We start from the raw sequence: 111,821 nt of genomic DNA, 5'->3' as shown, positions 1-111,821 counted from the left end.
TCGCAGCTGAACGAGTGCGCGTTCTGCCTGGACATGCACGTGGACATCGCGGTCGACACGTACGGCGAGAGCCCGAAGCGCATCGCGATGCTGGGTGCGTGGCGGGAGGCGGGCGCGGCCTTCAACGACCGGGAAAGGTCTGCACTCGCCCTGACGGAGGCGATTACCCTCCTGACGCACGACGGTGTCCCGGACGAGGTGTACGAGTCGGCGGCCAAGCACTTCACGGCCCCCGAACTGGCCCACCTCATCGCGACGATCACCGTCATCAACACCTGGAACCGGCTGATGGTCAGCCGCCGCATCGAACCAGGAGGCCCCGCATGGTGAGTCCGAGCGCAGCCGATACGCTCCGCGCCCTGCACCACGACCGCTCCCCCGGCGACCCGCTCGTCCTCCCTGGTCCCTGGGACGCGGCGAGCGCCCGCGTCTTCGAGGAGACCGGTTTCCCGGCCCTCGCGACGCCGTCCGCCGGGGTCGCGGCATCCCTCGGTTACGAGGACGGGCAGACGCCGGCGGACGAGATGTTCGCGGCGGTGCGGCGGATCGTGCGGGCGGTGTCGGTGCCGGTGTCGGCCGACATCGAGGCCGGCTACGGCCTCCCGCCGAAGGAACTGGTGGAACGCCTCCTGGAGACGGGCGCGGTGGGCTGCAACCTGGAGGACTCGTCACCCGACGGCACGCTCAACTCCCCACAACAGCAAGCCTCCTGGCTGTCGGAGGTCCGCGCGGCGGCAGGCACCACCGTGGTCCTCAACGCCCGCATCGACGTGTTCATCCGCGGCGCGTCGGACCCGATCACCGAGGCGATCGAACGGGCCCGCCTGTACGTCGCCGCGGGCGCGGACTGCGTCTACCCGATCGGCGCCCCGGCGGACGCGGTCCCGGCCCTGCGCGCCGGCATCGAGGGCCCGATCAACGTGGGCGCCCCACCTGGCGGCCCGTCGCCGCGCGAGTGGGGCGAGTTGGGCGCGACCCGGGTCACGTTCGGGCCGGGGTTGCAGCGGAGGGCGATGGGGGCGGTGCGGGAGATGGCGGAGGGGTTGCGCTGAGAACAGGGCGGGACCTGTACGGGGACTGTGATTCGGGGAACTGTGACGGCTCAGAGCCGCCCATGCGTCCTCACGCGTCACAGTCACTCGCCCGGCTTCCCTAGTTGAAGGGGATGTTGAGCCAAGGGCTGGCCGGGTCCGTTGTCAGGACGCGGTGGCACGTGAGCATTTCCTTGTACCAGCTGCCGAAGCGTTCCTCGTCGAAGTGGAGGCAGCGGCCAAGGATGTAGCCAGAGGAGAAGTCCTCCCAGGAGTAGTACGTCGCCGCGGACTGTTCGCCCGCCTCGACCACCGCGCGTTCGGCCTCCTCGACCGTGCCGTAGCGCGCGCCGACGCCCCAGCAGGCCATGCTCGCGCCGCGCCCCAGGTCCCACGCGTCCACCGAGCGGACGTACCGGCCCTCCGCGAGGATGCCGTCCGCGCGCATCCGGGCCTCGTAGCGGGTGATCCGGCCGATGAGGTGCTGGACGCCCGCGATCTGTGCGCGGACCTCGGACTCGGGGCGGGGGTCGGTGCGGGTGACGCCGTCCGGGGTGAGGACCGTGGCGCCCTCGGACCGTGCGCGCAGGACGTTCGCCGCAGCCTCCCGCCAGTACTCCGTCTCCACGTGTCCGCCGAAGTCCCGGGCGATGCTGTGGCGCAGGTCGAGTGCGAACTCCCAGACGGGGCTGAGGTTTTCGCGGGCCAGCAGTCGCCGGAGCGAGCGTTGCCATTCGGCGCGTGAGGTCACTCCCCACCAGCGTTCGAGCTGTTCGCACTCGGTTTCGTAGCCGTTGCCGTGGAAGCCCAGGGCGTTCCACAGGTAGCCGTTCTTCACGCTCATGAGGGCCCCGCACGCGAGGCCGTGCGCGACCGGCCCGTGCAGCGGGCCGCCGACCCGCAGGGCGCGCACCGTGCCGGAGAAGTCGGGGTTGCCCGCCCGCCGGGCGATCGCCAGCCAGGGCGCGTTGTGCGGGGGCGCCGTGTACAGCACCCCCTCGCAGGGACTGCCCACGTCCACGACGAGGGTGAGCGGGACGTCGCCCCAGTCCTTGAACGCCTTCAGCGACGCGAGCTTGAAGAGCTGGTCCGCCGATGGCACGGGGAGCATGCCGTCCGTACACAGGTACAGCACGGGCGCCCCCGTCCGCGGGTCCTCCCGGAGGTCGGGCACCAGCTCGCCCCTCTCGTCCGGGACCACCCGGAAGAACAGGTCGGCCCCGGCCAGCACTTCGTAGTACGCCGTCCAGTGCCCCCGTGCCTTCGCCTCGTACAGGCGCTGTTCCACGGGTGTCGGAGCGAACCATTCCGGCTGCGCTGCCGCGGGGCCGAAAGCTGGCGGGGGCGGGCCGAAGGTCATGGCCAGAGCTTATGCAGTGCGGCCTGTCGTCAGGACGTAGACCCCAGTTCGAACCACACCGTCTTGCCCACGCCGGCCTCGCGCGGCCGCGTTCCCCACGCGTCCGCGAGCAGCACCACCAAGGTCAGGCCCCGGCCCGACTCCTCCCCCACGGACGGCGTGCGCAGCTCCGGGAGCGTCGGGCTCGCGTCCGTCACCTCTACTCGGAGGCCGCCATCGAGGAACGCGCGAGCCCGGATCTCACGGCCCGGTGGGACCTTCGCGTGGCGGTACGCGTTCGTCATCAGTTCGCTGAGGAGGAGTTCCGCCGTCTCCGTCGTCTCGGGCGGTAGCCCCCAGGACGTGGCCTGTTCGCGGAAGAGGCGGCGAGCTCTCGCGACGCTGCGCGCGTGGCGCGGGAAGCGCCATTCGATGTCCTGGGGGATCGCCGTGGGGCGCGGGGTTGCTTGCATGGCCCCCACGCTCGCCTCCCGCGCGTAACCTCGGGAGTAACGGCCCGGGTACAGCGGGTAGTTGTACCTCCCGTGACCCCGGTTGAGGAGTGCGTGCGCATGGCGACGTCGACGGAGACCAATCTCGCGTGGCGGTACTGCGGCAGCCAGATCAAGATGTGGCGCACCGAAGCGGGGGTCGACCGCGAAATACTCGCCAAGGAGGCCGGTTACGGCTGCGAATACGTCAAGTCCATGGAGAACGGGCGCCGCAAGCCGACCCTGCGGCTGCTTCAGATCGCGGATCAACTGTGCGGTGCGGGTGGGAAGATCCTCGCGGCGCAGGAGTACCTGAAGCCGGAGCCGCACCCGCAGCGGTCCCAGGAGTACATGGCCCTGGAGAAGGACGCGATTGCCGTCACCTCCTACGAGCCTCTGCTCGTACCCGGGTTGCTCCAAGCCCCCGAGTACGCGAAGGCGCTCATCGGCGCCAGTTCGCCGCCGCTCGACGACGAGACCGTCGAGGAACGTGTCGCCGGGCGCCTCAAGCGGCAGGAAGCCCTCACCTCGCGGACCGGCGTCATGTTCAGCTTCGTGCTGTACGAGGCTGCACTCCGCACGGCCGTGGGCGGCCGGGACGTCATGGCTCGGCAGCTTCAACACCTGCTTGGCGTCGGCGAGTTGCGGAACGTGCTCATTCAGGTGCTGCCGTTCGGGCGGGCTTACGGCGTCGCACTCCGGGGCGCTGTCGTGCTGCTGGAGACGGATGACCACGAGCGCTACGCGTACGTGGAGGCGCCGGAGACCAGCACCCTGTACGCGGACGCCGACAAGGTCAGTGCGCTCATGCGTGCCCATGACATGATCCGCATGCATGCCCTCGGCCCCGGGGAATCGGTCGACTTCATCAGAAAGGTGGCGCAGGAACCGTGAACGCCAACCTGACGTGGTTCAAGTCCAGTTACAGCGATGACCAGGGCGGCAACTGCCTCGAAGCCGCCCGCACCCCCACCCGTATCCACGTCCGTGACTCGAAGCTCGGGCCGCAAGGGCCGAGCTTCAGTGCCGAACCGGACGCCTGGACCCGCTTCCTGGACCGCGTGCGCCGCGGCTGAGGCCCCGGCCGCGGGATGCGGTCGGGGCCTCGGGCGGGGACAGGTGTGGCTACTTCTTAGGAAGCCACTGCTTCCACGTGGAGCGATGCGTGTCGACCCACTTCTTCGCCGCCGCCTCCGGTGAGAGCTTCTTGTCGGCGATCAGGAGCGAGACCTCGTTCTGGTCGTCCGTCGTCCACTTGAAGTTCTTCAGGAGCTGCGCCGCCTCGCCGCCGTTCTTGGAGAAGTCCGTGTTCAGGTACTTCTGGAGCGGCGTCGTCGGGTACGCGCAGGTGATCTTCTCCGGGTCGGCGTCGCAGCCCTCCTTGTACTTGGGCAGCTTCACCTCCGTCATCGGCACCTGCTTCGTGAGCCACTGCGGCGTGTACCAGTACGAGAGGAAGGGCTTCTTCGCCTTGGCGAACTGCTTCATCTGCGTGATCTGGGCGGCCTCGGAGCCCGCGAAGACGACCTGGTAGTTCAGCTTCAGGTTCTTGACCAGCGCCTTGTCGTTCGTGACGTACGACGGGGAGCCGTCGATGAGCTGGCCCTTGCCGCCGCTCTCCGCCGTCTTCAACTGGTCGGCGTACTTGTTGAGGTTCTTCCAGTTGGTGATGTCCGGGTGCTTCTTCGCGAAGTACGTCGGGACGAACCAGCCGATGTGACCGGTGACGCCGAGGTCGCCGCCCGGCTGGATCGTCTTCTTGTCCTTGACGTAGCGCTGCACCTGGTCGGGGTGGCCCCAGTCCTCCAGGATCGCGTCGACGCGACCCTGGCTGAGGGCGTCCCAGGCCGGGACCTCGTCCACCTGGACCGTGTCCACCCGGTAGCCGAGTTCGTGTTCCAGGAGGTACTGGGCCACGGCGACATTGGCCTGGGCGCCCACCCACGACTGGACCGAGAGGGTCACCGTCTTGGCGCCCTGCGCGTTGGCGTACGGGGAGGCCTGCTTGGTCATGTCGGCCGCTCCGCAGCCGGTGGCCGTCAGGAGGAGCAGCGCACCCGTGACCGCCGTCATCGTCTTACGAGTTCGGCGCATGTCACGCCCCCTTTCCGGCGTTCTCGCGACGTTGCGTCGGCTGCGTCACCCGGTCCAGCATCAGGCCCAGGCAGACGATCGCGGCGCCCGCGACGAGGCCCGTGGCGAGGTCGCCCTGGGCGAGGCCGAAGACGACGTCGTAGCCGAGCGCGCCACCGCCGACCAGACCGCCGATGATGACGACGGCGAGGACCAGGACGACGCCCTGGTTGACGGCGAGGAGCAACGCCGGTCGCGCGAGCGGGAGTTGGACCTGGCGCAGCTGCTGCCACGTGGTCGCGCCCATCGAGCGGGACGACTCCATCGCGGCCGGGTCCACCTGTCGTAGGCCCTGCGTCGTGATGCGTACGACGGCGGGGAGCGCGTAGACGACCGCGGCCGCGACGGCCGGGGCGCGGCCGACGCCGAAGAGGGCGACGACCGGGATCAGGTACACGAACTGCGGCATCGTCTGGAAGACGTCGAGGACCGGACGCAGCAGTCGTTCGAGACGCTCGCTGCGGGCCGCCGCGATGCCGATCGCGACGCCGAGGACCAGCGTGACCAGGACGGCCGCGATGACCTGCGACAGCGTGTCGAGCGACGGCTTCCACACGCCGAGGACGCCGATCGCGGCCATGGCGAGGACCGCGGTGAGCGCGGTGCGCCACGTGCCGATCAGCCAGGCGAGCGCGGCGACGATCAGCAGCACCGACCACCAGGGCAGCCAGGTGAGGCCGTCGCGCACCGGGTTGAGGATGCCGGTGGTGAAGTGCGCGGCCCAGTCGGCGGTGCCGCCGATGTACGGGACGCCGGAGTACAGGTGGTCCGTCATCCAGTCGACCGCGTCGTTGACGGGCGTCGCGATGTTGACGGTCCAGGCGTCGGGCCAGTCGAGGCGGTCCATGAAGCGGGTCGCGAGGGCGACGACCACGGTGCCGAGCGCGACGACGCCCCACTTCCACGGGGCCGGGGCGGTGTCGTGCGCGCCCATCCGCTCGCCCGCCGCGGCCGTGACCCGGTCGAGGATGACGGCGAGCAGCACGATCGGGATGCCGGCCGCGAGCGCGGCGCCGACGTCGACGGAGGCGAGTGCCTGGTAGACGCGGTCACCGAGACCGGCCGCGCCGATCACGGAGGCGATGACGGCCATGGAGAGCGCCATCATGATCGTCTGGTTGAGGCCGAGGAGGAGCTCCTTGCGGGCCAGCGGCAGGCGCGCCGAGAAGAGGCGCTGGCGGGCCGTGGCCCCCAGCGAGGTGACGGCCTCCATCACGCCGCCGTCCGCGGAGCGCAGGCCGAGCGCGGTGAGGCGGGCCATCGGCGGGGCGGCGTAGACGACCGTGGCGAGCACGGCGGCCGGGACGCCCATGCCGAAGACGAGGACGACCGGGAGCAGATACGCGTAGGCCGGAAGCACCTGCATGGTGTCGAGTACGGGGCGCAGGGCCCGGTACATGGTGTCGCTCAGGCCCGCGGCGAGGCCGAGGACGGCGCCGAGCAGCACGGAGACGAGCACGGCGATCACCATCAGCGCGAGCGTCTGCATGGTGGGCACCCACATGCCGAGAACGCCGCAGGCGAGGAACGCGACGACGGCGGACGCGGCGAGGCGCCAGCCGGCCACGCGCCAGGCGATGAGGCCGGCCGCCGCCGTCACGCCGGCCCAGCCCGCGGCGAGCAGGACCAGGTAGACGCCGCGCACGGAGAGGACGACCGCGTTGCTGATGTAGCCGAAGAAGTACAGGAACAGCGGGTGGCTGTCCCGGTTGTCGATCACCCAGTCCGTGGCGTTGCCGAGGGGCGTGGTGAGGTCGACGGTGAGGGCGTGCGGCCAGGTGCCGCTGGACCACTTGGCGTGGGCCAGCGGGACGAGGACCGCGGCGACGACGGCGAGCAGCACGATCTTGCCCAGGGCGCGGTTGCGCCACAGCGGACGGGACTGCTCAGCGGTACTGGTGGCCGGAGCGGCCGTTACGGCAGCAGCCATCAGACGGTCCCCTCGTCGGGGTCACCCGGGGTGGGGGCCTCCTCGTCGGCCGACTCAGGCAAATCAAGCCCCGCCGGCGATTGAGGCGCGGGGTCCGGGGCAGAGCCCCGCGGCGTAGGGACGGTGCCGGTGTCAGAGGAAACCCCCGCCACCACACCCAGCAGCAGCTCATGGTCGACCACGCCGACACACTCACCCCGCTCCACCACCCGCACCGCGAACCCGCTGGAAGCAACCGCCTCGATCGCCTCCGAAACCGTCGCATCCGCCTCGATCGACGGACCCCGGTCCGCCTCGTCCGCATCGGCGGGCCGCATGGCCCTGCGTACGGTCATGACCTGCTCGCGCGGCACGTCACGGACGAACTCGCGGACGTAGTCGTCGGCCGGCGCGCCCACGATCTCCTCGGGCGTGCCGAGCTGGACGACCTTGCCGTCGCGCATGAGCGCGATGCGGTCGCCGAGGCGCAGCGCCTCCTGGAGGTCGTGGGTGATGAAGACCATCGTGCGGCCCTCCTCGCGGTGCAGGCGCACGACCTCCTCCTGCATGTCCCGCCGGATGAGCGGGTCGAGCGCGCTGAACGGCTCGTCGAACAGGAGGACTTCGGGGTCGACGGCGAGCGCGCGCGCCAGGCCGACGCGCTGCTGCTGACCGCCGGACAGCTGCCCGGGGCGGCGCTGCTCCAGGCCGTCGAGGCCGACCTTCGCGACGACCTCCATGGCCTTCGCGCGGCGCTCGGCGCGGCCCACGCCCTGGATCTCCAGGCCGTACGCGACGTTGTCGAGGACCGTGCGGTGCGGCAGGAGCCCGAAGTGCTGGAAGACCATGGCCGCGCGGTGGCGGCGCAGTTCGCGCAGGCGGGACTTGTCCATGCCGAGGACGTCCTCGCCGTCGATCTCCAGCGTGCCGGAGGTCGGCTCGATGAGCCTGGTCAGGCAGCGTACGAGGGTCGACTTGCCGGAGCCCGACAGGCCCATGACAACGAAGACCTCGCCCCTCTTCACGTCGAACGAGACGTCGCGCACGGCGGCCGTGCAGCCGGTCTTCGCCCGCAGTTCGGCGGCGCTCAGATCGGCGAGGTCGGCCTGGTCCGGCACGCGTTCGGCCTTCGGCCCGAAGACCTTCCACAGATTGCGCACGGCGAACACGGTCTCGGACCCGGATTCGGTCCGCTTCTCGGCGCCCGCGGCGGACGCGGAAGACATGGTCGCGCTCATTACGCATCACCACCCAGCAACTCGGCGCACTTCTCCCCGACCATGAGCACCCCGATCATCGGGTTCACCGCGGGCATCGTCGGGAAGACGGACGCATCGGCGATACGGATGGAATTCAGCCCGCGGACCTTCAACTGGGGGTCTACCACGGCGAGTTCGTCGTCCGCAGCACCGATGCGGCAAGTTCCCGCGGGGTGGTAGACGGTGTGCGCGACCTTGCGCGCGTACTCGCTGAGCGCCTCGTCGTCCGTGACGTCGGGGCCGGGGCACACCTCGCGCTTGAGCCAGCCGGCCAGCGGCTCCGTCCTGGCGATCTCACGAGCGATCTTGATGCCGTCGACAAGGGTCTTGCCGTCGTAGTCGTCCTCGTCCGTGAAGTACTGGAAGTCGAGGGCGGGCTTGACCTCGGGGTCCGCGCTGGTCAGGTACACCCGTCCGCGGCTCTTCGGCTTCGGGATGTTCGGCGTCATGGACACCCCGTGCTCCGGCTGCACGTAGCCGAGGCGCTCCGGGTTGTCCGTGAACGGGATTTGGTAGAAGTGGAACATCAGGTCGGGCCCGGCCGCTTCCGGGTCCCGCTGGATGAACAGACCCGCGTCGGAGTCCATCGCGCTGTTCTCGGGGATCGGCCCGTTCGTCTCCCAGACGATGACCGACTCCGGGTGGTCGAGCAGATTCTCGCCGACGCCCGGCAGGTCGTGCAGGACCGGGATGCCGAGGGCCTCCAGGTCGGCCTTCGGGCCGATGCCGGAGTGCATCAGGAGGCGCGGCGTGTCGACGGCGCCGGCGCACACGAGGACCTCGGTGCGCGCGGATATGAGCTTCTCGACGCCGTCCTTGCCGCGCACGCGCACGCCGCGCGCGGTCAGGCCCTCCGCGCCCTCCTCGAACTCCAGCTTGTACGCCCAGGTCTCCAGGAGCAGCGTCAGGTTGGGACGGTCGCCCGCCTCCATGTGCGGGTGCAGGTACGCCACCGACGCGCTGGAGCGCTTGTTGTTCTCGGGGTGGTACGCCAGGTCGAAGAAGCCGACGCCGTCCTTGAACGGGCCCTTGTTGAAGCCCTCGACGCGCGGCACGCCCGTCGCGGCCTGCGCGGCCTCGACGAAGTCGCTCGCGATCGCGTTCCGGTCCTTGGCGTCGACCGGCACGATGTTGTTGCGCAGCTTGCCGAAGTACGGGTCCATCGCCTTGTGGTCCCAGCCCTCGGCGCCCGCGGCCGCCCACTCGTCCCAGTCGCCGGGCAGCGGCTTGAACGAGATGAGCGTGTTGTGCGACGAGCAGCCGCCCAGCACCTTGGCGCGGCTGTGCAGGATGTGCGAGTTGCCGCGCGGCTGCTCCGTCGTCGTGTAGCCGTAGTCCAGGTCGCCGCCGAGCAGGCCGAGCCAGCGGCGCAGCGTCAGCACGTCGTCGCGGTCGATGTCGCTGGGTCCGCCTTCGATGACGGCGACGGTGACGTCCGGGTTCTCGGTGAGCCGGGAAGCGATCACCGATCCCGCGGTGCCGCCACCGACGATGACGTAGTCGTAGGTGTTCTCAGACATTGCTCTGCTCAACTCCAAGGCGTTGCAAGGTGCTTCGCGTAATGGGGGACGTACGAGGACGGGTGGGGGGAGCGGTCAGCCCGCGAACCAGCGGACCGGCTTCGGCGCCAGGTTCTGGTACACGTGCTTGCTCTCGCGGTACTCGGCGAGCCCGGCGGGGCCGAGCTCCCGGCCGACACCGCTCTTTCCGAAGCCGCCCCACTCGGCCTGCGGCAGGTAGGGGTGGAAGTCGTTGATCCAGACGGTGCCGTGGCGCAGGCGGCGGGCCATGCGGCGGGCGCGGCCCGCGTCGGTGGTCCAGACGCCGCCGGCGAGGCCGTACTCGGTGTCGTTGGCGAGCTCGACGGCCTCGTCCTCGGTGCGGAACGTCTCGACGGTGAGGATCGGACCGAAGGTCTCCTCGCGGACGACACGCATCTCGCGGTGGCACTGGTCGAGGACGGTCGGCTCGTAGAAGTAGCCCTCGGCCGGGCGGACCTCGGACGGCTCGGGGCGCTTGCCGCCGCAGCGCAGCACGGCGCCCTCGGCGAGCGCGGACGCGACGTAGCCCTCGGTCTTGTCGCGCTGGGGCTCGCTGACGAGCGGGCCGCACTCGACGCCCTCCTCGGTGCCGCGGCCGAGGCGGATCTTCTCGGCGCGGCGGGCGAGTTCGGCGACGAAGCGCTCGCGCACGGACTCCTCGATGATGAGGCGGGACCCCGCGGAGCAGACCTGGCCGCTGTGGATGAAGGCGGCGTTGAGCGCCTGGTCGACGGCGGTGTCGAAGTCCTCGTCGGTCTCGCAGGCGTCCGCGAAGACCACGTTCGGGTTCTTGCCGCCGAGTTCGAGGGCGACCTTCTTGACGTCCGCGGCGGCGGCCTGCGCGACCTTGGTGCCGCTGACCAGGCCACCGGTGAAGGAGACGAGGTCGACGTCGGGGTGGTCGGCGAAGCGGGCGCCGACGGTGGCGCCGGGCCCGGTCACGATGTTGGCGACGCCCTGCGGGAGCCCGGCCTCGACCAGCAGCTCGACGAGGACGACCGTCGTCAGCGGCGTGATCTCGCTCGGCTTGATGACGAAGGTGTTGCCCGCGGCGAGCGCCGGGGCGATCTTCCAACTCGCCTGCAGGAGCGGGTAGTTCCACGGCGTGATCATCGAGCAGACGCCGATGGGCTCGTGCACGACGACGCTGTGGATGTCGTCGGAGCCGGCGTCGACGACGCGGCCCGCGCCCTCGCCGATGACGAGGTCCGCGAAGTAGCGGAAGGCGTCGGCGACGCAGTCGACGTCGACGCGACCCTCCTCGACGGTCTTGCCCGCGTCCCGGCTCTCCAGGAGGCCGATCTTCTCCCGGTCCCGGACGAGCAGGTCGGCGACGCGGCGCAGCAGCGCGGCGCGCTCGGCGACGGGCGTCGTCGGCCAGGGGCCCTCGTCGAAGGCCTTGCGGGCGGCGGCGATCGCGGCGTCCGCGTCCTCGGTGCCGCCCTCGGCGATCACGGCGAACGGCTTGGCATCCGCAGGGTCGAGGATCTCGCGCGTGGCCCCTGCTGCGGCCCCGCGCCACTCTCCGTCGACATGAATGGTGTTCTGCACTGACACGACCTGCTTCGCCTTCCGTTCCGGGAATGTCCCCCGACCACCGCAAACGCCCTTTCGGCGATCTCTACGGTGACGATGCAGGCCCCTGCCCTGGGCAGGGGAAAGCATGCGCGAACCCTGACCAAAAGTGCGCTGCATCACCGTAGACCCAGGGCAAAACGGACAAACGAAAGCGCCCGCGGCGGGTCGTGATCGACCCGCCACGGGCGGTTGCGGGCCCCGCGTCGAGCGGGGCTCAAGCGAGGGCTGAACTCAGATGAGGCCCAGGCCGCGCACGGCCTCGCGCTCGTCCACCAGCTCCTGCACGGACGCGTCGATGCGCGTGCGCGAGAACTCGTTGATCTCCAGGCCCTGGACGATCTCGTACTTGCCGTCCTTCGTGGTGACGGGGAAGGACGAGATGATGCCCTCCGGCACGCCGTACGAGCCGTCCGACGGGATGCCCATGGAGGTCCAGTCGCCCTCGGCCGTGCCGTTCACCCACGTGTGGACGTGGTCGATGGCGGCGTTGGCGGCGGAGGCGGCGGAGGACGCGCCACGGGCCTCGATGATCGCGGCACCGCGCTTGGCGACGGTCGGGATGAAGTCCTCGGCCAGCCACTTCTCGTCGTTGCCGATGGCCTCGATGGCGGGCTTGCCGGCGACCGTGGCCTGGAAGATGTCCGGGTACTGGGTCGCCGAGTGGTTGCCCCAGATGGTCAGGCGCTGGATGTCGGCGACGGTGGCGCCCGACTTCTTCGCGAGCTGGGTCAGCGCGCGGTTGTGGTCGAGGCGGGTCATCGCGGTGAAGCGCTCGGCCGGTACGTCCGGGGCGGCGGCCTGGGCGATCAGCGCGTTGGTGTTCGCCGGGTTGCCGACGACCAGGATCTTGACGTCGTCCGCGGCGTGGTCGTTGATGGCCTTGCCCTGCGGCTTGAAGATGCCGCCGTTGGCCTCGAGGAGGTCACCGCGCTCCATGCCCTTCGTGCGCGGGCGGGCACCGACGAGGAGACCGACGTTCGTGCCGTCGAAGGCGACGTTCGGGTCGTCGGTGATGTCGATGCCCTGAAGCAGCGGGAAGGCGCAGTCGTCGAGCTCCATGGCGGTGCCCTCGGCGGCCTTGAGCGCCGGGGTGATCTCCAGGAGACGCAGCTTGACCGGCACGTCCGCGCCGAGCAGCTGGCCGGAGGCGATGCGGAAGAGCAGTGCGTAGCCGATCTGGCCGGCGGCGCCGGTGACGGTGACGTTCACGGGAGTGCGGGTCATGGCGTTCTCCGTAGGACAGCAGGTCAATTTGATCGATCTCTTGGTATCAAGAGATCCGTTCGTCAGGCTATCGCGCCCCGCCCGCAGGGGAACCACAGGTACATGTGGCCCGGCCCACAGCCCACTCACCCGTGCCATCGTCCGAACACAGGGACGGCCGCCGAGTCCGGGAGAGAAAGACTCAGACGGCCGCCGTGGGGGTGCTCCTGCGCGCTCCCGTGGGGGTAGTGCTGCGCCTTCCCCGAAGCGGCGCGGCCATGCCCCGTTCGTTCGGAGCTACTTGGTGCAGCCCTTCTGCCCGCTCGCGAGCGTCGCGCACGCCTTGACGTCGGAGGCCGCGTCCACGGCCATCATCGGCGTGTACGCGTCCGTGTCCGAGGCGCTGACCGTGCCCTTCTTCGACGACGTCGTGCCCTTCTGGAGCCGCACTACGTCACCGGGGGCCGCGCCCTGGATCCGGGCCCAGGCCGCCTTGCACGTCTTGCTGTAGCGGACCTGGACGGTGACAGTGCCGATCACGGCCTCCGTCGAGTTCAGGGCGAGGTCGCCGCCGCAGTTCATGGCCTCCGGGTCCTTGCCGCCGCAGCCCGCGCCCACGCACTTGACGCCCGCGGGCAGTTGGGGCGCGCTCGCGCTCGGCGAGGGGGACTTCTTGGCCTCGGGCTCGCCCCCGGTCCCCTTGAGCACGAAGAAGCCGACGGCGATGATCAGGGCCGCGCCCAGGGCCCCGGCCCCGAACATCAGCAGCCTGCGGCGGGCGCCCCCGCCGCCCGGCACCGCGCCCCGCGGCGGCTCCTGCGGGGACAGCACGGGCGCGGGACCGAACTGGTCCACGCTCGGCGCCGCCGCCTGCGGCGGCACGGTCGGGCCCTTCGCCCTGCCCTGCCGGGCGGGCCCGGCCTGCTTGGCGGGCTTGGCCGGTTTCGTCTGCGTCGCCTGCGCGGGCCCCCCGAACTCGCCCAGCGCGGCCCGCGCCTGGGATATCCGGATGGCCTCCATGGTCATGTCGTGGCGCATCTCGGAGCGGCTCCACGCGCGCTCGGCGAGCTCCCACATCGTGGTCAGATGCACGGGATTGGTGCCGGTCACCTCGGCGAGCGCCACGATGGCGCCCTTGGGCGCGAGCAGCCGCCCGTTCAGATACCGCTCCCAGGACGTCTTGCTGTACCCGGTGCGGTCCGCGAGCGCGGCGATCCCCAGGCCGCTGCGGTCCACAAGCCGGCGCAGCTGTCCGGCGAACTCCCTGACCTGTGGGTCGAGTTCATCCGGAAGCGCCTTCCAACGAGGCATATCGCCCTTCCCCCTATTCCCCCCGCGAGCCCTGTTCCCCCCGCCGCGCTTCGCGCTTCGGCCCCCACTGGCTACCCATTGGGATGCGGGAAACCAGGATGTCAGTTCCCGGTCCGGGGGCGTATGGGGTCATTCGACAGCGTGCACCGGGCCCTGCGTGCGGAAAACCCCGAGAACGTGCCGGAGATCACCACAAAAGGAGGCGGGGCCTCCAACCTGGAGGCCCCGCCTGTCACTTGGGGTCGTCAGTGGCTCACCGACGGCTCACCGCACCGTGAAGTGGAGGGTGTCCTGAAGAAACGGAATCGTCAGCCACGGCTCGGGCTGCGCCATCATCGCCAGCAGCACGATGACGATGCCGAGGCCCGCACACGTGATCATGTCGGTGAAGCGCGAGCGCACCGCCAGCATCCCGACGTCCGGCAGCAGCCAGCGCAGCACGGCCCCGCCGACCAGCGCGATCCCCACCAGCATCGTGCCGACGCGGAACAGCCCGAAGGCCGTGAGCAACAGCCCGAGCGCGGTCACCGAGAGCACGGCGATCAGCGGCCACTGGCGGGCGGGCGCGGGCGCGTCCCCGCCGGCGGCCCGGCCGCCGCCCTCGGGGCGCGCGGTGTCGCGCGTGATCCGCGGGAAGCGGCGGCTGCCGGGCTTCTTCGCGTCGTCCGCGGCACCCTCGGCTGCGCCCATGGCAGCGCCCGCGGCGTCAGCCGACACCGTTCGCGTCCCGTTCGGCGGCCTCGACCACGTTCACGAGGAGCTGGGCGCGGGTCATCGGTCCGACGCCGCCCGGGTTCGGGGAGATCCAGCCGGCGACCTCGGCGACGCCGGGGTGCACATCGCCGACGATCTTGCCGTTCTCGTCGCGCGAGACACCGACGTCGAGCACGGCCGCGCCGGGCTTCACGTCCTCCGGCTTGACCAGGTGCGGCACGCCCGCGGCGGCCACGATGATGTCGGCCCGCTTGAGGTGCGAGGCCAGGTCGCGGGTGCCGGTGTGGCACTGCGTCACGGTCGCGTTCTCGGACTTGCGGGTGAGCAGCAGCGGCATCGGACGGCCGATGGTGACACCGCGGCCGACGACGACGACCTCCGCACCCTTGATCTCCACGCCGTGCTTGCGGAGCAGCGTGATGATGCCGTACGGGGTGCAGGGCAGCGGCGCCGGCTCGTTGAGGACGAGGCGGCCGAGGTTCATGGGGTGCAGGCCGTCGGCGTCCTTGTCCGGGTCCATCAGCTCCAGGACGCGGTTCTCGTCGATGCCCTTGGGCAGCGGGAGCTGGACGATGTAGCCGGTGCAGGCCGGGTCCTCGTTGAGCTCGCGGACGACGGCCTCGATCTCCTCCTGCGTGGCCGTCGCGGGCAGCTCGCGCTGGATCGACGCGATGCCGACCTGCGCACAGTCACGGTGCTTGCCCGCTACGTACTTCTGGCTTCCGGGGTCCTCCCCTACGAGGATCGTGCCGAGCCCCGGCGTGACCCCCTTCTCCTTCAGCGCCGCCACGCGGGCGGTCAGATCGGACTTGATCGCGGCTGCGGTGGCCTTGCCATCGAGAATCTGGGCGGTCATGGCGCCATTCTCGCAGGGCGGTGTGTCATGACCCAAGTTCGCCCCTGGCCGGTTCTCGTACCTTTGCTTGACACCGCACTCCTCCGGGCGTCCCACATTGCACTTGCACAACAAGTGCACCCTCCGGCTGGACAGTGTTCCCGCGCGCGCGGGAACATGGCCGGTGCATTGCCGCGGGGAGTGTCGGGGGCGGCGGCAGGGGGCAGCTCGGGGGAGTCCATTTACTCGCGCGGCCAGGTACCTGGCCCGTTCCTCTTCGCTGTCCGCGCCGTCCCCGCGTCAGCAACGGAGGAACACCCGCCATGAGTTTCGGCGACCCCAACAACCCTTACGGCCAGCAGCCCCAGCAGCCGCCGCAGAACAACCCGTACGGCCAGCAGCCGCCCCAGCCGGGCGGGTACCCCCAGCAGGCGCCGCAGGGCGTGCCGCCGCAGGGCTACGGCTACCCGCAGCAGCAGCCGCCCGGCCAGCCCTACGGGTACCCCCAGCAGCAGCCGGGTCAGCCGTACGGCGCGTACCCGCAGCAGGGCGGCCCGGGCGGCTACTTCCCGCAGTCGGGTCCTGGCGCCCCGGCCTCGATGGGCCGTCGCCTCGGCGCCCGCGCCATCGACGGCGCCCTGATCGGTGTCATCTACGGCATCGTCTCCGTCGTCGGCGTCGTCGGATCGGTGTCGTCGGTCAGCGACTGCGACCCGTACGCGTCGGACTACCAGTCCTGCGTGGACGACGCCTCGTCCAACGTGTTCGTCGCCATGCTCGCGGTCCTGGGTGTCCTCGCGGCGATCATGTTCCTCTACGAAGCGATCATGATCTCCACGGTCGGCGCCACCCTGGGCAAGCTCGCCGTCGGCGTCCGTGTCATCAACGCCGAGACCGGTGCCAAGCCGAGCTTCGGCGCGGCGCTCGTGCGCTACCTGATCCCGATGGTCGGCGCGTTCGTCTGCTACATCGGCGCGCTGCTCGTCTACCTGTCCCCGTTCTGGGACAAGTCGGGCCGCCTCCAGGGCTGGCACGACAAGGCCGCGAAGACGGCCGTCGTCACGAACTCCTGACGCGGTCCGCGAACGAAAGGGCCCGCCGGTCTCGACCGGCGGGCCCTTCGTCGTGCGATGCGTTGATCAGCGGCCGTGGATCGGCTGCCGTTGATCAGCTGCCGCGGATCAGTGGAAGAAGTGGCGCGTGCCCGTGAAGTACATGGTCACGCCCGCCTTCTTCGCGGCCTCGACGACCAGCTCGTCGCGGACCGAACCGCCGGGCTGGACCACGGCCTTGACGCCCGCGGCCGTCAGGATCTCCAGACCGTCCGGGAACGGGAAGAACGCGTCCGAGGCGGCGTAGGAGCCGCGCGCCCGCTCCTCGCCCGCCCGCTCGACGGCGAGCTTCGCGGAGTCGACGCGGTTGACCTGGCCCATGCCGACGCCGACGGAGGCGCCGTCCTTGGCGAGCAGGATCGCGTTGGACTTCACCGCGCGGCAGGCCTTCCAGGCGAACGCCAGCTCGTCCAGCTCGCCCTGGGAGAGGGCGTCGCCGGTCGCGAGGGTCCAGGAGGCGGGGTTGTCGCCGTCGGCCTGGAGGCGGTCGGTGACCTGGAGGAGCGCGCCGCCGTCGATCTGCTTCGTCTCGACCTTGGCGGACGGGCCGTTCGGGGCCCGCAGCACGCGGATGTTCTTCTTCTTGGTGAGGGCCTCGAGGGCGCCGTCCTCGTAGTCGGGCGCGACGATGACCTCGGTGAAGATCTCGGCGACCTGCTCCGCCATCTCCTTGGTGACCGGGCGGTTCACGGCGATGACGCCGCCGAACGCGGACAGCGGGTCACAGGCGTGGGCCTTGCGGTGCGCCTCCGCGACGTTCGAGGCGACGGCGATGCCGCACGGGTTCGCGTGCTTGATGATCGCGACACACGGGTCGGTGTGGTCGTACGCGGCACGGCGCGCGGCGTCCGTGTCCGTGAAGTTGTTGTACGACATCTCCTTGCCGTGCAGCTGCTCGGCCTCGGCGAGACCACGGGTGCCGTCGACGTAGAGGGCCGCGCCCTGGTGCGGGTTCTCGCCGTAGCGCAGGACGTTCTTGCGCTCGTACGTGGCACCGATGAAGTCCGGGAAGCCGGAGTCGTCGGCGGCGGCGTAGTCGTCGGCGAACCAGGAGGCAACCGCCACGTCGTACGCGGCGGTGTGCTGGAACGCCTCGGCGGCGAGCCGCTTGCGGGCGGTCAGGTCGAACCCGCCGTCCGCGACGGCGCTCAGCACGCTGCCGTACGCGGCCGGGTTCACGACGACCGCGACCGACGGGTGGTTCTTGGCGGCGGCGCGCACCATCGAGGGGCCGCCGATGTCGATCTGCTCGACGCACTCGTCGGGGGTCGCGCCGGAGGCGACGGTCTCCTTGAACGGGTACAGGTTCACGACCACGAGGTCGAAGGGCTTCACGCCGAGGTCGGCGAGCTGCTTCTGGTGGTCCTCCAGGCGCAGGTCGGCGAGGATGCCGGCGTGCACCTTCGGGTGCAGGGTCTTCACGCGGCCGTCGAGGCACTCGGGGAACCCGGTGAGCTCCTCGACCTTGGTGACCGGCACGCCCGCGCCGGCGATCTTCCCGGCGGTGGAGCCGGTGGAGACCAGCTCGACGCCCGCCTCGTGGAGCCCGCGCGCGAGCTCCTCCAGACCGGTCTTGTCGTAGACGCTCACCAGTGCACGGCGGATGGGCCGCTTGTTCTCGGCGCTCACGGGATAACTACCTTTCGTCCCTCAATGCTGAAGCCGTGACGGGCGAGCCGCCCCACGACATCGACGAGCAGCGTGCGCTCGACTTCCTTGATGCGCTCGTGCAGAGCGCTTTCGTCGTCCTCGTCCCGGATCTCGACCACGCCCTGGGCGATGATCGGGCCGGTGTCGACGCCGTCGTCGACGAAGTGGACGGTGCATCCGGTGACCCTGGCGCCGTACGCGAGCGCGTCCCGCACACCGTGCGCACCGGGAAAACTGGGCAGCAGGGCGGGGTGCGTGTTGACGACCCGCCCGCCGAAGCGGGCCAGGAACTCCTTGCCCACGATCTTCATGAACCCCGCCGACACGATCAGGTCCGGCTCGTACGCGGCGGTGGCCTCGGCCAGCGCGCGGTCCCACTCCTCGCGGGTGGCGTGGTCCTTCACGCGGCACACGAACGTGGGCAGGCCCGCGCGCTCGGCGCGCTCGAGCCCCGCGATGCCCTCGCGGTCGGCTCCGACCGCCACGATCTCGGCGCCGTACGCGTCGGTCCCCTGCGCCGCGATCGCGTCGAGGAGTGCCTGCAGATTCGTTCCTGATCCGGAGACCAGCACGACGAGGCGCTTGGCCTTGGCCACGACGGGGCCCTTTCTAGGGGAGCTACGGTGCGCGGTCGGCCTGTGGGGCAGCGTCTTTGTGCGTTCGCATGAACGCTTCGCCTTCCCCGATACGGGGAACCCTACGAAGCGGCCGACCGGCAGCAACGATACCGGCACTGCCGACGGCCCCCACGGGACGGGGGATCAGGAGGGGCGTTGCGAAGCAATTCTTTGGAAGGGCGGCGGTGGGCGGCGGGCGGGACGCCAGGTAGCGTCGGCGGAACGGAACGCTGAGCGGCCATCGGACGTTGACGTGAAGAACGTGCCAAGCCGAGCCGCGCCAGCGGTCCCGTGACCGACGACCTAGGGGAAGACGCACATCTGATGCCGGACCGAAGCCTTCGCCTCACGCTGCCCACCGGCGCCGTCCTGCCGCGCGAAGGCCGACCCACGCCGCCGTCGCCGCCGTCCAAGGAGTCGGACGAGCCCCGGGACAGCAATCCGTTCGCGCCGCCGGCCGAGGACGCGCCCGACAGGCCGTGGCAGCCGCGCCACCCGGAGGGCTCCGACTCCGACTCGGGATCCGGTTCCGGTTCCGGCCAGGGCGGGGGCAACTCGCCGTGGGGCGGCCAGTGGAGCGACCGTCAGCCGGGCCGCGCCCAGGGCGGCCGCTTCGGCGACCGCCCGGGCACCGGCGGGAACGGCGGACCCGAGGGGCAGAACGGCGGGCAGGGCCCGGGCCCCGGCGGCATGCGCTGGGACCCGACGGACCCGGCGCAGCGCCGAGCTCGCTACGCGCTGCTCTCCGGCATGTGGGGCTTCTTCTTCTCCCTGTTCAACTGGCCGTACGTGGCACTGCTGCTCGGCGCGCTCGCCCTGTACTGGGGCGTCAGCGCGCTGCGCATGAAGTCCCGCCCGGCGGACCCGGACGCCCCGGCGCCCGCGACGCCCCGCCCCGCGGGCCCGGAGGCCGCGCGCCCGCAGACGACGGCGGCGATCAGCGGCCTGGTCACGGGGGCGCTCGCGCTCGCGATGGTGGCGTCGCTGTTCACGGCGAAGCTGGTGTACTCCGACTATTACGAGTGCAAGGCGGATGCGTTGACCAGTGCGGCGCAGAAGTCCTGTGAGGATCTGTTGCCGAAGGAGCTGCGGCCGTTGCTCGGTGTGCGCTGAGGCGGGGGTGCGGTCGCGGGGCTCTGCCCCGGACCCCGCGCCTCAATCGCCGGCGGGGCTTGAAATACCGCCGGACGGGCTTGACGTGTGCGGCTCCTCGTCGAAGAAGTCGTAGAGGGCGAAGGACTCGTCCTTCTGTGCCGTCGTCGGTTCCGGGTGGGCCGGCGGTGTCCCGGGCTCGGGCTCGGGGCCGGGCTCGGTGGCCCGGTCCTCGCGGGTCCGCCACCACCACGCCGCCGACGCCACCGGCACCCCCACCACGCAGATCCACCCCGCGGCCACCGCCCCGGTCAGCCAGCCCACCGGCCCGAACTCCGCGAGCACCGAGCGGCCGAGCGCCCCGCCCGCGGCCCCCGCCAGGCACCCCATCGCCGCCCCGCACAGCGCGCCGGCCACGGCCACGCCGCCCGCGATCCGCCGCCACCCCCAGTCCGCCCCGCCGGACAGCACGAACCCGGCCACGACCACGCCCGCCACCACGGGAATCGCCCCCACGGCCCAGGTGAGCGGCGCCCCGTCCCCCGCCTTCGGCACCGCCACGAGCAGCGGGAACGCGGGCAGCATCGCCGCCCCCGAGCTCCCCAGCGGCCCCACGGTGTGCCCGACGCCGAGCACGACCCCGGGCCCGAGCGCGTACGCGGACCCCCAGATCGCGGCGTTCGGCACGAGCCCCGCGCACAGCAGCAGCACCGCGAGCCGCCCCGACCAGGCCCCCGTGAGCTGCAGGAACGACTCCCGCACCGCTTCCCCGTGCCAGACGAGCATCCCGGCCACCAGCAGCGCCCCGCCCGCGACCAGCGCGAGCACCCCGGCCACCGCCGCCCGCACGGCGACCGGCGCCACCTCCCGTACGAAGCCCTCCGGGACCAGCCCCGCCAGCCGGCCCGGCAGCGGCCCGTACGGCCGTCCGTGCGCCGTCCACACCCCGAAGCCCGCCGCGGCCGCCGCGAGCACGACCAGATGCGCCGCACAACTCACCCAGGAGGGGCGCAGTTCACCGCCCGCGCAGTAGTACGTCGCCGCGGCCGCCACCGACAGATAGCCGACCGCCACACCGGCCCAGACGCCCGCCACGGACTCGGACTCCTCCGCCGCGTCGCGCGCCGCCCGGTGCAGCAGCCACGCGGGCATCGCGAGCAGCAGCAGGGGACTGACTCCCAGCGGGACGGGCACCCCGGACAGGGTGTCCGTTCTGATCACCTCGGCGCCGTGCGCCAGGAGCCACAGCGCGGCGGCGGTGTGCAGGGCGCCGTCGGAGCCGCTGTCGGGGAACGGCGAGCTGATCCACAGCACCATCACGAGCACGGCGCACGCCCCGAGGCCGAGCCCCGCCGCGAGGGCCCCGCGCAGCGCGGCCCCGACGGGTCCCGGGGCCCGTTCCCGCAGCCGGGTCACGAGCAGGGGCAACGACAGTCCACGGCCGGTCATTTGGGTCACCGGCCCATGCTCCCAACGACACGCCCTTACCTCGCGCAACAGGCGAAGCCCGGATGTGTCGCACAAGATACGTTTATGTTCTTTTTCGCACGAAAGGGTGTGTGGAGTTCACGATGACTCAGGGCGCTGCCACCCCACTGCCGCCGCCCAAGGAGCGCCGCAGGCTCCGCGAGGGCGGCTCGCTCTCCCGTGACGAGGTCGCCGAGCGGGTCGGCGTGACCCGCGAGACCGTCCGCCGTTGGGAGGCCGGCCGCACCACTCCAAAGGGTCAGAAGCGGGAGGCGTACGCACAGCTGCTCGCGGAGCTGACCGCCGCGGAGGAGCCGTCCCCGACGACGGCGGCCGCTCCGATGACGGCGGGACCGGGCCTGACCGCCGCCACCGCGATACAAGAACCCGAGCCGCCGACGGCCGGGGCCACGGTCGTGGCCGTCGCGGAACGGGAGCCCGCTCCCCTGGCGGCGTCCCGTGCCCGTACCGCCGCCGAGGCCTTCGACGCGCTGTACACGCACGCCGCGCCGTTCCTCGTCCGGCAGACCTATCTGCTCACCGGCCGCCGGATCCTCGCCCGGGAGGCCGTCGAGCGCGCCTTCCAGCAGGCCTGGCAGCAGTGGCCCGAGGTGGCGGTCGACCCGGACCCGGCGGGCTGGGTGCGGGCGGCGGCGTACGAGTACGCGATGTCGCCCTGGCACGGCCTGCGCCCCGGCAAGCGTCAACCGGAGGCGCCGCCCGCCACCCCCGAGGACCGCGAGCTGCTCGGCGCGCTCCTCGACCTGCCGCCCGTCTACCGGCGCACGCTGCTGCTGTACGACGGGGTGGGCCTGGATCTGCCGGAGACCGCGGCGGAGACGGAGGCCAGCACGCCGGCCGCCGCCAACCGCATCCTGCACGCCCGGGAGGCCGTCGCCCAGCGGCTGCCCGACCTCGCCGTCCCCGAGCAGCTGCACCAGCGGCTCACGGAGCTGGCGGGCTCGGAACGCCTCGACGCGCCCGTGTCCACGGTGGTGCGCAGCGGCGGCGAGAAGCGCACCCGGTTCTGGACGCGGGCGGCCGTCGCGTTCACGGTCTTCATCATCGGCGCCACGGCGCTGACCGTGCGGGTGGCGCCCACGCACTACGAGCCGGTCCCCGCGCCGGGCTCCCCGATCGCGGGCGTGCCGCCGCTGACGGGCCCCGAACCGCTGACGCCCGCGGACCTGGAGCTGCGCAAGGAACTGCGGGAGAAGCTGAGCGGAGGCCCTGAGCGGCTCGCGCCCCGCACGGAGTAGCGCGATGACGAGGTAGCGCAAGGACAGTGGGCCCGCACCGTCACCGGTGCGGGCCCACTGCTGTGCGGAGTGCGGCTGGTTACGAGAGGATCTCGCGCGCCAGCTTCGCCGTCTCGGTCGGCGTCTTGCCGACCTTGACGCCGGCGGCCTCGAGGGCCTCCTTCTTCGCCTGCGCGGTGCCGGAGGAGCCGGAGACGATGGCGCCGGCGTGGCCCATGGTCTTGCCCTCGGGCGCCGTGAAGCCCGCGACGTAGCCGACGACCGGCTTCGTCACGTTGGCCTTGATGTAGTCGGCCGCGCGCTCCTCGGCGTCGCCGCCGATCTCGCCGATCATGACGATGAGGTCGGTCTCGGGGTCGGCCTCGAACGCGGCGAGCGCGTCGATGTGCGTCGTGCCGATGACCGGGTCGCCACCGATGCCGACGGCGGACGAGAAGCCGATGTCACGGAGCTCGTACATCATCTGGTACGTCAGCGTGCCGGACTTCGAGACCAGGCCGATGCGGCCCGGCTTCGTGATGTCGCCCGGGATGATGCCGGCGTTCGACTGGCCCGGCGTGATGAGGCCGGGGCAGTTCGGGCCGATGATGCGGGTCTTGTCGCCCTTCGACTTCGCGTACGCGTAGAACGCGGCGGAGTCGTGGACGGCGATGCCCTCGGTGATGACGACCGCGAGCGGGATCTCGGCGTCGATGGCCTCGACCACGGCGGCCTTCGAGAAGGCCGGCGGGACGAAGAGCACGGACACGTTGGCGCCCGTCTTCTCCATCGCCTCGGCGACGGAGCCGAAGACCGGGATGTCGTTGCCGTCGATGTCGACGGACGTACCGGCCTTGCGGGGGTTCACACCGCCGACGATGTTCGTGCCGTCGGCGAGCATGAGCTTGGTGTGCTTCATGCCCGTGGCACCGGTCATGCCCTGGACGATGACCTTGCTGTCCTTGTTGAGGAAGATAGCCATGGCTGTTTAGTCCTCGTCCTTACTTCGCGGCCGCGAGCTCGGCGGCCTTGTCGGCCGCGCCGTCCATGGTGTCCACGCGCTGCACCAGCGGGTGGTTGGCGTCGGAGAGGATCTTGCGACCCAGCTCGGCGTTGTTGCCGTCGAGGCGGACGACGAGCGGCTTCTCGACCTTCTCGCCCTTCTCCTCGAGCAGGGCGAGCGCCTGGACGATGCCGTTGGCGACCTCGTCGCAGGCGGTGATGCCGCCGAAGACGTTGACGAAGACCGACTTGACGTCGGAGTCGCCGAGGATGATCTCCAGGCCGTTCGCCATCACCTGGGCGGACGCGCCGCCACCGATGTCGAGGAAGTTGGCCGGCTTCACGCCGCCGTGGTTCTCACCGGCGTACGCGACGACGTCGAGCGTCGACATGACCAGACCGGCACCGTTGCCGATGATGCCGACCTCGCCGTCGAGCTTGACGTAGTTGAGGTCCTTCTCCTTGGCAGCGGCCTCGAGCGGGTCGGCCGCGTCCTTGTCCTGAAGGGCCTCGTGGTCGGGGTGCCGGAAGCCGGCGTTCTCGTCCAGGGACACCTTGCCGTCGAGGGCGATGACCTTGCCGGAGGCGACCTTCGCGAGCGGGTTGACCTCGACGAGGAGGGCGTCCTCCTCGATGAAGGTCTTCCACAGCGTCTGGAGGATCTCGGCGACCTGGTCGGCGACCTCGGCCGGGAACTTGGCGTCCGTGACGATCTTGCGGGCGACCTCGGGGGTCACGCCCTCATTGGCGTCGATCGGCGTCTTGGCGACGGCCTCCGGGCGGGTGGCCGCCACCTCCTCGATCTCCATGCCGCCCTCGACGGAGGCGATGGAGAGGAAGGTGCGGTTGGTGCGGTCCAGGAGGAAGGAGACGTAGTACTCCTCCACGATCTCCGGAGCCGTCTCGGCCATCATCACCTTGTGGACCGTGTGGCCCTTGATGTCCATGCCGAGGATGTTGGTCGCGTGCTGCACGGCCTCGTCGGGGGTGGCGGCCAGCTTCACGCCGCCGGCCTTGCCGCGGCCGCCGACCTTCACCTGCGCCTTGACGACGGACTTGCCGCCAAGACGCTCGGTCGCCTCGCGGGCCGCCTCAGGCGTGTCGATGACTTCACCGGCCAGCACCGGTACACCGTGCTTGGCGAAGAGGTCCCTCGCCTGGTACTCGAACAGGTCCACGCGCGTCCGTCCCTATCAGTGATCTCGCGGTTCGTTATCTGCGTGGGCGTGCCGCGAGGGGCAACGTGACTCCGCTGTCACACGTGACGGGCGCCGTCGCCGGCACCACTTGCTGTCACTAGGGAGGCGTACACGGTGACCGAGTACGCGGCATGTCCGTCTCGCAGGTTATCGCTGCTCAGCGACGGCTTCTAAATCGCAGATCACACCTGAGCGGTGATACCCATCACAGAGCGTCCCGTTTGCGGTGCTTTTTACGGTGCTGCCGAGGGCCCCGGGGAATGGGAACGGCCTCACCGGGCGGGGGTACGCCCAGTGAGGCCGCAGGTCAGCGGGTGGTCACGTCCCCAAGCGGACCACCCGCCGTCATACACGGAAAGCGACCCGAACCGGCCGACGGCTTTCGGCCGTCCGGGCACCGTCGCGTCGGTCAGACGCCGGGCAGGTAGCTGGGCGCGACCGAACCGGCGACACCCTGCACGCCGGTGACGGCGTTGCCCGCGAGCGGCTGGGCGTCGGCGCGCACCGTGCCGGTCAGGTCCTGGGCGAACGGGGCGACCTCGTGGGTCACGCCGCCGGCCAGCGGGGCGACGTTGTCGCCGACCAGGGTCTGCGCGAACGGGGCCACGTTGTCGCCGACCAGGCCCTGCGCGAGCGGCTGCACGTCGCCGGTGACACCCTGCGCCAGGCCCTGCGCGCTGGTGCCGACGCCGCCGACGACCGGCTGGACGTGGTCCACAACGGTCTGCACGAGCGGCTGGACCGCGTCCACGACGCCGCCCGCGAACGGGGTGACGTCGTTGCCGACCACGCTCTGCGCGAAGGGGGCGACGTTGTCGCCCGCCACGCCCTGGACCAGCGGCTGGACCTGGCCGGTGACACCGGCGGCGAACGGCGCGACGTTGTCGCCGACGAGGGTCTGCGCGAACGGCGTCACGTCGCCGACCGCACCGCCCGCGAGGGTGGTCACGTCGCCGACGGCCTGGCCCGCGACCGGGAGCACGCCCTGCACGGCGGTGTTCGCGACGGGCGGCAGCACGGCGTCGGCGGTCTCGCCGACGGCCGGGGCGGTGTTCGTGCGGACGTTGTCGACGGCGCCCTGGGCGGTGCCCTGCGCGTTGTCCTGCACGTAGGCGGGGGCCTGGGCGGCGGCCTGCGTCAGCTCCTGCTGGAGCTGCGGGGCGAAGGCGTCGAGCGGGCCGAACAGGTAGTCGACGCCCTCCTGGGCACGGCCCTGGACGTCGGCGACGTTCGGGGCCTGGACGTCGGGGGCCTGCACGTCCGGGGTCTGCACCTGCGGGGCCTTGGCCTTGGCGGCGGCCTGGTGGACCGTCGACTGCACCTGGGCCTTGGCGTGCTGAGCGGCGCCCTGGGCCTTGCCGGCGACCTGGGTGCCGGCGACCTTGTCGGTGACCTGGTTGTCGGCGACCTTGTCGGTCACCTTCGACGCCGTGTCCTGCACGTCGGACGTGGTGTTCTGCACGTCGGAGACCGTGTCACCGGCGAGGTCCGGAACGGACACCGAGTGCACGGGCAGCTCGTCGGCGCTGGCCACGGCGGAGCCGAGGGCCCAGGCACCGGAGACGCCGGCGGCTATGACGATGGAGCGGCGGATGTTCTTGTTCATGGGTACGTCAGTTCCTTCGAATTCACTTCAACGGGTTGGGCAGACCTGTTCCGCCCCCGCGCGGCAGGTCGCGAGCGGGGAAGGGCTGCCCTAGCCGGGGAATTCGGGAATGTCGCGCAGCCGGTCGACCACCGGCGAGGTGCCCGCGGAGGCGGTGCCGCCGACCGCGAGCAGAACGGGCGCACGGCCACCGAAGGCCGCCGCGTGCAGATCACCGTGGCGCGAGGAGCCGCCGTCGCCCGCGCTCGCGCCCGCCGACGGCACACCGTCGGGACGCTGCGGCACGACGGGTGCCGCGGGCCGCGCCTCGGCCCGCGCTCCCGCGTCCGCCTGCTGTACGTCGCCGAAGCGCTCGACGTCGTACGCCTGCGGGCCGCTCGCCGCGGCGTGGGAACGGTCCGCGGCCTGCGCGGCGGCAGGCCGCTCACCGTGCTCCCGCTCCGCCGGGGCGCTCGCCTCGGGCGGCTCGGTGGCGGCGGGCGGCTCCGGCCGGAGCTCGGCCGGGTCCACGATGTCCACGAGCCCGCCGAGGCCGACGTCCGTCAGCTGCCCCGGCACCACGTCGACGAGATCGGCGACGGCACGCGTCGCCAACTCCTCGACCGGACCGGTCAGCCGGTGCACCGTGGCACCGACCGGGGCGGTGAGGTACCGCACGGCGTCGACCGCGGCCCCCAGGCGCTCCCGCCCGTCACCGAGGGACTCGCCCCCGACGGACTCGAGGCGCTCCCGCAGTGATTCGGCGGACACCGAGACCTTGTGCCGCACGGCGTGCATGGCGTGCGCGGCGTGCCGTGCGTCGGCGGGGTTCGGTGCCGTCTCGGCGGACCGGATCGGCGCGGGGTCGGTGGCGGGGTCGGTGGCGGGGTCGGTGGCGGCGGATGCCGGGGCGGCGGCAGGTGTGGTCTGTCGCTCCGGCGTCGCGATGCGGTCCCTCGGGGGTGCGGGCGCCGTGGCGGGCGCGGGCGCCGCGGGGGACTTCGCGTGCATGTGCTCGGGCTCGGCGGCCGGTTGGGCGGGCCGCTCGGTGGCCGGGGCGGTGGCCTGCTCGCTGGCCGGGGCGGCGGGAGCCGATGCCTCGCGGGAGCCCGTCTCGCGCAACTTTCGCGCGGAGTCGGCCACATGCTCCCGTACGGCCACGTGACCCGCCCGGAGCGAATCCGCGCCGGCCGCACCGGCGTCCGACAGGCCGTCCGCCTGCGCCCGGCCGCCGCACAGGATCCCGAGGGCGAACAATCCGCCGAACAGCAGCGCCAGTTGCAGCGCACGCCGTCCTGCCGTCGCACGCACCAGGCGCGCGACGGGGGCGGGAAGTGCCATCGGGGAAGTCACGGTGGCCGAATCCTCGCATGGGGCGAGGGAGGCGGCGCAAGCCCCCTGTTCCCCCTGTTACCGATGGGTACTCATATCCGGTTCGCGGCGGGTGCACCCTTTTCCGATGCGGCGTCCGGTATCGGCAAAGGGCGTTTCTCGATGGCCGCGGCCATGACGTCGGGGAAGAGATCCGGGGTGCAGGCGAAGGCCGGCGCGCCGAGTCCGGCGAGCGCCGCGGCGTGCTCCCGGTCGTAGGCGGGCGCGCCCTCGTCCGAGAGCGCGAGCAGCGTCACGAACTGCACGCCGGACGCCTTCATCGCGGCGACCCGCTTCAGCATCTCGTTGCGAATGCCCCCTTCGTAGAGGTCTGAGATGAGGACGACGACGGTCTCGGCGGGCCGGGTGATCTGCGACTGGCAGTACGCGAGCGCCCGGTTGATGTCGGTGCCGCCGCCGAGCTGCGTGCCGAACAGGACGTCGACCGGGTCGTCCAGCTGGTCCGTCAGATCCACGACGGCCGTGTCGAAGACGACGAGCCGGGTCGAGATCGAGCGCATGGAGGCGAGCACCGCCCCGAAGACCGAGGCGTAGACGACGGACGCCGCCATCGAGCCCGACTGGTCGATGCAGAGGACGACCTCCTTCTTCACGGACTGCGCCGCCCGCCCGTACCCGATCAGCCGCTCGGGCACGATCGTGCGGTACTCGGGCAGGTAGTGCTTGAGGTTGGCCGCGATCGTGCGGTGCCAGTCGATGTCGTGGTGGCGCGGCCGCTGGATGCGGGCGCTGCGGTCGAGGGCGCCGGTGAGGGTGGCGCGGGTGCGCGTGGCGAGCTTCTTCTCGAGGTCCTCGACGACCTTGCGCACGACGGCGCGGGCCGTCTCCTTCGTTGTCTCGGGCATCGCCTTGTTGAGCGAGAGCAGCGTGCCGACCAGGTGCACGTCGGCGTCGACGGCCTCCAGCATCTCCGGTTCGAGCAGCATCGTGGCCAGCCCGAGCCGGTCGATGGCGTCCCGCTGCATGACCTGGACGACGGAGGACGGGAAGTAGGTCCGGATGTCGCCGAGCCAGCGGGCCACGGCGGGCGCGGACGCCCCGAGCCCCGCGCTCCGGCTGCCGCCGCCCTGCTGCTTGCCGCCACCCGATCCGTACAGCGCGGCGAGGGCGCCGTCCATCGCCGCGTCCTGCCCCGCGAGCCCGCACCCCGTGCCGTCCGCATCCGCCCCGCCGAGCACGAGCCGCCATCGCCGCAACCGCTCGTCCGTGCCGGTCCCGGTGCCGGTGCCGGTGCCGGTGCCGGTCAGGGTTTCGGGGGCCGTGCCGGTCTCGGTTTCGGTATCAGTGCTGGTCATGCCACCGCCCCCTCAAGGCTGTTGTCGCCCTCGCCGTTTCCGCTGCCCGCCTCCGCGCCTGCGCCCGCGCCGAGCAGGAGGCGCAGTACCGGCAGCACCGCGTCCGCCCGTTCCGTGTCCAGGTCCTCGCCGAAGCCGCGCGGGCCACCGGCGGCCGGGGACTGCCCGCCGCCGGAGGGCCCGCGCCGGACCAACTCGCCCAAGGTCCGCCGCACGCCGGGCTCGTACGCAGAGAACGTCCGCCGCAGCAGCGGCAGTACGTCCGTGAACGCGTCGCCCGACACCCCCGACAGCCACGCGTCGACCAGGCCCAGGAGCCGCTCGTCGTGCACCAGGAGCAGCCCGCCGCCCGAGCCGCCGCCGACGAATCCCTCGATCCACGCCGCCGCCTCCGCCGGCGCGGTGCCGGGCGAGAGGGCGAGGCTCATCAGCCGGGCCGCGTCCTCCTCATCGAGCACGCCCTCGTCGAGCAGCACCCGCGCGCACCGCCCGCGGATCACCCCGGCCACGCCGTCCCGCTCAGCGAGCACGCGCAGCACGGTCCGCCAGCGCTCGCGCACCCCGGCGTCCTCCAAGAGCGCGACGGCCGAGTGCACCGCGTCGACATGGCCGCGCATCTCCTCGGCAGCCTCCACGTCGAGCCCCGCGCACGCGGGCGGGAGGCCGACGAAGACCCGCTCGGCGAGGCCCGCCGCCACGTCGGCGAGGGCGCCGGTGTCGGTGCCGCGCACATCGCCGTAGCGCAGGGCGCGGACCAGGGCGGGCAGGGCGCCCGCAAGGTGTCCGACGTCCGCGTCGAGGGCGGCGCGGTCGGCGAGGATCCGCATCACCGTCGGCAGCGCGTCCGAAAGGCCCGCGAGCAGACAGGCCTCGGCGAGCGCCGTGACATCGGCGAGGGCCCTCGCGGCGACCGCGTCCGTCTCCGCCTTGGCGGTCGCGGCGGAGAGCACGGTGGTCCCCCACACCCCGGCCTCCGCGACCCGCACGGACAGCTCCGGCTCCCAGCGCAGCCGCCACGACTCGCGGAACGTGCCGGTGGAGCCGCGCGCCGACCTCGCCGGCTCGCCCCAGGCGACGCCGAGGAGCCGCAGCCGGTGCAGCAGGCGGCTGCGCGCGGCGTCGGTGTCGCCCCGCAGGTCGAGGTCCAACTCCTTCTCCGCCGCGGCCGGTTTGAGCCGCAGGGAACGCTGCTGCCGCGTGAGGTCGCGCTGCAGCGGCACCGCGGGCGCCGCCTCGGGCACCTCCCCCAGCACGTCCCCGACGACCAGCTTGTCGTGGATGAGCGACAGCGGTACGTCCGAGCCCTCGCACAGCACGGCCCGCACGGCGTCCGTGGTCTCGGTGAGCCCCGCGAGCGGCCGCCCGCGCATCACGGCGAGGGTCTCCGCGAGGCGCACGGCCTCGATGACATGGGCGGAGGACACGATGCGGTCCTCCTCCCGCAGCAGCCCCGCGACCTTGGTCAGCCAGCGCTCCACGGGCCGGTCGGGCGCGCTGAACAGGTGCCCGTACCAGCCGGGCGACTCGATCCCCGCCCCGTATCCGCTGACGCGGGCGAGCCGGCGGTGCGTCCACGGCACCCACGTCATGTCGACCTTCGCCTTCGGCAGGCCCTTGAGCAGGGCGCGGTCGGCCGCGACGGTCGTCTTCTGCCGCAGCGCGGGCACATGCCACGCCCCGCACACGACGGCCACGGCGTCCCCGAACTCACGCTGCGCCGCGCGCACTTGGAGCCGCATGTACGCCTCGCGCAGGAGATCCCGCTTGTGTCCCCCGTCCCCGCACGTCTCCCGCAGTGCGCCCATCGCCTCGCCCAGCGCGGCGAAGGCGTCGCCGTCGCGGTGCTCGACGACGTCCTCCCACCAGCGCTCCGCATCGTCGTACCCGGCGGTCTCGGCGAGGACCCGCAGGGGGTCGACGCGTACGGGGTCCCCCTCCCCCGCCTCCCCTTCCTGCCCGTCGCCGCCGTCCTCCTCGGCCCGCAGCGCGAGGCTGTGCGCGGCCGGCAGGTCGATGAAGCGCACCGGCACCTCGCGCGCCAACGCCCAGCGGATCGCGACCCATTCGGGCGAGAACTCGGCGAACGGCCAGAACGCCGACCTCCCCGGCTCGTCCACGACGTGCGCGAGCAGCGCGACCGGCGGCCGCATGCCGGCCTCGGCGGCGAGCGGCACGAGCCCGTCGGCCTCCGGCGGCCCTTCGATCAGTACGATCCTCGGCTGCGCGGCCTCGAGCGCGGTGCGCACGGCGCGCGCGGAGCCCGGCCCGTGGTGCCGCACACCCAGCAGCGCGGGGCCCGTGGCCGGTGCGGCCGCCGCGGTCGATGTCGTCATGCGCTCACCTCTCGGCAGGCCCGGTAGAAGTCCTTCCAGCCGTCACGCTCGCGCACCACGGCCTCCAGGTACTCCTGCCAGACGACGCGGTCCGCCGCCGGATCACGCACCACGGCCCCGAGGATTCCGGCGGCCACGTCGGAGGGTCGCAGCACGCCGTCCCCGAAGTGGGCGGACAACGCAAGGCCGTTGGTGACGACGGAGATCGCCTCGGCGGTCGACAGCGTGCCGCTCGGCGACTTCACCTTCGTGCGCCCGTCGGCCGTCACGCCGTCGCGCAGCTCGCGGAAGACGGTGACGACGCGGCGGATCTCGTCCATCCCGTCGGGCGCGCTGGGCAGCTCCAGGGAGCGGCCGACCTGGTCGACGCGGCGCGAGACGATGTCGACCTCGTCCTCCACGCTCGCGGGCAGCGGCAGCACGACCGTGTTGAAGCGGCGCCGCAGCGCGCTCGACAGATCGTTCACCCCGCGGTCGCGGTCATTGGCCGTGGCGATGAGGTTGAAGCCGCGCACGGCCTGCACCTCCTGCCCCAACTCCGGTATCGGCAGGGTCTTCTCGGACAGGATCGTGATCAGCGTGTCCTGCACATCGGCCGGAATGCGGGTCAGTTCCTCGACGCGCGCGGTCATCCCCTCCGCCATCGCCCGCATGACCGGGCTCGGCACGAGGGCGTCCCTGCTCGGGCCGTTGGCCAGCAGCTGCGCGTAGTTCCAGCCGTAGCGGATGGCCTCCTCCGGCGTCCCCGCCGTGCCCTGCACCAGCAGCGTCGAGTCCCCGCTCACGGCGGCCGCGAGATGCTCGGACACCCAGGTCTTGGCGGTGCCGGGCACGCCGAGCAGGAGCAGCGCCCGGTCCGTCGCCAGCGTCGTCACGGCGACCTCGACGATGCGGCGCGGGCCCACGTACTTCGGCGAGATCACCGTGCCGTCGGGCAGCGTGCCACCGAGCAGATACGTCGCGACGGCCCACGGCGAAAGGCGCCAGCGGGCCGGCCGCGGCCGGTCGTCCTGGGCGGCGAGCGCCTCGAGTTCCTCCGCGAACGCGTCCTCGGCGTGCGGCCGCAGCACCTCGTCCGCGACCTGGCCCCCGGCCCGATTCTCGGTCTGGCTCTCGACGGAAATGGTCATGGCTGTCCCCCTCCAACTCGCCCAACTCGAACCATCACGACGAGCCCTCGACCGCTCTCGCAGTCGCTCTCGTCGCGTGATGGGTTCCACGGTGCACCACGCCACTGACAATCGACCTCGGCGCCAACATCTGCGCAGGTCAGGACAGTTGCCGGGGCGATTGTCAGTGGCGGGATCTACCGTCGAGGACATGAATCAGCTGGGGGTGCGCTGGACGACGGATCAGGTGCTCGCACTGGCGCCTGACGCCGCGTCACGCAAGGCGGGAAGCAAGCTCGGGGGCCCGGGCCCGTGGTCGGGGACCGGAAGTTCCGCGGGCGCGGAGGATTCGGACGAGGGGGCGGTATGGGGACTGTGCAAGGGGAGCGGCAGCAAGCCGTACCAGACGATCGTGGACATCGGCGCAGGCGCCGCGGGGGCGAGCGGGCCCGGGTACAAGTGCAGTTGCCCGAGCCGCAAGTTTCCGTGCAAGCACGCGCTCGGACTGCTGCTGCTCTGGGCGGGAGGCGACGCGCAGGTGCCGGCGGGCCAGTCGCCGCCGGAGTGGGCCGAGCCCTGGCTGGCGGGGCGGCGGAAGCGGGGCGAGTCCCAGCAGCCAGCGGAGTCGGCGGGCGGCCCGGGCAGCGCCCCGGCGGACCCGGAGGCGGCCCGGCGCAGAGCCGAGCGCCGCGCCCAGCGGATCACGGCGGGGGCGACGGAGCTGGAGCAGCGCCTCACCGATCTCCTGCGCGGCGGCCTCGCGCAGGCGGAGCGGTCGGGATACGGGCTGTGGGAGGAGACGGCAGCGCGGATGGTCGACGCGCAGGCGCCCGGACTCGCGGCGCGCGTCCGCGAGTTGGGGGCGATCCCGGCGTCCGGGCCCGGCTGGCCGGTGCGGCTGCTTGAGGCCTGCGCGCTGCTCCACCTCCTCGACCAGGGCTGGCTGCGCCGCGACGCCCTGCCGGAGGACCTGGCGGCGACGGTCCGCTCACGCGTGGGCCTCCCCTCGCCGGACCGCGAACCTCCTGTGCGCGACCGCTGGCTGGTCCTCTCCCAGTACGACACGGCGGACGGCCACCTCACCACGCGCCGTATATGGCTGTACGGCACGCAGAGCGCGCGCACCGTACTGCTCCTCTCCTACGGGGCGGCGGGCCGCGCCCCGGCGCTCGCCCTGCCGACCGGGCGGGTGCTCGACGCCGCGGTGTCGGCGTACCCGGGAGCGGGGGCCCTCCGGGCGGAGCTGGGCGAGCAGTTCGGCTCGGCGGAATCGGACGCGATGCGCCCTGATGCCATTCGTCCCAAGGGAGTTGACGTCACCGCCGGCCTGTCCGCCTACGGAGCGGCGCTCACGGCCGACCCCTGGCTGGAGTCCTGGCCGGTGACGCTCGCGGAGGTGATACCGACCCGGGACCCGGACGGCCACTGGCAACTGGCGGACGCCGAGGGCAAGTCGGCGCTCCCCCTCACCGCACACGCGGCGGCGTCCCCCGGCCTGTGGCGCCTGGTCGCCGTCTCGGGCGGCGCGCCGATACCGGTCTTCGGCGAATGCGGCCCAGCGGGCTTCCGCCCCCTGGCCACATGGGAGACGACCCAGGGCCAACCCATCCCCTTGCACTGACGCCGACGAGCCAACCCACCCTCAATCGAGCCCCACGGCGGGTGGGCAATTCAAGCCCCTGCGACGGGTGGGCAAATCAAGCCCCGCCGGCGATTGAGGCGCGGGGTCCGGGGCAGAGCCCCGCGGCCGCAACGCCGGTGCCGGTGCCGGTGCACAACCCCGACCAACGAACACCGCGCGCACCACGGAGAGGACCATGACAACGACCACCGCCTGGGACGACCTGGTCAGCGCCGCCCTGCTCGGAACCGAGCGCCGCCCGGACCGCCCACCGCTCGCCCTCCTCGACGACGCCGCCGTGCACACCGTGCGCCGCCGCGCGGGTCTGCGCCCCGCCGCGGCGACCGCGCCGCCGGACCGCGCCGAGGACGACCCGCGCCCGCCACTGCCGGCCGCCGCGCGGCAGCGCCTCGCGCTGCTGCTCACCGACCGTTCCGGCGGCTCGGGGTCGCGCCGCGGCACCGCCCCCGACCTCCTCGAACTGCTCCCGCAGTGGCTGGCCACGGCCAACGCGCACGGGTACGCGCCCCCGCCCGAGCTGCTGCCCGCCCTGCTCGACGCGGCGCGCGGCCGCACCGATCTGCGCCCGCCGGCCCTCGCGTTCGCGGGACCGCGCGCGCGGTGGCTGGCCCGGCTCAACCCGGACTGGAAGTTCGCGCTGCGTGCCACGCCGGGCGTGGGCGCCGCACTGCCGGCGCCGGAGGACGGCGAGCAGGTCCGGCTGCGGTGGGAGGAGGGACTGTTCGCGGAGCGGGTGGCGCTGCTCGCCTCCGTACGGGCGCACGACCCGGACGCGGCGCGGGCGCTGCTTGCCGGGACATGGGGCACGGAGCGCGCCGAGGACCGGCTGATGTTCCTCGACTCGCTGCGCACGGGGCTCGGCGACGCGGACGAGCCGTTCCTCGAGCAGGCGCTGACCGACCGCAGCAAGAACGTGCGGGCGACGGCGGCCGAGCTGCTCTCCGCGCTCCCCCGCTCGGCGCTCGCCGCGCGGATGGCGGACCGGGCGTTGACCTGCGTGGCGCTCGACCGTGCGGACGGGACGATCGTCGTGGAGGCGCCGCACGAGTGCGACGCGGCGATGGAGCGGGACGGCGTCGTGCCGAAGCCGCCCGCGGGGCGTGGTGAACGGGCGTGGTGGTTCGGCCAGTTGGTGGAGGCCGCGCCGCTCGGCCGATGGCCGGACCGGTTCGGCGGCCGGGGGCCGGAGGAGATCGTGGCGTTGCCGGTCGCCGACGACTGGCGCGGGGAGCTGCACGCGGCGTGGTGCAGGGCGGCGGTCCGGCAGCGGGACATCGCGTGGTCCCGGGCACTGCTCGGGGCGCCGACGGCGGCGGACGCGGCGGGGCCCGGGGCGGTGTCGCTCGCCGAGCGGGCGAAGCTGCTCGCGGCGCTGCCGGGGGTGGAACGGGCGGAGTGGGTGGCGGAGTTCATCGCGGCGCACGGGCTGTCCGAGGCGTTCCAGCTGCTGGGGGTGTGCGGCACACCGTGGGCGCGGCCGCTCGGGCGGTCCGTGGTCGACGCGCTCAACATCGCGCGGGACGCGGGGAGTTACCCGTGGAGCTTCAGCGGGGTGATGGGGCTCGCGGAGCGGTGCCTGGACCCGGAGGAGGTCGTGCGGCTCGACGGGCTCACGGCGGCCGTGGAGGAGCCGGAGGGGTCGGCCCCCGGGGCCGGGGGGTACTGGACGGAGGCGTTCCAGCGCCTCGCCGGCACGTTGCGGCTGCGCCGGGCGATGCGGGACGAACTGGCTCCGTCGTGATGCGGGCCCGCGGCCCTGTTGCGCTGCACCGGCGTTGCGGCCTCGGGGCTCTGCCCCGGACCCCGCTGCTCAATCGCCGCAGGGGCTTGATCTTGCCCACCCATCCGCAGGGGCTTGATTTGCCCCCGCGGCGGGGAAGTGGGCGGTCAGCCGCCCGACGCCGCCGGCTGGCGGACGTTGGCGCGGACCCAGTCGACGATGGAGGCCGTCGTGGCGCCCGGGGTGAAGATCTCCGCGACGCCCTTCTCCTTCAGCGGCGCGATGTCCCCCTCGGGGATGATGCCGCCGCCGAAGACCTTGATGTCCGCGGCGTCGCGCTCGGCGAGGAGCTCGATGACGCGGGCGAAGAGCGTGTTGTGCGCGCCGGAGAGGATGGACAGACCGATCGCGTCGGCATCCTCCTGGATGGCGGTGTCCACGACCTGCTCGGGCGTCTGGTGCAGGCCCGTGTAAATGACCTCCATACCGGCGTCGCGCAGCGCCCGCGCGATCACCTTGGCCCCGCGATCGTGGCCGTCGAGTCCCGGCTTCGCGACGACCACGCGGATCGGCCCGGCTGCCACACCCATCACTGCCTCCCTGAAACGACTGCTCAAGCAAAAGTTGAAGCGACTGTTCAAAAGACTGATGCCCGAAGTGAACGAACGTTATCGACAGCATCCCGCAAGCCGCCGTTTCACGGTGCGGACCGAGGGGGAAATCACACGGTGGGACACATTCGCTGCGCGCCGCGACTGCCACAGGCGGGACTGACCGCCACATCCGGGACAGGCGCGAGGGAGCCGCTTCGAGGTCGCCGCGCCACCGCGCCGACAGCCGCACGGCACGGTGGCACGGTACTTCCGGCTGCCGTTCGGACCGATGAGTCGGCGCATCGGGCACGACCGGCGCCGCCAGGCCGCTTCGGCCGGCTCTCATGAGCGCACACGGGGGACAGAGGCGTCCTCCCGTGTGCCGACGGGAGGTTGACCGATGAAGGTCACGAGGACCTTGCCCTTTCGCCCCCTCTGCCACTTGCTGCCCACGAGACTGGCCGGTCTCTCGATCGCGCTCCTGAAGGCGACCGCTCTTGAGCTGGCGATTCTCGCGGGCCACCTGCTCCTCTATCCCTCGGGCATCCTCCCGGAACGAAGGCAGCCCCTGGCGCTGCCCCGCCACCCCTCGGCCCCGCCACCCCCGGAAACCCTGGACGCGCCGGCCGCACCGGGCGGCGTGAACATCGAGGCAGACCTGGACGACGACCCGGTGAGCGTGGCCGCGGACGCGCCGCGCCTTCCCACCCCCGCGAGGCCCCCGGTCCTCCTCCTGCACGGGTTCATCGACAACCGCTCGGTCTTCGTCCTGCTGCGCCGCTCCCTCGCGCAGCACGGCAGGCAGCACGTCGAATCACTCAACTACTCCCCTCTCACCTGCGACATCCGGGCCGCGGCCCGGCTCCTCGCGCGGCACGTGGAGGAGATATGCGAGCGGTCGGGCCGGGACCGGGTCGACATCGTGGGGCACAGCCTGGGCGGTCTGATAGCCCGCTACTACGTGCAGCGCCTCGGCGGCGACACGCGGGTGCGCACGCTCGTGACGCTCGGCACCCCGCACGGCGGCACGCGTGTCGCGCCGCTCGCCGACGCGCACCCGATCGTGCGGCAGATGCGGCCCGGTTCGTCGGTCGTCGAGGAGTTGAAGCGGCCGGCTCCTGGGTGTCGTACGCGCTTCGTGAGTTTCTGGAGCGACCTCGACCAGCTGATGCTGCCGCTCGAGACGGCGTGCGTGGACCATCCGGACCTGCTCGCGCAGAACGTGCGGGTCACGGGCATCGGTCATCTCGCGCTGCCGGTGCACCCGGCCGTCGCGACCGGGATCCGTCAGGCCCTCGACGCGGAGCCCGCGGACGGAGCCCGCGCCGCGGACAAGACGGGCGGCGGTCTGACGGTCGCCTGACCACCCGTTCGTCGAACGGGTCTCGAACTCAGGGCCAAGGAACTGTCCACAGTCCACCCAAAGGCGGCTGATTGCCCGTTTCCCGGGGCCCGGAAACCCGACGAAGATTGTCGTGCCCTCGTACCGACGGGTACAGTCACCGCACTGCTCTGGCAGCCCCTGTTGTCGAGGCGAAAGAGAAGTTGGTGAACGACCGCAATCCGTCGGGGACCGCGCCTTACGCGGCGTACGACGGTCACTCCGCGACCAGCTTCGCAAGCGACCCGCTCTTCGGCGACATGGCAGAGGACCCCTACGAACCGGGCTCCCACGCGACCGGCCAGTGGCACACGGCCCCCCAGCAGCAGTACGCCGACCCCTACACCTCCTCGTACTACGACACCGGCACCTACGACGTCGGCGCCTTCGCCGCCGGTTCGTACGACACCGGTTCCTATGACACGACCGGCGCCTGGGCGACCGGCGGGTACGGGCAGGCCGCCGACATCCCGGCGCAGCAGCCCCGGACGATGGCCGAGCAGCACACCACGGGCCAGTGGGACACCTCGGCGTACGAGACGCAGATGTACGCGGCTCAACACCCCGACACGCAGAGCTTCGAGGCCCCGTCCTTCGGGACGCAGACCTTCGAGGCGCCGTCCTTCGACGCGCAGACGCACACGCAGTCGTTCGACACGCAGTCCTTCGAGACGCAGAGCTTTGAGGCCCCGTCCTTCGAAACCCAGACCTTCGAGGCCCAGAGCTTTGAGACCCAGAGCTTTGAGTTCCAGGAGTTCGAGGCGCAGCACTTCGAGGCGCAGGGCTTTGAAACCCAGACCTTCGGGGCGCACGACACCCAGGGCTTCACGCACAGCTTCCAGGCGCCGGTCTTCGGTGCGACGACGTACGACACGGGCGCGTACGACGCCACGCAGTGGAACGCCGCCGAGTCCGTCGGCACGGCGGAGACCGGGACCGCGGCCGAGCCCGAGCCCGAGCCGGTCGCGGAGCCCGACCCCGAGGCGGAGCACGCGCACGGGCCCGTCCTCGATCTCGACGCCGCCCCCGAGCCCGCCCCCGCGGCCCCGCAGCCCACGACGCGCAGGGCCGGGAAGAACGTCTCCCGTGGTCGTGCCGGCCGCCGCCGCCCGGCGGCCAAGCGGTCCGCGCTCGTCACCGTCGTCGTGCCGTCGGTCTGTGTGGTCGGCGTCGCCGGGATCGCCGCGGCGAGCGTCGGTGTCGGCAGCGAGGACGACGGCAAGGAGACGCAGGCCGCGGCCGCGCCGGAGGCACAGGCCGTGAAGCCCGCCGTCGCCAACAACAAGCTGGACTCGCAGCTGAAGGACCTGTCCGCCGACGCGGGCGACTTCGCCGACCGGGCGAGCCGCACGCAGGAGCGGATCGACCTCAAGGCCAAGCAGGAGGCGGCGCGCAAGGAGGCCGCCGAGGAGGCCGCGCGCAAGGAGGCGGCGCGGCCCAAGTTCGTGCTGCCGGTGAAGCAGCACGGGCTGAGCGCCTTCTTCGGGCAGGCCGGCGTCAACTGGATGTCCCAGCACTCCGGCATCGACTTCCCCGTCTCGTACGGGACTCCGGTGATGGCCGCGACGGACGGCACAGTGAAGACGCAGTGGAACAGCGCGTACGGGAACATGGCCATCGTCACGGCCAAGGACGGCACGGAGACCTGGTACTGCCACCTGTCCTCGCACACCGTGATGAGCGGTCCGGTGAAGGCCGGTGACGTGATCGCGCGGTCCGGGAACTCCGGCAACTCGACGGGACCGCATCTGCACTTCGAGGTGCGGCCCGGCGGCAACGCGGCGATCGACCCGCTGCCGTGGCTGCGCAGCCACGGCCTCAACCCGAACTGAGCCGCCCCACCCCTGTGGGACGGCTACAGCTTCCGTAGAGCTACAGCTTCTCGACCGGCGCGTACCGCAGCAGCAGACGCTTCGGCTTCGGGTCGCCGAAGTCGATCGACGCCTCGGCCTTGTCGCCCGTGCCCGACACGCCCACCACCGTGCCGAGCCCGAACTGGTCGTGCGTGACGCGGTCGCCGATGGCGAGGGCCACCACCGGCTTGGAGTTCGCCCGGCTCGTGGCGAAGGCCGGCGTCGTACCCGTGCGGGAGCGCGAGGACGACAGGGAGGCCGCGATGCCGCCGCCGATGCTCTTGGTCGAGGCCGCCGGCGTGGACGGGCCGGTCCGCTTCCAGTCCAGGTGCCCGGCCGGGATCTCCTCCAGGAAGCGGGAGGGCGGGTTGTACGAGGGCTGGCCCCAGGCGCTGCGCATCGAGGCGCGGGTCAGATAGAGCCGCTGCCGCGCGCGCGTGATGCCCACGTACGCGAGGCGGCGCTCCTCCTCCAGCTCCTTGGCCTGGCCGAGGGAGCGCATGTGCGGGAAGACGCCGTCCTCGAGGCCGGTCAGGAAGACGACGGGGAACTCGAGGCCCTTGGCCGTGTGCAGCGTCATCAGCGTGATGACGCCGTCGCTGTTCTCCTCGTCGTCCGGGATCTGGTCGGAGTCGGCGACGAGGGCGACGCGCTCCAGGAAGTCGGAGAGCCCTCCGCCGCCCGTCTCGGACTCGCCCTCCTCGCCTGCCTCCTGCTCGAACTCCAGGGCCACGGCGGCGAGTTCCTGGAGGTTCTCGATCCGGGTCTCGTCCTGCGGGTCGGTGGAGGCCTGCAGTTCGGCGAGGTAGCCGGTGCGCTCCAGGATGGCCTCGAGGACCGTGGCCGGGCCGGCGCCCGACTCCACGATCGTGCGGAGGTCCTCCATCAGCGTGTTGAACCGCTTCACGGCGTTCGCCGAGCGGGCCGCCATCCCGTACGCCTCGTCGACGCGGCGCAGCGCCTGCGGGAAGGAGATCTTCTCGCGCTGGGAGAGCGCGTCGATCATCGCTTCGGCGCGGTCGCCGATGCCGCGCTTGGGCACGTTGAGGATGCGGCGCAGCGGCACCGAGTCCTCGGGGTTGGAGAGCACCCGCAGGTAGGCCAGGACGTCCCTGACCTCCTTGCGCTCGTAGAAGCGGACGCCGCCGACGACCTTGTAGGGCAGGCCGGTGCGGATGAAGATCTCTTCGAAGACACGGGACTGCGCGTTCGTCCGGTAGAAGACCGCGACGTCGCCCGCGAGCGCGTCGCCCGCGTCGGTGAGCCGGTCGATCTCGTCGGCGATGAACTGCGCCTCGTCGTGCTCGGTGTCCGCGACGTAGCCCGTGATCTGGGCGCCGGGGCCCTCGTTCGTCCACAGGTTCTTGGGGCGGCGCGACTCGTTGCGCTCGATCACCGCGTTCGCCGCGCTGAGGATCGTCTGCGTGGAGCGGTAGTTCTGCTCCAGCATGATCGTCGTCGCGTTCGTGTAGTCCTCTTCGAACTGCAGGATGTTGCGGATCGTGGCGCCGCGGAACGCGTAGATCGACTGGTCCGCGTCACCCACGACGCACAGCTCGGCCGGGTCGGCGCCCTCGCCCTCGGTGGGGCCGACCAGCTCGCGCACCAGCGCGTACTGCGCGTGGTTCGTGTCCTGGTACTCGTCGACGAGGACGTGGCGGAAGCGGCGGCGGTAGTGCTCGGCGACGTCCGGGAACGCGCGCAGCAGGTTCACCGTCGTCATGATCAGGTCGTCGAAGTCCAGCGCGTTCGCCTCGCGCAGGCGGGCCTGGTACATCGCGTAGGCCTGGGCGAGGGTCTTCTCGAAGCCGTCGGCGGCGGTCCCCGCGAAGTCCTCCTCGTCGATCAGCTCGTTCTTCAAGTTGCTGATCTTGGCGCTGAAGGACTTCGGCGGGAACTTCTTCGGGTCGAGGTCCAGGTCGCGGCAGACGAGCGCCATGAGCCGCTTGCTGTCGGCGGCGTCGTAGATCGAGAAGGAGGACGTGAAGCCCAGCTTCTTGCTCTCCCGGCGCAGGATGCGGACACAGGCGCTGTGGAAGGTGGACACCCACATCGCGTTCGCGCGCGGGCCGACCAGGTCCTCGACACGCTCCTTCATCTCGCCCGCGGCCTTGTTCGTGAACGTGATCGCGAGGATCTGGCCGGGGTGCACGCCGCGCTGGGCGAGCAGGTACGCGATGCGGTGCGTGAGGACGCGGGTCTTGCCCGATCCGGCGCCGGCGACGATGAGCAGGGGGGAGCCGCCGTGCACCACGGCCGCGCGCTGGTTCTCGTTCAGCCCCTCCAGGAGGGAGGCCGGGTCGAGGACCGGGCGCGGGGCGCCGTTCCGGTAGTGGGCGTCGCGCTCGGGGGGCACGCCGAACAGCCCGTCCGGCATCGGCTCCGGGGCCCCGTCGTCGTACTCGGGGTCCGGGGGCGGCGGCGGGGGTTCCTGCTCACCGCTCGGGGAGCCGGGCGCGCCCTTCTGGAGGCCGGTCAGGAAGCTGTCGTCAAAGAGGCTGCTCATCGCTCTACGAGTCTAGGCCGCCCCACTGACAACCCGTGGCTGCCTTCGGAACTCCAAGAGCCCTCCAGAGGGCAGATCACGAAAATGTATCGGGCATATCGAACATCAACCTTCACAGCAGCCACACGAGTTGGCTACGGTGCAGCCGGGCAGCCCGTCCCCCCGCCCGCGAATGTCGCGGCGAACGGGAAGCCCCCGCCGAGTCCCGTACGCCGCGAGGCAGGGAACCGGGGACCCAACCGACCTTGGGGTGAATCGGTCAGCCGACCGTAGGGCAGCCTTCCACGCCCGAACCCGACAGCTAACTCGGTAGGCGGACGACGGAAGGAGTCGCCTGCCTTGGCGTCGCACCGCAAGCCCCGCAGCCGTTCCCGGATGACCGGCGGTCTTCGCACGACCCCCGCGGTCGGGATCACGACCGCCGCCCTCACCTCCGTGGCCCTGCTCTCGCAGACGGCCCAGGCCGCGCCCGCGCAGCCGTCGTCCAAGCCGCGCCTGGAGGAGGTGCAGAAGAAGGTCGACTCCCTGTACCGGCAGGCCGAGGTCGCCACCCAGAAGTACAACGGGGCGAAGGAACGGACCGACGCCAAGAAGCGGCAGGTCGACAAGCTCCTCGACGATGTCGCGCAGCGCACCGAGGAGATGAACACGGCCCGCCAGAAGCTCGGCAGGTACGCCGCCGAGCAGTACCGCTCGGGCAGTGTGAGCGACACCGCGACCATGTTCCTCGCGGACGACCCGGAGGACTACTTCTCGCAGCGCCAGCTGATGAGCCGGCTGACCGAGGAGCAGAAGAAGTCGATCGACGACTATCAGAAGCAGACGCGCGAGACCGCGAAGAAGCGCACCGAGGCGCAGTCGAGCCTGGAGGACCTCACCGATTCGCAGACCGAGCTGAGGTCCACGAAGGAGACCGTGCAGACGAAGCTCTCCGACGCGCGTCAGCTGCTGTCCAAGCTGACCGCCGAGGAGAAGGCGCGGCTCGCCGCGATCGAGAAGGCCAAGGAGGAGGCCGCCCGCAAGAAGGCGGCGGAGCTGGCCGCCAAGCAGAAGGCCGAGGAAGCGGCGAAGCGGAAGGCGGCCGAGGCGGCGAAGGAGCAGTCGTCCGGCTCCTCGTCCGGTTCCTCGGGGTCGTCGTCCGGTTCCTCCGACGCCTCGTACGCGACGAAGGCCGCGCAGGCGCTCGCGTTCGCCAAGGCACAGGAGGGCAAGCCGTACGTGTGGGGCGCCACGGGCCCGGACTCGTACGACTGCTCGGGCCTGACGCAGGCGGCGTGGAAGTCCGCGGGGATCTCGCTGCCGCGGACGACCTGGGACCAGGTCGAGATCGGCAAGACGGTGCCGCTCTCCGACATCCAACCCGGTGACCTGGTGTTCTTCTACGACGACATCAGCCACGTGGGCCTCTACATGGGCGACGGCATGATGGTCCACGCGCCGAAGCCGGGCGCGGTCGTGCGCGAGGAGTCGATCTACTACGACGGCACGTCGTCGATCCACAGTGTGGTGCGGCCGGCCTGACGTACGTACGCGGAAGGGCCCGGCAGGTCACGGCCTGCCGGGCCCTTCCGTGTGCACGGCGCGTACGGCCTGTGCGCGGTCGCTCAGGTCCAGAGCACCGCGATGAAGATGTTGACGACGGTGAGCGCGCCGACGGTGATGAAGAGGCCCTTCTCCGCCTTCTCCTCGTCCCGCTTCACGTAGACGATGCCGAGGATCACGATCAGGAGCGCGAGCTTCACGCCGATCTTGATGTTGTTGACGGTGCTGCCGTCGGCCTGGTTGAGGCCGACCAGGGCGACGCCGGTCACCAGCATGGTCAGGGCGCCGTGCAGCATCGCCTTGTTGAAGCGGGCCGCGCCCTCCTTCATCGCCGACATCTGCGTGAGGAAGCCGCCGAGCAGCGAGGCGATGCCGATGATGTGCAGGCCGACGAAGAGGTGGATGAGTACGTCCATGGTTCGGAGCCTAACCGGACGCCCATGGGCCACTACGCGCACCCCTTTGCCACTCTGTTATCACTCTCCGCCACCATCCGTAACAAACAGACCAGTTGCGAACAATCCGGCACCAACCCGTTACGCAGAGGTTTAGCGTCCTTCCTCAGGTGACCGGCTCCCCACCGCCGCCCGGGCCAGGGGCGGCAGTCGGACACCACCGCCGAGAAAGGTCCGGCGGCGACCCGCTCCCCCTGTGCGGGCCGCCGCCGGACGCGCGACCGGGGTCCGTGCGTTTCGGACGGGCGGCCCCCAGAGGAGGACCTTGTGCCGGCAGCGCACCGCAAGCCCCGACCGCGTCCGCTCAGCGGCGGCAGGGCCCGCACCGCGGCCACCCTCGCCCTCGCCTCCGCCGCAGGCGTCACCGCCCTCGACGGCGGGGCGGCGCACGCGGAGCCCGAGCTCAGCCCGGCCCAGGTGAAGGCCAAGGTCGACAGGCTGTACCAGGAGGCGGAGGTCGCCACCCAGAAGTACAACGGCGCGAAGGAGAAGGCGGACGGCGCGCGGAAGAAGGTGGACGCCCTCCAGGACGAGGCGTCCCGGCGCACCGAGTCCCTCAACTCCGAGCGCGAGAAACTGGGTTCGGTCGCGGCGTCCCAGTACCGCACGGGCGGCGTGGACCCGTCGGTCCAGCTGCTCCTGTCCTCCTCCCCCGACGCCTACCTCGACAAGGCCTCCCTCACGGAGCGCATGGGGGCGCGGCAGGCCGCCGCGGTCACCCGCGTACGGGGTGAGCTGCGCGAGATCGACCAGCTGCGCGGCGACGCCGACAGCACGCTCTCCGAGCTGCGCGCCAAGAAGGCCGAGCTGGCGGACAACAAGAAGAAGGTGAAGCGAAAACTCTCGGAGGCCCGCCGCCTCCTCGACCGCCTCACCCCCGAAGAGCGCACCCCCACCGCCGCACAGAGCGGACACGCCTCACGCTCGGCGGAGCGCGCCGACCTCTCCGCAGCGCCCAACTCCCGCGCCAAAGCCGCGATCTCCTTCGCCTACGGCGCCCTCGGCAGCCCCTACGTCTGGGGCGCCACCGGCCCGTCCGCCTTCGACTGCTCGGGCCTGACGCAGGCCGCGTACAAGGCCGCCGGGGTCTCCATCCCCCGCACGACGTACTCCCAGATCGACGCGGGCCCCCGCATTCCGAAGTCCCGGCTCCAGCCGGGCGACCTGGTCTTCTTCTACTCCTCGATCAGCCACGTGGGCCTCTACATCGGCGGCGGCAAGATGATCCACGCCCCGAACCCGAGCGCGCCGGTCCGGGTGGCCCCGATCGACGAGATGCCGTTCGCGGGGGCGACGCGGGTGGCGTGACGCGCCCTTGAGTCAGGCCGGTCCGTCGCCCCGGTCGGTGTGCGCCGCGAGGGCGTCGATGAGCTGGGGCCACAGTTCGCGGGGGCGGTCGTGGCCCATGTCGGCGAGGAGCAGGAGTTCCGCATCCGGGACCAGTTCCGCCGTGCGGCGGCCGCCGCTGGGGTCGATCAGGGTGTCATCCAGGCCGTGGATCACCAGCGTCGGCACGGCGAGACCCCGCAGGGCGTCCGCGCGGGAGCCACTGAGGACCATGGCGCCGAGCTGTCGGCCGACGCCTGCCGGGTAGTAGGCACGGTCGTAGCCGCGCGCCGCCAGGTCGCGGAGGTACGCCGCGTCGCCGTAGCGCTTGGACGCCCAGAGCAGGGAGCGGTCCGCCGCCGCGACGTAGCCCTCCCGGTCGGCCGGCTTCGGCGCGAACAGGGCCGCCTGCGCCTCCGGCGACGACTGCCCGTACTCGGGCTCGCCCGTCGTCGACATCATCGAGGTCAGCGTCAGGACCCGCTCCGGCCGGGAGATCGCCATCGTCTGGGCGATCATGCCGCCCATGGACGCGCCGACCACGTGCGCCTCCTCGATGCCGAGCGCCGTGAGGAGGGCGAAGGCGTCGTCGGCCATGTCCTGGAGGCGGTACGGGATCATCGCGAGGGCGGCGGGGAGGTCGCCCCCGCTCACCGCGGCGATGAACTCGCCCATGTCCACAGGGTGTGCGTCGAACTTCGTCGACAGGCCGCTGTCCCGGTTGTCGAAGCGGATCACGTACCGGCCGCGGCCCGCGAGCTCCGCGCAGAAGTCCTCGTCCCAGGCGATCAGCTGCGCGCCGAAGCCCATCACGAGCAGCACCGCCGGGTCGGCGGGGTCGCCGAAGGTGTCGTAGGCGAGCGAGATCTCGGGCGATACGTCGATGGTCGGCATCACTCCGCCCTCCCCGTGAGCGCCACCGTCACGCCGAGGCCCACCATCGCAAGCCCGCCCGTGCCGCCGACCGCCGCGAGGCGGCGCGGGGAGCGGGCGAACCAGGTGCGGGCCGTGGACGCGGCGAGGCCCCAGAGGCTGTCCGAGGCGATCGCAATGATGTTGAACACCAGGCCGAGGAGCAGCATTTGGAGCACCGTGTGCCCCGCCTCCCGGTCGACGAACTGGGGCAGCACGGCCGCGAAGAAGACGATCGTCTTGGGGTTGGCCACGCCCACCGCGAAGCCCTCCCAGAGGGTGCGCAGCGTGCTGCCGCGGCCCGCCTCGCCGCGCTCCTCCGCGAACACCGCGCGCAGCGAGCGCCGCTGCCGGAACGCCTTGACGCCGAGGTAGATCAGATATGCCGCGCCGACCAGCTTCAGCGTCATGAAGATCGCCACCGAGCGCTCGACGAGCGAGCCGATGCCGAGGGCCACGGCGATCACGAGGACGTACGCCCCGAGCGTGTTTCCCGCGACCGTCGTCAGCGCGGCGCGGCGGCCCTGGGCGAGGGCGCGGCCGACGACGAAGATCACGCTCGGGCCCGGGATGACGATCAGCAGCAAGGACATCGCCGCGAAGGCGAGGAGGCGGTCGGCGGACATCATGGGGTCCATTGAGCCACGGCGGACGCCTCCCGCCCAAGCGGATTTCAGACCAGGCGCCGCGCCGTCGCCCACCGCGTCAGCTCGTGACGGTTGGAGAGCTGGAGCTTGCGCAGGACCGCCGAGACGTGGGACTCGACCGTCTTGACGGAGATGAAGAGCTGCTTGGCGATCTCCTTGTACGCGTACCCGCGCGCGATGAGCCGCAGCACCTCCCGCTCGCGCTGCGTGAGGCGGTCCAGGTCCTCGTCCACCGGGGGCGCGTCCGTCGAGGCGAAGGCGTCGAGGACGAAACCGGCGAGGCGCGGCGAGAACACCGCGTCGCCCTCCTGGACGCGGAAGATGGAGTCGACGAGGTCCGTGCCGGTGATCGTCTTCGTGACGTAGCCGCGGGCGCCGCCGCGGATCACGCCGATCACGTCCTCCGCCGCGTCCGAGACCGACAGCGCCAGGAAGCGCACCGGGTTCTCCGCGTCCGCCATCATCTGGGCGCTGCGGCGCAGCACTTCGACGCCTCCGCCGCCGGGGAGGTGCACGTCGAGGAGGACGACCTCGGGCCGCGTCGCCGTGATCACCGTGATCGCCTGGTCGACGTCGGCGGCCTCGCCGACCACCTCGACGCCCGTCTCCTCGGTGCGGCCGATCTCCGCCTGGACGCCGGTGCGGAACATCCGGTGGTCGTCGACCAGGACCACTCGTACCCGTCGTGTCTGAGCTGCCTCGTCGGTCATGACGTCCCTTCCGCCCTCTTCATGGTCAGTTCGACCTCCGTGCCGCCGTCCGGGACCGCCCGCAGCCGGGCCGTCCCGCCGTTGCGCTCCATCCGGCCGATGATCGATTCTCTTACGCCCATGCGGTCGGGCGGGATGGAATCGAGGTCGAAGCCCGGGCCCCGGTCGCGTACGGAGACGAAGACCATGTCCCCGTCGACGTCGCCCTCGACCTCCGCGTACACCTGGACTGCGCCGCCCCCGCCACCGTACTTGGCGGCGTTCACCATCGCTTCCCTCGCGGCCTGCATCTGCGCCGACAGCTGCTCGTCGAGCGGGGTGTCGCCCACCACCACGACCTCCAGTGGGACGCCGTGCTTGTCCTCGACCTCCGCCGCGTTGCGCTTGACCGCCTCCGCCACCGTCTCCGGCTCCTGCGGGTTCTCCGCGGCGGCCGGCTTGTAGAGCCACGCGCGCAGGTCGCGCTCCTGGGCGCGGGCGAGGCGGCGCACCTCGGCGGGGCTGTCCGCGTTGCGCTGGATCAGGGTGAGGGTGTGCAGCACCGAGTCGTGCACATGGGCCGCGACCTCCGCCCGCTCCTGGGCGCGGATGCGCATCAGGCGCTCCTCGGAGAGGTCCTGCGTCATCCGGATCAGATACGGGCCGGCGAGGAGCGCGATGCCCACGAGGACGGCGAGCGCCGCCTGGAGGATCGGACCGATGTGCTCGGTGGCGCCCTGCGTGACGAAGATGCCGGTGACTCCCACACCGACGAGCAGCACCCCGGAGGCCGCGCGGGCCAGGCTGAGCGTGCGCCGACGGCGGCCGACCTCCATCCAGCGGGCCCTGCGCGCGTTGTCCGCCTGGCGCCAGACGAGGGCGACGCCCGCCGCGACGAGCACGGTGGGGATCAGATACGCCTTGGTGTTCCCCGTCAGGTTCACGTTCTCCACGAAGATCATCGCTACGACGACCATCAGGAGCAGGGCGAGGATCTGGCCCTTGTCCGGCCTGCGCGTCACCAGCCTGCGGCGGCCGTCTGGCGACGTCTCCGTGCTGAGGACGGGCGGCCGGTCCGCGCCGACGCCGCCCACGCCCAGCGGCACGAAGAACCAGAACGCCGCGTACAGCAGCGCCCCCAGCCCGTCCGCCATGAACAGGCCGACGAAGACCAGGCGCACCCAGATCACCGGCAGCCCGAGATGCCCCGCGAGGCCCCGCGCCACTCCACCCAGCCAGCGTCCGTCACTGCTGCGGTAGAGCTTGCGCGGCGGCCGCGGGTCGTCTCGGTCTTCGGCGAGAGAGGCGGGCGCTGGTTCCGGCATGCCACCGATCGTCACATGCGGTAGGGGGCGGGGCATCAGGGTCGGCCCCGGATACTTCCCTGATCTTCGGGCCGGGCGCCGCGGCCGCGGCGGGCGCGGGCGGCTCAGGGACGATCTCAGGGTTCGGCCAGGGTTGTCCCGACTGCCGTCGGCGGGCCCCGGCCGTCACGATGTACGTATGACGGAGCAGCCTCTCGACGCACCCCCCGAAGACGCCCGGTCGCCGCGGCCGTTGCGCGGCTTCCGCAGGGACCGGCGGTACAAGACGCTGGGCGGGGTGTGCGCGGGGCTCGGCCGGCACTGCGACATGGACCCGGTGATCTTCCGCATCGGCCTGTCGGTGCTCTCGGTGACCGGCGGCGTCGGGCTGATCTTCTACGGCTTCGCGTGGCTGTTCGCGCCGTACGACGACGAGGAGGAGAACGAATTCCGCAAGCTCCTCACGGGGCGGGTGGACGGGCCCGGCCTCGCCGCGATCGTCACCGCGCTCGTCGGCTGCGGGGTGTTCCTCTCCATGCTCAACAACGGCGGCGCGCTGACCTTCGCCGTCGTGCTCGCCCTGCTGCTCGCCGGGGCCGGCTACTGGTCGCAGGCGCGGCGCACCGCCGATCCGGACCCGGTGGCGGCCCAGGCCGTCGCGGACGCGCCGCCGGAGGCGCAGGCGCCGCCGGTCGCGCGCGCTCCTTCCTGGTGGCGCGACCCGATCGTGAAGGACGGCACGCACGAGGGCGGCACCGGTTACCTCTGGGGCCCGCCGGGCGCCGAGGAGCGCCCCGCCGCGGCCCGGCACGGCTCCTGGCGCGGACCCGTCGCCGCCCGTCCGGCCGCGCCGCCGCAGCCGACCGGACCGCGCGGCATCGGCGCGCTGACGTTCCTCGGCGCGCTGATCGCGGGCGGCATCGGCACCGGTGTGACGTGGGACGAGCGCACGCTCGCCGAGAGCCTGCAGACCGGACTCGCCTGCGCGCTGGCCGTGTTCGGCCTGGGCATCGCGGTGAGCGCCTTCCGGGGCCGCACCGGGGTCGGCTCGATCCTCCTCGCGCTGATCACGGCGGGCCTGCTCACGGCGTCCGCCGCGCTGCCCGCGAACATCAGCACGCAGTGGGCCCGCACCGACTGGACGCCGGCGCGCGCCGCGGACGTGCGGCCGAACTACGAACTGGGCTCGGGCGTCGGCACGCTCGACCTCTCCAAGGTGTCGGTGGCCAAGGGCAGGACCCTCGCCACACATGTGGAGGTGGGCGCGGGCAAGGTGCGGATCGTGCTGCCCGCGGACGAGACGGCGCGGCTGCGCGCGGAGGTCGGCGTAGGGGACATCAAGCTGCCTGGCGACCCCAGCCGGGACGTGGACGTACGCCCGGACCAGCAGCAGACCGTCACGCTGGCGCCGCCGGGCGTCAAGGACGGCGCCAAGGCCTCCGGCACGATCGAGTTGCATGTCGAGGTCGGGCTCGGACAGGTGGAGGTGGACCGTGCGGCGTGAATTCCATCCGGGGCGGCTGGTCGCGGGTCTGGTCCTGATGGCGACGGCGGTCGTCTACTTCGGGGACGCGGTGGGCGAGTGGCGGGTGCCGTGGTTTGTCGGGGTTCCGTTGGTGTGCGGGGGGCTGTGCCTGGCGGCGGTCGTCGGGATGGTTCGGCGCATGACGGCGTTGCGCTCCCGGGGCGCTGCCCCGGACCCCGCTGCTCAATCGCCGCAGGGGCTCAAATGAACAACCCGCCGCCTCAATACTCGGACGCCCTGAACCTCCGGCCCCGCCACCAGGAATCGATCGACCACACCGCCGCCCCCGCCAAGACCAGTGGCAGCCACGCCATCAGGTACGCCAGATCGTTCCCGAGGTAGTACGGCTCCGTCGCCCAGCTGACCGTCAGCCACAGGCTCAGCGAGATCAGCGCGCCGCCGACCGCCGCGAGCCGCGCGAGGACGCCGAGCAGCGTGCCGATCCCGACCGCCAGCTCGCCGAAGGCGATCGCGTAGCCGAACCCGGCGGGCGACTTCAGGGCGAGGTCGACGAGCTCCGGGATCGCGGAGGTGTCCCGCACGCCCCGCATCTGGTCGCCGATCGAGCCGCCCCCACTGGCCTTGAAGAACGCGCTGTCGGTGAGCTTGTCGAGGGAGGCGTAGATGAACGTGACGCCGAGGAAGACGCGCAGCGGCACGAGCGCGTACCGCTGGGCGGTGTCGCGCCAGCCTCCCGTCGGGGGGCCGTAGTTCGTGGTCAGGTCGGATCGCATGCTGTGCGCCATAGCCGCTCCGCCGCCTCTCGCGCCTGGTGTCTTTACCTGACCATACGTACGAGAGCCCGCCCCGGCTCAGTACTGGGGCCGATCGGCCGCTTCAGTCGACCACGTCGATGCCGCACCGGTTCGTCTCGACGCCCGCCGCGGTGATCACCTGCACCTCGACCCGCCCCGGCTCCACGTCGACCGGGACCGGCACGGTGAGCAGCGCGTCGGTCGGGTTGGTGAAGCCGCCGGGCACCGGGACGAGCGGCACATGGACGTGGACCGGGCCGATGCGCACGGCGACCCGCGCGAGCTGGTCCACGGTGCTCGCGCCGGGCGGCACGAACCCGGAGCCGCGGATCTCGATGTCGTCGCCGGTGCGGATCGGCGCGTCCAGGTCGCCGGCCTCCCGCGCCCGCACCACGGAGAGGATCGCCGGCCGGCCGCCCTCGGCGTACTTGCCGGCGAGGTACGTCGCAGCGGAGACGGCCACCAGTACGGCGAGCGACCACGGCAGGTCCGGCAGCTGGTCGGGGCGGCGCGCGAGGCGGACGACCGCCCAGACGACGGCGGCCGCGCCCACGGCGACGTACTGGATGTCGGTGAAGCTGCCGCGCCCGGAGTCGTCGGTGAGCAGGTCGGCGGCGCGCGGCCGCGGCGCCCGCAGCTTCTGCAGCCGCTGCCCGCCGACACGGACCCCCACCACACGCCGCACCAGGACGGCCACCGCGCACACCACCGCGAGCACCGTCAACAGGCCCGCTCCGCGCGCGAGTTCGAGCCCGTCGATGAGCGCGTCACGCCGCGCGGGCCCCGAGGCGAGCGCCAGCTCACCGGCGAGGACGAGGACCGCGTACAGAGTCGGAAGGAGTACGGCGCATGCCACCGCGCGCGAGGTCGAGAGCCGGTTGTCCTCGCCGATCAGCGGCGCGAGAACGCCGCCGCGCGCCCGGTGCAGATATCCGGCGAGGCTGAGCGCCCCCGCCACCACCAGCGCGGCCACGAGTCCCGCCGTGCGGGCGGCGGTCCAGCCGGCGCCGATCGCGGTGAGCGACTGGCCGATGAGGAGCGCGCCCACGCCGCCCCACACCACGTACAGCGTGCGCGGCCACAGCGTGCTGAACCAGGCCACGCCCTCCTCGCGCCCGCGGTCGGCCATCGCCCGCGCGGACTGCGTGAGTTCGTCGGAGATCCACTGCCGGGACGCCCCGGCCGAGTGCGCGACGGCCGCGGGCAGACCCTGGCCCGCCGCCAACTCGTCGCGCTTCGCGGCGAATCGGGCGACGGCCCTGCGGTGCCCCTCGCGCGCCCCCCGCGGACAGTCGCCGCAGGTGCAGCCGCCCTCGTGCGCCGTCCGGTCGTTCCGCGCTTCCTGCACCGCCACCGCAGCCGCCCCACCCTCGTCAACTTCCGTGCCTTGAAGGCGAATTGTGCCGCACGCCGGGGGCGTGACGTCGCACGGGCTCACCCCTCCCGGGTGAATGGCTTTGACCTGCATTGACCGGAGTGTTGACGTCGCTGCGAGAATTTCCGTATGGCCGAGATCATCCAGCGTGACGGAACCTGGGCCTTCGACGGGACCACGGTCCGCATCACCCCAGGTCTGCACCGGTCGGTCGCCCTGCTGCGGCAGACGTACGGCGAGATCGACGTGCCGCTCACCGCCGTTTCCGGCGTGGCCTACGAGCCCGAGCGCAAGCGCGGCCGGCTCCGCCTCACCCTGCGCGAGGCCGCGGACCCGCTGCTCCAGGCCACCGGCGGCCGCCTCCCGGACACCGCAGACCCGTACCGGCTCACGGTCGACGCGGACCGCTCCGGCGTCGCCGAGTACGTCGCCGAGGAGATCCGCCAGGCCCTGCTGCTCGAACAACTCCCGCCGGGGCCCGCCGACTCGTACCTCGTCCCGGGCCCCGCCGTGCCGGTCTCGGTGCGCTCCAGCGACGGTCTCGTCTCGTTCGACGGCAGCCGGGTCCGCATCGACTGGAGCGAGACCTCGGACCGCGTGAAGCGCGCCACGGGCCCGCGCGTCATCGCGCTCGACGACCTCGACGAGGTGGAGTGGGTCCCCAACTCCGGCTACGAGGACGGGGTGCTGCGCTTCGTCCCCAAGGGCAGCCCGTACTCCAAGCTGCCGCCGGAGAAGGACCCGTACGCCCTCGACCTGTGGGGCAACTCCCGCAAGGACCTGCTGACCGCCCTCGTCGCCGCGGCGGTCACCGCCCGGCTCCCGCACCCCTCGGCGCCCCGCGGCACCCCGGCGCTGCTCCCCCGGCGGGCCGACCACGACGTCCTCCTGCGGCGGCTGCGGGAGCTGGGCGAGCTGCACCGCCAGGACGTGCTCACGGACGAGGAGTTCGCGATGACGAAGCGGGTGGTGCTGCGCGACTTCCGCTGATCATCCGCACATCAGGAGCCTCAGGACAGCAGCTCGGGCTCGCTGCGCGTGATGTCCTGCCACAGGCTCTGGTAGTTGATCCAGGCCACGAGGTCGGCGCCCGTCTGCTCGCGGGTCGCCAGCGCCTGACGCCGGTCGAGCAGCACCGGACGGCCCGCCGAGCGCGCCGCCAACTGCACCTCGCAGGCCCGCTCCAGGGCGATGAACCACCAGGCGGCCGCGTCCACCGAGTCGCCCACCGTGAGCAGCCCGTGGTTGCGCAGCACGAGCGCCTTGTTCGAGCCGAGGGCGACGGCGATCCGCTTGCCCTCCTCCGGGTCCACGCCGACGCCCGTGTACTCGTCGAGCAGCGCGTGGTCCTCGTAGAACGCGCAGGCCTCCTGCGTGATCGGCTCGACCAGCTCGCCGAGCGCGGCCACGGCACGGCCGTACGTGGAGTGGCAGTGCGCGACCGCGACCACCTCGGGGCGGGCCCGGTGCACCGCGACGTGCGTGGTGAAGGCGGCCTGGTTGACGTGGAAGCGGCCGTCCACGACCTGCCCGTCCCCGTTCGCGAGGACGAGATCGCTCACCGCGACGTGCTTGAAGGGCACGCCGAACGGGTTGACCCAGTAGCAGTCGTCGTACTCCGGGTCGCGGGCGGTGATGTGCCCGGAGACCCCTTCCTCGTAGCCGAACCGTCCGAAGACGCGCAGGGCGCCCGCCAGCCGCTCCTTGCGGTACCTGCGCTCGTCGGCGTGGTTGTCGTGCTGCGGCGGCATCGCGAACTGGAGCTGGTCGTGGGGTATCGGGGCGGGGTTCTGCGTCGACATGGTGCGGAAGGTACCTCCGTGACCCGCAAGGTGACAGGGCCGATGTGTGAAAAGAATGCGGCGAAACGCGCGGGGATACCGGACAGGAGACGTCGGGGTTGCGCGCGAGACTCGCTCCATGACGTCGACCGCGGCCACCTGGGCCGCCTTCACCGAAGCCGAACCGGACCTCGCCAAGACCGTCGAGGACCGCTTCGGGCAGCACACCCACCACGTCCTGGCCACACTCCGCAAGGACGGCTCGCCGCGCACCAGCGGCCTCGAGGTCCGGTTCCTGGACGGGGAGTTCTGGCTCGGCATGATGCCCGGCTCGCTCAAGGCCCGCGACCTGCTGCGCGATCCGCGGTTCGCGATCCAGGCGAACCCGGGCGAGGGCCAGACGATGGGCGGCGGCGACGTGCGCATCAGCGGCCGGGCGCACCTGGTCGAGGACCCGGCGACCGTCGCCCGCTACACCGACCGGGTCGAGGTCCCCGACCCGGGCTCCTTCCACCTGTTCCGCACGGAGATCACCGAGGTCACCAGGACGTACGTCGAGGACGACACGTACCTGGTGGTGCGCGTCTGGACGCCGGGCGAGGGGATCCGGGTCATGAAGCGCACGTGAGCGGAAGCGTGCGTACGCGAAAGTGCCGCCCACCCGAAGGCGGACGGCACTCTCACACGGTCACGGCGTGGGGACTACTCCCACTCGATGGTGCCCGGGGGCTTCGACGTCACGTCGAGCACGACCCGGTTGACGTCCTTGACCTCGTTCGTGATCCGCGTCGAGATCTTCGAGAGCACGTCGTACGGCATCCGTGTCCAGTCCGCCGTCATGGCGTCCTCGGAGGAGACGGGGCGCAGGACGATCGGGTGGCCGTACGTGCGGCCGTCGCCCTGGACGCCGACGCTGCGGACGTCCGCGAGCAGGACGACCGGGCACTGCCAGATCTCGCGGTCGAGGCCGGCCGTGGTCAGCTCCTCGCGGGCGATGGCGTCGGCCTCGCGGAGCAGGTCCAGGCGGTCCTTGGTGACCTCGCCGACGATGCGGATGCCGAGCCCGGGGCCGGGGAACGGCTGGCGCTGGACGATCTCGTCCGGCAGGCCGAGCTCGGCGCCGACGGCGCGAACCTCGTCCTTGAACAGCTGGCGCAGCGGCTCGACGAGCTCGAACTCGATGTCGTCGGGCAGACCGCCGACGTTGTGGTGCGACTTGATGTTCGCGGTGCCGGTGCCGCCGCCGGACTCGACGACGTCCGGGTAGAGCGTGCCCTGCACGAGGAACGCGACCTCGGGGCCGTCCTCCTGGAGGATCTCCAGCTGCGCCTGCTCGAAGACGCGGATGAACTCCCGGCCGATGATCTTGCGCTTCTCCTCGGGGTCGGAGACCCCGGCGAGCGCCTTCAGGAACCGCTCGCTCGCGTCGACGACCTTCAGCTTCGCGCCGGTCGCGGCGACGAAGTCCTTCTCGACCTGCTCGGTCTCGCCCTTGCGCATCAGGCCGTGGTCGACGTACACGCAGGTCAGCTGGGAGCCGATGGCCTTCTGCACGAGGGCAGCGGCGACCGCGGAGTCCACGCCGCCGGACAGACCGCAGATCGCGCGCTTGTCGCCGACCTGGGCGCGGATCGCGGCGACCTGCTCCTCGACGATGCTGCCGGTCGTCCAGCTCGGCTCGATGCCGGCGCCGCGGTACAGGAAGTGCTCCAGGACCTGCTGGCCGTGCGTCGAGTGCATGACCTCGGGGTGGTACTGGACCCCGTACAGCTTCTTCTCGTCGTTCTCGAAGGCGGCGACCGGTACGACGTCCGTGGACGCGGTGACGGTGAAGCCCTCGGGCGCCGCGGAGCAGGCGTCGCCGTGCGACATCCACACGGGCTGCTCGGCGGGCGTGCCCTCGAAGAGCGTCGAGTCGCCCTTCGACACGGTCAGCGGGGTGCGGCCGTACTCACGGGCGCCGTTGTCGTCGACGGTGCCGCCGAGGGCCGTGGCCATCAGCTGGAAGCCGTAGCACATGCCGAAGACGGGGACGCCGGCGTCGAAGATCGCGCGGTCCAGGCGCGGGGCGCCCTCCGCGTAGACCGACGAGGGGCCGCCGGAGAGGATGATCGCCGCCGGGTTCTTGGCGAGCATCTCCTCGACCGGCATGGTCGACGGGACGATCTCGCTGTAGACCCGGGCCTCACGGACGCGGCGGGCGATGAGCTGGGCGTACTGCGCACCGAAGTCGACGACCAGGACGGTGTCGGGGGCGGCGGCAGCGGAAGTCGCTGATGACACGGGTTGCCTTCCGGCGGCTTAGCAGGGGGTCGTGTGGCCGATTCTACCGGGTACGTCACCCGTGGTCGGCGTCGCGGGGCTCTGCCCCGGACCCCGCTGCTCAATCGCCGCAGGGGCTTGAATTGCCGGAACCGCTGATAAGGTGCGCCCCATGCTCACGCACACGACCTTCCGCTTTACCTATGGCAGCCGGCCCGCCGGATGCCATGGTCGTGCTGCTTGAGCCACTGACAAGCCACTTCACCAGGCGCCCCGGGCCGACAAGGTCCGGGGCGTCTGGCGTTTCCGGGGCTTGCCGGTCCGGGGCTCCCCCACCACACCGAGGAGCCCTCATGACCGCCACGACCGAGAACACCACCACCGAGGTCATCTCCGGCGCCCGCGAGCGCATCGACGCGCTCGACGACCGGATCATCGGCCTCGTCCAGGAACGGATGGCCGTCTCCGCCGTCGTGCAGGAGGCGCGGATCGCGTCGGGCGGGCGGCGGGTGAACCTCTCGCGCGAGAACGAGGTGCTCGGCCGCTACAGGGACGCCCTCGGCAAGCCCGGCACCTCCCTCGCCATGACGCTGCTCGAACTGTGCCGGGGCCGGGTCTGACCAGCGGTGTCTGCGGGGGCACCTCAGTTCGGTTGCGTCCTCACCCATACGGCGCGTGACCCGTTGGCACAGGCTTCGTTGGTCCCGGTGTCCGTGCCAGCCAGGGGCGGGCCAACCGAACCACGCGTGGCTCCGCTGGAGCGTTGAGACGTATCGGTCATGCCGTACGTCGTGGGACCTCGCTCCAGACAAGTGACCGGACGGCAGGGGACAGCAGCCCGGTCACACCAGAGAACGGTCGGCCTCGGGGACGCCCGGGGCCGACCGGCCTCAGTACAACCCTTTCTCGCCATCGCGGGTCACTTCAGCGGAATCTCCCAGCCTCTGAGGACCCGATGAAACTTCGACGCGCACTGGCGTCGGCGGCCGCGGCCGCCGCGCTCGCCCCGCTCGCCCTGTTGTCCGCCCCGGCCGCCTTCGCGGACGGGGCACCCATGGACACCACGACCGCCACCGAGACCGCCTCGCCGAGCCCTTCGGTGAGCGCGTCGCCGAGCACCTCGCCGAGCCCGTCCGCGTCGGCCACCACCGCACCGCCCGCCCCCGCCACGTCGACGCCCGAGGCTCCGCGGGCGAAGAAGGCGGACGGCGAGAAGACCGGTGGGACCGAGCCGACCGACGAGTGCACCGCGGGCGAGGACAGCCCCGGCACCCTCGCCGAGCTGCGCGGACTTCCGTCGAAGATCGTCGCGGGGTCCGGCTGGCACGACTTCACGTTCCGCGTCACGAACATGACCGACCAGCCCTTCGCCTCGTCCCGGGCGCAGGTGTACGCGTTCTCCTTCGCGTACGAGGACGAGTCGGACACCAGCCGGTATCTGCGCCTGCAGTGGTTCGACGGGACCGCGTGGCGGAACCTCGACAACAACGTCGAGCACGACGCGTCGTTCCCGGCCTCGGGGCCCCTCGCGCGTGGTGCGCACTCCGACGTGCGGCTGCGGATCTCGGTCGACGCGAAGACCCCGGCGGGCGCCGGTGCCGGGCTCGCCCTCGCGGTGAGCGTGGACCCCGAGGGCGTCTGCGGTTCCAGCGTGCCCGAGGACGCGTACTGGGACTTCGACATCCTCGCCGCCGGTGCCTCGCCGGGCCAGGTGCCGCCGGCCGGTGGTCACACGGGTTCCCCGACCGGTTCGCCGAAGCCCTCGGCCACGGCCTCCGCCTCCAGCGCCCCGTCGCCGCAGGCGAGCAGCACCCCGGTCGACGGATCGCTCGCCTCGACCGGGGCGGGCTCCACGCTTCCGGTGTTCGGCGCGGCCGCCGGTGTCGCCGTCGTGGCGGGCGGCGGGGTCATGTACGCCGTGCGTCGCCGCAAGGTGAGCAACGAGGCGTAGTCGTCCGTACGTACAAGAAGGGCCCGCACTCGGAGGGGGAGTGCGGGCCCTTCTCGTATCGCTCGTGCCACCGCGAGGGTCAGCTGGACTGCAGCGGCTCCTTCTTCGGCGGCACCTCGGGCACCGCCAGGAGCGGGAGCTTCAGGGCGCCGAAGGCCTCCGCCGGGACCGCCGGGTTCTTCGGCTCGACGGGCGCGAGCCGCCGGTACGCCGAGCCGATCTCCGGGCGGGTGTCCTCCTCGCCCTTGTTCGGCCAGTACGACAGGGCCCGCTCGGCCTGCGCCGTGATCGTCAGGGACGGGTTCACGCCGAGGTTGGCGGTGACGGAGGCGCCGTCGACGACCGAGATGCCGGGGTGGCCGTAGACCCGGTGGTAGGCGTCGATCACGCCGGTCTCGGCCGAGTCGCCGATCGGGCAGCCGCCCAGGAAGTGGGCGGTGAGCGGGGTGCCCACCAGTTCACCGATGTTGGAGCCCGCGAAGCCGTTGATCTCGGCCGCGATGGCCGACGCGCCCTCCGTCGCCGCCTTGATCTGCTTCGGGTTGGGGGCGCCGTGGCCCTGCCGCGCGGTGAGCAGTCCCTTGCCGACGCCGCCCGGCTTCAGGTACGTGGTCAGCGAGTTGTCGAGGGACTGCATGACGAGGCCGATGATGGTCTTCTCCGACCAGCGGCGGTTGGAGAGCGAGCGGGCCAGCTGGGTGGGGTGCTTGACCACGTTCGCCAGCCAGGCCGCCACCCTCGACGAACCCTCCACGTAGGGAACCTGGAGGATCGACAGGCCGCCCATCGAGTTCGAGCCCTTGCCGTAGCGGACCGGCTCGATGTGCGTGTTCTCGTCCGGGTGGATCGAGGACGTGATCGCGACGCCCTTGGTGAAGTCGACCTTCGCGACGCCGTGCTTTTGCTTGTAGCGCCGGTTCGTGGTCTGCGAGCCGACCAGGGCCTCGGAGTTGGTGCGGGTCAGCTCGCCCAACCGCTCGGACAGGTGCGGCAGTTGGCCGTTCGCCTTCATGCGGTGCAGGAGGGTCTGGGTGCCGTACGTACCGGCCGCGACGATGACCTTCGGCGCGGTGAAGGTGCGCCCCTTCGCCTTCTTGTCGTCCGTGGGCAGCGTCGCGACCGCGTAGCCGCCGCGCGAGTCGTCGGTCACCGAGACGACCGAGGTCAGCGGGTGGACGACCGCGCCCGCCTTTTCGGCGAGGTACAGGTAGTTCTCGTTGAGGGTGTTCTTCGCGCCGTGGCGGCAGCCCGTCATGCACTCGCCGCACTCGGTGCAGGCCTTGCGGGCGGGGCCCGCGCCGCCGAAGTACGGGTCCTCGACCTGTGTGCCGGGGGCCGCCCTCGACTCGCCCTCGGCGTCCTTGCCGTCGCCGAAGAAGACGCCGACCGGGGCGAGATGGAAGGTGTCGCCGATGCCCATCGACTGGGCCGCCGCCTTCAGGTGCACGTCGGCGGGGCTCATCGTCGGGTTGAGCCGGACGCCGAGCATGCGCTGGGCCTGGTCGTAGTACGGCTTCAGCTCGTCCTGCCAGTCCGTGATGTGCGCCCACTGCGGGTCGTCGAAGAACTGCTTCGGCGGCACGTAGAGGGTGTTGGCGTAGTTCAGCGAACCGCCGCCGACGCCCGCGCCTGCCAGGACCATGACATTCCCGAGCAGGTGGATGCGCTGGATGCCGTACATGCCGAGCTTGGGAGCCCAGAGGTAGTTCTTCAGGTCCCAGGAGTTCTTGGGGAGGGTCTCGGGGGTGAAGCGGCGACCCGCTTCGAGGACTCCGACCTTGTAGCCCTTCTCGGCCAGGCGGAGGGCGGACACGGATCCGCCGAAGCCGGAGCCGATGATCACCACGTCGTAGTCGTAGCCGTCCTGCGTCACGTGTGCGTTCTCCTTTGAACTTTGAACGGTGGGGCGGCCGTTGGCTACTTCAGGCGGAACTTCTTCATCACCGACAGGCTCACACTCATGAACTTCGCGTACGCCTCGTCGTCCATGCCGAAGGACGGGGCCATCGGCATGACGCGCTGGTGGGCGACCGTCTGGGCCTCGGTGTACTTGAGGATGCCCTCGGAGCCGTGCCGGCGGCCGAGCCCCGACTCCTTCATGCCGCCCATGGGCGACTGCACGCTGCCGTACGCGGGCGCGTACCCCTCGTTGATGTTGACGGTGCCGGTGCGCAGGCGGGCCGCGACCTCGTGGCCGCGCCTGGCGTTCTTCGTCCAGACCGAGGAGTTCAGGCCGTACGGCGTGGAGTTGGCGAGCGAGACCGCCTCGTCCTCGTCGCCGAAGCGGTAGATGGAGACGACCGGGCCGAAGGTCTCCTCGTTGCAGACCGCCATCGGGGCCTCGACGCCGTCCAGGATCGTCGGCTCGAAGAAGTACGGGCCGATGTCGGGGCGCGCGACGCCGCCCGCGACGAGCGTGGCGCCCTTCGCGACGGCCTCGTCGACGTGCCGCGTCACGGTCTCCAGCTGCCGCTCCCCGACGAGCGAGCCCATCTCCGCGCCGTACGCGAGGGAGCGGCCGAGCCGCATGCCCTTGGTGCGGGCGGCGAACCGGGCCACGAACTCGTCGGCGATCGACTCGTGGACGTAGAGCCGCTCGATGGAGATGCACAGCTGGCCCGCGGAGGAGAAGCAGGCGCGGACGGCGCCCGCCGCGGCCTTCTCCACGTCGGCGTCCTCCAGGACCAGCATCGCGTTCTTGCCACCGAGTTCGAGGGAGACCCCGACGAGGCGGGCGGCGGCGCCCTGCGCGACCTCGCGGCCTGTGCGGGTGGAGCCGGTGAACGAGACGTAGTCGGCGTGCTTGACCAGCTCGGGGCCGACGACCGGGCCCTCGCCGAGGACGACCTGGAAGACCTCGGACGGCAGGCCCGCCTCGATCAGCAGGTCGCGCGCCCACAGGGCGGTCAGGCAGGTCTCCGTGTCGGGCTTCATGACGACCGCGTTGCCCGCGACGAAGGCGGGGAGCGCGTCGCCGACGGAGAGTTCGAGCGGGTAGTTCCACGGCGCGATCTGGCCGACGACGCCGCGCGGCTGGCGCAGCTCCGTCACCTTGGTGAGCGTCGGCACCGCGCCCGTGTGCCCCTTGGGCTTCAGGTACGCGGGGGCCTTGCGGCCGTAGTGCCGGGAGGCGACCGCGACGGCCTGCACCTCCTCGTGCGCGTGCAGGCGGGCCTTGCCGGTCTCCAGCTGGATCAGGTCGAGCACCTCGGCCTGGCGGGCAAGCACCAGGTCGTGGAAGCGCAGCAGCACGGCGGCGCGCTTGCGGACCGGGGTCTTCGCCCAGACCTCCTGCGCGGCGCGGGCCCGCTCGAAGGCGGTGGCCACGTCCTCGGGCGTCGACTCCGGCAGATCGGCGAGCTTCTCACCGGTGAACGGCGTGTGGTTCGCCGTCCGACCCGAGCCGACCACGTCCTTCGTGAGGCGGGCGATGAGATCGGGCGTCACGACGTCGGCGGCCGTGCGGGCGCCCTCGGGGGCGGCCGCGACCGGGTTCGTGCGGGTCTTCTCTGCTGCGTGCTCGGGGGTGGCCTGCGACTGCGTCATGCGGCGAGCGTATGTCCGGGCGTCCGCTTTCGGTACCCGTCGGTAACAGGTTTCACCGACTGCACACACCGCGCCAGTGATCGCTGGCAGCAAAGCCGCTGATCAGGGCTTTGCCGCCAACGAACGCGAGTTCAGAGCTTCTTGAGCCCCAGGTTGGCGATGGCACCCTTGGCGACCTCGCGACCGCGCTCGGTGAAGTCGCCCTTGCCCGGATAGTCGACCCACAGCCGGTACATGTCCCCGGCCTTGGTCTTGTAGTAGAACGCCTTGGCCTCGCGCGGCACGTCCTTGTCGAAGTCCGTGCCGATGCTCCGCACGCCGTACGTGATCGTGTTCAGCGCGGCGTCGCGGTCCTGGTACGTGACGTTGGGGTCCGTCCTGCTGGTGCTCTCGGAGTCGCTCGACATCGACACCCCGGCGCCGCTGAACGTGCCGCCCTTGATGTCCTCGGAGTCCTTGGACGCCTCGGCATCGGCCGTGCTCGCGATGTCGGAGACCTCTTCCTTGTGGTCCCAGCGCGCCACGTTCACGGTGATCGCGCCGCTCGGGTCCGCGTACGTCATCACGGACTTGTCGTCCTCGTCCGGGATCGGGACGTACGAGGCCGGCAGTCCGACGGTCGCGTCCAGCGGCGCCCCCGCCTCGAACTCCTTCCAGCCGTCGGGCAGCGGGCCCGCGAACGGCTTCGCGAGGACCAGGTACGCCGCGACGGCCGCCACCACGACGCCCGCGCCGATGCCGAGCAGGGCCTTGCGGCCGAGCCGCAGACCGCCCTGCGCGGAGCCGATCCGGACGACCTGGGTGGGTGCCTGCACGGGCGGCTCGGCGGCCTTCTCGAGGAGGACGCGCACCTGCGCTGCGTTCGGCCTGTGCGCCGGGTCCTTCTGCAGCAGGCCGTTGATGGCGTCGGCCAGCGGGCCCTGCGCGGCGGCGGGCGCGGCCGGTGTCGCGTTGAGCACGGACTGGAGGGTTGCGGGCGTGTTGTTGCGGCGGAACGGGGACACGCCTTCGGTCGCCGCGTACAGGACGACGCCCAGCGACCACAGGTCGGACGCGGGGCCGGGGCGCTGGCCGAGGACCCGCTCCGGGGCGATGAACTCGGGCGAGCCGACGAAGCCGCCGGTGTCGGTCAGATTCGTCTCGCCCTCGATCTGGGCGATGCCGAAGTCCGTGAGGATCACGCGGTCGTGGCGGCCGAGCATCACGTTGTCCGGCTTCACGTCGCGGTGCAGGATCCCCGCGGCGTGCGCGGCCTCCAGGGCGCCGAGCACCTCCAGGCCGATGCGGGCGGCCTCGCGGACGCCGAGCGTGCCCTCCTGGAGGACGGCGCCGAGCGAGCGGCCCTGCACGAACTCCATGACGATCCACGGCCGACCGTCCTCCACGGCCACGTCGTGCACGTTCACGACCGACGGGTGGTCGAGCCGGGCCGCGGCGCGGGCCTCGCGGCGCATCCGCTCGAAGGCGTTGGCCCGCTCCCGCTCCGGCAGGTGGTCGGGCAGGCGCGGCTCCTTCACCGCCACCTCGCGGTCCACCGTCTCGTCCTTCGCCCGCCACACCGTGCCCATGCCGCCGTGGCCCAGCTTGCTCAGCAGCCGGTAGCGCCCGGCAACGAGGCGGCCGGCGCCCGGGTCCTGCTGCCGCTCGGTCGCGACCTGCGCGGGGCTCTGCGCGGGGCCTGCGTAGGGGTTGCCCGGGTGCGGCACGTGCGGCTGCTGCGGCGGCTGCAGGGCGAAGCTGGTGGGATCGTTCGGGCCGTGTGCGGGTCCCCCGTTGTCACTCATGGGTCCATCAGTACCGCGCGGGAGACGTGTGGTTCCACCGCGGTCACGGAGTTGTGACCACGCTGATGCTCACCGCCCGGCCACCGCGAAGGTGTCCACCGCCGCGTCGAAGTGGGCGCGTGCCCTCGCGGTGTCGCCGACGGGGGCCGAGACCCACACGTCGTACATCCGGCCGCCCTCCTCCCAGCACAGGTCGACGGTGCGCCGGGCGCCCTCCGCGGCGCTGAACCCGTCCCAGGTGAACTCCCACAGCGCGGCGTCGTGGCCGTTGTGCGAGGTGTCGGTGACCTTGGAGTCGCGGTAGCCCGGATTGTTCCTCGGCCCGGCGGCGTCGGAGCGCCGCTGCACGGCGCCGGGGCCGCCGCCGTCCGCGGCGTCCGTCCTGATCCCGATGCGGTAGGTCCCGCCGGGCGACATGTAGAAGATCCGCGGCCCGTCCACGGAGCGCGTGTACCCCTCGGGCACGGCGAGCCGGAAGCCCTCGGGGTCCGTGACCGTGCGATAGCCCTGCGGGGCCCCGGCGTCGGGTGTACGGGTGCCCGGCCGGGTCACGGTGACGGTCGAGGTCGGCGAGGCGGAGGGCGACGGCGTACGGGTCGAGGCGGAGACGGTGGTCGTCGGCGGTGGCGCGGGCGTCTTGCCGTTGTCCCCCGCCAGCAGCACCGCGGTGGCGATCCCGGCCCCCGCGAGCGCGGCCACGAGCGCCGCCGCGACGAGCAGTGCCCGGGTCGAGACGACCCGCCTGCGCCGCTCCGTCGGCACGTTGAGCTCCGTCGGCGTGTAGAGCACCCGTGGCACGAGCGGGAGGGGCGGCGCGGGCTGCGGCGTCGCCCCCGTGGCGATGTACGCGCGCAGCAGCCGCTCGGCCTCGTCCAGGTCCATCCGGCGCACGGGGTCCCGCTCCAGCAGGCCGCGGACCACCGGGAGCAGCGGCTCGGCCTCCTCGGGCGGTCTTATGTCCTCGTAGACGACGGCGTGCAGGATGCCGCCCAACGAGTCGCGGCGGAACGGGGACTCACCGCTCATCGCCGCGCACAGCAGCGCCCCGAGCGACCACAGGTCGGCCCCGGCCCCGGCCCGCTCCCCCGCCATCCGCTCCGGGGCCGTGTATTCCGGCGAGCCGACGAAGCCGCCGGTCTCGGTGAGCGTGGTGGCCCCCTCGACCTGGGCGATCCCGAAGTCGGTGAGGACGACACGGCCCGTCGAGCTCTCCAGGAGTACGTTCGCGGGCTTCAGGTCCCGGTGCAGCACGCCCGCGGCATGGGCGACGCGCAGCGCGCCGAGCAGCGCGAGCCCGATCCGCGCGGCCTCCAGCGGCTCGACGGGACCTTCCCTGGCGATCCGGTCGGCGAGCGAATCCCCATTGACCAGGTCCATCACTATGTACGGGTGCCCCTCGTACAGCACCACGTCGTGCACGACGATCACGTTCGCGTGCTGCAACTGGGCCACGGCCCGCGCCTCGCGCAGCATCCGCTCCCGCTGCTGCTGCGCCTCTTCGTCGGAGAGGGTCTCGTCGACGGCGAGCTCCTTGACGGCGACCTGCCGCCCGAGCAAGGTGTCGGAGGACCGCCAGACAACACCCATGCCCCCGCGACCAATTCTGGCCTCCAGCCGGTAACGCCCGGCGATCACCCGGGTGTTGTCCCCCTCGGTCCCCATGCGCCCCATCATGCCGCACGGGTGTACGGACCGAGTCCTCGCTTCCGGTCAGGGCGGTACCGGCGCAGGACTAGCTTCCTTCGATCATGTGCGCGTAGCCGCAGGCGTCGCCGACACCGTCGTACGTAACCGTGGTGCGCGCGGCAAGAGCTCTCTTCACTCGCATCAACGTCAGGCACCCCGTTTTCTCAGCTCGAAGCGCGCCCAACGGCTCGCCCGAGCGCACTCATGCGGTCGGCCACAAGGAGATCATTCGGGGGCCGTACGGGTCACAGACATGCGCAACCATGGCCTGATCTTCACGGTCGGGCGGCGGCGCTACTGTGCCTGCGGCTCCCGCCAGCCGCGCAGGATCGCGTTGAAGGTCTCACGGGTCCCGCTCCCGTTCCACTTCTCCGCCGGGACCGCCAGGTAGATCGCGTACTCCGTGCCGTCGTCGGCCCGGTAGGTCTCCTCCATGGCGTGCCGGGGGCCGGACGACGCGTCGTTCGTCCCGGCCCTCCAGGTGAACTCCCAGCGCGAACCGTGCTGGTCCCGGAACGTGTTGGCGTTCAGGCTCACCCGCTGATAGCCGGGCAGCGTGCGCCGCAGGGTCTTCTCCAGGTCCAGCTGGTGCTGGTACGAGTCCTGCCAGTCGGTCTGCTCGTCGATGGCGATGCGGACGAACGTCTGCCCGCCGTCCGGCGAGTAGTCGATCTGGTTGCTGTCCGCCTGCCGCTGCCAACCGGGCGGCAGCATCAGACTGAAGCCCTCGGCCCCGTCGACGCGCTTCCAATTGGCGGGAACGGAACCGGACTTGGCAGGCCCCGTCGACTCCTTGCCCGACCCGTCCTTGCCCGAGCCCTTCCGCTGCGCGCCGCCCTGGTCGTACGTGGCCTCCGTCCCGGTGCTGCGGTGCTCGGCGTAGTACAGCGCGGCGAACGCGCCTCCGCCACCGACGAGCGCGGCGGCGAGGACGACGGCGAGCGCCTTCGGCCAGCGCCGCGCCTTGGTGGTGGACGCGGGGGCCTGGGCGAAGCCCGGGGGTGTCACGGTCGTGGTGGCGGCCGTGCTCATCGGTGTCGGCGGAGGTGGTGTGAAGCCGGTCGGCTGGGCGGGGATGTGGACCTGGGTCGGGACGTAGGCCTGGGCCGCGTTCGCGCGGCGGCCCTCCGCCGCCTCGGCGAGCATCGCCTCCGCCGCGTCGGCGTCCGGGCGCGCGGCCGGGTCCTTGCTGAGCAGGGCGGATATGACGGGCCCGATCGCCCCGACGTTCTCCAGGGCCTCCGGCTCGTCCTCCACGACGGCCTGCATCGTGGCGATCGGCGACGTCCGCCGGAAGGGGGAGAGCCCCTCCACCGCGGTGTAGAGCGTCGCGCCCAACGCCCACAGGTCCGCCGCGGGCCCGAAGTCGGACCCCCGCACCCGCTCGGGCGCGAGGTAGTCCACGGAGCCGACTATCTCGCCGGTCCGCGTGATGGTGGTGTCGCCCTCGACCTGCGCGATGCCGAAGTCCGTCAGCTTCACCTGGCCGTTGCTCGCGAGCAGCACATTGCCCGGCTTCACGTCCCGATGCAGCACCCCCGCGGTGTGCGCGGCCCGCAGCGCCCGCAGCGTCCACAGGCCGATCCGGGCGGCCTCGGCGGGGTCGACGCGCCCGTCCTCCTTGACCGCGTCGGCGAGCGAGCGCCCCTCGACCAGCTCCATGACGATCCACGGCCGGTCGTCGTGTTCCAGCACGTCGTGCACGGTGACGACGGCGGGGTGGTTGATCCGGGCGGCGGCACGCGCCTCCGTCTGCGTACGGGCGAGCAGGACGGCCCGGTCGGCCTCGGCGACCCACTGGGCGGCCGTCAGCTCCTTCACGGCGACGACGCGGTGCAGCACCTCGTCGTGGGCGCGCCACACCCGGCCCATGCCGCCGCGCCCTATGGATTCACCGAGCCGATACCGGCCGGCGAGAACCTCGCCCTGCATCTGATTCACGTTTCCCCGCTAATGTGTCGACCCGGTTCACACTAGGGATCGGTCACCGCACACGGAACAGCCGGGGTGCCACAGAGACCGCACTGTGACGCTTTGTCGCGGGCTCAACCACCGTGGCGATAGGTCGAGTACGCCTGTTGGTACACCCGCGTGACCTCGTCCCGCTCGGCCTCGGGCCCGCGCACCTGCACCACGTGGTACTTGCCGCCGATCACCATCGCGAGATTGCGCACGTACATCTCGCGCCCGTCGTTCCCCTGCCAGGTGAACTGTCCCTCGGCCATGGCCCGTCCGCCGACGTCGATGCTCTTCATGCCGCTCGACGTGGCCCAGGTCGAGTCCCTGAACGGCTGCAACTCCCGCTCGTCCTCGCGCTGGTACTTCATCGGGTCCTTGCCGTACGTCGCCGTGGAGTCGCGGCCGGGGACGACGATCAGCTCGAAGGCGCCGTGCGCGTACACGACCTGGCCCCGCCCGTTCTTCCCCGTCCGCTGCCACCCCTTGGCGACGGCGACCTCGAACCCCGCGTCGTCCTCACGGAGCACGAAACCGGGGGCCACATCGGACTGCGGCTCGGTCGATGAGGGCGTCGAACTGCGCTTGCCGCCAGGCGATTTCGCGGGCTTCGACGGCTCCGGCGACGGATCGCCGCGCTGCTCGGACGAGGCGGAGGGCGCGGCGCCCGCCGCGTTCTCCTGCCGGGCGCCCGCCGCCCCGGTGCCCGTGCCCTGGCCCGCCTTCGGCATGAACATCATCGCGTACACCACCGCGCCCACGAGCCCGAGCAGGATCAGCACGAGGAGCCAGCGCCCGAGCGATCTGGGCCGCCGCTCACGGGGAGCGCGCGCGGGACGCGGCGCCCGCTGCACGGCCCGGCCCCGCTTGTGCCGGCCGTGCTGCCCCGAGGTGGCCGGAACCCGCACCCGGCGCTTGCGGACGAGCTCTCCCCTGCGGCGTACGACGGGCAGCCGGCCCGCGTCGAATGCGGGCGCGGGGATGACGTTCGCCCCGGCCTCCGGCTCCGGCGCGGAGCGCACCAACGACCGCAGCCAGCCGCGCAGTTCCTCGATGTCGAGCCGCTCGGTGGGGTCCTGGCGCAGCAGCGACTCGACGACGGGCCGCACGGGCCCGCACTCCTCGGCGAACGCGGGCGGCTCGGCGCACACCATCTGCACCAGCTCCGGCGTGGACTCCTCCGGGTACGGCGCGTGCCCCTGCACGGCGCGGAACAGCAGCGCGCCCAGCGCCCACAGATCGGTGGCGGGCCCGACGGGCGCCGCCAACTGCCAGTTCTCCTGCACCGGATGCGCCTGCTCGGGCGCCCACCGCTCGGTGACGGGCCCGACGACGGTCATCCTCACCTGCCGGGACCGCTCGGCAAATACAGCCCCGCCGGCGTTTGAGGCGCGGGGTCCGGGGCGGAGCCCCGAGTCGTGATCCCCATCGGCCTCGGGTATCAACTCCCGCCAGCGGGACGGCTGCACGGGCAACGCGGCACCCGACGGCGCCGCACGCCCCGCAACGGCGCCCGCACGATACGCCGCGACGGCCCCCGCACGGGCCGCCCGATAATCCCCCGCCCCCGGCACCGCCTCCACTTCCTCGACGAAGTCCTCCGACTCGTCGGGAAAGTCCGGCACCACGTCATACCCGCACAACGCCTCTTCCGCGGCCCCGACGGCAAGCCCGGTCAGCATGACCCGCCCGTCGTCGCAGACGAGCACGGTCCGCGCCGTGACGTTCCGGTGCACCCACCCGTGCGCGTGCAGCGCCCGCAGCGCGGTGAGCACGTCGGCGGCGACCTCGGCGGCCCGGTAGGGACTGAGCGGCCCACGGGCGAGGAGCGCCGACAGCGGCCGCGCCGCCACCAGTTCGCTCACGATCCACAGCGAGCCGCCCTCGGCGAACACGTCGAAGACCTGGTCGAGGCCGGGGTGGTCGGGGATGCGCGCGGCGGCCTGCACGGCCTCGACGGCCCGCGCCACGGACGGCTCCGCGGCCTCCCGCCCCACGTCTGCGCCGGGCCTGAATCCCTCCGGCAGCCCGTCGGCGTCAAGGACCTCCGCCTCGACGACCTCGGGCAACGGCACCTGCCGCACGAGGACTTCCTGCCCGCTGTACGTGTCGAAGGCCCGCGTCTCGGCCGAGGACTCGTACGCGTCGTAGGAGAGGACCGGCAGCCGGTACCGGCCGGCGAGCACCCGCCCCGCGTACTCGTCCACGACGCCTCCCCCTGTTCCACCGGCTCTGCCGAGCGACTGCGCACGGTCCGCAAGCATTCACGATACGTGCCGCACGGCTCACTGGTTCAGGACTTGGGCTTGAACGTCTGTGTGAATGTCTTCCAGGTCGTCTTGCGCTGCTTCCCGCCCCAGTCGGAGTCCTTGGCGGTGTACATCAGCCCGTATCCCAGCGAGCCGTTCACGACGGTCCCGCGGTCTATCGAGTGCCACTTCGTGCCGCCGTCGGCGTACGTGAACTCCCAGTCGGCCGTCTTCCAGTCCCGGTAGTCGACGGAGGCTATCCGCACCCGGTGGTACTGGGAGCGGGTCATGTACTTCTCCTGGCCGTACCAGTCCGCGACCGGATCGGACTTCGGCTGATTCGTCCAACCGATCAGCAGCCGCTGCCCGTCGGGCCCGGTGAAGCGCGCCCCTGCCCGCTCCGTCTTGGCGTACTTCCACCCCTTGGGCAGCCCGATCGAGAAGCCCTGGGAGTGCTTGTACGTCTCCTTGGCCGCCGCGCCCGGCTTGTCCCCGGCGTCACCGCTCGGCGAGGAGCTCGCGCTCTCGGACGGGGACGCGGAGTCGCTCGCCGACGCGCTCCCGGAGGGCTTCTCGCCGCCGGAGCCCTTGTCCTTGTCGGCGTCCTTGTCGCCGCCCGCGTTCTTGTCGTCCGCGCCGGCCGTGGCGCCGGACGACGCGCTCTTGTCGCCGCCCTTCGCGTCCGCGTCGTCGCCGTTGTTCAGGACGAGGGCCAGGATGCCCGCGAGCACGACGAGCGCGACGACGAGCGAACCGATGACGAGCGAGCGGCCCCGCAGCGCGTCCGCGAGGACGGCCGCGCCGCCGGGGCGCGCGCCACCCGCGGCCGGACCCGCGGGCGCGGTCGCCGCGGGCTCCTCCGACTTCCCCTTCGGGGCCGTCGCGGCGGCGGCCGCCTTGCGTACGTTCGTCAGGGCGCCGCGCATCTTCTCCGCGGCCTCTCCGCTCCTGGCGGCGACACCGGCCGCGGCGGAAGCGGCAGCGGCCTTGGCGGCGGCCGCCGAAGCGCCCTTCTCCCTGGGCTCCTTGCGCTTCTTCGGCGCGGGAGCGGGCGGCAGCGGCACCACCTTCGTGGCCTCGACCGGCTCCGGCTCGGGGGCCGGCTTGGGCTCCGGGGCGTGGATGACGTCGTTGAGCATCGCCCGCGCGGCCGCGTCGTCGAGCCGGTGGTCGGGGTCCTTCTCGAGCAGCCCGTAGATCACCGGCTCCAGGAGCCCGGCGTTCTTCGGCGGGTCCACGGGCTCGGTCATGACGGCGGTCAGCGTGGCGATGGCCGACCCCTTGTCGTACGGCGGGACGCCCTCCACGGCCGCGTACAGCAGACCGCCGAGCGACCACATGTCGGCGGCGGGTCCGGGCTTGTGGCCGCGGGCGCGCTCCGGCGAGATGTACGAGGGGGCGCCGACCAGCATGCCGGTGGACGTGATCGAGGGGTCGCCCTCGACCTGCGCGATGCCGAAGTCGGTGAGGACGACGCGGCCGTCCTCGGAGATCAGCACGTTGGAGGGCTTCACGTCGCGGTGCAGGATGCCCTCGCGGTGCGCGGAGCGCAGCACGTCGAGCACGGCGAGCCCGACCTCGGCGGCCCGCCGGGGTTCGAGCAGCCCGTTCTCCCGGATGGCCTCGGCGAGGGACATGCCCTCGACCAGCTCCATGACGATCCACGGCCGGTCGTCCTCGTCGACCACGTCGTAGACCGTCACCGCGCCGTTGTTGCGGATCCGCGCGATCGCCTTCGCCTCACGCAGCGTGCGCGTGATCAGACGGCGCTTCTCGTCCTCGTCGATGGCGTTCGGGAAGCGCAGCTCCTTCACCGCCACCGTGCGCCCGAGCGTCTCGTCCTTGGCCCGCCACACGGTGCCCATGCCGCCCCGGCCGAGCACGTCGCCGAGCCGGTACCGGCCGGCGAGCAGCCGGCCCTCCGGGGCCGTCACCGACGCCCCTTCGGCGTCCCGACCGGACGAATCCTGACGAGTGCCCTTGTCTTCACGGGCCTCGCCCGCCCGCTCCGCCTCCGACATGCGTCCCCTCTAGCAACCCGCCCTGACAGAGCCTTCATTGTCCCATCACTGGACCACCACTCCGCGCGCCGGGTCACCCCCACCCGACACGCACAGGAACGTCCCACAATGGTGGCCCGCGCCGCCGAAAGGGACCGTCGTTGCCCGCGTTCCGGACACTCCTGGCCATCCCTCTGACCATGGCCGTCCTGTGCCTCACCCAGGGCAGCGCATCGGTCCCGAAGGCACCCGCGGACGACACTCTTCCGCTGCTCGTGACGCGAGGCAAGGCCCCGTCGGCGGCGCTCCTGGCAACCGGGGGCTCCACGGGCCACTTCACCACCACCAGCCCCAGCCTCACCCGCGCCGATCACGTACGCGCGGGCAGCATCACCAAGTCCTTCATAGCGACCGTGGTCCTTCAACTGGCCGCGGAGAAGCGCCTGAAACTCTCCGCACGCGTCACCGCGTACCTCCCCTCCCTCACGGCCACCGGCCGGCTCACGGTCCGCTCGCTGCTCACCCAGACCAGCGGCCTCTACGACTTCACGGCCGCCACCCGCGGCCGCGTCGCGCTGGCCCCGAAGGCGGTCGCGGCGCTGTCCCTGTCCGAGCCACGGACGGCACGGCGCGGCACCTGGTCGTACTCCAACACCAATTACGTACTCCTGGGCATGATCATCCATCAGGTCACGGGCCATTCCTACGCCACGGAGGCCCGCCGCCGCATCATCGATCCGCTGCGCCTCACCGGCACCACGTTCCCCGGCGCCCGCACCACGGTGCCGAGCCCGCACGGCCCCGACGCGGTCCGCCTCGACCCGCGCACGGCCGGCGCCTCCGGCGAACTGATCTCCACGCTCCCCGACCTGAACCGCTTCTACGCGGCACTCCTGGAGGGCCGCCTGCTCCCGCCCGGCGCCCTCCGAACGATGCTCAACACCCGCCCCGCGGACGGCCATTACGGCATGGGCCTCTACCCGGAGAAACTCCCCTGCGGCACCACGGTCTGGGGCCACAACGGCCGCATAGCCCACACCTACGTCCGCGCGGCGGCGACACGGGACGGCTCACAGGTCGTCACCTACCGCACGACAAAGGCAACTTTGTCGGGCAACGGCACCCCCGAGCGCCGGATACTCACGGCCGAGTTCTGCAGGTAAGCCCCGCCTTTCGGACGAGAGGCAGCGGGGTCCGGGGCAGAGCCCCGCGACCGCAACCCCGACCCGGCGCAACAGAACGGTCAGAGCGGAACAATGTCCGGTGCCCCAAGACGCGCCGCATCGGCCGTGAGGTCGTCCGGCTGCCGCTGCGACTCCCGCTCCGCCTCCACCCGCTTCTCGTAGTGCTCGACCTCCCGCTCCACCTGATCCTTGTCCCACCCGAGCACGGGCGCCATCAGCTCCGCCGCCTCCCGCGCGCACCGCGTCCCCCGGTCGAACGTCTCGATGGAGATCCGGGTGCGCCGCGTCAGCACGTCGTCGATGTGCCGCGCCCCTTCGTGCGAGGCCGCGTACACGACCTCGGCCCGCAGATAGTCGTCGGCGCCGGTGAGGGGCGCGCCCAACGCCGGGTCCGCGGAGACCAGTTCGAGGAGCTCCTCGGCGAGCGCCCCGTACCGGTTCAACAGGTGCTCGACGCGCACCACGTGCAGTCCGGTGCTCGCGGCGATCCGCGCCCGCGCGTTCCACAGCGCCCTGTACCCCTCGGCGCCCACCAGCGGCACCTCCTCGGTCACGCACTCGGCGACCCGCTGGTCGAGCCCGTGCACGGCCTCGTCGACGGCGTCCTTCGCCATGACCCGGTACGTCGTGTACTTGCCGCCGGCCACCACGACGAGGCCCGGCGCCGGGTGCGCGACGGTATGCTCGCGCGACAGCTTGCTGGTGGCGTCGGACTCCCCGGCGAGCAACGGCCGAAGGCCCGCGTAGACGCCCTGCACGTCATCACGCGAAAGCGGGACCCCGAGCACGGAGTTGACGTGTTCGAGCAGGTAGTCGATGTCGGCGCTGGACGCGGCCGGGTGCGCCTTGTCGAGGTCCCAGTCCGTGTCGGTCGTCCCGATGATCCAGTGCCGCCCCCACGGGATCACGAAGAGGACACTCTTCTCGGTCCGCAGGATCAGCCCGGTCGTCGAATTGATCCGGTCCTTGGGCACGACCAGGTGAATCCCCTTGGACGCCCGTACGTGGAACTGCCCGCGCTCGCCGACCATGGCCTGTGTGTCGTCGGTCCACACGCCCGTCGCGTTCACGACCTGCTTGGCGCGGATCTCGTACTCGCCGCCGCCCTCGACGTCCTCCACGCGCGCACCGACGACCCGCTCGCCCTCCCGCAGGAACCCGGTGACCCGCGCGCGGTTGGCGGCCTTGGCCCCGTACATGGCGGCGGTGCGCACCAGGGTCGCCACGTACCGGGCGTCGTCCATCTGCGCGTCGTAGTACTGCAACGCGCCCACCAGCGCGTCCTTCTTGAGGCAGGGGGCGACCCGCAGCGCGTGCTTGCGCGTCAGATGCCGGTGCATCGGCAGGCCGCGCCCGTGCCCGCGCGCCATCGACATCGCGTCGTACAGCGCGACGCCCGAGCCGGCGTACACCCGCTCCCACGCCTTGTGCTGCAGCGGATACAGGAAGGGCACCGGCTTCACGAGATGCGGGGCGAGCCGCTCGAGCAGCAGTCCGCGCTCCTTCAGCGCCTCGCGGACGAGCGCGAAGTCCAGCATCTCCAGATACCTGAGCCCGCCGTGGATCAGCTTGCTGGACCGGCTCGACGTGCCGGAGGCCCAGTCCCGCGCCTCGACGATCCCCGTGGACAGGCCGCGGGTCACCGCGTCGAGCGCCGTGCCCGCGCCGACCACCCCTGCGCCCACCACGAGAATGTCCAGCTCGCGCTCGGCCATGGCCGCCAGGGCCTCCGCGCGCTGCTCGGGTCCCAGTGTCGCTGACTTCACTGCTGCCTCCCGCTGTCGTCGGCGTGGCTCACGCGTGTGGTGTGCCCGGCCTCATGTACCTCGAAGCACGCGCGTCATGTCCCGATTCTTCACCCACTGCCCGGTTCGGGCCACCAGCGGGCGTGCACCTGTGGACAACCTGCGGAGACTCGCGGCGCAACACTCGAAAAAGCATTGCGGCGCAATACCGCATATCGGTCATATTTACTCCTAGTCTGACAGTGCGCTCGCTCATCCTGTCCACAGGGCTTGCGCCCTCGTCCCGCTCCGGCTAATGACCGGGTCCGCTCCTCGGGAAAGGACGGCAACCGCCATGCCCGCAGACCTCGCCGTCATCGGCCTCGGCCACCTCGGCCTGCCCCTCGCGCAGGCCGCCGTGGCGGCCGGGATCGCGACCATCGGCCACGATCCGGCCCGTGCCCGGGATCTCGCCGCGGGCCGGCTGCCCGGCGGCGGCGACGCGGCGGCCCTCACCGCCGCCGACCTCCGCCGCATGCTCTCCGCGGGCTTCCGCCCCACGGCCAACCCCGCCGAACTCGCCCGCGTCCGCACCGCCGTGATCTGCGCCCCGACCCCGCAGGGCCCCGACGGGGCGCCGATGCTCACCCCCGTCGTGGAGGCGACCCGCGCCCTCGCCGCGCGGCTCCGCCCGCACACCACGGTGATCATCGAGTCGCCGGTGCCGCCGGGCACCACGCAGACGCTCCTGCTGCCCGTCCTCGAAGAGGGCTCGGGCCTGCGCGCGGGCCGCGACTTCCACCTCGCCCACGCCCCCGGCCGCGTCGACCCCGGCAACCGCCTGCACCCCTACACGTCGACCCCCAAGGTGATCGGCGGCCACACCCCCGCCTGCACCGAGTCGGCGGCCACCTTCTACGGCCGGCTCACCGACAAGGTGGTACGCGCGCGTGGTCCACGGGAGGCGGAGACCGTGCACCTCCTGGAGACCAACTACCGGCACGTCAACATCGCCCTGGTCAACGAGATGGCGGTGCTCTGCCACGACCTGGGCGTGGACCTGTGGGACGTCATCCGCTGCGCGGAGACGAAGCCCTTCGGGTTCCAGGCCTTCCGCCCGGGCCCCGGCGTCGGCGGCCACGCCCTCGCCCAGGACCTCTCGGGCCCGCACCTGCCCACCCGCCCCCTGCGGATGGTCGAACTGGCCCGCCAGGTCAACCACCACATGCCGAGCTACGTGGTCCAGCGCGCGGCCACCCTCCTCAACGAACACGGCAAGTCCGCCCGCGGCGCCCGCATCCTCCTGCTCGGCGTCACCTACAAGCCCGACCTCGCCGACCAGCAGGCCGCCCCCGCCGAGGAGATCGCCACCCGCCTCATGCAACTCGGCGCCGCCGTCAGCTACCACGACCCCTACGTCCCGTCCTGGAACGTCCTGGACCGCCCGGTCCCGCGCGCCGACTCCCTCTACGAGGCCGCGGCCGACGCCGACCTGACGATCCTGCTGCAACAGCACCGCACGTACGACCTCCAGGGCCTGGCGGTGAAGGCCCAGCTCCTCCTGGACACCAGGGGCGCCACTCCCGCGGGGGCCGCACACCGCCTCTGACTGCTACTGTGCGGCCACTCTGTGCACACCTGTGCCAGGCTTCACACTTCAGGGGGACCGCATGACCCAGCCGCCGCCGATACCCGAGGGCAACCCGTACGCCAAGGCTCCGCAGCAGCCGCCCCAGTACGGCTACCCGCCGCAGCAGCCCCCGGCCCCCGGCGTTCCCCCGCAGCCCCAGCAGCCGTACGCCCCGTTCCCGCAGCAGCAGGGCGGGCCCGGCGGCCCCGGCGGCTTCGTGCCGGTACCGCCGCCCGCCCCGGCGCGCGGCAACGTCGGCCTCGGCATCCTCGCGGGCTTCGTGGCGATGCTGGTCGTGGCGAGCGCCTACGGCGCCGTCATCGGCGCGACCAGGCACGAGATCGGCTACGCGGCGGTGGCCGTCGGCGTCGTCATCGGCTTCGCGGCGGGCAAGGTCGGCGGCAGCAACCCGGGCGTCCTCGTCGCGAGCCCGATCCTGTCGCTCGTCGGCGTCTACTTCGGGCAGCTGCTCGGCGAGGCGATCATCGGCTCCAAGGAGACCCCGCTGTCGGTTCCGGAGCTGTTCTTCGACCACTTCAGCCTGCTCAACGAGGTGTGGCAGCAGGACTCCGACGCCATGACCTTCCTCTTCTTCGCCCTGGCGGCGATCGCCTCCTTCGGGGCGGCGAAGAGGGCATCTGCCTAGACAAACAAAAACGGGTTGGGCCCCACCGAAAGGTGGGGCCCAACCCGTTTTCGGCTACGTCACCTCTTGTGCGTGGCGTCCGCCACCGTGACCTCGACCCGCTGGAACTCCTTGAGTTCGCTGTAGCCGGTCGTCGCCATGGCCCGCTTCAGGGCGCCGAAGAAGTTCATCGACCCGTCGGGCGTGTGCGAGGGGCCGGTCAGGACCTCCTCGGTCGTGCCGACCGTGCCGAGGTCGACCTTCTTGCCGCGCGGCACGTCCTCGTGGACGGCCTCCATGCCCCAGTGGTGACCGCGGCCCGGCGCGTCCGTGGCGCGCGCCAGCGGCGAGCCCATCATCACGGAGTCGGCGCCGCAGGCAATGGCCTTGGGCAGGTCGCCGGACCAGCCCACGCCGCCGTCGGCGATGACGTGCACGTAGCGGCCGCCGGACTCGTCCATGTAGTCGCGGCGCGCGGCGGCGACATCGGCGACGGCGGTGGCCATCGGCACCTGGATGCCCAGGACGTTCCGCGTCGTGTGGGCGGCGCCGCCACCGAAGCCGACGAGCACACCCGCGGCACCGGTCCGCATGAGGTGCAGCGCGGCGGTGTACGTGGCGCAGCCACCGACGATGACCGGGACGTCCAGCTCGTAGATGAACTGCTTCAGGTTCAGCGGCTCGGCGGCGCCGGAGACGTGCTCGGCGGAGACCGTGGTGCCGCGGATCACGAAGATGTCGACGCCCGCGTCCACGACCGCCTTGGAGAACTCGGCGGTGCGCTGCGGGGAGAGCGCGGCGGCGGTGACGACACCGGAGTCGCGCACCTCCTTGATGCGCTGCCCGATCAGGTCGGCCTGGATGGGCGCGGAGTAGATCTCCTGGAGGCGGCGGGTCGCGGCCTCGGGCGTCAGCTCGGCGATCTCGTCGAGCAGCGGCTGCGGGTCCTCGTAACGGGTCCACAGGCCCTCGAGGTTGAGGACGCCGAGTCCGCCCAGCTCACCGATGCGGATCGCGGTCTGCGGCGAGACGACGGAGTCCATGGGGGCGGCCAGGAACGGCAGCTCGAAGCGGTAGGCATCGATCTGCCAGGCGATCGAGACCTCCTTCGGGTCGCGGGTGCGCCGGCTCGGTACGACGGCGATGTCGTCGAAGGCGTACGCGCGGCGGCCGCGCTTGCCGCGCCCGATCTCGATCTCAGTCACGTTGGGGGGCGCCTTTCACATCTGGGTCCCACTTGTGGGCCTTGCTCGTCCAGTATCCCTGACACACGCGTGTGGGGCGGTCCCGGTGATCCCGGAACCGCCCCACCACGCCTGACCTGCTGTTACTTGCTGCGGCTGTAGTTCGGAGCCTCGACCGTCATCTGGATGTCGTGCGGGTGGCTCTCCTTGAGGCCCGCCGACGTGATCCGGACGAACCGGCCGTTGTCCTGCAGCTCCGGAACCGTGCGCCCGCCGACGTAGAACATCGACTGACGGAGGCCACCGGTGAGCTGGTGCACGACGGCCGACAGCGGGCCGCGGTAGGGCACCTGGCCCTCGATGCCCTCGGGCACGAGCTTCTCGTCGGAGGCGACGCCCTCCTGGAAGTACCGGTCCTTGGAGAAGGACTTCTGGTCGCCGCGCGTCTGCATCGCGCCGAGCGAGCCCATGCCGCGGTACGACTTGAACTGCTTGCCGTTGATGAAGAGCAGCTCGCCGGGCGACTCCTCGCAGCCCGCGAGGAGCGAGCCGAGCATCACGGTGTCGGCCCCGGCGACGAGCGCCTTGGCGATGTCACCGGAGTACTGCAGGCCGCCGTCGCCGATGACCGGGACGCCGGCCTCCTTGGCGGCGAGCGAGGCCTCGTAGATGGCGGTGACCTGCGGGACACCGATACCGGCAACCACGCGCGTGGTGCAGATGGAGCCCGGTCCGACACCGACCTTGATGCCGTCGACCCCGGAGTCGATGAGCGCCTTGGCGCCGTCACGGGTGGCGATGTTGCCGCCGATGACGTCGACGTGGCCCGCGTTCGACTTGATCTTGGCGACCATGTCGCCGACGAGGCGCGAGTGCCCGTGCGCGGTGTCGACGACGATGAAGTCGGCGCCCGCCTCGATCAGCGCCTGCGCGCGCTCGTAGGAGTCACCGGCGACGCCGACCGCGGCACCGACGAGCAGCCGGCCCTCGGAGTCCTTCGCCGCGTTCGGGTACTGCTCGGCCTTCTTGAAGTCCTTGACCGTGATGAGGCCCTTGAGGACGCCCGCGTCGTCGACCAGCGGCAGCTTCTCGATCTTGTGGCGGCGCAGCAGCTCCATGGCGTCGACGCCGGAGATGCCGACCTTGCCCGTGACGAGCGGCATCGGCGTCATGACCTCGCGGACCTGACGGCTGCGGTCGTTCTCGAACGCGATGTCGCGGTTGGTGACGATGCCGAGCAGCTTGCCGCCGCCGTCGGTCACCGGGACACCGGAGATGCGGAACTTGGCGCAGATCGCGTCGGCCTCGGCGAGCGTCGCGTCCGGGTGCACCGTGATCGGGTCGGTGACCATGCCGGACTCGGAGCGCTTCACGAGGTCCACCTGGTTCGCCTGGTCGGCGATCGACAGGTTGCGGTGCAGGACGCCCACGCCACCCTGCCGCGCCATGGCGATGGCCATGCGGGACTCGGTGACCTTGTCCATCGCGGCGGACAGCAGCGGGATGTTCACCCGCACGTTCCTCGAGACGTACGAGGCGGTGTCGATCTGGTCGGGCGCCATGTCCGACGCGCCCGGCAGCAGCAGCACGTCGTCGTAGGTCAGCCCGAGTGTCGCGAATTTCTCGGGCACTCCGTCGACGTTTGCAGTCATGACACCTTCCCCAAATGGCCTTGATCGGTGCGGATGTCCATGCTAACGGCCCGCAGGGGCGTCTCATTCCACGATCAAGATCATCGGGATTCTTTGGACGTTCACACGTGCGTGGCCGGGGCCGTGCGCTACTGCTCGGCGAGCGCGCGGAGCCGACTCAGGGCCCGGTGCTGTGCGACGCGCACGGCGCCGGGTGACATGCCCAACATCTGGCCGGTCTCCTCGGCGGTGAGCCCGACCGCGATGCGCAGCAGGAGCAGCTCCCGCTGGTTCTGCGGGAGGTTGGCGAGCAGCTTCTTGGCCCACGCGGCATCGCTGTTGAGCAGCGCCCGCTCCTCGGGGCCGAGGGAGTCGTCGGGCCGCTCCGGCATCTCGTCGGAGGGCACGGCCGTGGATCCGGGGCCGCGCATGGCGGCCCGCTGCAGATCGGCGACCTTGTGCGCGGCGATGGCGAAGACGAAGGCCTCGAAGGGGCGCCCGGTGTCCTTGTAGCGCGGCAGCGCGAGCAGCACCGCGACGCAGACCTCCTGGGCGAGATCCTCCACGAAGTGCCGCGCGTCGCCCGGGAGACGGGAAAGACGCGTGCGGCAGTAGCGGATCGCGAGGGGATGGACGTGCGCGAGCAGATCGTGCGTGGCCTGCTCGTCACCGTCCACGGCGCGGCCGACGAGCGTACCGATGACCCCCTGGGGAGTCGCTGCCTCGTCGTCACGCATCGGTCCATGGTGCCCCGACGCCTTTCGGTCCGTGACACCGTGCCCGTAGTTGTGCACCGAAGCGTTATGAGCAGGTGCGCCGGAACTCATCTCCTGCGCCCTCCCCTCTCGCTGACCCTGCTCGCCCGACTCGTCCCCGAGGAACTCCACACCCCCAAGGATGCGGCATCGCGCGCGAAGCGTCGAAAAGTCGCGGCGCGACGGGCCGGAGCGGCCTCCCTCACGGCGGGTCCACCGCGCCCCGGAGGGCGCGGGGGTGTGCCGATCAGCGGCTCGTCAGCGAACCAGGCCCCAGCGGAACCCGAGCGCCACCGCGTGCGCGCGGTCCGAGGCGCCGAGCTTCTTGAACAGGCGACGCGCGTGCGTCTTGACCGTGTCCTCGGAGAGGAACAGCTCACGCCCGATCTCGGCGTTGGACCGTCCGTGGCTCATGCCCTCGAGCACCTGGATCTCCCGCGCGGTGAGCGTGGGGGCGGCCCCCATCTCGGCCGAGCGCAGTCTGCGCGGCGCGAGCCGCCAGGTCGGGTCGGCGAGCGCCTGCGTCACCGTGGCCCGCAGCTCGGCGCGCGAGGCGTCCTTGTGCAGATACCCGCGAGCCCCTGCGGCGACCGCGAGGGCCACGCCGTCCAGGTCCTCGGCCACGGTGAGCATGATGATGCGCGCACCGGGATCGGCGGAGAGCAGCCGCCGCACTGTCTCGACGCCGCCCAGACCGGGCATGCGTACGTCCATCAGAATCAGGTCCGAGCGGTCGGCGCCCCAGCGGCGGAGGACTTCCTCGCCGTTGGCCGCGGTCGTCACGCGCTCGACGCCGGGGACGGTCGCAACCGCCCGACGGAGCGCCTCTCGGGCAAGCGGGGAGTCGTCGCAGACGAGGACGGATGTCATGACCGCCCTCCGCAGCTGATGCGCGTCACCTTGAGCCTCCAGGCTGTGTACGAATCGTCACCTGTGCGGTCGACACTCAACAAGGCAATCGGACACCTGCCCGAGCGCTTGTTCTTTCAACCGCCTCCGCACTCTCAACGACGGTCACTCGAAAGAGTTACGGGTCGGACGGCCTCCTTCGGCACTCTACGTGAGGGCGCGAACACGGTGCGGACAGCGCGGCGGACCCACAACGTTTCATCACAAGCTATGCCCCATTTGGAAGGTTTTCCTTCCTTTTGCTGGTGTCTGTAGCTAGATTCGCAATGAGTCATATTTTCATCTCCTTAGACAGTAGATGTACGGTCATGGGCACCGTATCCGCGTCTGAACGGCTACAAGGGGACACAGCAATGGCAGATTTCTCCCGCCTTCCCGGACCGAACGCCGATCTGTGGGACTGGCAGCTCCTCGCGGCCTGCCGCGGGGTGGACAGCTCGCTCTTCTTCCACCCGGAGGGCGAGCGTGGGGCGGCACGCAGCGCCCGTGAGAACTCGGCCAAGGAGGTCTGCATGAGGTGCCCGGTGCGCGCGGAGTGCGCTGCTCACGCCCTACAGGTGCGTGAGCCGTACGGCGTGTGGGGCGGCCTCACGGAGGACGAGCGCGAAGAACTCATGGGACGGGCGCGCAACCGGCTCGTCACGGCGTCGGCCCCGAGCGGAGGTCAGGCCGCCACAAGCGGCGCACGTCACTGAAGGAACGTTTCTGCAGGATTCGGGGACGTGGGCGCGCCGAGGTGCGCCCACCTCCGTGTTCAGCGTGTCGCGGCCTTCGCGAGGTGATCGAGGGTCGCGCCGACCGCGGGCACCTGGGCCAGGTCGGGCAGCGTGAGCGCGACGATCTCGCGGCGCACCGCGGGCTCGACGGTCACTGTGCGTGCACCCTTGGGCCGAACGGACTCGATGGCCAGTTCGGGCAGGACCGCCACGCCGAGGCCGGCGCCGACGAGACCCACCACCGCCGGGTAGTCGTCCGTCGCGAAGTCGATGCGCGGGGCGAAACCGGCGCCCTTGCACACCTCGACCAGCTGGCGGCGGCAGCGCGGGCAGCCCGCGATCCACGGCTCGTCCGCGAACGCGTCGATGGTGACCGAGCCCGCCCTGGCCAGCGGGTGCCCCTCGGGGACGAGCCCGACGAGCCGGTCGGCGAACAGTGTCCGTACGACGAGGTCGTCCCAGTCCTCGGCGGCGTGCGCGCCCTCGTAGCGAAAAGCGAGCGCTACGTCGCAGTCCCCCTCGCGCAGCATCTCGACGGAACGCGGGGGCTCCGCCTCGACCAGGGACACGCGCGTGCCGGGGTGTTCGGCGCGCAGGGCGGCGAGGGCGGTGGGGACGAGCGTCGAGCTGCCGCTCGGGAAGGACACGAGCCTGACGCGCCCCGCCCGCAGTCCCGCGATCGCGGCGATCTCCTCCTCGGCGGCGGTGAGCCCGGCGAGGATGCCCGACGCGTGCCGCACGAGGGCCTCGCCGGCCTGGGTCAGGCGCATCTCGCGGCCGGTGCGGATCAGCAGCGGGGTGCCGGCCGAGGACTCCAGGGCCTTCATCTGCTGGCTCACGGCGGGCTGGGTGCAGCCCAGCTCGCGGGCCGCCGCGGAGAAGGAGCCGGTGGCGGCGACGGCACGCAGGACACGGAGATGACGGGCCTCGATCACCCCTCAAGCATAAGCGACTCTTGGGGAATGCACCGGATAATGCGTGGCGGCTTTGGGTGGCGGTCCCGTAGCGTTCCGCGCATGAAGCTTCTGTCGCTGAACGTCGGCCGGCCCAAGGCCGTCGAGTACACGGACCAGCCCGAGGGCGTCACGGGCATCGACAAGCGCCCGGTCACCGGACCCGTGCGGGTGGCGGCGCCGGGGCCCGAGGGCGTCGGCGGGAGCGGGCTCGCCGGGGACGCGGTGTGCGACCTGCGGCATCACGGCGGGGACCATCAGGCGGTGTACGCGTACGCGCGTGAGGACCTGGACGCGTGGGGCAAGGAGCTGGACCGTGCGCTGCCCAGCGGCGCGTTCGGCGAGAACCTCACGACGGAGGGGGTCGACGTGTCGGGCGCGAAGATCGGCGAGCGCTGGCGGGTCGGGGCGGAGCTGGTCCTGGAGGTGACGTCCGGGCGCATTCCGTGCCGGACCTTCCAGGGGCATCTGGGCGAGCGGGGCTGGGTCAAGCGGTTCACGCAGGAGGGGGTGCCGGGGGCGTATCTGCGGGTGATCGAACCGGGCGAGATCCGGGCGGGCGACCCGATCGAGGTCGTGCACCGGCCGGAGCACGAGGTGACGGTGGCGTTGCAGTTCCGGGCGGTGACGACGGAGCGGGGGGCGTTGCCGAGGTTGCTTGTGGCGGGGGCCGCGTTGCACCCCGAGGCGTTGCGCTCCGCGCGGGAGTACGTCGAGAAGTACGGCTCGTAGTCCTTCGTCGCGGTCAGCCGTGCCTACGCCACGGGGCGCTGCCCCGGACCCCGCGCCTCAAGCGCCGGCGGGGCTTGATCATGCCGAACCGGCGTTACGGTCGCGGGGCTTGGGCCCCGCCGGGACTGATTCCATGGAACCGGCGTTGCGGTCTCGGGGCTCCGCGTGTCTCGTCCCAGAGCGGGGCTTGAGTTTGCCCGCCCACCCGCAAGCGATGGCCCCATCCTTGCCTCGCCTGTCTCCGCCGCCCAATTTCCCACCCACCCGCCCCCTCCGGGGGCGTCGGCCCCACGGGGTACCGCACCCGCCTGCGGCGACCCGCTGCCGGGCCCGATCACCCGCCTGTTGCGGCCACAGGCAACCGCCGGGCCCGCTCCCCCGCGCCTTGCGATCGACCGCACCCGACTTCGGCAACTGCCGCTGGTTCCGCCTCCCCACCCGTCGCGGTCGACCGCCACCGACTTGGGCAACTGCCGCTGGTTCCGCCTCCCCTCCCCATCCGTTGCGGTCAGCCGCACCCGCTTTGGGGTGACTGCCGCCGGGCCCGGCTTCCCACCCGTTGCGGCCACCCACCCCCACTCCGGGATAACCGCCGCCGGATCCGGCTTCCCACCCGTTGCGGTCGACCGTCACCACCTTGGGCAACTGCCGCGCGCCCGCCTCCCCACCCGTCGCGGTCGGGCCGCACCCGGCTTGGGCAATCTGCCGCCTGGGGCGGCAGGGTGGGCAAGGCGGCCCCCGGTGCCGCGCACCCTAAGGGCCGGGCGCAGCCCCGATGCAGCCCATAAGTCCCGTGCCGCGCAACGGCGATGTAGGGCCGAGCCCGGTCATCGGCGTCGCGTCACGGACACGACGAGCGCCGCCCCGGCACGACCCCGGGGGCACGGGGGCCAAGCCCCCGGAGGGGGCGGGCGGGTGGGGATGAGCGGGAACCGGAGCAAGACGCGGTGCCGCGGAAACCTCACGACAGGCGCCACCCCGGCAACACTCCGCGCCACCCTCACGACAGGCGTCAACCCCGACAAGGCGCCACCCCGGCCCCGCAACCCTCACGACAGGCGTCAACCCCGCACCGCGCAACGGGAACCGTGGCCTCCGCCCCGGGGGCGTGATCACCAGGACCGGGCCGGGCTCATAACCTTGGCGTATGACTACCGCCCTGATCACCGGATCCACCGCCGGCATCGGCGCCGCCTTCGCACGACGCCTCGCCGCCGACGGACACAACCTGGTGCTCGTCGCGCGCGACACCAAGCGGCTGCACGAGCAGGCGACCGAGCTGCACGACCGGCACGGCATCGAGGCCGAGGTGCTCACCGCCGACCTCGCCACGGAGGACGGAATCGCGGCGGTCGAGGCCCGGCTGACGGACCGTAGGGCGGCTGTCGACCTGCTCGTCAACAACGCCGGGTTCGGCAACAAGGGGCACTACCTGGAAGTCCCCATGGCCGACGAGCTGACGATGCTGAAGGTGCACTGCGAGGCCGTGCTGCGCCTGACCTCCGCCGCGGCCGGCGCGATGCGCGAACGCGGCCGCGGCGGCGTCGTGAACGTGGCGTCGGTCGCTGCCTTCGTGCCCCGCGGCACGTACGGCGCGTCGAAGGCGTGGGTCGTGCAGTTCACGCAGGGCGCGGCGAAGGACCTCGCGGGCAGCGGCGTGCGGCTGATGGCGCTGTGCCCCGGCTTCGTGCGCACCGAGTTCCACGAGCGCGCCGGCATGGGCACGGGCAACATCCCGAAGTGGATGTGGCTCGACGCGGACAAGCTGGTCGCGGCGGCGCTGCAGGACCTCGCGCGGGGTCGCACCCTCTCGATCCCGGACCCCCGGTACAAGGCACTGATGGGCGTCGTGAAGGTGACCCCGCGGGCCCTCCTCGGCGGCATCACGTCCCGCACGGGCCGCAAGTACGGTCCGCAGTAACGCTCCTACCCCCTTGCAAGGCAAACGCCGAGGCCCGGCCCCCCGCGACGGGGAGCCGGGCCTCGGTCGCTTCTGGCGAAGCGAAGTGGAGCGGGTCAGTGCGAGTGACCGTGCCCGTGGCCGGCGGCCTCGGGCTCCTCCTCCGCCGGCTTCTCGACGACCAGGGTCTCGGTCGTGAGCAGCAGGGAGGCGATGGACGCGGCGTTCTCCAGGGCGGAGCGCGTGACCTTGACCGGGTCGATGACGCCGGCCTTGACCAGGTCGACGTACTCGCCGGTCGCGGCGTTGTAGCCGTTGCCCTTGTCGAGGTCCTTGACCTTGGAGACGATCACGTAGCCCTCCTGGCCGGCGTTCTCGCCGATCCAGCGGAGCGGCTCGACGACGGCGCGGCGGACCACGGCGACACCGGTGGCCTCGTCGCCGTCCTTGCCGAGCGAACCGTCGAGCACCTTGGAGGCGTGCACCAGGGCGGAGCCACCACCGGAGACGATGCCCTCCTCGACCGCGGCGCGGGTCGCGGAGATGGCGTCCTCCAGACGGTGCTTCTTCTCCTTGAGCTCGACCTCGGTCGCGGCACCGACGCGGATGACGCAGACGCCGCCGGCCAGCTTGGCCAGGCGCTCCTGCAGCTTCTCGCGGTCCCAGTCCGAGTCCGTGTTCTCGATCTCGGCCTTGATCTGCGCGACGCGGCCCTGGACGTCCTCGGACTTGCCGCCACCGTCGACGATGGTGGTGTCGTCCTTGGTGATCGTCACGCGGCGCGCGGTGCCCAGCACCTCGAGACCGGCCTGGTCGAGCTTGAGGCCGACCTCCTCGGCGATGACGGTGGCACCGGTGAGGGTGGCCATGTCCTGCAGCATCGCCTTGCGGCGGTCACCGAAGCCGGGGGCCTTGACCGCGACGGCGTTGAACGTGCCGCGGATCTTGTTCACGACCAGGGTCGACAGGGCCTCGCCCTCGACGTCCTCGGCGATGATCAGGAGCGGCTTGGAACCACCGTTCTGGATGACCTTCTCCAGGAGCGGGAGCATGTCCTGGATCGAGCCGATCTTGCCCTGGTGGATCAGGATGTACGGGTCGTCGAGGACAGCCTCCATACGCTCCTGGTCGGTGACGAAGTACGGGGACAGGTAGCCCTTGTCGAAGGCCATGCCCTCGGTGAAGTCGAGCTCCAGGCCGAAGGTGTTGGACTCCTCGACGGTGATGACACCGTCCTTGCCGACCTTGTCCATCGCCTCGGCGATGAGCTCGCCGACCTGGTTGTCCTGGGCGGACAGACCGGCGACGGCGGCGATGTCGGACTTCTCGTCGATCGGGCGGGCGGTCGCGAGGAGGTCCTCGGACACGGCCTTGACCGCGGCGTCGATGCCCTTCTTCAGGGCGGCGGGGGAGGCACCGGCGGCGACGTTGCGCAGGCCTTCCTTGACCAGGGCCTGGGCGAGCACGGTGGCGGTGGTCGTACCGTCACCCGCGATGTCGTTGGTCTTGGTCGCCACCTCCTTCACCAGCTGCGCGCCGAGGTTCTCGTACGGGTCCTCGACCTCGACCTCACGGGCGATCGTGACGCCGTCGTTGGTGATGGTGGGGGCGCCGAACTTCTTGTCGATGACGACGTTGCGACCCTTGGGGCCGATCGTCACCTTGACCGTGTCGGCAAGCTTGTTGACGCCGCGCTCGAGGGCGCGACGGGCGTCCTCGTCGAACTTCAGGATCTTCGCCATGGAGCTGAGTCAGTCCTCTCGAAAAAGCGAACCGCGCCCCTCGCACCCGGCATTATCAGCGGGGGCCAGGGGCGCGGTTCAAAGCATTCTGCTTCAGTGAAGCTGGGAAAGCTTGGGTGAATTACTTCTCGACGATCGCGAGCACGTCGCGAGCCGAGAGGACGAGGTACTCGTCGCCGTTGTACTTCACCTCGGTGCCGCCGTACTTGCTGTAGAGCACGACATCGCCGACCTTGACGTCGAGCGGAAGGCGCTCGCCGTTCTCGAAGCGGCCGGGACCCACGGCGAGGACGGCGCCCTCCTGGGGCTTCTCCTTCGCGGTGTCCGGAATGACCAGGCCAGAGGCCGTGGTCTGCTCGGCGTCGAGCGGCTGGACCACAATGCGGTCCTCGAGCGGCTTGATGGCAACCTTGGAGCTGGAGGTCGTCACGATCCGGTCTCCCCCTTCGGAGATCTCACGGGGTTAACAGTCTGGGGTGGCGACCAGGTGGATCCGTCGTCGCGGGTGCCGGACCTGCCCGTCGCTGTTGGCACTCTCCACTGGTGAGTGCCAGAGCCGAGACTATGACCGCGATTAGCACTCGGTCAAGCGGACTGCTAATCGACGGCAGATCTTCGCCCCGGTCTTCGCTCCGGTCCTCGCTCCGGTCCTCGCTCCGGCTCGGCTCACAGATAGTCCTCCAGGGCCGCCACCTCGTACCCCTCGGCCGCGATGCGGCGCAGCAGGCGCGGGGTCGTCTCCGCCGTGGCCCCGAGGATGTCCCCGGGTCGCAGCGGGCCGCCCTCAGGCGCGCGCCACAGGACGATCGCGTCGACGCCGCACTCGGCCGCCGCCTGGAGCGTGTTCCCGTCGTACGCGCCCCGGGGCGGGTGGAGCAGTCGCGGGGCCGCCCCGAAGCGGGCCCGCACGCGGTCGCGCTGGCCGCAGATCTCGGCGTGCTGCTCCACGTATCCGAGACCGGGCAGCAGGGGCCTGGTGAGGGTGCGGTTCTGCACCCGGGCGCCCAGCGAGCCGAGTTCACCGAGGCCGTCCCCGCCGGGGCCCGCGAGGAACAGCGAGACCGGGAGGCGCCGGTCGCGGATCAGGTCGGCGAAACGGGGGTCACGTCCTGCCCCGTCCTCGTACGCGAGGAAGACCACCTTGTCGCCGGTCGGGACGCGGGAGACGACCGGCGGGACCGCCGCCCCGGCGCCCGGCGCGGGACGCGGCGGCGGGGCGGCCTCCCGCGCGCACCCGGCGAGCAGCACGGCGGCCAGGGCGCAGGCGGACAGCCGCGCCCACGGCCCGCGCGGTGTCACAGGTAGTCCTCCAGGCGCGCCACCGCGTACCCCCTGTCGGTGAGGTACTTCATGAGGTTGCGGATCATGTCGGGCATCGTGCCCTTCCAGTCCTTCCGGCCCCGGAAGTGCGTGAGCAGGATGTCGCCCGGATGGATGCTGCGGTCCCACTCGCGGTAGTCCATGCGGTCCACGAACGCCTCGGCGTTCCAGATCGGGGCGTACTCGATGCCGCAGGCCTTGGCGGCGCGCAGGGTGTCCCGGTTGTAGTCGCCGAAGGGCGGGCGGAAGAGCGTGGGCCGCTTGCCGTACTTCTTCTCGATGACGTCCTGCATCCCGCAGATCTCCTGCTTCTGCCGCGCGTACGAAAGCCCGGGCAGGAACGGGTGGTGGAGCGTGTGGTTGTTGAGGGTGACGCCGCGGGCCTGCATCTTCTTGAAGTAGCCGTACCGCGGCCTGACCTCGGCGTCGGTCAGGAAGGCCGTGTACGGGATCCGCAGCTCGCTCATCATCTTCAGGAACCGCGGGTCCTTCTCGGCGCCGTCGTCGATGGTGAGGAAGACGACCTTGTCCTTGGTCGGGATCGTCGTGAAGACGGGCGGCAGGCCGAGCTTCTTCTGGCCGTCGACCTCGAAGCCCTTGCGGGGCTCGATGGCCGGCTTCTTCGCGGGCGGGGGCGGAGCGGTCAGCGGTACGTCGGCGAGGCCCCAGCGCTTGCTCGCGGCGACGAGCGCGGCCCGCTGGGCGCGCAGCTTCGTCGCGTACGCGTCGAGGGCGCGGGCGGGGGCGCCCTGGAGGCCCTTGTGCGCCTGTTGGCCGGGGGCCGGTCGCGCGGGCTGGGTGTCGTCGCCGCCCGCGCATCCGGTGGCGAGGGCGGAGGCGGCGAGCAACGCGCCGAGGAAGCGGACGCCGAGAGCCCGGCCGGGGCTTCCACATCTCCTTCTGGCGAGCTTTCGGACACTTTCTTCGTTTTGTCGTACTAGTTGCATGGCGCCGGATCCTGGCAGCTCACGGGCCCGTTCCCGGGCCGACACCGCCGCCTGGCGTGCACCGTCGCCCGGCTGGCCCACAATGGGCCTGGTGAGCTCCTCCCTTTCGCCCGACGCCTTCTTCGCCCTCCTGTCCCCCGAGGGCCAGGCCCTGCTCGACGAACTCCGCGATCACGATCCGGCCCAGGAACTCGCCCTCGCCACGAAGCTGCGCCGCGAGCACCCGGCCGAGCTCGTCTCCGCCGCGCTCGGCCAGGCGCGGCTGCGGCAGCGGGCGGTGGCGAAGTTCGGCGCCGAGGACGCGGGCCGGATGTACTTCACGCCGAACGGGGTGGAGCAGGCGACGCGGACGAGCGTGGCGGCGTACCGGGCCGGCGCCTTCGAGCGGCTCGGCGTGCGGTCCGTCGCCGACCTGTGCTGCGGCATCGGCGGCGACGCGATCGCGCTCGCCCGCGCGGGGATCCGGGTCCTCGCGGTCGACCGGGACCCGCTGACGTGCGCGGTGGCGCGGGCGAACGCGGAGGCGCTGGGGCTCGCGGAGATGATCGAGGTGCGCGAGGCGGACGTCACCGAGGTGGACACAGCCGCGTACGACGCGGTGTTCGTGGATCCGGCGCGGCGGGGCGGCCGGGGGCGGATCTTCGACCCTGAGGCCTACTCGCCGCCGCTCTCCTGGGCCGTGTCCGCCGCGCTCAAGGCGCCGCGTGCCGCGCTGAAGATCGCTCCCGGCATCCCGCACGAGGCGATCCCGGCGGAGGCCGACGCGGAGTGGATCTCGGACGGGGGCGACGTGAAGGAGGCGGTGCTCTGGTTCGGGACCGCGCCCGGGCGGATGCGGGCGACGCTGCTGCCGGGGCCGCGGGAGCTGGTGAGCAAGGGGCTTCCGGATCCCGAAGTGCGGTCCGTCGGGCGGTACTTGTACGAGCCCGATGGCGCGGTCATCCGGGCGCATCTGGTCGCCGAGGTGGCGGAGGAGGTCGGCGGCGGACTGGTCGACGAGACGATCGCGTACGTGACGGGTGACGAGCTGCACGCCACGCCGTACGCCGCCGCGTACGAGATCACGGACCAACTCCCGTTCAACGTGAAGAAGTTGAAGGCGCTGCTGCGGGAGCGGGAGGTCGGCGTGCTGACGGTGAAGAAGCGGGGGTCGGCGGTCGAGCCGGAGGAGTTGCGGCGGAAGGCAATGCCGAAGCCCTTCGGGAAGCGGGCGGCGACGGTGTTTTTGACCCGTGTCGCCGGTGCGCCCACGATGCTCGTCGGCGCCCCCGTCATGGGTTGACGCCACGGGGTACGTACCTGGCCTTGAGCGGCAGGGTGGGCAAGGCGGCCCCCGGTGCGGCCAGCGCCCTCGACAGGGCCCGGCCCCGGAACCCGTGGCCGACGCCACGGGGCTCCGCCCCGGACCCCGCTGCTCAATCGCCGCAGGGGCTTGAAATACCGGATCCGGCCGCCGCACCGGGTGCCGGGTGCCGTACCGCCTTGGGCGGCAGGGTGGGCAAGGCGGCGCCCGGTGCCGCGCAGCGGGGAAGATGGGCGTATGCCGTTCGATCACAACGACCATTACCATCCGCTGCTGCTGCGCCAGTTGCCCGCCGGAGGTGGTCGCGGGGCGCTTGATGTCGGGTGCGGCACCGGGCGGTTCGCGCGGCGGCTCGTGGCGCGTGGGTACCGGGTCGACGCGGTCGACCCGGATCCGGGGACGCTGGCCCTCGCGGAGGCGGCCGGCGGTGGGCCGCGCTACCGCGTCGCCGACGCCGCGGAGGCCGAACTCCCGCCCGGCCACTACGCCGCGATCAGCTGCCTCGCGAGCCTGCACCACATGCCGTTCGAGACGCTGACCCGTTTCCGCGAGGCCCTCGCGCCCGGCGGCCGGCTGCTCGTGTTGGGCTGCTACGACGGCGTGACGCCCTGGGACGTGGTCGCGGCGCCGGCCAACGCCGTGGCACGCCTCGCCGTGTACGCGGGCGAGCGCGCCCGTGGCATCCGCACTCCCCCGCCGAAGCCACCCGTACGGCAGCCGGAGATGCCGCTCCCGGAGATCCGCCGGGAGGCCGCACGTCTGCTGCCCGGCAGCGAGGTGCGCCAACTGCTGTTCTGGCGCTACCTGTTGACGTACACGAAGGGGGACTAGGCCGTCTCGAAGCGCCAGCGGTGGACCGTGCGGGTCACCAAATCGCCTTCCGGCTCCGGGAGTTCGGGGACGTCCGCGTCGTACGCCGCGTCCCACCACGTGATGACGAGGACCCGGTCCCGCGGCGCGCGGAACGTCTCGCGGCGCTCCGGCTCCCGCTCCAGGACCTGCGCCTTCGCCCAGGCAAGGAGTTCCTCGCCGCGCCCCTCGACGGCGCGGGCCTCCCACATCAGCGCGACCGTCATGAGTACAGGTTCTCCTTGCTGACCTCGTGCACGTGGTCGTGATGGTGGTGGCCCGGCACGTGCGGCTCCGTCACCGGGAGCGAGGAGTCCGCCGGGAGGTCCCACGACGAGGGCAGCCGGTTGCGCGCCACCATTTCCGCGCCGAGCGCCGCGACCATCGCGCCGTTGTCCGTGCACAGCTTGGGGCGCGGCACGCGAAGGCGGATACCGGCCTTCTCGCAGCGCTCCTCGGCGAGGGCGCGCAGCCGTGAGTTGGCGGCGACGCCGCCGCCGATCATCAGGTGGTCGACGCCCTCGTCCTTGCAGGCCTTCACGGCCTTGCGCGTCAGCACGTCCACGACGGCCTCCTGGAAGGACGCCGACACGTCGCGCACCGGCACGTCCTCCCCCGCCGCCCGCTTGGCCTCGATCCAGCGGGCCACGGCGGTCTTCAGGCCGGAGAAGGAGAAGTCGTACGCCGGGTCGCGGGGGCCGGTCAGACCGCGCGGGAACGCGATCGCGTTCGGGTCGCCCTCCTTCGCGTACCGGTCGATGACGGGCCCGCCCGGGAAGCCGAGGTTCAGCACCCGCGCGATCTTGTCGAAGGCCTCGCCCGCCGCGTCGTCGATGGTCGCGCCCAGCGGACGTACGTCCGAGGTGATGTCCGTGGACAGCAGCAGCGAAGAGTGGCCGCCCGACACCAGCAGCGCCATCGTCGGCTCCGGCAGCGTGCCGTGCTCCAGCTGGTCGACGCAGATGTGCGAGGCGAGGTGGTTGACGCCGTAGAGCGGCTTGTCGAGCGCGTACGCGTACGCCTTGGCGGCAGAGACGCCGACCAGCAGGGCGCCCGCGAGGCCAGGACCGGCCGTGACCGAGATGCCGTCGAGGTCCTTCGCCGTGACGCCCGCGTCCTTCAGGGCGCGCTGGATCGTGGGGACCATCGCCTCCAGGTGCGCGCGGGAGGCGACCTCGGGGACGACGCCGCCGAAGCGGGCGTGTTCGTCGACGCTGGAGGCGACGGCGTCGGCGAGCAGGGTCGTGCCGCGGACGATGCCGACGCCGGTCTCGTCGCAGGAGGTCTCGATGCCGAGGACGAGCGGTTCGTCAGCCATGGTTCTTCTCTTCGTTCACAGTGTCGTTCACGGTGGTGGTGGTAAAGCGCATGACGAGCGCGTCGATGTTGCCCGGCTGGTAGTAGCCGCGCCGGAAGCCGATCGGTTCGAAGCCGAAGCGCTCGTACAGCTTCTGCGCCCGCGTGTTGTCGACGCGCACTTCGAGCATCACCTGCTCGACCTCGAAGGCCGTGGCGTGCCGCAGCAGTTCGGTGAGCAGCCGGGCGCCGAGGCCGGTGCCCCAGTGGTCGCGGGCGGCGGCGATGGTCTGGATGTCGGCGAGGTCCCCGGAGGCGGCGACGCCCCCGTACCCGACGAGCCGCTCGCCCTCGTACGCGACCACATAGCGCCGCGTGGAACCGACACCGCGGGCGTGCGCGAGCTCGGACCAGAACATGCCGCGCGACCAGGCGTCGTCCGGGAAGAGCTCCTTCTCCAGGGCGAGCACGGGGTCGATGTCCCACCAGCGCATCTCGCGCAGCGATACGTCCACGGGGGTCACTTGGGGGTGACCACCTTGTAGTTCTTGGGGACCTGCGCGTCGGGGCGGCGCAGGTAGAGGGGGCGCGGTTCGAGGAGCTCCTCGCCCGCGGCCAGCTTCTCGGCGGCGAGGGCGGCGAGCGCGGCGGCCGACACGTTCTCGGGGCCGCGCGCGTCCGGGAAGGTGTCCGGGTAGAGCCGCGCGCCGGCGCCGACGGCGGGCAGGTCCTTGACCAGCGACTCGATGTCGGCGGGCCGGTCGACGGCGGCCTCGGTGACCCTGGTCCGCGCGTTCTCGTACCGCGCCCAGTACACCTCCTTGCGCCGCGCGTCGGTGGCGACGACGAAGGGGCCCTCGACGTCCTCGGCCTCGTACGCGAGCCCGTCGAGCGTGCACACGCCGTGCACCGGCACGCCGAGCGCGAGGCCGAAGGTGTCGGCGGTCATGAGGCCGACGCGCAGCCCCGTGTACGGTCCCGGGCCCACGCCCACGACGATCCCGGTGACGGCGTCGAGCCGCAGTCCTGCCTCGGCGAGCACCCGGTCGACGGCGGGAAGCAGCAGTTCCCCGTGTCTGCGGGCGTCCACCTGACTCGACTCGGCTACGACGGATGTCCCGTCGTGCAGGGCGACGGTGACGGCGGGGGTGGCGGTATCCAGAGCGAGCAACAGCACGCGAACAGCCTACGACCACCTGAAGGCGGACACGTCCGTACTTCCCGCAAGGCCGGGCCGCGGGGCCTCCCCTGCTACCGTCACCCTGAGGTTCGTACTTGAGAGGCAGGCACCTGGTGGCACGGAGCAGCACCGGATTCGTGACCGCGCTCACGGCGGGATCACTCGTCGTGGTCGGCTTCCTCGCCTATCAGGCGTCGGCGAGCGCGCCCTCCGACCTCGCCGAGAAGAAGGAGGGCTCCTCGCCCTCCGCCTCGGCGTCGAAGACGCCCAAGAAGAAGACGGACCCGAAGGCGCTGCCCGCGGGCTCGGGCAAGGGCGAGCGTGTCGTGTACTCGCTGGGCGGGGACCGGGTGTGGCTGGTCGGCTCGGGCAACAAGCCGAAGTCGACGTTCCGGGTCACGCCCGGCACGGTGGACCCGGCGCCCGGCTCGTACTCGGTGACCTCCCGCTCCGGCTCGGTCACGGGCACGGACGGCGTGCCGATCGAGCACGTGGTCCGCTTCGCGAACACGAACGGTGTGGCGATCGGCTTCAGCGCGGCGGTCAACGGTTCGACGGCCGCCCCCGACCCCGGCAAGCAGACCGGCGGCATCCGCGAGTCCCGCGAGGACGCCGACGCGATGTGGCAGTTCGCGACGATCGGCGCCAAGGTCGTCGTCGTCAAGTAACGGCTGGCGCCGCTACCTCAAGCCCGCCGGCGAGCGAGGGCCAGCATTTCAAGCCCCGTCGGCGAGTATCGGTATATCAAGCCCCGCTCTTGGACGAGAGGCCGCGGGGTCCGGGGCAGCGCCCCGAGTCCGCAACGCCGTCGCGGCGCAACGAAGACTCACGCCGCGGCGGATTCGGCGGCGTAGAAACCGCTCGGGCCGCCGCACACGACGCCAAAAGATCCCGCATCGACACTGCGCGCACACCTTCACGTTCCGAAGTCGACATGATGCCTCCCGGCGGCGGTCGAGGGGACGTGGTTAGGTAGACCTAACCAGCACCGGCCTCCATGTGAACACGCCGAAGCCACGCCGCGCAAGAATTTGCCGACGCCCTGTCGGGATGTGTCCGGGATCCGGGGGTCAGCCCGCCAGCGACCCCAGGTCCGCCTCGGTCCACCGCTCGCCGATGCCGTTGAGCGTCACGACCCGCACCTCGTCCGTGGTGTCGCCCGTGGCCCGGTCGATGATCACGTGAAGCCGGTCCTCGGACAGCTCCTCCACCTTGCCGTCGCCCCACTCCACGACGACCACGGAGTCCGACAGGGACACGTCGAGGTCGAGGTCCTCCATCTCGTCGAGCCCGCCGCCGAGCCGGTACGCGTCGACGTGCACCAGGGCCGGGCCCTCGCCGAGCGGCGGATGCACACGGGCGATCACGAAGGTCGGCGAGGTCACCGCACCGCGTACGCCCATGCCCGCGCCGAGCCCGCGGGTCAGCGTCGTCTTGCCCGCACCCAGCTCGCCGGTGAGCATGACGAGGTCGCCGGGGCGCAGCTGTTTGGCCAGGGCGAGCCCCAACTCCCGCATCTCGTCCGGGGAGTTGACGGTGACGCTGACCGTGCTGAGGGGGGTGGCGGGCTCAGCCGCCGGGCTGTGCGGTGTTGCCGGTGTCTCCATAAATCCCCACGGTAGCGGCTGTCGGCACGGCTCCCGCACGCACCAAAAGGTCCGCGAGCCGGTCCGTGACGACCTCGGGGTGCTCCAGCATCACGAGGTGCCCGGCGTCCGGCACCAGTACGTACTCGGAGTCCGGCAGCAGCGCCGCGATCGCCTCGCTGTGGTCGCTCGGCGTGACCAGGTCGTGCTCCCCGGCCAGGACGAGCACGGGCAGGTCCGCGAAGCCCGCCAGGGCGTCCGCCTTGTCGTGGTCCTCGAACGCCGGGTAGAACTCCGCGACCACGTCGATCGGCGTCCCCTCGATCATCCGCTCGGCGAACCGGGCCACCGCCGGGTCGACGTCCCGCGAGGCGAACGAGTACCGCTTGATGATCCCGGCGAACAGGTCGGCCGTCGCCCGGCGCCCCTTCTCCACCAGGTCGGCGCGCTGTCCGAGCGCCTTCAGGACGCCGGGGAGCACCCGCCGCACCGCGTTCACCCCGGCCACCGGAAGCCCGTAGTTGACCTCGCCGAGCTTCCCCGACGACGTACCGACGAGGGCGACGCCCACGACCCGGTCGCGGATCAGCTCGGGGCACCGGTCGGCGAGCGCCATCACGGTCATGCCGCCCATGGAGTGGCCGACGAGGACGAGCGGCCCCTCGGGCGCGGCCGCGTCGACGACGGACTTCAGGTCGCCGCCGAGCCGGTCGATGGAGACCGGCACCCCGTCCTCGACCTGCTCGGCGCCGCGCCCCGAACGGCCGTGGCTGCGCTGGTCCCAGTACACGCAGCGGACGACGCCGCGCAGGGCCGCGCGCTGGAAGTGCCAGGAGTCCTGACTCAGGCAGTAGCCGTGGCTGAAGACGACGGTGACGGGCGCCGGGTTCTTGCGGCCGAACAGGCGGCGTCTGCGCGGCGACGTACCACCGGCCTCCGGGTCCGCCTCGTCGACCTCGTAGTACAGCTCCGTGCCGTCCTCCGCGTACGCCTTTCCGGGCACGCCGCGCAGCGATCCGTAGGGCCCCGACGCGTCGAGGGCGAGCCGCGCCTTCTTGCGCATGCCGCGGCCCACGGTCAGCCGCTCGATGGCGACGCCCGCGGCGGCACCCGCCGCGACCACGCCTATGGCGGCGCCCGCGAGGCCGGCCCGCCGCCAGTTCCCCGAGGCGGCCCGTTCCGCCGCTTCGACGACCGCCGCCGTGGCCGGTGCGCTGCTCTCGCTCACGTGCCGCTCCCCTGTTCCGCGTCCTGCCTGTCGCCCGGTGTCGGGTTACCCGTTCCGTTGCCGCTTCACATGGTGGCGGCTCGGACGGCCGTGCCGGTGGACCTTCAACCCGTGACGCCGGTCACGCGCGCGCGGCGCCCGCTTCGTCCACGTAGACGCGCGGCACGCGGGATCCGATGCGTGTGACGATCTCGTACGCGATGGTGCCCGCCGCGACCGCCCAGTCCTCGGCGGTCGGCTCGCCGCCGTCACCAGGCCCGAAGAGCACCGCCTCGTCCCCCGCGGCCGGCTCGTCGCCGCCGAGGTCGACGACGAACTGGTCCATGGCCACCCGGCCCGCGATCGTGCGCCGCTTGCCGCCGATCAGGACCGGGGCCGTGCCGGACGCGTGTCGCGGGATGCCGTCCGCGTAGCCGAGCGGGACGAGGCCGAGCGTCGTCTCGCCCGGTGTGACGTAGTGATGCCCGTAACTGATGCCGAGTCCACCCGGCGCGTGCTTCACGAGCGCGAGATTCGCCTTCAGCGTCATCACGGGGCGCAGACCGAAGTCGCCGGGCGCGCCGACCTCGGGGCTCGGAGAGATCCCGTACATCGCGATGCCGGGGCGCACGAGGTCGAAGTGCGTCTCGGGCAGGGTCAGCGTCCCCGGCGAGTTGGCGATGTGCCGGACCTCGGGGGTGACGCCCGCGGCCTCCGCCTGCGCGACCATCTCACGGAAGGCGGTCAGCTGGGCGGCGATGGAGGGGTGCCCCGGCTCGTCGGCGCACGCGAAGTGCGACCAGAGCCCCGTGACGTCCACGAACCCGTCCCGCTGCGCCTCCAGCGCCTCGCGCACGAGCTCGGGCCAGTCCGCGGGCAGGCATCCGTTCCGCCCGAGCCCCGTGTCGGCCTTGAGCTGGATGCGGGCGGTCCGGCCCGTCGCGCGCGCGGCGTCGACGACCTCGCGCAGCGCCCACATGCCGCTCACCGACATGTCGAGATCGGCCTCGATCCCCTCGCGCCAGGGCCCGCCCGGCACCCACAGCCAGCACATGATCCGCCCCGGCAGCCCCGCCGCGCGCAGTTCGAGCGCCTCCTCGGCGGTGGCGGCCCCCAGCCACTCGGCGCCCGCCTCCTTGGCGGCCCGGGCGACCGGGAGCATCCCGTGCCCGTACGCGTCCGCCTTCACCACGGCCATGAACGCGGCCCCCGGCGCGTGCGCGCGCAGGGTCCTCACGTTGGCCTTGAGCGCGGCCAGGTTGATCTCGGCGCGGGCGCGGAGCGGGGCAGTCACGTTCTCGTTCATGGTGAGGTCAGTGTCTCAGAGGGCTGTGACACTCAATCCGTTGGCCAATCCGGCACAAATCACTTCGGCCGGGGCGGCGTCCCTGAGGGACACTCGATGGCATGCGACTCGCCCACGACGTAGAGACGGTCAGGTCCGCCGAGCGCGCCCTCATGGCGCGGCTCCCCGAGGGCGCGCTGATGCAGCGCGCGGCGGCGAGCCTCGCCACCGCCTGCGCCGATCTGCTCGGCAAGGTGTACGGCTCCCGCGTCACGCTGCTCGTCGGCTCGGGGGACAACGGCGGCGACGCCCTGTACGCGGGCGCCCGCCTGGCCCGGCGCGGCGCGGGCGTCACGGCGCTGCTGCTCTCCCCCGACCGGGCGCACCCCGGCGGCCTCGCGGCGCTGCGCGCGGCGGGCGGCACGGACCTCGACGCGCAGGACGAGAGCGCCCCGGAGCGCGTGGGCCGCGCCGACCTCGTCGTCGACGGCATCGTGGGCATCGGCGGCAAGGGCGGCCTGCGCCCCCGCGCGGCCGAACTGGCCGCCGCGGCACGCGGCACCGTCGTGGCCGTCGACCTCCCGAGCGGCGTCGACGCCGACACCGGCGAGGTGCGCGGCGAAGCCGTCCGCGCGGACGCGACCGTCACCTTCGGAACGTACAAGCCGGGCCTGCTCGTCGACCCGGCTCGGGAGTACGCGGGCGCGCTCCGCCTCGTCGACATCGGCCTCGAACTCGCCCCTGCCGACACGGAGTTGGAGGCGCTCCAGTACGCGGATGTGGCGGCGCTGCTCCCCCGGCCGTCCGGCGAGAGCGACAAGTACCGGCGCGGCGTCGTCGGCATCGTCGCGGGCTCGGCGCGCTACCCCGGCGCGGCGGTCCTCGCGGTGGCGGGCGCGCTGCACGGCGGGGCCGGGGCCGTGCGGTACGTGGGTCCGGCGGCGGACGCGGTGCTGGCCCGCTTCCCGGAGACGCTCGTATCGGCAGGGCCACCGGCGAAGGCGGGCCGGGTCCAGGCCTGGGTGATCGGCCCCGGCCTCGGCGACGACACGTCCGGGCTGCACGACGTACTGGCCTCGGACGTCCCGGTCCTGATCGACGCGGACGGGCTGCGCCTCGCGGACCCGGCGACGGTCCGCGAGCGCACGGCGCCCACCGTCCTCACCCCGCACGCCGGGGAGGCGGCCGCGCTCCTCGGCGTGACGCGCGACGAGGTGGAGGCCGAACGCCTCGCGTCCGTACGGGAGTTGGCGTCCCGTTACGCCGCCACCGTCCTCCTGAAGGGCTCGACGACCCTGGTCGCGCCGCCGGACGGGGCCCGCCCCGCCCGCGTGAACCCCACCGGCACCCCGTGGCTCGCCACGGCCGGCAGCGGCGACGTCCTCTCCGGCCTGACCGGATCGCTGCTCGCGGCGGGCCTCGCCCCGCTGGACGCGGCCTCGGTCGGCGCCCATCTGCACGGGCTCGCGGCGCGGCACGCGGCGGACGGGGCGCCGATCTCGGCGCAGGACGTGGCGGGGGCGCTGCGCAGCGCCTGGCAGGACGTCGCGGAAAACCGCTTCGCCTGACGCCCGCCCCTTGCTACCGTCATCGACGACCGTGCAAGGCACAGCTGGGAGGTGAGACCCGTGAACGCAGTCACCCATGGGTGCTCCCTCAGCTCGTCACGGTCCGGCGGCTGACAGCAGGTGTCGCCGGGAGCGCCCCGAAGATCTCACGATCGATCGAGGGCTCCCGAGAGGAGACACCGATGAACACTGAACGCACCCGCCCCACAGCCCCACCCCCGCTCGTCGTCACCCGCGTGGCCGACCATCAATGGCACGCCCTGGAGAACGACGAGGTGATCGGCCGCGGCCACGCCGCGCACCGGCCCGACGGCCGCCTGTTCATCAGCGTCGACGCCTGGCACGACACCGCGTTCGCGGCCCTGGCCGGGACGCTGCTCGCGGACCTGCCGGGCCCGCTGCACACCGTCGTCGACGAGTCCGACACCGAACTGACGTCGAAATGGCGGGAGTTCGGCTTCACGGTCGGCCGCGGCGAGTGGGAGTACGCGGTCCCCACCGACCCCGCCGTCACGGGACTCGACACCGCGCGCCCGCCCGCGGGCGTCACCGTCGTCCCGTACGGGGCGGCGGACGAGGCACGGCTGCGCGTCCTCGACCGCACGGTCCGGGACGAGGTCGAGGCCACGGTCGGCTGGCGCACCATGCCGGCCGAGGTGCGGCCGCTGCCCCCGGGCGTCACGGTCGTCGACCCCACGAAGTACGCCGTCGCCGAGGCCCCGGACGGCGCCTACCTGGGCCTCCTGCGCCTGGCGACGGCCACCCGGCGCCCCCGCATCGGCCTGCTCGCGGTCCGCACGGACGCGCGCCGCCGCGGCATCGCGCGGGCCCTGCTCGCCGACGTCCTGCACACCCTGCACCGCACCGGCGTACGGACGGCGTCGGCCGAGGTGGACGAGGCGAACGAAGCGGCGAAGGACCTCTTCGACGGCATCGGCGCGCGGCGCGTGAACCGCGCACTGGAGCTGGTCCGATGAGTGAGGCGAGGAGGGCGGCGAAGAACACCGGAGGCGGCGTGCACGCCGAGGGCACCGTCGTCGAGTGCCTGCGCAGCGCCATGTTCACCGTGGAGCTCGACAACGGGCACCGGGTGCTCGCGCACGTCAGCGGCAAGATCCGCAAGAACTACATCAAGATCCTGCTGGCGGACCGGGTCCAGGTGGAGATCACTCCGTACGACCTGACCCGGGGCCGGATCGTGTTCCGCCACCGGTCGTAGGGCCCACCGGCCGAGGGGTTGCGGCCGCGGCCCTACCCCTCGGCCACCACCACCGCGGACGCGACGCCAGCGTCATGGCTCAGCGAGACGTGGAACCCCTTCACACCCAGCTCGGCCGCCCGCGCTGCCACCGTCCCGGTCACCCGGAGCCGGGGCTGTCCGCTGTCCTCGACCCACACCTCGGCGTCGGTCCAGCGCAGCCCCGCCGGCGCGCCGAGCGCCTTGGCGACGGCCTCCTTCGCGGCGAACCGGGCGGCGAGCGAGGCGATCCCGCGCCGCTCCCCGCTGGGCAGCAGTAGCTCGTCGTCCAGGAAGAGGCGCTCGGCCATGCTCGGCGTGCGCTCCAGCGACGCCGCGAACCGCTCGATCTCGGCCACGTCGATACCGACCCCGATGATGCTCATGCACCCGACCTTAGAGCCTGTGTCCGGGCCCCCGCCGGGACGGCCTCAGGCCGTCCAGCCCCGGTCGATCCGGTCGCGCGCGTCCCGCACGAGCGCCAGGTACTCGACCTCCTCGCAGCGCGGCTTGCTGCCGAGCCGGTAGAAGTCGAGGCAGTCGTCCAGATCCTCGACGATGTCCTCGTCGGGCAGTTCCAGCGCGAGTTCGCTGTGGACCTGGCTCGCCCAGTCGTCCATGGCCCAGTCGTCCACGGCGCGGCCGTCCACCGGCCGGCGACGGACGAATTTCGGCACACGAAGCGCGGTCATCACGGATCCCCTCCCGCCCCGCGGACAGCGTTGCGTCCCACGGGTGCACGGAATGTATCGCCACCCCCACGTACGGTCCATACCTGTGGCGAAGCTGTGACGAACGGGGTTCCCGAAACTCCCGGCGTGACACACCCCACCTGCCGCCGCGGGCCACACTGCCGTAACAATGGACTGTGATCTCTCCGGTCTCCGAGCCCAAGGCACAAGCGACCTCCCGGAGCACCCACCGGCAGAAGCCGGAGGTGACTCCCTACGTCGACCTCACCCGCACCGAATGGAGCGCACTGCGCGACAAGACGCCACTGCCGCTGACCGCGGAAGAGCTGGAGCGGTTGCGCGGCCTCGGTGACGTGATCGACCTGGACGAGGTCCGCGACATCTATCTGCCGCTGTCCCGACTGCTGAATCTGTACGTGGGCGCGACCGACGGCCTGCGCGGGGCGCTCAACACGTTCCTCGGCGAGACGAACAAGAAGGCCGCCCAGTCCGGCACGCCCTTCGTCATAGGAGTCGCCGGCTCCGTCGCGGTCGGCAAGTCGACCGTCGCCCGCCTCCTCCAGGCCCTGCTCTCCCGCTGGCCCGAGCACCCGCGCGTCGAGCGCGTCACGACCGACGGGTTCCTGCTCCCCACCAAGGAGCTCCAGGCCCGCGGCCTGATGTCCCGCAAGGGCTTCCCCGAGTCGTACGACCGCCGGGCCCTGACCCGCTTCGTCGCCGACATCAAGGCGGGCAAGGACGAGGTGACCGCCCCGGTCTACTCGCACCTGATCTACGACATCGTGCCCGGCGAGAAGCTCGTCGTGCGCCGCCCCGACATCCTCATCGTCGAGGGCCTGAACGTGCTGCAGCCCGCCCTGCCCGGCAAGGACGGCCGCACCCGCGTAGGACTCGCCGACTTCTTCGACTTCAGCGTGTACGTCGACGCGCGCGCCGAGGACATCGAGGCCTGGTACCTCAACCGCTTCCGCAAGCTGCGCGCGACGGCCTTCCAGGACCCGTCCTCGTACTTCAGGAAGTACACCCAGGTCTCCGAGGAGGAGGCCCTGGACTACGCGCGCACCACCTGGCGCACCATCAACAAGGTGAACCTCCTTGAGAACGTGGCGCCCACCCGCGGCCGCGCCGGGCTCGTCATCCGCAAGGGCCCCGACCACAAGGTGCAGCGGCTGCGTCTGCGCAAGCTGTAGCTGCTAGAAAGGCGCCATGCTGCATCTGCGCCTGATCACGCCGTCCGACACGACGGACGACGTGGTGCGCCTCATCGAGAAGACGACCGGCACCACGCACCTGGTGGTGTTCCCGGACGCCGCCCGCAACCCGTCCGGCGACGTCGTCATGTGCGACGTCGCCCGCGAGGCCGGTGACGAACTCATCGGCGGGCTGCGGAAGTTGGGCATCGACAGGTCGGGCTCGATCTCCGTCGAGAACATCGACCTGTCGCTGTCCCTGCGCGCCGACAAGGCGGAGGAGGACGCGCCGGGCGAGGGCGCGGACGCGGTGCTGTGGGAGCAGCTCTCGGACGCCACGCACGAGGAGTCCACGCTCACCATCACGTACGTGGCGTTCCTGGTGATCGCGACGATGATCGCGGCGTGCGGTGTCGTGCTCGACAACGCGATCCTGATCGTGGGCGCCATGGCGGTCGGCCCGGAGTTCGGCCCGCTCGCCGGGTTCTGCACGGCGCTGGTGCGGCGCTCGCCGCGCCTCGCGTGGCGCTCCCTGGTCGCCCTGCTCGTCGGCTTCGCGGTGGCGATGGCGGTGACGGTGGGCTTCAGCTACTTCATGGACGCCGTGAACCTGTTCAGCGAGGGCCAGTTGGAGGCGGACCGGCCGAACACCGGCTTCGTCTACGCGCCCGACTGGTTCTCGTTCGTGGTGGCCGTCCTCGCGGGCGCGGCCGGCACCCTCTCGCTCACCTCGGCGAAGTCCGGTGCGCTCGTGGGCGTCGCCATCTCGGTGACCACGGTCCCGGCGGCGGCGAACGCCGCGGTGGCGCTGAGCTACGGCGACATGAAGCAGACCTGGGGCTCGACCCAGCAGCTCCTGCTGAACCTGCTGGGCATCGTCCTCGCCGGTACGCTCACGCTCCTCGCCCAGAAGTACCTCTGGGCCAAGCAGCGCGAACGTACCGCCAGGCAACAGGCTTAACCCAGCGCCGACTTCACGACGTCGGCCAGGCGCTCCGCGACGGACCGGGCCTGCGCGATGTCCGCGGCCTCGACCATCACCCGCACCAGCGGCTCGGTACCGGAGGAGCGCAGCAACACCCGCCCGGTCGAGCCGAGTTCACGCTCGGCGTCGGCCACGGCCGCCTGCAGCTCCCCGGACGTGGTGACGCGGGACTTGTCGACGTCCGGGACGTTGATGAGCACCTGCGGCAGCCGCTCCATGACGCTCGCCAGGTCCTTCAGCGTCCGCCCGGTCTGCGCGACGCGCGCCGCGAGCAGCAGGCCCGTCAGCGTGCCGTCGCCGGTCGTCGCGTGGTCCAGGACGATGACGTGCCCGGACTGCTCGCCGCCCAGCGCGAACCCGTTCTCCTTCATGTTCTCCAGGACGTACCGGTCGCCGACGGCGGTCTGCACGAGGTTGATGCCCTCGCGCTCCATCGCCAGCTTCAGGCCCAGGTTCGACATGACGGTCGCGACCAGCGTGTCGTCGCGCAGCACGCCGCGCGCCTTCATGTCGAGCGCGAGGACGGCCATGATCTGGTCGCCGTCCACCTCGGAGCCGGTGTGGTCCACGGCCAGGCAGCGGTCGGCGTCCCCGTCGTGCGCGATGCCGAAGTCGGCCCCGTGCTCGACGACGGCGGCCTTCAGCAGGTCCAGGTGGGTCGAACCGCACCCGTCGTTGATGTTCAGCCCGTCCGGGTCCGCGCCGATCGTGACGATCTCGGCGCCGACGCGGGTGAAGGCCTCCGGGGAGACCCGCGAGGCCGCGCCGTGCGCCTCGTCGAGGACGATCTTCAGGCCCTCGAGCCGGTTCGGCAGCACGCCCGCGAGGTGCGCGATGTACTGGTCGAGGCCCTCGCCGTACGACTTCACGCGGCCGACGCCCGCGCCCGTCGGGCGGTTCCACGGGGCGCCGGTGCTGTGCTCCTCGTAGATCGCCTCGATGCGGTCCTCGAGCGCGTCGTCCAGCTTGTGGCCGCCGCGGGCGAGGAACTTGATGCCGTTGTCCGGCATGGCGTTGTGGCTCGCGGAGAGCATCACGCCGAGGTCGGCGCCCAGCGCGCCCGTGAGATACGCGACCGCGGGCGTGGGCAGCACGCCCACGCGCAGCACGTCGACTCCGGCGCTGGCCAGGCCGGCGACGACCGCGGCCTCCAGGAACTCGCCCGAGGCGCGCGGATCACGGCCGACCACGGCCACCGGACGATGGCCCTCAAAACTGCCTGCCTCGCCCAGAACATGTGCCGCCGCCACCGACAGACCGAGCGCGAGCTCCGCCGTCAGATCCGCGTTGGCGACGCCGCGCACGCCGTCCGTGCCGAAGAGTCGTCCCACCTTGATGTCCTCCGAACCAACACAATCGTCATAAGCCGAACGCCCCGGCGGCACGATACGTGCCGCCGGGGCGAACAGAAGTACAAGCAGGCAGCGGGATTTAGCGCTTGCTGTACTGCGGGGCCTTGCGGGCCTTCTTGAGACCGGCCTTCTTGCGCTCGACCGCACGGTCGTCGCGGCGGAGGTAGCCGGCCTTCTTGAGGGCGCCGCGGTTGTTGTCCACGTCGGCCTCGTTCAGCGCGCGGGCCACGCCGAGGCGCAGGGCGCCGGCCTGACCGGAGACGCCGCCACCCGAGATGCGGGCGATGACGTCGTAGCGGCCGTCGAGCTCGAGCACCTTGAAGGGCTCGTTGACTTCCTGCTGGTGCACCTTGTTCGGGAAGTAGTCCTCGAGCGTGCGCCCGTTGACCTTCCACTTGCCGGTGCCGGGCACGATGCGAACGCGCGCGATGGCGTTCTTGCGGCGGCCCAGGCCGGCGGCCGGCTGCGGGTCACCGAAGCGCGCCGGGTTGGACTCCGAGGTGTACTCGCCCTCGACGGGGGCGTCGGACTCGGTGGTGTAGCTCTCGACGTCGGCGATCTCTTCGACCGGCGTCTCGGCAGTGGTCTCGGCCACGATTCTCCTCAGATTCTTTTCTGTCTTAGGGGGTGTGGCCGGAACTACTGCGCGACCTGGGTGATCTCGAACGGCACCGGCTGCTGGGCAGCGTGCGGGTGCGTGTCGCCCGAGTAGACCTTCAGCTTCGAGAGCATCTGACGGCCGAGCGTGTTCTTGGGAAGCATGCCCTTGATGGCCTTCTCGACGGCCTTCTCGGGGTTCTTCTCCAGAAGCTCGTCGTAGCGCACGGAGCGCAGACCGCCCGGGTAACCGGAGTGGCGGTACGCCATCTTCTGGGTCTTCTTGTTGCCGGACAGGTGCACCTTGTCGGCGTTGATGATGACGACGAAGTCGCCCGCGTCGACGTGCGGCGCGTAGATCGGCTTGTGCTTGCCACGCAGAAGGGTGGCAGCGGTGGTCGCCAGACGGCCCAGGACAACGTCCTGAGCGTCAATGACGTGCCACTGGCGAGTGATGTCGCCGGGCTTGGGGCTGTACGTACGCACGGTCGTATGCCTTCGCTTCTTCAGTGAATGGGGTCCTGACACACGGCACCACTGAAGCGATCATGCAGCTGGGGCTCACAAAGGCCGGGGACGCTAACCCGTATGCGAGCCACTGGTAACTGCTCCAGGGAACCTACGTAAGGGCCCTTCGCGTGAGAACGACCAAGCCAATACGTATAACAAATGCCGAGGATACCCGCGCCGCCCCGTACGGGTCAAAACGCGTCGGCCCCGGTGAACCGGAGGCCCTGTATCCCACTGTGCCGTGTCCCTTCACGGTAACGCGACGGAAGCCCTCACACCTCCACCACGGGACGAGGCCCCTGCCACACAGGGGCGTACCTCTAAGATGCGCCCCATGAGTTTCGGGCAAGGGGGATCCCCGTGGGGGCCCAATGACGGCGGGTCGACCCCGGACTGGGCGTCGCTCGCGGAGGCATCAGAGGCACGCGCGCGCAAGAAGCGCTGGATGATGATCGGCGGCGCGATCGTGGCCACGCTCGCCGTCGGTTCGGCGGTCGCGTGGGGCATCGTCTCGACCAACAGCAAGAACGACGCCGCCAACAAACCGGCGGAACAGCTGCCGAGCACGGCGGACATCCCCAGCGAGGGCAAGTCGGGAGGGCCGTCCTTCGACGAGACGACCCCGCCGCCCCCGCTCGACCCGAACGACTTCATCAACAGCGCAGCGAAGGACAAGGCCCCGCTCACCGCGGACTCGCTCTTCCCCGGCAAGCAGTTCACCGCCGGTGACCGGGTGTACACGAAGGGCGCCACGGCCCGCACCACCGACTGCGCCTCGGCCGCGCAGAAGGGCCTGTCCGGGATCCTGAAGAGCAACGACTGCCAGCAGCTGATCCGCGCCACGTACTACAAGGGCAACTCCGCGGTCACCATCGGTGTCGCCGTCTTCAAGACGAAGGCGGAGGCGAACAAGGCCAAGGAGCAGTACGACTTCGACGGCACGGTGGCCTCGCTGCCGGGCTCCGGGGTGCCCACGTTCTGCCGCACCACGGTGTGCCGCCAGACCGCCAACTCGGTGGGCCGCTACACATACTTCACCAACGGCGGCCTCACCAACGGCCAGGACGCCACGAAGAAGGACACCATGGTGTTCTCCCTCGGCGACGACCTGCAGGAATTCACCTTCCAGCAGATCAAGCGGCGCGGCGAGGTCCAGGCGTCCGCGGCCGCGACCGCGGGCTGACCGCCGCCCCGGGCGCCGCTCTCAGCAGCAGCCGGCGCCCGGGAGCGTCCGCTTGTTGCGCGCCTCCTTGTTGCGCGCGGCGAGCAGCTCGTCGGCCGGGTAGCCGACCTCCTCGAGGGTCAGCCCGTGCGGCCGCACCACGTGCACGGCGGAGTCCCGCACACCGGCGGCGAGCACCTTGCCGGGCCAGTCGGCGGGCCGGTGCCCGTCCCCCACGAACAGCAGCGCCCCGATCAGGGACCGCACCATGTTGTGGCAGAAGGCGTCGGCCCGCACGGTCGCGGTGACGATCCCGTCCTCGCCGCGCACGAGGCTCAGCTCCTGCAGCGTACGAATGGTCGTCGCGCCCTCGCGCTTCTTGCAGTACGCGGCGAAGTCGTGCTCACCGAGCAGCCGCTCGGCCGCCTCGTTCATGGCGTCGACGTCCAGCGGCCAGTCGTGCCACAGCACGTGCCCGCGCAGCAGCGGGTCGACCCCGCCCGGGTGGTCCGTCACCCGGTACGCGTACCGCCGCCAGATCGCCGAGAAGCGCGCGTTGAAGCCGCTCGGCGCCTCGGCCACCGACCACACCCGCACATCCTTCGGCAGCCGCCCCGCGAGCCGCTTGAGCAGCTTCTCCCGGTGCTCGGCCCAGACCTCCGCCGGCAGGTCCACGTGGGCGACCTGGCCCCGCGCGTGCACCCCGGCATCCGTGCGCCCTGCGACCGTCAGGTCGTACGCCTGCGAGGACCGCGTCACCGTACGGAGCGCGTCCTCGATCTCCCCCTGCACGGTCCGCCGCCCGGAGGCCTGCTTGGCCCAGCCGGAGAAGTCCCTGCCGTCGTAGCTCACGTCGAGCCGCAGCCGGACGAAGCCGTCGGCCACCTCATCACTCACAACAAACAATCCTTAGGGAGAAACGGAAAGCGGGCCCGCCCCGGAAGGGCGGACCCGCTCACACACAAGGCGTCAGCCTCAGGCGTCCTTCGACTCCTCGGCGGCAGCCTCGGCCGGAGCCTCGGTCTGCGCCTCGGCGGCCTCGGCGTCCTTGGCGGCACGCTTGGTGGCGGCCTCGGCCTCACCGGTGGCCTGCTGCTGGACCGTCAGGGCCTCGACCAGCTCGATGACAGCCATGGGCGCGTTGTCGCCACGGCGGTTACCGATCTTGGTGATACGGGTGTAGCCACCCGGACGGTTCTCGTAGCGCGGGGCGATCTCGGTGAAGAGCGTGTGGACGACGCCCTTGTCCGTGATGACCTGGAGCACCTGACGGCGGTTGTGAAGGTCGCCCTTCTTCGCCTTGGTGACCAGACGCTCCGCGTACGGACGCAGACGACGGGCCTTGGCCTCGGTCGTCGTGATCTTGCCGTGCTCGAAGAGCGACTTCGCGAGGTTCGCGAGGAGCAGCTTCTCGTGCGCGGCGCTGCCGCCCAGACGGGCACCCTTGGCGGGCTTCGGCATGATGTTTCTCCTAGGTGTCTGCCCCGGCCGTATCAGGTACCGGGGTCAGTATCCGAGCAGGCGGTCGCCTGTCGGAGACCCGCGCCCCTTTTCAGGGGCGCGGGGAACTGCGCAACCGCAACCACGGTCCCGCAGCAAGTGATCCGTCCGCCGAAGCGGAGCGTCTCAGTACTGCTCGGTCTCGACGAACCCGGCGTCCGCGTCGTCGTCGGCGCCGAAGGCGTCGGCGGCGGCGGTCGGGTCGAATCCGGGCGGGCTGTCCTTGAGGGCCAGGCCCATGCCGGCCAGCTTCGCCTTGACCTCGTCGATCGACTTCGCACCGAAGTTGCGGATGTCGAGCAGGTCGGCCTCGGAGCGGGCGACGAGCTCACCCACGGAGTGGATGCCCTCGCGCTTGAGGCAGTTGTACGACCGAACGGTGAGCTCGAGCTCCTCGATCGGCAGCGCCAGATCGGCGGCGAGCGCGGCGTCCGTCGGGGACGGACCCATGTCGATGCCCTCGGCGTCGATGTTCAGCTCGCGGGCGAGACCGAACAGCTCGACCAGCGTCTTACCGGCGGAGGCCATGGCGTCACGGGGACGCATCGCCTGCTTGGTCTCGACGTCGACGATCAGCTTGTCGAAGTCGGTGCGCTGCTCGACACGCGTGGCCTCGACCTTGTACGTGACCTTGAGAACCGGCGAGTAGATCGAGTCGACCGGGATGCGCCCGATCTCCTGACCGACCTGCTTGTTCTGGACGGCGGAGACGTAGCCGCGACCGCGCTCGACGGTCAGCTCCATCTCCAGCTTGCCCTTGCCGTTGAGCGTGGCGAGGACGAGGTCGGGGTTGTGCACCTCGACACCGGCCGGGGGCGCGATGTCGGCGGCGGTGACCAGACCCGGGCCCTGCTTGCGCAGGTACATCACGACCGGCTCGTCGTGCTCCGAGGAGACGACCAGCTGCTTGATGTTCAGGATGAGGTCGGTGACGTCCTCCTTGACGCCCGGCACGGTGGTGAACTCGTGCAGGACACCGTCGATGCGGATGCTGGTGACAGCAGCGCCGGGGATCGACGAGAGGAGGGTGCGGCGGAGGGAGTTGCCGAGGGTGTAGCCGAAGCCCGGCTCCAGCGGCTCGATCACGAACCGGGAGCGGAATTCGTCGACGACCTCTTCGGTCAACGAGGGACGCTGAGCGATCAGCATGAAGTGATTCCTTCAGTCATGGGCACCCACTATTTGATGCCCGACCAGTACTGCAATGGTACGGGCGGCACGGCCTCGTACAAGAGACGAGAGCCGTACCGCCCGAAAACCTCAGACCAAGCGGCCTGCGACGACCCGGTGAGGGTCAGACGCGGCGGCGCTTGGGGGGACGGCAGCCGTTGTGCGGCGTCGGCGTGACGTCCTGGATCGAGCCGACCTCGAGGCCGGTCGCCTGCAGGGAGCGGATGGCGGTCTCACGACCGGAACCCGGGCCCTTGACGAAGACGTCGACCTTGCGCATGCCGTGCTCCTGCGCGCGACGGGCAGCCGACTCGGCGGCCATCTGCGCGGCGAACGGCGTGGACTTGCGGGAGCCCTTGAAGCCGACGTGGCCGGCGGAGGCCCACGAGATCACGTTGCCGGTCGGGTCCGTGATGGACACGATCGTGTTGTTGAACGTGCTCTTGATGTGCGCGTGGCCGTGAGCGACGTTCTTCTTTTCCTTGCGGCGCACCTTCTTGGCAGCGCCCTGACGACCCTTGGGGGGCATGTCGTTCTCCTACAGGGAGGTGGTCGGTCCTACAGCGAAGACCGCTGGTGAGCGTCCGCTGAGGACTACTTCTTGCCCGGCTTCTTCTTACCGGCGATGGCGCGACGCGGGCCCTTGCGGGTACGAGCGTTCGTGCTGGTGCGCTGACCGTGGACCGGCAGGCCGCGACGGTGACGCAGACCCTGGTAGCAGCCGATCTCGACCTTGCGGCGGATGTCGGCCTGAATCTCGCGACGGAGGTCACCCTCGGTCTGGAAGTTCTGGTCCACGTACTCACGGATCTTCACGAGGTCTTCCTCGGAGATGTCGCGAACGCGGATGTTGCGGTCGACACCGATGGCGTCCAGCGTCTGCTGGGCGCGCGTGCGGCCGATGCCGAACACGTAGGTGAGGGCGACCTCGATGCGCTTCTCGCGCGGGAGGTCAACACCTTCAACGCGTGCCATTCATGGCTCCTGTTGATTCTTCGGAGGTCTGCAGCAGAACCACTCCCAGCCGCCGTCCCCTTTGTTCCAAAGGGTTGGTACGAACTGAGTCCCCGGCCTCCGACCGAAGGTGTCGCCACGACGGGAACCGTCGCCGGCGGGCTCTGCATATGTACGTAATGTGCTGCGTCGCGCGAGATCTACGAACGAACTGCAGTGAACGGGTCTACGTCAGCCCTGGCGCTGCTTGTGGCGCGGGTTGTCGCAGATCACCATGACCCGACCGTGACGGCGGATCACCCTGCACTTGTCGCAGATCTTCTTGACGCTCGGCTTGACCTTCATGGGTGAGGTTCTCCGGGTCAGTTGCC

Annotated in this window: 101 protein-coding genes and 1 riboswitch (1 of these 102 cut by a window edge); of the genes, 34 read left to right on the top strand and 67 right to left on the bottom strand. The window is 71.7% G+C overall.

Annotated features, from left to right (window positions below; all coding sequences use genetic code 11):
• Together ACZ7L4_RS22170 and ACZ7L4_RS22165 are read left to right on the top strand one after the other, a co-directional pair.
• Positions 1 to 330: the 3' portion of a carboxymuconolactone decarboxylase family protein gene (locus tag ACZ7L4_RS22170; RefSeq protein WP_472105638.1), read on the top strand. It extends 75 nt beyond the left edge of the window; 330 of the gene's 405 nt are visible here — the last part of the coding sequence; its start codon lies beyond the left edge, outside the window; it ends in the stop codon at positions 328 to 330.
• Positions 324 to 1,052 carry an isocitrate lyase/PEP mutase family protein gene (locus ACZ7L4_RS22165; RefSeq protein ID WP_472104831.1) on the top strand — a complete coding sequence of 243 codons (729 nt, stop codon included), beginning with the start codon at positions 324 to 326 and terminating at the stop codon, positions 1,050 to 1,052. The genes ACZ7L4_RS22170 and ACZ7L4_RS22165 overlap by 7 nt, the downstream gene beginning before the upstream one ends.
• A gap of 100 nt (positions 1,053 to 1,152) precedes the next feature.
• On the opposite strand, the gene ACZ7L4_RS22160 is transcribed toward ACZ7L4_RS22165, so the two are convergent.
• A complete protein-coding gene (locus ACZ7L4_RS22160; protein ID WP_472104829.1) occupies positions 1,153 to 2,319 on the bottom strand; it encodes a DUF1266 domain-containing protein in 1,167 nt (388 codons plus the stop codon).
• Positions 2,320 to 2,420: 101 nt separating this feature from the next.
• The gene (locus ACZ7L4_RS22155) at positions 2,421 to 2,843 is read right to left on the bottom strand and encodes an ATP-binding protein (protein WP_472104828.1); all 423 of its coding nucleotides are present in this window, start codon (positions 2,841 to 2,843) and stop codon (positions 2,421 to 2,423) included.
• A 99-nt stretch (positions 2,844 to 2,942) separates the two neighbouring features.
• Between ACZ7L4_RS22155 and ACZ7L4_RS22150 the strand changes: the two genes are divergently transcribed.
• Together ACZ7L4_RS22150 and ACZ7L4_RS22145 are read left to right on the top strand one after the other, a co-directional pair.
• Positions 2,943 to 3,755 (top strand): helix-turn-helix domain-containing protein, encoded by an 813-nt coding sequence (locus ACZ7L4_RS22150; protein WP_472104826.1) that lies wholly within the window; start codon positions 2,943 to 2,945, stop codon positions 3,753 to 3,755.
• The gene (locus ACZ7L4_RS22145; protein WP_472104824.1) at positions 3,752 to 3,937 is read left to right on the top strand and encodes a DUF397 domain-containing protein; all 186 of its coding nucleotides are present in this window, start codon (positions 3,752 to 3,754) and stop codon (positions 3,935 to 3,937) included. The genes ACZ7L4_RS22150 and ACZ7L4_RS22145 overlap by 4 nt, the downstream gene beginning before the upstream one ends.
• A gap of 49 nt (positions 3,938 to 3,986) precedes the next feature.
• Here the strand turns inward: ACZ7L4_RS22145 and ACZ7L4_RS22140 are convergent, their stop codons facing one another.
• From ACZ7L4_RS22140 to ACZ7L4_RS22100, 9 genes are all read right to left on the bottom strand, one after another.
• The gene (locus ACZ7L4_RS22140) at positions 3,987 to 4,955 is read right to left on the bottom strand and encodes an ABC transporter substrate-binding protein (protein ID WP_472104822.1); all 969 of its coding nucleotides are present in this window, start codon (positions 4,953 to 4,955) and stop codon (positions 3,987 to 3,989) included.
• 1 nt (position 4,956) lies between these two features.
• On the bottom strand, positions 4,957 to 6,924 hold the full coding sequence (locus tag ACZ7L4_RS22135; RefSeq protein ID WP_472104820.1) for an ABC transporter permease: 1,968 nt from the start codon (positions 6,922 to 6,924) through the stop codon (positions 4,957 to 4,959).
• On the bottom strand, positions 6,924 to 8,129 hold the full coding sequence (locus ACZ7L4_RS22130; RefSeq protein ID WP_472104818.1) for a quaternary amine ABC transporter ATP-binding protein: 1,206 nt from the start codon (positions 8,127 to 8,129) through the stop codon (positions 6,924 to 6,926). The genes ACZ7L4_RS22135 and ACZ7L4_RS22130 overlap by 1 nt, the downstream gene beginning before the upstream one ends.
• Before the next feature lie 11 nt (positions 8,130 to 8,140).
• Positions 8,141 to 9,682 (bottom strand): GMC family oxidoreductase, encoded by a 1,542-nt coding sequence (locus tag ACZ7L4_RS22125; protein ID WP_472104816.1) that lies wholly within the window; start codon positions 9,680 to 9,682, stop codon positions 8,141 to 8,143.
• 75 nt (positions 9,683 to 9,757) lie between these two features.
• Complete coding sequence (locus ACZ7L4_RS22120; protein WP_472104814.1) at positions 9,758 to 11,260, bottom strand: aldehyde dehydrogenase family protein; 1,503 nt, start codon at positions 11,258 to 11,260, stop codon at positions 9,758 to 9,760.
• 252 nt (positions 11,261 to 11,512) lie between these two features.
• Complete coding sequence (locus ACZ7L4_RS22115) at positions 11,513 to 12,505, bottom strand: malate dehydrogenase (RefSeq protein ID WP_450814965.1); 993 nt, start codon at positions 12,503 to 12,505, stop codon at positions 11,513 to 11,515.
• Between the two features lie 276 nt (positions 12,506 to 12,781).
• Positions 12,782 to 13,795, bottom strand: coding sequence for a helix-turn-helix domain-containing protein (locus ACZ7L4_RS22110; protein ID WP_472104812.1), 1,014 nt, complete (start codon positions 13,793 to 13,795; stop codon positions 12,782 to 12,784).
• A gap of 264 nt (positions 13,796 to 14,059) precedes the next feature.
• Complete coding sequence (locus ACZ7L4_RS22105; protein WP_472104810.1) at positions 14,060 to 14,485, bottom strand: DUF3017 domain-containing protein; 426 nt, start codon at positions 14,483 to 14,485, stop codon at positions 14,060 to 14,062.
• A 16-nt stretch (positions 14,486 to 14,501) separates the two neighbouring features.
• Positions 14,502 to 15,365, bottom strand: a complete 864-nt coding sequence (locus tag ACZ7L4_RS22100; RefSeq protein ID WP_472104808.1) for a bifunctional methylenetetrahydrofolate dehydrogenase/methenyltetrahydrofolate cyclohydrolase — start codon at positions 15,363 to 15,365, stop codon at positions 14,502 to 14,504.
• A 302-nt stretch (positions 15,366 to 15,667) separates the two neighbouring features.
• On the opposite strand from ACZ7L4_RS22100, the gene ACZ7L4_RS22095 reads away from it, so the two are divergent.
• Positions 15,668 to 16,417: an RDD family protein gene (locus ACZ7L4_RS22095; RefSeq protein ID WP_472104807.1), complete on the top strand. Its 750-nt coding sequence runs from the start codon at positions 15,668 to 15,670 to the stop codon at positions 16,415 to 16,417.
• A gap of 108 nt (positions 16,418 to 16,525) precedes the next feature.
• Here ACZ7L4_RS22095 and purH read toward each other — a convergent pair whose 3' ends face one another.
• Positions 16,526 to 18,085 carry a bifunctional phosphoribosylaminoimidazolecarboxamide formyltransferase/IMP cyclohydrolase gene (gene purH, locus ACZ7L4_RS22090; protein ID WP_472104805.1) on the bottom strand — a complete coding sequence of 520 codons (1,560 nt, stop codon included), beginning with the start codon at positions 18,083 to 18,085 and terminating at the stop codon, positions 16,526 to 16,528.
• The gene (gene purN, locus ACZ7L4_RS22085) at positions 18,082 to 18,702 is read right to left on the bottom strand and encodes a phosphoribosylglycinamide formyltransferase (protein WP_472104803.1); all 621 of its coding nucleotides are present in this window, start codon (positions 18,700 to 18,702) and stop codon (positions 18,082 to 18,084) included. The genes purH and purN overlap by 4 nt, the downstream gene beginning before the upstream one ends.
• 345 nt (positions 18,703 to 19,047) lie before the next feature.
• Here purN and ACZ7L4_RS22080 point away from each other — a divergent pair, with 345 nt between their 5' ends.
• Complete coding sequence (locus ACZ7L4_RS22080) at positions 19,048 to 19,836, top strand: hypothetical protein (RefSeq protein WP_472104802.1); 789 nt, start codon at positions 19,048 to 19,050, stop codon at positions 19,834 to 19,836.
• A 42-nt stretch (positions 19,837 to 19,878) separates the two neighbouring features.
• On the opposite strand, the gene ACZ7L4_RS22075 is transcribed toward ACZ7L4_RS22080, so the two are convergent.
• Positions 19,879 to 21,264, bottom strand: a complete 1,386-nt coding sequence (locus tag ACZ7L4_RS22075; RefSeq protein ID WP_472104800.1) for a cell division protein PerM — start codon at positions 21,262 to 21,264, stop codon at positions 19,879 to 19,881.
• A gap of 122 nt (positions 21,265 to 21,386) precedes the next feature.
• On the opposite strand from ACZ7L4_RS22075, the gene ACZ7L4_RS22070 reads away from it, so the two are divergent.
• Positions 21,387 to 22,541, top strand: a complete 1,155-nt coding sequence (locus tag ACZ7L4_RS22070; protein WP_472104798.1) for a helix-turn-helix domain-containing protein — start codon at positions 21,387 to 21,389, stop codon at positions 22,539 to 22,541.
• Between the two features lie 79 nt (positions 22,542 to 22,620).
• On the opposite strand, the gene sucD is transcribed toward ACZ7L4_RS22070, so the two are convergent.
• The 7 genes from sucD to ACZ7L4_RS22035 all read right to left on the bottom strand — a co-directional run bounded on the left by sucD (position 22,621) and on the right by ACZ7L4_RS22035 (position 32,456).
• Entirely contained in the window at positions 22,621 to 23,502 is an 882-nt protein-coding gene (sucD, locus tag ACZ7L4_RS22065) for a succinate--CoA ligase subunit alpha (protein ID WP_385756027.1), read from the bottom strand.
• Between the two features lie 19 nt (positions 23,503 to 23,521).
• On the bottom strand, positions 23,522 to 24,700 hold the full coding sequence (gene sucC, locus ACZ7L4_RS22060; protein WP_450814955.1) for an ADP-forming succinate--CoA ligase subunit beta: 1,179 nt from the start codon (positions 24,698 to 24,700) through the stop codon (positions 23,522 to 23,524).
• Between the two features lie 430 nt (positions 24,701 to 25,130).
• Positions 25,131 to 26,327 (bottom strand): hypothetical protein, encoded by a 1,197-nt coding sequence (locus ACZ7L4_RS22055; protein WP_472104795.1) that lies wholly within the window; start codon positions 26,325 to 26,327, stop codon positions 25,131 to 25,133.
• A 90-nt stretch (positions 26,328 to 26,417) separates the two neighbouring features.
• The gene (locus ACZ7L4_RS22050; protein ID WP_472104793.1) at positions 26,418 to 27,647 is read right to left on the bottom strand and encodes a hypothetical protein; all 1,230 of its coding nucleotides are present in this window, start codon (positions 27,645 to 27,647) and stop codon (positions 26,418 to 26,420) included.
• A gap of 83 nt (positions 27,648 to 27,730) precedes the next feature.
• Positions 27,731 to 28,993 (bottom strand): VWA domain-containing protein, encoded by a 1,263-nt coding sequence (locus ACZ7L4_RS22045; RefSeq protein ID WP_472104791.1) that lies wholly within the window; start codon positions 28,991 to 28,993, stop codon positions 27,731 to 27,733.
• Entirely contained in the window at positions 28,990 to 31,326 is a 2,337-nt protein-coding gene (locus tag ACZ7L4_RS22040; RefSeq protein WP_472104789.1) for a DUF5682 family protein, read from the bottom strand. The genes ACZ7L4_RS22045 and ACZ7L4_RS22040 overlap by 4 nt, the downstream gene beginning before the upstream one ends.
• Positions 31,323 to 32,456, bottom strand: a complete 1,134-nt coding sequence (locus ACZ7L4_RS22035; protein WP_472104787.1) for an ATP-binding protein — start codon at positions 32,454 to 32,456, stop codon at positions 31,323 to 31,325. Before ACZ7L4_RS22035 ends, ACZ7L4_RS22040 begins: the two co-directional genes overlap by 4 nt.
• A 190-nt stretch (positions 32,457 to 32,646) precedes the next feature.
• On the opposite strand from ACZ7L4_RS22035, the gene ACZ7L4_RS22030 reads away from it, so the two are divergent.
• Both ACZ7L4_RS22030 and ACZ7L4_RS22025 read left to right on the top strand, forming a co-directional pair.
• Positions 32,647 to 34,056, top strand: a complete 1,410-nt coding sequence (locus ACZ7L4_RS22030; protein WP_472104785.1) for an SWIM zinc finger family protein — start codon at positions 32,647 to 32,649, stop codon at positions 34,054 to 34,056.
• A 196-nt stretch (positions 34,057 to 34,252) separates the two neighbouring features.
• Positions 34,253 to 35,818, top strand: coding sequence for a DUF5691 domain-containing protein (locus tag ACZ7L4_RS22025; RefSeq protein WP_472104783.1), 1,566 nt, complete (start codon positions 34,253 to 34,255; stop codon positions 35,816 to 35,818).
• Positions 35,819 to 35,964: 146 nt separating this feature from the next.
• Here the strand turns inward: ACZ7L4_RS22025 and ACZ7L4_RS22020 are convergent, their stop codons facing one another.
• The gene (locus tag ACZ7L4_RS22020) at positions 35,965 to 36,387 is read right to left on the bottom strand and encodes a cobalamin B12-binding domain-containing protein (protein WP_326014367.1); all 423 of its coding nucleotides are present in this window, start codon (positions 36,385 to 36,387) and stop codon (positions 35,965 to 35,967) included.
• A gap of 403 nt (positions 36,388 to 36,790) precedes the next feature.
• Here ACZ7L4_RS22020 and ACZ7L4_RS22015 point away from each other — a divergent pair, with 403 nt between their 5' ends.
• On the top strand, positions 36,791 to 37,753 hold the full coding sequence (locus ACZ7L4_RS22015; RefSeq protein WP_472104781.1) for a lipase family alpha/beta hydrolase: 963 nt from the start codon (positions 36,791 to 36,793) through the stop codon (positions 37,751 to 37,753).
• Positions 37,754 to 37,938: 185 nt separating this feature from the next.
• Positions 37,939 to 39,603, top strand: coding sequence for a M23 family metallopeptidase (locus tag ACZ7L4_RS22010; RefSeq protein WP_472104780.1), 1,665 nt, complete (start codon positions 37,939 to 37,941; stop codon positions 39,601 to 39,603).
• 40 nt (positions 39,604 to 39,643) lie between these two features.
• Here ACZ7L4_RS22010 and pcrA read toward each other — a convergent pair whose 3' ends face one another.
• Positions 39,644 to 42,130 (bottom strand): DNA helicase PcrA, encoded by a 2,487-nt coding sequence (gene pcrA / locus ACZ7L4_RS22005; RefSeq protein ID WP_472104778.1) that lies wholly within the window; start codon positions 42,128 to 42,130, stop codon positions 39,644 to 39,646.
• A gap of 186 nt (positions 42,131 to 42,316) precedes the next feature.
• Positions 42,317 to 42,461: riboswitch (cyclic di-AMP (ydaO/yuaA leader) on the top strand.
• 8 nt (positions 42,462 to 42,469) lie between these two features.
• Here pcrA and ACZ7L4_RS22000 point away from each other — a divergent pair.
• A complete protein-coding gene (locus tag ACZ7L4_RS22000; RefSeq protein ID WP_472104776.1) occupies positions 42,470 to 43,651 on the top strand; it encodes a C40 family peptidase in 1,182 nt (393 codons plus the stop codon).
• 83 nt (positions 43,652 to 43,734) lie between these two features.
• Here the strand turns inward: ACZ7L4_RS22000 and ACZ7L4_RS21995 are convergent, their stop codons facing one another.
• Positions 43,735 to 44,088 carry a hypothetical protein gene (locus ACZ7L4_RS21995; protein ID WP_266713222.1) on the bottom strand — a complete coding sequence of 118 codons (354 nt, stop codon included), beginning with the start codon at positions 44,086 to 44,088 and terminating at the stop codon, positions 43,735 to 43,737.
• 306 nt (positions 44,089 to 44,394) lie between these two features.
• On the opposite strand from ACZ7L4_RS21995, the gene ACZ7L4_RS21990 reads away from it, so the two are divergent.
• The gene (locus ACZ7L4_RS21990) at positions 44,395 to 45,435 is read left to right on the top strand and encodes a C40 family peptidase (RefSeq protein WP_472104774.1); all 1,041 of its coding nucleotides are present in this window, start codon (positions 44,395 to 44,397) and stop codon (positions 45,433 to 45,435) included.
• Between the two features lie 12 nt (positions 45,436 to 45,447).
• Here the strand turns inward: ACZ7L4_RS21990 and ACZ7L4_RS21985 are convergent, their stop codons facing one another.
• Genes ACZ7L4_RS21985 through ACZ7L4_RS21970 form a run of 4 tightly spaced genes read right to left on the bottom strand, consistent with a single transcriptional unit; the run spans position 45,448 to position 49,026 of the window.
• A complete protein-coding gene (locus ACZ7L4_RS21985; protein WP_472104772.1) occupies positions 45,448 to 46,347 on the bottom strand; it encodes an alpha/beta fold hydrolase in 900 nt (299 codons plus the stop codon).
• Positions 46,347 to 46,994: a LysE family translocator gene (locus tag ACZ7L4_RS21980; RefSeq protein WP_472104770.1), complete on the bottom strand. Its 648-nt coding sequence runs from the start codon at positions 46,992 to 46,994 to the stop codon at positions 46,347 to 46,349. The genes ACZ7L4_RS21985 and ACZ7L4_RS21980 overlap by 1 nt, the downstream gene beginning before the upstream one ends.
• Positions 46,995 to 47,038: 44 nt before the next feature.
• Positions 47,039 to 47,722, bottom strand: a complete 684-nt coding sequence (locus ACZ7L4_RS21975) for a LuxR C-terminal-related transcriptional regulator (protein ID WP_462716182.1) — start codon at positions 47,720 to 47,722, stop codon at positions 47,039 to 47,041.
• Positions 47,719 to 49,026, bottom strand: a complete 1,308-nt coding sequence (locus ACZ7L4_RS21970) for an ATP-binding protein (protein WP_472104768.1) — start codon at positions 49,024 to 49,026, stop codon at positions 47,719 to 47,721. The genes ACZ7L4_RS21975 and ACZ7L4_RS21970 overlap by 4 nt, the downstream gene beginning before the upstream one ends.
• A 178-nt stretch (positions 49,027 to 49,204) precedes the next feature.
• Between ACZ7L4_RS21970 and ACZ7L4_RS21965 the strand changes: the two genes are divergently transcribed.
• Complete coding sequence (locus ACZ7L4_RS21965) at positions 49,205 to 50,509, top strand: PspC domain-containing protein (protein WP_472104766.1); 1,305 nt, start codon at positions 49,205 to 49,207, stop codon at positions 50,507 to 50,509.
• Positions 50,499 to 50,738, top strand: a complete 240-nt coding sequence (locus ACZ7L4_RS21960) for a hypothetical protein (protein ID WP_472104764.1) — start codon at positions 50,499 to 50,501, stop codon at positions 50,736 to 50,738. The genes ACZ7L4_RS21965 and ACZ7L4_RS21960 overlap by 11 nt, the downstream gene beginning before the upstream one ends.
• A gap of 13 nt (positions 50,739 to 50,751) precedes the next feature.
• On the opposite strand, the gene ACZ7L4_RS21955 is transcribed toward ACZ7L4_RS21960, so the two are convergent.
• On the bottom strand, positions 50,752 to 51,276 hold the full coding sequence (locus tag ACZ7L4_RS21955; RefSeq protein ID WP_472104762.1) for a DoxX family protein: 525 nt from the start codon (positions 51,274 to 51,276) through the stop codon (positions 50,752 to 50,754).
• 91 nt (positions 51,277 to 51,367) lie between these two features.
• On the bottom strand, positions 51,368 to 52,639 hold the full coding sequence (locus ACZ7L4_RS21950) for a hypothetical protein (RefSeq protein WP_472104760.1): 1,272 nt from the start codon (positions 52,637 to 52,639) through the stop codon (positions 51,368 to 51,370).
• A 150-nt stretch (positions 52,640 to 52,789) separates the two neighbouring features.
• Here ACZ7L4_RS21950 and ACZ7L4_RS21945 point away from each other — a divergent pair, with 150 nt between their 5' ends.
• A complete protein-coding gene (locus tag ACZ7L4_RS21945; protein WP_472104759.1) occupies positions 52,790 to 53,650 on the top strand; it encodes a DUF4429 domain-containing protein in 861 nt (286 codons plus the stop codon).
• 20 nt (positions 53,651 to 53,670) lie between these two features.
• On the opposite strand, the gene ACZ7L4_RS21940 is transcribed toward ACZ7L4_RS21945, so the two are convergent.
• A complete protein-coding gene (locus tag ACZ7L4_RS21940; protein WP_472104757.1) occupies positions 53,671 to 54,462 on the bottom strand; it encodes a class II aldolase/adducin family protein in 792 nt (263 codons plus the stop codon).
• Positions 54,463 to 54,580: 118 nt separating this feature from the next.
• Between ACZ7L4_RS21940 and ACZ7L4_RS21935 the strand changes: the two genes are divergently transcribed.
• Entirely contained in the window at positions 54,581 to 55,069 is a 489-nt protein-coding gene (locus tag ACZ7L4_RS21935) for a pyridoxamine 5'-phosphate oxidase family protein (protein ID WP_472104755.1), read from the top strand.
• 74 nt (positions 55,070 to 55,143) lie between these two features.
• Here the strand turns inward: ACZ7L4_RS21935 and guaA are convergent, their stop codons facing one another.
• Entirely contained in the window at positions 55,144 to 56,724 is a 1,581-nt protein-coding gene (gene guaA, locus ACZ7L4_RS21930; protein ID WP_450809807.1) for a glutamine-hydrolyzing GMP synthase, read from the bottom strand.
• A 332-nt stretch (positions 56,725 to 57,056) separates the two neighbouring features.
• Here guaA and ACZ7L4_RS21925 point away from each other — a divergent pair, with 332 nt between their 5' ends.
• Together ACZ7L4_RS21925 and ACZ7L4_RS21920 are read left to right on the top strand one after the other, a co-directional pair.
• Entirely contained in the window at positions 57,057 to 57,323 is a 267-nt protein-coding gene (locus ACZ7L4_RS21925; protein ID WP_472104752.1) for a chorismate mutase, read from the top strand.
• 335 nt (positions 57,324 to 57,658) lie between these two features.
• Positions 57,659 to 58,654: an LAETG motif-containing sortase-dependent surface protein gene (locus ACZ7L4_RS21920; RefSeq protein ID WP_472104750.1), complete on the top strand. Its 996-nt coding sequence runs from the start codon at positions 57,659 to 57,661 to the stop codon at positions 58,652 to 58,654.
• A gap of 79 nt (positions 58,655 to 58,733) precedes the next feature.
• On the opposite strand, the gene ACZ7L4_RS21915 is transcribed toward ACZ7L4_RS21920, so the two are convergent.
• From ACZ7L4_RS21915 to ACZ7L4_RS21885, 7 genes are all read right to left on the bottom strand, one after another.
• Complete coding sequence (locus ACZ7L4_RS21915) at positions 58,734 to 60,527, bottom strand: GMC family oxidoreductase N-terminal domain-containing protein (protein ID WP_472104748.1); 1,794 nt, start codon at positions 60,525 to 60,527, stop codon at positions 58,734 to 58,736.
• A 44-nt stretch (positions 60,528 to 60,571) separates the two neighbouring features.
• A complete protein-coding gene (locus tag ACZ7L4_RS21910; protein WP_472104746.1) occupies positions 60,572 to 62,200 on the bottom strand; it encodes a succinic semialdehyde dehydrogenase in 1,629 nt (542 codons plus the stop codon).
• A gap of 131 nt (positions 62,201 to 62,331) precedes the next feature.
• Positions 62,332 to 63,984 (bottom strand): serine/threonine-protein kinase, encoded by a 1,653-nt coding sequence (locus ACZ7L4_RS21905; protein ID WP_472104744.1) that lies wholly within the window; start codon positions 63,982 to 63,984, stop codon positions 62,332 to 62,334.
• Between the two features lie 69 nt (positions 63,985 to 64,053).
• On the bottom strand, positions 64,054 to 65,646 hold the full coding sequence (locus ACZ7L4_RS21900) for a serine/threonine-protein kinase (RefSeq protein WP_472104742.1): 1,593 nt from the start codon (positions 65,644 to 65,646) through the stop codon (positions 64,054 to 64,056).
• Between the two features lie 318 nt (positions 65,647 to 65,964).
• Positions 65,965 to 67,602, bottom strand: coding sequence for a serine/threonine-protein kinase (locus tag ACZ7L4_RS21895; RefSeq protein WP_472105636.1), 1,638 nt, complete (start codon positions 67,600 to 67,602; stop codon positions 65,965 to 65,967).
• 113 nt (positions 67,603 to 67,715) lie between these two features.
• Positions 67,716 to 69,833 (bottom strand): protein kinase, encoded by a 2,118-nt coding sequence (locus ACZ7L4_RS21890; protein WP_472104740.1) that lies wholly within the window; start codon positions 69,831 to 69,833, stop codon positions 67,716 to 67,718.
• Positions 69,834 to 69,919: 86 nt separating this feature from the next.
• A complete protein-coding gene (locus tag ACZ7L4_RS21885) occupies positions 69,920 to 71,896 on the bottom strand; it encodes a serine/threonine-protein kinase (RefSeq protein ID WP_472104738.1) in 1,977 nt (658 codons plus the stop codon).
• A 140-nt stretch (positions 71,897 to 72,036) separates the two neighbouring features.
• On the opposite strand from ACZ7L4_RS21885, the gene ACZ7L4_RS21880 reads away from it, so the two are divergent.
• Positions 72,037 to 73,038, top strand: coding sequence for a serine hydrolase domain-containing protein (locus ACZ7L4_RS21880; protein WP_472104736.1), 1,002 nt, complete (start codon positions 72,037 to 72,039; stop codon positions 73,036 to 73,038).
• Positions 73,039 to 73,118: 80 nt separating this feature from the next.
• On the opposite strand, the gene ACZ7L4_RS21875 is transcribed toward ACZ7L4_RS21880, so the two are convergent.
• On the bottom strand, positions 73,119 to 74,825 hold the full coding sequence (locus ACZ7L4_RS21875) for a glycerol-3-phosphate dehydrogenase/oxidase (RefSeq protein WP_450809818.1): 1,707 nt from the start codon (positions 74,823 to 74,825) through the stop codon (positions 73,119 to 73,121).
• A 313-nt stretch (positions 74,826 to 75,138) separates the two neighbouring features.
• On the opposite strand from ACZ7L4_RS21875, the gene ACZ7L4_RS21870 reads away from it, so the two are divergent.
• Together ACZ7L4_RS21870 and ACZ7L4_RS21865 are read left to right on the top strand one after the other, a co-directional pair.
• Positions 75,139 to 76,392, top strand: a complete 1,254-nt coding sequence (locus tag ACZ7L4_RS21870; RefSeq protein WP_472104734.1) for a nucleotide sugar dehydrogenase — start codon at positions 75,139 to 75,141, stop codon at positions 76,390 to 76,392.
• 61 nt (positions 76,393 to 76,453) lie between these two features.
• Entirely contained in the window at positions 76,454 to 77,059 is a 606-nt protein-coding gene (locus ACZ7L4_RS21865; RefSeq protein WP_472104732.1) for a hypothetical protein, read from the top strand.
• Between the two features lie 59 nt (positions 77,060 to 77,118).
• Here the strand turns inward: ACZ7L4_RS21865 and ACZ7L4_RS21860 are convergent, their stop codons facing one another.
• The 4 genes from ACZ7L4_RS21860 to ACZ7L4_RS21845 all read right to left on the bottom strand — a co-directional run bounded on the left by ACZ7L4_RS21860 (position 77,119) and on the right by ACZ7L4_RS21845 (position 81,478).
• The gene (locus ACZ7L4_RS21860; protein ID WP_399227882.1) at positions 77,119 to 78,243 is read right to left on the bottom strand and encodes a GuaB3 family IMP dehydrogenase-related protein; all 1,125 of its coding nucleotides are present in this window, start codon (positions 78,241 to 78,243) and stop codon (positions 77,119 to 77,121) included.
• Positions 78,244 to 78,365: 122 nt separating this feature from the next.
• Entirely contained in the window at positions 78,366 to 79,874 is a 1,509-nt protein-coding gene (gene guaB, locus ACZ7L4_RS21855; protein WP_472104730.1) for an IMP dehydrogenase, read from the bottom strand.
• Positions 79,875 to 80,002: 128 nt separating this feature from the next.
• On the bottom strand, positions 80,003 to 80,590 hold the full coding sequence (locus ACZ7L4_RS21850; RefSeq protein WP_266713169.1) for a sigma-70 family RNA polymerase sigma factor: 588 nt from the start codon (positions 80,588 to 80,590) through the stop codon (positions 80,003 to 80,005).
• 276 nt (positions 80,591 to 80,866) lie between these two features.
• Positions 80,867 to 81,478, bottom strand: coding sequence for a response regulator transcription factor (locus tag ACZ7L4_RS21845; RefSeq protein ID WP_003948568.1), 612 nt, complete (start codon positions 81,476 to 81,478; stop codon positions 80,867 to 80,869).
• 392 nt (positions 81,479 to 81,870) lie between these two features.
• Between ACZ7L4_RS21845 and ACZ7L4_RS21840 the strand changes: the two genes are divergently transcribed.
• Entirely contained in the window at positions 81,871 to 82,212 is a 342-nt protein-coding gene (locus ACZ7L4_RS21840; RefSeq protein WP_450809824.1) for a WhiB family transcriptional regulator, read from the top strand.
• A 59-nt stretch (positions 82,213 to 82,271) separates the two neighbouring features.
• Here ACZ7L4_RS21840 and ACZ7L4_RS21835 read toward each other — a convergent pair whose 3' ends face one another.
• Positions 82,272 to 83,168 carry a LysR family transcriptional regulator gene (locus ACZ7L4_RS21835; protein WP_472104727.1) on the bottom strand — a complete coding sequence of 299 codons (897 nt, stop codon included), beginning with the start codon at positions 83,166 to 83,168 and terminating at the stop codon, positions 82,272 to 82,274.
• An 81-nt stretch (positions 83,169 to 83,249) separates the two neighbouring features.
• Between ACZ7L4_RS21835 and ACZ7L4_RS21830 the strand changes: the two genes are divergently transcribed.
• Both ACZ7L4_RS21830 and ACZ7L4_RS21825 read left to right on the top strand, forming a co-directional pair.
• The gene (locus ACZ7L4_RS21830) at positions 83,250 to 83,918 is read left to right on the top strand and encodes an MOSC domain-containing protein (protein ID WP_472104725.1); all 669 of its coding nucleotides are present in this window, start codon (positions 83,250 to 83,252) and stop codon (positions 83,916 to 83,918) included.
• A gap of 1,147 nt (positions 83,919 to 85,065) precedes the next feature.
• Positions 85,066 to 85,839 carry an SDR family NAD(P)-dependent oxidoreductase gene (locus ACZ7L4_RS21825; RefSeq protein WP_472104723.1) on the top strand — a complete coding sequence of 258 codons (774 nt, stop codon included), beginning with the start codon at positions 85,066 to 85,068 and terminating at the stop codon, positions 85,837 to 85,839.
• Positions 85,840 to 85,934: 95 nt separating this feature from the next.
• Here the strand turns inward: ACZ7L4_RS21825 and groL are convergent, their stop codons facing one another.
• The 4 genes from groL to ACZ7L4_RS21805 all read right to left on the bottom strand — a co-directional run bounded on the left by groL (position 85,935) and on the right by ACZ7L4_RS21805 (position 89,827).
• The gene (gene groL / locus ACZ7L4_RS21820) at positions 85,935 to 87,560 is read right to left on the bottom strand and encodes a chaperonin GroEL (RefSeq protein WP_472104721.1); all 1,626 of its coding nucleotides are present in this window, start codon (positions 87,558 to 87,560) and stop codon (positions 85,935 to 85,937) included.
• A 121-nt stretch (positions 87,561 to 87,681) separates the two neighbouring features.
• Complete coding sequence (gene groES / locus ACZ7L4_RS21815) at positions 87,682 to 87,990, bottom strand: co-chaperone GroES (protein WP_306321012.1); 309 nt, start codon at positions 87,988 to 87,990, stop codon at positions 87,682 to 87,684.
• Positions 87,991 to 88,226: 236 nt separating this feature from the next.
• Positions 88,227 to 88,859 carry a polysaccharide deacetylase family protein gene (locus ACZ7L4_RS21810; RefSeq protein WP_472104719.1) on the bottom strand — a complete coding sequence of 211 codons (633 nt, stop codon included), beginning with the start codon at positions 88,857 to 88,859 and terminating at the stop codon, positions 88,227 to 88,229.
• Positions 88,856 to 89,827, bottom strand: coding sequence for a polysaccharide deacetylase family protein (locus tag ACZ7L4_RS21805; RefSeq protein ID WP_472104717.1), 972 nt, complete (start codon positions 89,825 to 89,827; stop codon positions 88,856 to 88,858). Before ACZ7L4_RS21805 ends, ACZ7L4_RS21810 begins: the two co-directional genes overlap by 4 nt.
• An 82-nt stretch (positions 89,828 to 89,909) precedes the next feature.
• Between ACZ7L4_RS21805 and ACZ7L4_RS21800 the strand changes: the two genes are divergently transcribed.
• Together ACZ7L4_RS21800 and ACZ7L4_RS21795 are read left to right on the top strand one after the other, a co-directional pair.
• On the top strand, positions 89,910 to 91,109 hold the full coding sequence (locus tag ACZ7L4_RS21800) for a THUMP-like domain-containing protein (protein ID WP_472104716.1): 1,200 nt from the start codon (positions 89,910 to 89,912) through the stop codon (positions 91,107 to 91,109).
• Between the two features lie 258 nt (positions 91,110 to 91,367).
• Complete coding sequence (locus tag ACZ7L4_RS21795) at positions 91,368 to 91,961, top strand: class I SAM-dependent methyltransferase (RefSeq protein ID WP_472104714.1); 594 nt, start codon at positions 91,368 to 91,370, stop codon at positions 91,959 to 91,961.
• On the opposite strand, the gene ACZ7L4_RS21790 is transcribed toward ACZ7L4_RS21795, so the two are convergent.
• Genes ACZ7L4_RS21790 through tsaB form a run of 4 tightly spaced genes read right to left on the bottom strand, consistent with a single transcriptional unit; the run spans position 91,958 to position 94,452 of the window.
• Entirely contained in the window at positions 91,958 to 92,206 is a 249-nt protein-coding gene (locus tag ACZ7L4_RS21790; RefSeq protein ID WP_472104712.1) for a hypothetical protein, read from the bottom strand. The two genes, ACZ7L4_RS21795 and ACZ7L4_RS21790, sit on opposite strands and share 4 nt — an antisense overlap.
• Positions 92,203 to 93,297, bottom strand: a complete 1,095-nt coding sequence (gene tsaD, locus ACZ7L4_RS21785) for a tRNA (adenosine(37)-N6)-threonylcarbamoyltransferase complex transferase subunit TsaD (protein WP_472104710.1) — start codon at positions 93,295 to 93,297, stop codon at positions 92,203 to 92,205. The genes ACZ7L4_RS21790 and tsaD overlap by 4 nt, the downstream gene beginning before the upstream one ends.
• Positions 93,290 to 93,769: a ribosomal protein S18-alanine N-acetyltransferase gene (gene rimI, locus ACZ7L4_RS21780; RefSeq protein WP_472105634.1), complete on the bottom strand. Its 480-nt coding sequence runs from the start codon at positions 93,767 to 93,769 to the stop codon at positions 93,290 to 93,292. The genes tsaD and rimI overlap by 8 nt, the downstream gene beginning before the upstream one ends.
• Positions 93,770 to 93,795: 26 nt before the next feature.
• Positions 93,796 to 94,452 carry a tRNA (adenosine(37)-N6)-threonylcarbamoyltransferase complex dimerization subunit type 1 TsaB gene (gene tsaB, locus ACZ7L4_RS21775; RefSeq protein ID WP_472104708.1) on the bottom strand — a complete coding sequence of 219 codons (657 nt, stop codon included), beginning with the start codon at positions 94,450 to 94,452 and terminating at the stop codon, positions 93,796 to 93,798.
• Positions 94,453 to 94,568: 116 nt separating this feature from the next.
• On the opposite strand from tsaB, the gene ACZ7L4_RS21770 reads away from it, so the two are divergent.
• Positions 94,569 to 95,123, top strand: a complete 555-nt coding sequence (locus tag ACZ7L4_RS21770) for a hypothetical protein (RefSeq protein ID WP_472104706.1) — start codon at positions 94,569 to 94,571, stop codon at positions 95,121 to 95,123.
• Between the two features lie 402 nt (positions 95,124 to 95,525).
• Here ACZ7L4_RS21770 and tsaE read toward each other — a convergent pair whose 3' ends face one another.
• The 3 genes from tsaE to alr form a co-directional block, all read right to left on the bottom strand.
• A complete protein-coding gene (tsaE, locus tag ACZ7L4_RS21765; protein ID WP_472104704.1) occupies positions 95,526 to 96,062 on the bottom strand; it encodes a tRNA (adenosine(37)-N6)-threonylcarbamoyltransferase complex ATPase subunit type 1 TsaE in 537 nt (178 codons plus the stop codon).
• Positions 96,025 to 97,269 carry an alpha/beta fold hydrolase gene (locus ACZ7L4_RS21760; protein WP_472104702.1) on the bottom strand — a complete coding sequence of 415 codons (1,245 nt, stop codon included), beginning with the start codon at positions 97,267 to 97,269 and terminating at the stop codon, positions 96,025 to 96,027. Before ACZ7L4_RS21760 ends, tsaE begins: the two co-directional genes overlap by 38 nt.
• A 121-nt stretch (positions 97,270 to 97,390) precedes the next feature.
• Complete coding sequence (alr, locus tag ACZ7L4_RS21755; protein ID WP_472104700.1) at positions 97,391 to 98,554, bottom strand: alanine racemase; 1,164 nt, start codon at positions 98,552 to 98,554, stop codon at positions 97,391 to 97,393.
• A 101-nt stretch (positions 98,555 to 98,655) separates the two neighbouring features.
• On the opposite strand from alr, the gene ACZ7L4_RS21750 reads away from it, so the two are divergent.
• The 3 genes from ACZ7L4_RS21750 to infA all read left to right on the top strand — a co-directional run bounded on the left by ACZ7L4_RS21750 (position 98,656) and on the right by infA (position 101,320).
• Entirely contained in the window at positions 98,656 to 100,101 is a 1,446-nt protein-coding gene (locus tag ACZ7L4_RS21750) for an NAD(P)H-hydrate dehydratase (RefSeq protein ID WP_472104699.1), read from the top strand.
• Positions 100,102 to 100,283: 182 nt separating this feature from the next.
• Positions 100,284 to 101,078 (top strand): GNAT family N-acetyltransferase, encoded by a 795-nt coding sequence (locus tag ACZ7L4_RS21745; protein ID WP_472104697.1) that lies wholly within the window; start codon positions 100,284 to 100,286, stop codon positions 101,076 to 101,078.
• A complete protein-coding gene (gene infA / locus ACZ7L4_RS21740; protein WP_472104695.1) occupies positions 101,075 to 101,320 on the top strand; it encodes a translation initiation factor IF-1 in 246 nt (81 codons plus the stop codon). The genes ACZ7L4_RS21745 and infA overlap by 4 nt, the downstream gene beginning before the upstream one ends.
• A gap of 32 nt (positions 101,321 to 101,352) precedes the next feature.
• Here the strand turns inward: infA and ACZ7L4_RS21735 are convergent, their stop codons facing one another.
• Positions 101,353 to 101,724: a holo-ACP synthase gene (locus ACZ7L4_RS21735; protein ID WP_472104694.1), complete on the bottom strand. Its 372-nt coding sequence runs from the start codon at positions 101,722 to 101,724 to the stop codon at positions 101,353 to 101,355.
• Between the two features lie 45 nt (positions 101,725 to 101,769).
• Positions 101,770 to 102,030: a hypothetical protein gene (locus tag ACZ7L4_RS21730; protein ID WP_472104692.1), complete on the bottom strand. Its 261-nt coding sequence runs from the start codon at positions 102,028 to 102,030 to the stop codon at positions 101,770 to 101,772.
• A 176-nt stretch (positions 102,031 to 102,206) separates the two neighbouring features.
• Here ACZ7L4_RS21730 and coaA point away from each other — a divergent pair, with 176 nt between their 5' ends.
• Positions 102,207 to 103,220 (top strand): type I pantothenate kinase, encoded by a 1,014-nt coding sequence (gene coaA, locus ACZ7L4_RS21725; RefSeq protein WP_472104690.1) that lies wholly within the window; start codon positions 102,207 to 102,209, stop codon positions 103,218 to 103,220.
• A gap of 16 nt (positions 103,221 to 103,236) precedes the next feature.
• Positions 103,237 to 104,181, top strand: a complete 945-nt coding sequence (locus ACZ7L4_RS21720; RefSeq protein ID WP_472104688.1) for a DUF389 domain-containing protein — start codon at positions 103,237 to 103,239, stop codon at positions 104,179 to 104,181.
• Here ACZ7L4_RS21720 and glmM read toward each other — a convergent pair.
• The 3 genes from glmM to rplM form a co-directional block, all read right to left on the bottom strand.
• A complete protein-coding gene (gene glmM / locus ACZ7L4_RS21715; RefSeq protein WP_472104686.1) occupies positions 104,178 to 105,536 on the bottom strand; it encodes a phosphoglucosamine mutase in 1,359 nt (452 codons plus the stop codon). The genes ACZ7L4_RS21720 and glmM overlap by 4 nt on opposite strands.
• Before the next feature lie 100 nt (positions 105,537 to 105,636).
• Positions 105,637 to 106,152, bottom strand: a complete 516-nt coding sequence (gene rpsI, locus ACZ7L4_RS21710; protein WP_327661994.1) for a 30S ribosomal protein S9 — start codon at positions 106,150 to 106,152, stop codon at positions 105,637 to 105,639.
• Between the two features lie 44 nt (positions 106,153 to 106,196).
• Positions 106,197 to 106,640, bottom strand: coding sequence for a 50S ribosomal protein L13 (gene rplM, locus ACZ7L4_RS21705; RefSeq protein ID WP_385755911.1), 444 nt, complete (start codon positions 106,638 to 106,640; stop codon positions 106,197 to 106,199).
• A 358-nt stretch (positions 106,641 to 106,998) separates the two neighbouring features.
• Between rplM and ACZ7L4_RS21700 the strand changes: the two genes are divergently transcribed.
• Positions 106,999 to 107,847, top strand: a complete 849-nt coding sequence (locus ACZ7L4_RS21700) for a hypothetical protein (RefSeq protein WP_472104684.1) — start codon at positions 106,999 to 107,001, stop codon at positions 107,845 to 107,847.
• A gap of 21 nt (positions 107,848 to 107,868) precedes the next feature.
• Here the strand turns inward: ACZ7L4_RS21700 and truA are convergent, their stop codons facing one another.
• From truA to rpmJ, 6 genes are all read right to left on the bottom strand, one after another.
• Positions 107,869 to 108,723, bottom strand: a complete 855-nt coding sequence (gene truA, locus ACZ7L4_RS21695) for a tRNA pseudouridine(38-40) synthase TruA (RefSeq protein WP_472104682.1) — start codon at positions 108,721 to 108,723, stop codon at positions 107,869 to 107,871.
• Positions 108,724 to 108,801: 78 nt separating this feature from the next.
• Entirely contained in the window at positions 108,802 to 109,287 is a 486-nt protein-coding gene (gene rplQ, locus ACZ7L4_RS21690) for a 50S ribosomal protein L17 (protein WP_385755905.1), read from the bottom strand.
• 165 nt (positions 109,288 to 109,452) lie between these two features.
• A complete protein-coding gene (locus ACZ7L4_RS21685; protein WP_003966937.1) occupies positions 109,453 to 110,475 on the bottom strand; it encodes a DNA-directed RNA polymerase subunit alpha in 1,023 nt (340 codons plus the stop codon).
• Positions 110,476 to 110,620: 145 nt separating this feature from the next.
• On the bottom strand, positions 110,621 to 111,025 hold the full coding sequence (gene rpsK / locus ACZ7L4_RS21680; protein WP_003948617.1) for a 30S ribosomal protein S11: 405 nt from the start codon (positions 111,023 to 111,025) through the stop codon (positions 110,621 to 110,623).
• A 65-nt stretch (positions 111,026 to 111,090) separates the two neighbouring features.
• Positions 111,091 to 111,471, bottom strand: coding sequence for a 30S ribosomal protein S13 (gene rpsM, locus ACZ7L4_RS21675; protein ID WP_306320981.1), 381 nt, complete (start codon positions 111,469 to 111,471; stop codon positions 111,091 to 111,093).
• A 210-nt stretch (positions 111,472 to 111,681) separates the two neighbouring features.
• Complete coding sequence (gene rpmJ, locus ACZ7L4_RS21670) at positions 111,682 to 111,795, bottom strand: 50S ribosomal protein L36 (RefSeq protein WP_003974245.1); 114 nt, start codon at positions 111,793 to 111,795, stop codon at positions 111,682 to 111,684.
• Between the last annotated feature and the right edge of the window lie 26 nt (positions 111,796 to 111,821).

This window comes from Streptomyces sp. NPDC107575 (genome assembly GCF_055657265.1).
Note: the sequence above shows the minus strand (reverse complement) of the source record. Positions and strands in the feature narration are given on the sequence as shown.

Excerpts from the sequence above, each read along its gene's own strand:
- ACZ7L4_RS22165 (WP_472104831.1), top strand. The coding sequence starts at position 324 with ATGGTGAGTCCGAGCGCAGCCGATACGCTCCGCGCCCTGCACCACGAC.
- ACZ7L4_RS22155 (WP_472104828.1), bottom strand. The coding sequence starts at position 2,843 with ATGCAAGCAACCCCGCGCCCCACGGCGATCCCCCAGGACATCGAATGG.
- ACZ7L4_RS22150 (WP_472104826.1), top strand. The coding sequence starts at position 2,943 with ATGGCGACGTCGACGGAGACCAATCTCGCGTGGCGGTACTGCGGCAGC.
- ACZ7L4_RS22140 (WP_472104822.1), bottom strand. The coding sequence starts at position 4,955 with ATGCGCCGAACTCGTAAGACGATGACGGCGGTCACGGGTGCGCTGCTC.
- ACZ7L4_RS22135 (WP_472104820.1), bottom strand. The coding sequence starts at position 6,924 with ATGGCTGCTGCCGTAACGGCCGCTCCGGCCACCAGTACCGCTGAGCAG.
- ACZ7L4_RS22130 (WP_472104818.1), bottom strand. The coding sequence starts at position 8,129 with ATGTCTTCCGCGTCCGCCGCGGGCGCCGAGAAGCGGACCGAATCCGGG.
- ACZ7L4_RS22125 (WP_472104816.1), bottom strand. The coding sequence starts at position 9,682 with ATGTCTGAGAACACCTACGACTACGTCATCGTCGGTGGCGGCACCGCG.
- ACZ7L4_RS22115 (WP_450814965.1), bottom strand. The coding sequence starts at position 12,505 with ATGACCCGCACTCCCGTGAACGTCACCGTCACCGGCGCCGCCGGCCAG.
- ACZ7L4_RS22110 (WP_472104812.1), bottom strand. The coding sequence starts at position 13,795 with ATGCCTCGTTGGAAGGCGCTTCCGGATGAACTCGACCCACAGGTCAGG.
- ACZ7L4_RS22105 (WP_472104810.1), bottom strand. The coding sequence starts at position 14,485 with ATGGGCGCAGCCGAGGGTGCCGCGGACGACGCGAAGAAGCCCGGCAGC.
- ACZ7L4_RS22100 (WP_472104808.1), bottom strand. The coding sequence starts at position 15,365 with ATGACCGCCCAGATTCTCGATGGCAAGGCCACCGCAGCCGCGATCAAG.
- ACZ7L4_RS22095 (WP_472104807.1), top strand. The coding sequence starts at position 15,668 with ATGAGTTTCGGCGACCCCAACAACCCTTACGGCCAGCAGCCCCAGCAG.
- ACZ7L4_RS22080 (WP_472104802.1), top strand. The coding sequence starts at position 19,048 with ATGCCGGACCGAAGCCTTCGCCTCACGCTGCCCACCGGCGCCGTCCTG.
- ACZ7L4_RS22075 (WP_472104800.1), bottom strand. The coding sequence starts at position 21,264 with ATGACCGGCCGTGGACTGTCGTTGCCCCTGCTCGTGACCCGGCTGCGG.
- ACZ7L4_RS22070 (WP_472104798.1), top strand. The coding sequence starts at position 21,387 with ATGACTCAGGGCGCTGCCACCCCACTGCCGCCGCCCAAGGAGCGCCGC.
- sucD (WP_385756027.1), bottom strand. The coding sequence starts at position 23,502 with ATGGCTATCTTCCTCAACAAGGACAGCAAGGTCATCGTCCAGGGCATG.
- ACZ7L4_RS22055 (WP_472104795.1), bottom strand. The coding sequence starts at position 26,327 with ATGAACAAGAACATCCGCCGCTCCATCGTCATAGCCGCCGGCGTCTCC.
- ACZ7L4_RS22050 (WP_472104793.1), bottom strand. The coding sequence starts at position 27,647 with ATGGCACTTCCCGCCCCCGTCGCGCGCCTGGTGCGTGCGACGGCAGGA.
- ACZ7L4_RS22045 (WP_472104791.1), bottom strand. The coding sequence starts at position 28,993 with ATGACCAGCACTGATACCGAAACCGAGACCGGCACGGCCCCCGAAACC.
- ACZ7L4_RS22040 (WP_472104789.1), bottom strand. The coding sequence starts at position 31,326 with ATGACGACATCGACCGCGGCGGCCGCACCGGCCACGGGCCCCGCGCTG.
- ACZ7L4_RS22035 (WP_472104787.1), bottom strand. The coding sequence starts at position 32,456 with ATGACCATTTCCGTCGAGAGCCAGACCGAGAATCGGGCCGGGGGCCAG.
- ACZ7L4_RS22030 (WP_472104785.1), top strand. The coding sequence starts at position 32,647 with ATGAATCAGCTGGGGGTGCGCTGGACGACGGATCAGGTGCTCGCACTG.
- ACZ7L4_RS22025 (WP_472104783.1), top strand. The coding sequence starts at position 34,253 with ATGACAACGACCACCGCCTGGGACGACCTGGTCAGCGCCGCCCTGCTC.
- ACZ7L4_RS22020 (WP_326014367.1), bottom strand. The coding sequence starts at position 36,387 with ATGGGTGTGGCAGCCGGGCCGATCCGCGTGGTCGTCGCGAAGCCGGGA.
- ACZ7L4_RS22015 (WP_472104781.1), top strand. The coding sequence starts at position 36,791 with ATGAAGGTCACGAGGACCTTGCCCTTTCGCCCCCTCTGCCACTTGCTG.
- pcrA (WP_472104778.1), bottom strand. The coding sequence starts at position 42,130 with ATGAGCAGCCTCTTTGACGACAGCTTCCTGACCGGCCTCCAGAAGGGC.
- ACZ7L4_RS21995 (WP_266713222.1), bottom strand. The coding sequence starts at position 44,088 with ATGGACGTACTCATCCACCTCTTCGTCGGCCTGCACATCATCGGCATC.
- ACZ7L4_RS21985 (WP_472104772.1), bottom strand. The coding sequence starts at position 46,347 with ATGCCGACCATCGACGTATCGCCCGAGATCTCGCTCGCCTACGACACC.
- ACZ7L4_RS21980 (WP_472104770.1), bottom strand. The coding sequence starts at position 46,994 with ATGATGTCCGCCGACCGCCTCCTCGCCTTCGCGGCGATGTCCTTGCTG.
- ACZ7L4_RS21975 (WP_462716182.1), bottom strand. The coding sequence starts at position 47,722 with ATGACCGACGAGGCAGCTCAGACACGACGGGTACGAGTGGTCCTGGTC.
- ACZ7L4_RS21970 (WP_472104768.1), bottom strand. The coding sequence starts at position 49,026 with ATGCCGGAACCAGCGCCCGCCTCTCTCGCCGAAGACCGAGACGACCCG.
- ACZ7L4_RS21965 (WP_472104766.1), top strand. The coding sequence starts at position 49,205 with ATGACGGAGCAGCCTCTCGACGCACCCCCCGAAGACGCCCGGTCGCCG.
- ACZ7L4_RS21955 (WP_472104762.1), bottom strand. The coding sequence starts at position 51,276 with ATGGCGCACAGCATGCGATCCGACCTGACCACGAACTACGGCCCCCCG.
- ACZ7L4_RS21945 (WP_472104759.1), top strand. The coding sequence starts at position 52,790 with ATGGCCGAGATCATCCAGCGTGACGGAACCTGGGCCTTCGACGGGACC.
- ACZ7L4_RS21940 (WP_472104757.1), bottom strand. The coding sequence starts at position 54,462 with ATGTCGACGCAGAACCCCGCCCCGATACCCCACGACCAGCTCCAGTTC.
- ACZ7L4_RS21935 (WP_472104755.1), top strand. The coding sequence starts at position 54,581 with ATGACGTCGACCGCGGCCACCTGGGCCGCCTTCACCGAAGCCGAACCG.
- ACZ7L4_RS21925 (WP_472104752.1), top strand. The coding sequence starts at position 57,057 with ATGACCGCCACGACCGAGAACACCACCACCGAGGTCATCTCCGGCGCC.
- ACZ7L4_RS21920 (WP_472104750.1), top strand. The coding sequence starts at position 57,659 with ATGAAACTTCGACGCGCACTGGCGTCGGCGGCCGCGGCCGCCGCGCTC.
- ACZ7L4_RS21910 (WP_472104746.1), bottom strand. The coding sequence starts at position 62,200 with ATGACGCAGTCGCAGGCCACCCCCGAGCACGCAGCAGAGAAGACCCGC.
- ACZ7L4_RS21905 (WP_472104744.1), bottom strand. The coding sequence starts at position 63,984 with ATGAGTGACAACGGGGGACCCGCACACGGCCCGAACGATCCCACCAGC.
- ACZ7L4_RS21900 (WP_472104742.1), bottom strand. The coding sequence starts at position 65,646 with ATGGGGACCGAGGGGGACAACACCCGGGTGATCGCCGGGCGTTACCGG.
- ACZ7L4_RS21895 (WP_472105636.1), bottom strand. The coding sequence starts at position 67,602 with ATGCAGGGCGAGGTTCTCGCCGGCCGGTATCGGCTCGGTGAATCCATA.
- ACZ7L4_RS21885 (WP_472104738.1), bottom strand. The coding sequence starts at position 71,896 with ATGTCGGAGGCGGAGCGGGCGGGCGAGGCCCGTGAAGACAAGGGCACT.
- ACZ7L4_RS21870 (WP_472104734.1), top strand. The coding sequence starts at position 75,139 with ATGCCCGCAGACCTCGCCGTCATCGGCCTCGGCCACCTCGGCCTGCCC.
- ACZ7L4_RS21865 (WP_472104732.1), top strand. The coding sequence starts at position 76,454 with ATGACCCAGCCGCCGCCGATACCCGAGGGCAACCCGTACGCCAAGGCT.
- guaB (WP_472104730.1), bottom strand. The coding sequence starts at position 79,874 with ATGACTGCAAACGTCGACGGAGTGCCCGAGAAATTCGCGACACTCGGG.
- ACZ7L4_RS21850 (WP_266713169.1), bottom strand. The coding sequence starts at position 80,590 with ATGCGTGACGACGAGGCAGCGACTCCCCAGGGGGTCATCGGTACGCTC.
- ACZ7L4_RS21845 (WP_003948568.1), bottom strand. The coding sequence starts at position 81,478 with ATGACATCCGTCCTCGTCTGCGACGACTCCCCGCTTGCCCGAGAGGCG.
- ACZ7L4_RS21840 (WP_450809824.1), top strand. The coding sequence starts at position 81,871 with ATGGCAGATTTCTCCCGCCTTCCCGGACCGAACGCCGATCTGTGGGAC.
- ACZ7L4_RS21830 (WP_472104725.1), top strand. The coding sequence starts at position 83,250 with ATGAAGCTTCTGTCGCTGAACGTCGGCCGGCCCAAGGCCGTCGAGTAC.
- ACZ7L4_RS21825 (WP_472104723.1), top strand. The coding sequence starts at position 85,066 with ATGACTACCGCCCTGATCACCGGATCCACCGCCGGCATCGGCGCCGCC.
- groL (WP_472104721.1), bottom strand. The coding sequence starts at position 87,560 with ATGGCGAAGATCCTGAAGTTCGACGAGGACGCCCGTCGCGCCCTCGAG.
- ACZ7L4_RS21805 (WP_472104717.1), bottom strand. The coding sequence starts at position 89,827 with ATGCAACTAGTACGACAAAACGAAGAAAGTGTCCGAAAGCTCGCCAGA.
- ACZ7L4_RS21800 (WP_472104716.1), top strand. The coding sequence starts at position 89,910 with ATGGGCCTGGTGAGCTCCTCCCTTTCGCCCGACGCCTTCTTCGCCCTC.
- ACZ7L4_RS21795 (WP_472104714.1), top strand. The coding sequence starts at position 91,368 with ATGCCGTTCGATCACAACGACCATTACCATCCGCTGCTGCTGCGCCAG.
- ACZ7L4_RS21790 (WP_472104712.1), bottom strand. The coding sequence starts at position 92,206 with ATGACGGTCGCGCTGATGTGGGAGGCCCGCGCCGTCGAGGGGCGCGGC.
- tsaD (WP_472104710.1), bottom strand. The coding sequence starts at position 93,297 with ATGGCTGACGAACCGCTCGTCCTCGGCATCGAGACCTCCTGCGACGAG.
- rimI (WP_472105634.1), bottom strand. The coding sequence starts at position 93,769 with ATGCGCTGGTGGGACATCGACCCCGTGCTCGCCCTGGAGAAGGAGCTC.
- tsaE (WP_472104704.1), bottom strand. The coding sequence starts at position 96,062 with ATGGAGACACCGGCAACACCGCACAGCCCGGCGGCTGAGCCCGCCACC.
- alr (WP_472104700.1), bottom strand. The coding sequence starts at position 98,554 with ATGAACGAGAACGTGACTGCCCCGCTCCGCGCCCGCGCCGAGATCAAC.
- ACZ7L4_RS21750 (WP_472104699.1), top strand. The coding sequence starts at position 98,656 with ATGCGACTCGCCCACGACGTAGAGACGGTCAGGTCCGCCGAGCGCGCC.
- ACZ7L4_RS21745 (WP_472104697.1), top strand. The coding sequence starts at position 100,284 with ATGAACACTGAACGCACCCGCCCCACAGCCCCACCCCCGCTCGTCGTC.
- infA (WP_472104695.1), top strand. The coding sequence starts at position 101,075 with ATGAGTGAGGCGAGGAGGGCGGCGAAGAACACCGGAGGCGGCGTGCAC.
- ACZ7L4_RS21735 (WP_472104694.1), bottom strand. The coding sequence starts at position 101,724 with ATGAGCATCATCGGGGTCGGTATCGACGTGGCCGAGATCGAGCGGTTC.
- ACZ7L4_RS21730 (WP_472104692.1), bottom strand. The coding sequence starts at position 102,030 with ATGACCGCGCTTCGTGTGCCGAAATTCGTCCGTCGCCGGCCGGTGGAC.
- ACZ7L4_RS21720 (WP_472104688.1), top strand. The coding sequence starts at position 103,237 with ATGCTGCATCTGCGCCTGATCACGCCGTCCGACACGACGGACGACGTG.
- ACZ7L4_RS21700 (WP_472104684.1), top strand. The coding sequence starts at position 106,999 with ATGAGTTTCGGGCAAGGGGGATCCCCGTGGGGGCCCAATGACGGCGGG.
- rplQ (WP_385755905.1), bottom strand. The coding sequence starts at position 109,287 with ATGCCGAAGCCCGCCAAGGGTGCCCGTCTGGGCGGCAGCGCCGCGCAC.
- ACZ7L4_RS21685 (WP_003966937.1), bottom strand. The coding sequence starts at position 110,475 with ATGCTGATCGCTCAGCGTCCCTCGTTGACCGAAGAGGTCGTCGACGAA.
- rpsK (WP_003948617.1), bottom strand. The coding sequence starts at position 111,025 with ATGCCCCCCAAGGGTCGTCAGGGCGCTGCCAAGAAGGTGCGCCGCAAG.
- rpsM (WP_306320981.1), bottom strand. The coding sequence starts at position 111,471 with ATGGCACGCGTTGAAGGTGTTGACCTCCCGCGCGAGAAGCGCATCGAG.
- rpmJ (WP_003974245.1), bottom strand. The coding sequence starts at position 111,795 with ATGAAGGTCAAGCCGAGCGTCAAGAAGATCTGCGACAAGTGCAGGGTG.